We start from the raw sequence: 113,677 nt of genomic DNA, 5'->3' as shown, positions 1-113,677 counted from the left end.
TATGGACGGTACCTTGCTGGACACCGCGCCGGACTTCATCGCCATCTGCCAGGCCATGCGCGCCGATCGCGGCCTGGCGCCGATCAACGACCAGCACATCCGCGATGAAATCTCCGGCGGTGCGCGGGCGATGGTCGCCGTGACCTTTTCGATGGACCCGGAATCCCCAGGTTTTGAAGCATTGCGCTTGGAGTTCCTGGAGCGCTACGTCAAGGGCTGCGCGGTCCATAGCAAACTGTTCGATGGCATGGCCGAGTTGCTCGAAGACATCGAGAAGGCCCATTTGATCTGGGGCGTGGTCACCAACAAGCCGCTGCGGTTTGCCGAACCGATCATGCAGCAACTGGGCCTGGCCGAGCGTTCGGCGCTGCTGATCTGCCCGGACCATGTGAAACACAGCAAGCCGGACCCGGAGCCAATGATCCTGGCGTGCAAGATGCTCGGCCTGGACCCGGCCAGCGTGTTGTTCGTGGGCGATGACCTGCGCGATATCGAATCCGGCCGTGATGCCGGCACCCGCACGGCGGCGGTCACTTACGGCTACATCCACCCGGACGACAACCCGCGCCATTGGGGCGCCGATGTCGTGGTGGATCACCCACTGGAGCTGCGCAAGGTGCTGGATAACGCGCTGTGCAGTTGCTGATTGTTTGCCGCCCCCGCTGACCAGTGAAGATCCAAATGTGGGAGCGGGCTTGCTCGCGAAGGCGATGTTTCATTCAACACATTTATTGACTGACCCTCCGCCTTCGCGAGCAAGTCGAAGCGTCGAACCGCCGCTCCCACAGGGATCTCCACTGTTCTCAAGCGTGGTGTTTGTAACCTGCTGAATTCTGTCGAGGCTATTTATGTTTGATTACTCCGCACGTCCAGACCTGCTCAAAGGCCGCATCATCCTGGTGACCGGCGCCGGTCGCGGGATTGGCGCGGCAGCGGCAAAAACCTATGCCGCCCATGGCGCCACTGTGCTGTTGCTGGGCAAGACCGAAGCCAATCTGGCCCAGGTGTATGACGAAATCGAAGCCGCAGGCCACCCGCAACCGGTGGTGATTCCGTTCAACCTGGAAACCGCCCTGCCCCATCAATACGATGAGCTGGCCGCGATGATCGAGAAAGAATTCGGCCACCTCGACGGCCTGCTGCACAACGCGTCGATCATCGGCCCACGCACGCCGATCGAGCAGTTGTCCGGTGAGAATTTCATGCGCGTGATGCACGTGAACGTCAACGCGATGTTCATGCTGACCAGCACCCTACTGCCGCTGCTCAAGCTGTCCCAGGATGCGTCGGTGGTGTTCACCTCCAGCAGCGTCGGGCGCAAAGGCCGGGCGTATTGGGGGGCTTACGGTGTGTCGAAGTTTGCCACTGAGGGCCTGATGCAGACCTTGGCCGACGAGCTCGAAGACGTGGCGGCGGTACGCGCTAACAGCATCAACCCGGGCGGTACCCGCACCAGCATGCGGGCCCAGGCGTATCCGGGGGAAAACCCGATGGAACGGCCCGCGCCGGAAGAGATCATGCCGGTGTATTTGTACCTGATGGGGCCGGACAGCACCGGGATCAGTGGGCAGGCGTTTGACGCGCAATAACAGGCATGCAGCAGAACTAAATGTGGGAGCGGGCTTGCTCGCGAAGGCGGTGTGTCAGTCAACAGATTCATTGGCTGATCCACTGCCTTCGCGAGCAAGCCCGCTCCCACATTTGATGTGTGTTGTCTTGGAAATATTAGTTTTTCACCACTTCCTCAAGCGTGAAACGCCCCAACGGGTTTTGCAGGAAGTTGCTCACATTCTTGCGTGAGATGTTGATGTACGGGCTGTAGTACAAGTCGATCCAGTTCACGTCCTGTTTCGCCAGTTTCTGCAATTCCACATACATCTGCTCACGCTTGGCCGGGTCGGCCTCGATCCGCGCGGCTGCCACTAAATCCTTGACCTTGTCATTCTTGTAACGGGTCATGTAGTTCTGGTTGGTGTCGTGCCCCAGTACGAAGGTGGTCTTCTGGTCCGGGTCGAGGATGTCGTTGGTCCAGTACATCACCGAAATGTCGTATTCACCGTCCACCAGCATCTGCCAGCTTTGGGTCGGGTCGACCTTTTGCAGGTTAGCGGTCACGCCGACCTTGGCCAACTGGTCCTTGATGATCACCGCAATCTGCTCGTCGGCTTCGTTGCCGGCGTTGACCACGTAGTTGAGCTTCAAGTCCTTGGCACCTGCAGCCTCCAGCAGTTTCTTGGCGGCCGTCGGGTCATACGGGCGTTGCAGGTTGTTGGCGTAGTGGAACAGCGAACCTTTCGGGATGTAGGAATAGGCCACAGTGCCTTGACCGTAAGTGGCGGTTTTCACCAGCGATTGTTTATCGATGGCCATGTCCAGCGCCTCGCGTACTTCCTGCTTGGCCAGCAGGCCGTGAGCGTGGTTGATCAACAGGTGATCTTCGCGGGTGGACGGGTCGGAGTGGATCACCACGTTCTTGTCTTTCTTCAGCTCTTCAACGCGGGAGAACGGTACGAAGATCGCCGTGTCCAGCTCGTTGTTTTGCACCATGCGCATACGCGTGTTGTCGTCGGTGACGGAGACCCACTCCACGCCATCCAGGCTGACGTTCTTGGCCTGCCAGAAGTTCGGGTTCTTTTTCAGGATGACGCGATCACCCTTGCGCCACTCGTCTACGGTAAACGCGCCGGAGGTCACCGGGTTTTCCGAGTAGGCGTCTTCGCCCATTTTGATCATGGCTTTTTCCGACAGGATCGACACCGTCGGCGACGCCAATTGCGAGAGAAAAGCTACAGCCGGCGTCTTGAGGGTGACCACCAGGGTTTTCGGGTCGGCCGCCTTGGCGGTGTTGATCAAGTTGAACGGATCAGCCCACAGCGAGGCTTTGTTGTCGCGGATACGCAACAGGCTGAACGCCGCATCCTCAGCGGTGATCGGCGAGCCATCCGAGAACTTCGCGTCGCGCAGTTTGAAGGTGTAGGTCAGGCCATCCTTGGAGATGTCCCAGCTTTCTGCCAGCCCCGGCTCCATCTTGGTGCCCAGGTTGTCGACGCGTACCAGGGTGTCGTAGACGTTGGCGAATACCCACGTGTCGCGGTTTTGCGCGCTTTTGATCGGGTCGAACGTGGTGCTGTCCTCACGGCAGCCGATGGTCAGGACGCCGGCGGCATGTGCCAACCCGGCAGTCAGGGACCAAGCGGTCAACGTAGCGGCGGCGAGCAACTTCAAGTGGCGCGTTTGCATATCACAACTCCTTGTTAATGAATGGCAGGTAAGGGTCAAAGCAAAGGTTCTTCAAGCACGCAACTGTATCGATGCTCGTGCAGGAAATGCGTTGGCGGCAACACCTCGGAACACATGGCTCGGGCGTGCCGGCAACGCGGGTGAAAGGCGCAACCGGTAGGCAAATTCAACGGGCTGGGTGGCTCACCCGGCAAGGGCTCCGTAGGCAATGGCCGATGCGGATCAATCTCTGGAATCGCCTGGATCAAGGCCGCCGTGTAAGGGTGCCGTGGCGACGTGAAGACCGCTTCCACCGGCCCTTCCTCGACGATCTTGCCCAGGTACATCACCGCCACGCGGTCGCACAGGCGCCGCACGATGGCCAGGTCATGGGCGATAAACAGGATCGCCAGGTTCATACGCTGCTGCAGTTCCAGCAGCAGGTTGATGATCTGGCCCTGGATCGACACATCCAGCGCCGCCACGCATTCATCGGCGATGATCAGCCGTGGCTCTACCGCCAATGCCCGGGCAATGCCGACGCGCTGGCATTGGCCGCCACTGAGGGAGCCGGGTTTGCGGCTGGCGAGTTCGGGGCGCAGCCCGACCAGGTCGAGCAGCTCGTTGACGCGAGCGGGGATCTGATCCGGCGCCACCTTGCGCTGCACGCGCAACACTTCGGCGATGGTTTCACCGATGGTGTGGCGTGGATTCAGTGCGGCGTATGGGTCCTGGAAGATCATTGCGGTTTCATGGCGCAGGCGGGTGATGTCGATGGTGCTGCCTTGGGCCATGTCGATGCCATCAAACAACACCTGCCCGGCGCTGATCGGGTTGAGGTGCAAAACCGCCCGGCCCAAGGTGCTTTTGCCGCTGCCAGACTCGCCGACCAACCCGAGGGTTTCACCCGCCGCCAGGTCCAGCGACACGCCGTTCACCGCCCTCACCCACTGCTTGTTCAGGCCGAACAAACCCGTGCCGGACGCGGCAAACTTCACCTCAAGGTCCTTGATCTGTAACAGGCTCATGGGGGCGCTCCCAAAGGGTAATGACAGGCGACTCGCGCGCCCTCCGGCAGCAATTCGGTGCACAAGGCGCCGACCTGCGGGCAACGCGGGTTGAACCGGCAGCCGGCGGGCAAGGCGTCCAGCAACGGCGGCTGCCCGGGAATCGTGCGCAGCAAGGCGTGGCCGCTGCTGTGGGCGGGCTGGCAGTCGATCAGGCCAGCGGTGTACGGGTGCTGCGGATGCGCCAACAGCTCGTATTTGCTGCCATGTTCGCACAGGCGCCCGGCGTACAGCACGGCGATGGCGTCGCAGGTTTGCGCAACCACGCCAAGGTCGTGGGTAATCATGATGATCGCCAGACCGCGTTTATCACGCAGCTCCAGCAGCAACCGCAGGATTTGCGCCTGCACCGTCACATCGAGGGCCGTGGTCGGCTCGTCGGCGATCAGCACTTTGGGGTTACAGCCCAGCGCCACCGCGATCATCGCGCGCTGGCGCATGCCGCCGGAAAACTCGTGGGGGTAGTTGTCGACCCGCGCTTGGGGATCGGGGATTCCAACCTGGCGCAACACCTCGATGGCTTGCAGCCGCGCGTCTTTTTTTGACGCACCTTGGTGCAGGCGAATGCCCTCTGCAATCTGCTCGCCGATACGCATCAGCGGGTCGAGGTGGCTGCTTGGGTTCTGGAAGATCATGCCCAGTTGACCGCCGCGCACGGCACGCATGCCAGCGTCATCGAGTTGCAGCAGATCCTGGCCGGCCAACCGAACCGTGCCGCCTTGCACGCGCAGCGCAGGCGACGGCAACAGGCGCATCAGGCCGCGACACGCCATGGTCTTGCCTGAGCCACTCTCCCCGACCAGGCCGAGGATTTCACCTTCAGCCAGGTCGAAGGACACCCGGTCGAGCAGGGTCACATCACGCCCGGTATTGTTGGCAATCACGCTGAGGTCGCGTACTTGCAGCAGGCTCATGAGCGATCCCCCAGCACTTGCGCTACGCCATCAGCCAGCAAGCTGAAGCCCATGGCCAGCGTCACGATGGCCAGCCCCGGAAAGGTGCAGATCCACCAGGCAGTCGTGATAAAGGCTTGCCCCTCGGCCACCATCGTGCCCCATTCGGCGGTCGGCGGTTGCACGCCCAGGCCCAGGTAGCTCACAGCGGCGCCATTGAGCAGCACCAGCACCGCGTCAGACATGGAAAACACAATCGAGCCGAACATCGCATTCGGCAGCAGATGCCGGAACAGAATCCGCCCATGGCCAAAGCCCAGGCTCTTGGCGGCCAGGGCGAAGTCGCTTTCCTTGAGCACCAGGATCTGCGAACGGATCAGCCGCGCGTAAGACACCCAGCCCACCAGCGCCATGGCGATATAGAAACTCTTCAAGCCGGGCCCGAGAATGGCCATGATCGCCAGCATCAGCACCAGGAACGGAAACGCCAGGATCACATCGATCACGCGCATGCAGAAGCTGTCGAAACGCCCACCGATATAGCCTGAAACCGCGCCGACAAAGGTGCCGATCAGGAACGGAAAGATCACCCCGACGATCGCCAGTTGCAAGTCGATGCGAGCGCCCCAGATCACCCTCGACAGAATGTCTCGACCATAGTTGTCCGTGCCGAAGGGATGGGCAAGGCTTGGGCCGAGCAGGCTGAAATCCGTGTGTTGCGCAATCGGGTCATAAGGCGCGATCCACGGCGCAAACAACGCCAGCGCCAACCACAGCAGCAGAATCAGCAGGCCCCACGCAGCGGTCAGCCGGCCGTTGCGAAAACCAAACCGCAGACGCAAACGCCATGGGGCAATCAAGGGGCGAGTGCTCATTGCATCTTCACCCGAGGGTCGAGGGCGACAGTGGCCACGTCAGCCAGGAAGTTGACCACCACGGTCGCGCACGCCAGCACCATGGCCACGCCCTGCACGACCATGTAGTCGCGCGTGAAGATGCCGCGCACCAGCAACTGGCCGATGCCGGGAATGGCGAACAGGCTTTCGATCACCACCGTGCCGCTGATCAACCAGCCGATATTCACCGCCAGCAGGTTAACGGCCGGTACCAGGGAATTGGGCAGCACATGGCGGCGAAACACCGCGGCTTCCGACACCCCGCGCGCCCGGGCGGCGGTAACGTGGTCGGCTTGCAACTCCATCAACATGCTCGCCCGCAGGTTGCGCACCAGCACCGCCGACAGGGCCAGGGCGATCGTCAGGCACGGCAGAACCATGTGGTGCGCCTTGTCCAGCCAGGTCCGCCCGTAACCCGACACCGGAAACAGCCCCCACTGCACACTCAGCAACAAGATCAACATCAAGCCCAGCCAGAACGCCGGCATGCCCAGGCCAACCGTAGTGAACACGCGAATCAGGTTATCCGCCCAGCCACCTTTGTTACGCGCGGCCACGGTGGCCAGCGGCACCGCGATCAGCAGCGCCAGCACCACGCTGCCGAGCACCAGCACCAGCGTCGGCTCGATGCGCGTGACGATCAGCTTGAGCGCGTCGACCTTGTACAGCAGCGATTGGCCGAGGTCGCCCTTGAGCAGGTTTTTCAGGAAGTAGAAATATTGCAGCCACAAAGGCTGATCGAGGCCGAACTGGGCGCGGATTTTCAGCAACGCGTCGGGCGTGCTGCGCGAACCCAGCAGCGCGCGCGCCGGGTCGCCGGGGATCGAGCGCACCAGCACAAAGGTGATCAGGCTGATGCCAAACAGCACCGGCAGCAATTGCAGCGGCCGGGACAGCACAAAACGATAACGCGCCAGGTTCATCCGTCAGCCTCGGTGACGTGCGAGAAAGTCCAGCAACACCGGGAAATACGCCTGGGGTTCCTCATAAAAGGGCATATGGCTGCTGTTGGGAAATACGTGCAATTCGGCGTGTTTGGCCGCCATCTTCATGCGCAGGGCGCAGGCCGGGGTGAGTTCGTCGTGCTGGCCGGTGGTGATCAGCATGGGCATCTTGAACGCGGCCATCTCAGGGATGCGGTTCCAGTCCTTGAGGTTGCCGATGTAGAGGAATTCGTTGGGGCCCTGCATGGTTTCGTAGGGGCCCATGTTCCAGTCGTCGAGGGATCGCTTGACCGGCGCGGGCCATTCGTCGAGACGGCACACGTGGCGATAGTTGAGCAAGGTGATCGCGGCCTGGTACTGCGGGTGGTCGAGGGTGCCCATGGCTTCATGGCGTTGCATCATGGCCACGGTTTCGCTGCCAAGGGCGCCGCGCAGGCGTTCCAGCTCTTGGGACAGGTGTGGAATGTCACCCACGGTGTTTTCGAGGATCAGGCTTTTCAGCACATCGGGGTAATGGATGGCGTATTCGATACCGAGCCAGCCGCCCCAGGAATGCCCGAGCAAATGCACGCGACCCAGGCCCAGTGCCTGGCGCACGGTTTCGACTTCTTCGACATAACGGCCGATTTCCCACAGCGAAACGTCGGTCGGTCTGGCTGATGCGCCCGTGCCAAGCTGGTCGAATGCAACCACTCGCAGGTTATGGTCTTTGAGCCAGCCATGGGCGTCGCGCAAGTAGTCACACGGCAGGCCGGGCCCGCCGTTGAGGCACAACAGCACCTCATCGCCTTCGCCGAAGCTGTAGACCACGAGGTCATGGCCGTCGACTTGCACGTTGTACTGCTGGTCGGGGGCAATTTCACGCCACATGCATACATTCCTTGTGTTGTGTCGGCCTGGCAGGTAGCGGCCGTTTATCAGGCCAACACTACCGAGGATGCCGCGCGTCCATAACCTAGCATTTCTTATAGGTTTGGGCCTGGCAGTCCTTCGCCGGGGCGTGGCATTCTACTTGCAGCAAGTCGAGATTCAAATGAATTCGGGAGCAGAACGGATGCTGGCCAAGCTGACTGCCTTAAATCACCGTCTGATGCCGGGCAGGAGCCTGGATGAGCAGATGGACAACACATTCATCCTCGCCCAGCAGTTGGGTTTCGATGCACTGGTGTATGACTACACCCCGGTGCCAATCGACCAGGATGGTGCATTGATCACCCCCTCGGTGCTCGAACTGCGCAATACCCCGCCGGGCTGGCATAGCTTGTGGTGCAGCGAAGGGTTCTACCAGATCGACCCGGTGCAACACCTGGCCCTGAGTACGGTGTCGCCGTTTGTTTGGTCCTACGACATCAAGGCCGATACCCCCCTGCAAAAGATCATCGATCCCTGCCACGCCCCCGTTTCATCCTATCTGCACGACCAACAACTGACCTGCGGCGTCAGCGTGCCCATTCACCTGCCCCGTGGCGGCTTCGCCTCGCTGACCGGCCTGCGTACCGGTAAAGCCGGCAACGTCCTGCAGGACGCGCAGCAGACCTTGTCGGATTTCAGCCTGATTTCCCACGCCCTGCAGGAAGCGGCCTACCCGATGTTCAGTAAAGAGCTGCGCACTTACCCGCATATCCACCTGACCAAACGTGAACGCGAGTGCCTCAAATGGGCCGCCGACGGCCTGACCGCCGCTGAAATCGCCACGCAATTGAGCCGTTCACTGGCGGTGGTCACCCTGCATCTGGCCTCGGCAATGCACAAGTTGGGGGCCAAGAATCGCGTACAGGCGGTGGTGCGCGCCACCCATTACCGCCTGCTGGAAGACTGACCCCTCGGCAAAACCTAGCTGTTTTGCTAGTTACTTAAACTGCTTCCACGCTCTATCGTGTCCCTGATCATTTTTTCAGAGCAGGTACGAAATGGAATTCATCGAAAAAATCCGCGAAGGGTATGCGGCGTTTGGCAACTACCAAACATGGTTCCGCGTCACCGGTGACCTCTCCAGCGGCCGCACGCCCCTGGTGGTTATCCACGGCGGCCCCGGATGCACCCATGATTATGTTGATGCGTTCAAGGACGTCGCCGCCAGCGGCCACGCCGTGATCCATTACGACCAACTGGGCAACGGCCGCTCCACCCACCTGCCCGAAAAAGATCCGTCTTTCTGGACCGTGGGCCTGTTCCTGGAAGAACTGAACAACCTGCTGGATCATCTGCAAATCAGCGATAACTACGCGATCCTCGGCCAGTCCTGGGGTGGCATGCTCGGCAGTGAACACGCGATGTTGCAGCCCAAAGGCTTGCGTGCGTTCATCCCGGCCAACTCGCCGACCTGCATGCGCACCTGGGTCAGCGAAGCCAACCGCCTGCGCAAATTGTTGCCCGAAGGCGTGCATGAAACCCTGCTCAAGCATGAGGCCGCCGGTACCTACCAGGACCCGGAATACCTCGCTGCCTCGCGGGTGTTCTATGACCATCACGTGTGCCGGGTCAACCCGTGGCCGGAAGAAGTGGCGCGCACGTTCGCCCAGGTCGACGCAGACCCGACGGTGTACCACGCGATGAGCGGACCGACCGAGTTCCACGTGATCGGCAGCTTGAAGGACTGGAAATCCATTGGCCGCCTGTCGGCGATCAATGTACCCACGCTGGTAATTTCCGGTCGGCATGACGAGGCCACGCCGTTGGTGGTCAAACCGTTCCTGGATGAGATTGCCGACGTGCGCTGGGCGCTGTTTGAAGACTCCAGCCACATGCCCCATGTGGAAGAACGCCAGGCGTGTATGGGGACCGTGGTGAAGTTTTTGGATGAGGTGTGTTCAGCGCAGTACAAAGAACTCAAAGCTGGCTAAATCAATGTGGGAGCTGGCTTGCCTGCGATGACGGCGGTGAATTCACCCTTGCTATCGCAGGCAAGCCAGCTCCCACACTGCCCCCCTGTTCGGCGTCAGACCTCGGTGGTTTCTGTCTTCGGCGCTTTCCTCGCCACATCCGCCACCAACGGAATCTCCTTGCCCTCGGCATCAAACAATTTGCCGCCCCTGAAATAGTCCCCATCACGCAGTGATGACACATCTCGGGCGCTCAAACTGCGGTCTGTGCCTGCCACAAACACCGACTGCTGGTCCGAGTTACCAGCGGTGAAGTGGTTGAACGCCAGGTTCAGCAGGATCGCCATGATCGCCGACGAGCTGATGCCCGAGTGAAAGATGGTCGCGAACCAGCTGGGGAATTGATCGTAAAAACTTGGCGCTGCGATGGGGATCATGCCAAAACCGATGGAGGTGGCAACAATGATCAGGTTCATGTTGTTGCGGTAGTCCACCTTGGACAAGGTGCGGATACCACTCGCCGCCACGGTACCGAACAACACAATCCCCGCCCCGCCCAGTACGGATGTCGGCACCGCCGCAATCACCCGCCCCATGAACGGCAACAAGCCGAGAATCACCAGAAACAGCCCGCCCGTGGCCACCACAAACCGGCTCTTCACCCCGGTAACCGCGACCAGGCCGACGTTCTGGGCGAAGGCGCTCTGGGTGAACGAACCAAAGATCGGCGCGAACATACTCGACAACATATCGGCGCGCAGGCCGTTGCCCAGGCGTTTGGAATCAACCTTGGTGTCAATGATCTCACCCACCGCCAGGATGTCCGCCGAGGTCTCGACCAAGGTCACCATCACCACGATGCACATGGAGATGATCGCGGCCACATGGAAGGTTGGCATGCCGAAATGGAATGGCGCAGGGAAACCGAACATCGGCCCCTGGGTTACGCCAGAGAAGTCAGCCATGCCGAGGAACACCGCGATCACCGTGCCGATCACCATTGCCAGCAGGATCGACAAGCGTGAAATGGTTGCGCTGCCGATTTTGCTCAGCAGCAACACCAGCACCAGGGTCAATGCCGCCAGGCCGATATTGGGCATGCTGCCGAAATCCGCAGCGCGACTGTTGCCGCCCATGGCCCAGCGCGCCGCGACCGGCATCAGGGTCAGGCCGATGGTGGTGATCACAATGCCTGTGACCAACGGCGGGAAAAACTTGGTAATCCGCGAGAACACCGGGGTTATCAGCAACCCGATAAGCGACGCGGCCATCACCGCCCCGAGAATTGCCGGTATCCCGCCGGCGCCATCACTGCCGACAATCGCCACCATGGTCGCCACGCCAGCAAACGACACGCCCTGCACCAGCGGCAACTGACACCCAAAGAACGGCAGGCCCAGGGTCTGCAACAGCGTGGCCAGGCCACCGGCAAACAACGATGCGGCAATCAACAAGCCGATATCCGCCGGCGACAACCCGGCTGCCTGGCCGACGATCAACGGTACCGCGACGATGCCGCCGTACATGGTGAGTACATGTTGCAGGCCGTAAGCCATGTTGGCGGCGACGCCGAGATTCTCATCTTCTGGCCGCTGCGGTGACGCCTTCGGGTTAGTCATGGTGAGGGGTTCTCTGTTTTTGTTGTGCGGCCACTGTATGCAATGTACGGGCTGGATGTCCATAGAGTTGTATACAATCATTCAGACAAGTTACCCTCCCTCGGCGTTACAAAAACAATTCGGCCGTGATGAGCCAGAACGCCAAAGGACCCAGAACAATGAAAAAGGCATTACAGGGCGCCACCGTTGCACTCACCCTTCTCGGCGGCGGGGAGGCCGTCGCGGTGGAATGGATGAACAACAGCGTAGGCTTTCGCTACGGCCAGCAGTTCACCAATCCGAATAACCCCGACAAATTCAGCAAGCGCATCTACAGCTTCACCCACGCCAGCGGCTACCGATACGGCAGCAACTTCCTCAACCTTGATGTGTTCCTGTCCGACAGCCGCGACCCGCGCAAGGGCACTGATCATGGGGGCAGTGAGGTGTACGCGGTGTACCGCCACCAGGTGTATGCATCGCGGGTATTCGATGTGCCGCTGGGTACCGGCCTGGTCAAGGATTACGCGCTGACGTTGGGCTTCGATGCCAACCGCAACAACAACTTCGCTTCAGCAAAAAAACGCGCGCTGGTGATCGGCCCGACCTTGAAGTTCAACACCGTCGGTGTGCTGGACCTGAGCCTGATGCACTACAAGGAGAGGAACCACACCGGCATCCCGGGTGCGCAGGAGTCGAACCACACCTTCGACGCTACCTACATGCTCAACCTGACCTGGATGCGACCGTTCGAGATCGCCAACCACGCGGCGAAATTCCAGGGCTTTATCAATTATGTCGGGGAAAAAGGTGAGGATTACCACGGCCGCGACACCGCGCCGGAAGCCCTGATGCGCACGGCGCTGATGGTGGCGGTGCGGCCAGGCAAGAACGTGAAGCCAAACCTGTATCTCGGGGTGGGCTACGAGTACTGGCATAACAAGTTCGGCGTGGACGGTGGCCGGGGTAGCCGCACATCGACGCCGACGGTGAACCTTGAAGTCACCTTCTAACCCCTGAAGGAATCCGATCAAGTGTGGGATCCGATTGTCACTTCAGGCTTGTGCCAGTGCCGAATTACCCTTCTTGGGCCGCGCCAACCAGTACCCCAACACCGCCAGCGGCGCGGTTGCCAGCATCACGATGGCGGTAATCAGGAGCGGCTGGTCGATCATCGATGACACGAGCAAGCTGCCGAGAAAGCACAGACCCAGTTGCAGGGTGTTTTGCAGTGCCGCCGCTTTGCCGGAATTTTCCGCAAATGGCATCAGCGCATTCGCCACCACGATGGGGTAACTGGCACCATTGACCAGGGCCATCAAGCAGAACGGAATCAGCAAGGTGGTCAGCGTCGGCACGGTCAAAGTGGCCACTAGGTACAGCGCCACCATGCTGATGCAATACGCCAGCAGCAACCATGGCAATAGCGTCTTGCCTTGGAAATGCTGCAGCGCGCTGCGGCAACTGTAGCCACCCACCAGAAACGCTAATGTGGGCAGCAGATAGCTCAGGCCGATGTCATTCGGGCTGTAACCCATGTCGCCAAGGATGAAGGGCGAAGCCGTCAGCCAGGCGAAGAAGCTGGCCGAGCACGCGGCGAAAATCATGACGTTGCCGGTGAACACGCGAGAAGCCAGCAACTGCCCATAGCCGAGGCGCGAAGGCTCGCTCTTCTCTGCCTGACGTTTCGGAGGGGTGCGCAGGAACAAGGTCGGCAACAGCAACAACAGCGACACCCCCAGCAATACGCCGAAGATCGCCTGCCAGCCAAAGTGATTCAGAACCATCGCGCCCAACAACGGCGCCAACGCCGGTGACAGCGACATCAGCGGCATGATGCTGGCGAACACGCGGTGAGCCTTGTCGGCCGGGTAGCGGTCAATCACCAGGGCCTGCCAACTCACAGCGGCGGAACACACGCCAATCGCCTGCATAAAGCGCAGCGCCAGCAGTTGCGGCGCCGTCTCGACCCAGAACATGCCCGCGCAGCCCAGCACAAACAGGCTCAGGCCTGCGAGCAGGATCGGCTTGCGCCCCAACCGGTCCGACAGCGGCCCCCAAAGCAACTGCCCCACCGCAAAGCCGGCGAGGAAAATACTCAAGCTGGCGCCCACTGCACCGGCGCCAATCTGCAACTGCTCGCCCATCGCGCCGAACGCCGGCAAATACATGTCCATGGCGAGGTAACCGAGCATGCTCAGCCCCGCCAGATACCAAGTGAAACCAAAAGAATTTTTCATCGAAGCCTTGTTAACCCTGCCATCAAACTATTTGCTGACTGGCACCCATTATGAAGCTGACAATTTCTGTGTGAAGCGATAATAATTGGATACTCTTATCAATAAATTTGAAGGCACCCGCTATGTGGTCCGAATACTCCCTGGATGTTGTGGATGCCGTGGCGCGCCATGGCAGCTTCAGCGCCGCCGCCCAGGAGTTGCACCGGGTGCCGTCGGCCATCAGCTATACCGTGCGTCAGCTCGAGGAGTGGCTGGCGGTGCCATTGTTCGTGCGACGCCATCGGGATGTAGAACTGACACCTGCCGGCCGTTTATTTATAGACGAGGCCCGGAGCGTGATGAAAAAAATGCTCGGCACGCGGCGGCTGTGCCAGCAGGTCGCCAACGGCTGGAGCGGCCAGTTGAAGGTGGCGGTGGATTCCATCGTCAAACCCCAGCGTTGCCGACAGTTGGTATTGGATTTCTATCGGCAGTTTCCCGAGGTGGAATTGCTGCTGGAATACGAGGTGTACAACGGTGTGTGGGATGCCCTGGCGGATGAGCGCACTGACATCGTGATCGGTGCCACCAGTGCAGTGCCAGTGGCCAGTCACTTCACTTTCCGCGACATGGGCCTGTTGAACTGGCTGTGCGTGGTCAGCGCACGGCATCCGTTGGCGAGCGTCGAAGGGCTGCTGAGTGACGACCAACTGCGCCCCTTCGCCTCGCTGTGCATGACCGACACCTCACGCAACCTGCCCAAGCGCGACACGTGGACCCTGGATAACCAGCGGCGTTTGGTGGTGCCGAACTGGGCCTCGGCGATCGATTGCCTGCGCGATGGCCTGTGCGTTGGCATGGCGCCGGCGCATCAGGTGCTGCCGTGGATCGAACGGGGCGAGTTGGTGGCGCTGCAATTGAGCCGGCCGTTTCCGGCCAGCCCGTCGTGTGTGGCCTGGGCGCAGAGCAAACTGTCCCCGGCCATGGCGTGGTTGTTGGAGTACCTGGGAGATACTGAAACCCTGAATCAGGAATGGCTCAATGGGCCTGATCCAGTAACCGGGTAATGGCGCGCACGATCATCTCGACTTCCTTGGCATCCAGTGTCAGCGGCGGCAGCAGGCGAATGACCTTGCCCCGCGTCACGTTGATCAGCAGGCCGTGTTCCTGGGCCGCACGCAGGGCCAAGTCGCGGTAAGGACTGGCCAGCTCTATACCGATCATCAAACCCAGCCCGCGAATCGCCAGCACGTGCGAGTGTTCACTCAACTCCACCCGCAACCGCGCGAGCAAACGCTCACCCTGCTGCGCCGCGTTCTGCAGCAAGCCTTGCTCCTCGATAATGTCCAGCACCGTGCAACCCACCCGACACGCCAATGGGTTGCCGCCGAAGGTGCTGCCATGACTGCCCGGTGTAAACAATTGCGCCACGGCGGACCGTGCCAGGCAGGCGCCGATGGGTACGCCATTGCCGAGGCCTTTGGCCAGGGTCATCACGTCCGGGAAAATGCCTTCATGCTGGAAAGCAAACCAGGCGCCGGTGCGGCCGATGCCTGTCTGGATCTCATCCAGCATCATCAGCCAGCCGTGGCGTGTGCAGTGATCGCGCAGGGCTTTCAGGTAGCCAGGCGGCGGCGGCAGTACGCCACTTTCGCCCTGGATCGGCTCCAGCAGGACCGCCGCGATGCGCGTGCCAAACGCTTTTGTGACCGCTTCGATCGCGGCGATATCACCAAAGCCCACCTTGAGAAAGTCCCCCGGCAAACGCTGGAAGCCCAAGCGCACCGATGGCCCATCGCTGGCGGCCATCGTGCCCAGCGTGCGGCCATGAAAGGCATTTTCCATCACCACCACCAACGGCGCTTCGATGCCTTTTTTCCAGCCATGCAGCCGTGCGAGTTTCAGCGCTGTTTCGTTGGCCTCGGCCCCGGAATTGTTGAAAAAGGCACGGTCTAGGCCAGACAGCTGGGTGAGGCGCTGGGCCAGCTTCTGTTGCCAGTCAATGCTGTAGAGGTTGGAGGTATGCAACAGCAAACCCGCTTGTTCACTGATCGCCGTCACCAGCCTGGGGTGCGAGTGGCCGACATTGGTCACCGCCACGCCGGCCACCGCATCGAGGTATTCGCGGCCCTGCTGGTCCCACACGCGTGTGCCCAGGCCACGGGTAAAACTCAAGGCCAAGGGTTGGTAAGTGGTCATCAGGCAGGCGGCGGTCATGGTGCGGGCTCCAGTGCTTCGTTGTGATGGCTGCAGTATCGTTAGCCACCCGAGCTGGATAAACTGTGCATTCCTGCAATGACTTTAAATCAAGGCTTGATAATGGATCTGTTCCAGGCGATGTCGGTGTACGTAAAAGTGGTCGAGACCGGCAGCATGACCGCAGCGGCCCAAGCCTGCGGCATGTCGACCACCATGGTCGGCAACCACCTGCGGGCCCTGGAACAGCGCCTGGGCGTCAGCCTGCTCAAGCGCACCACGCGCAAACAAAGCCTTACGGAATTTGGCGGGCAATATTATCAGCGGTGCCTGGAAGTGTTGGGGCTGGTGGCCGACTCCGAGCAGCTCGCCGAGCAAGCCAACAGCGACATCCCCAAAGGCACCCTGCGCATCACCGCCCCACCCGTGTTCGGCACCGAACAACTTACACCGGCCTTGAGCGAATTTTCCCGACGCTACCCGCTGATCAACCTGTACGTGGTGCTGAGCAATGAGCGGATGGACCTGGTCGACAGCGGCTTCGATGTCGCGATCCGACTTGGCGAACTGGAAACCTCCAGCCTGATCGCCAGGCCAATGCAGGCCTACACCCTCACGCTCTGCGCGTCACCGGCCTACCTGGCGCGACGTGGCACGCCACAGACGCCCGATGACCTGCGCCAGCACGACTGCCTGGCGTTCGCCTACCCGGCAAGTGACAATTGGCGCGACACCGACAAACTGTGGCGCATGACCGGCGATGGCGTCGAGGTGGAGGTTCCGGTGTCCGGTTCATTGACCATCAACAGCTCGCAAGGCTTGCGCCAGGCAGCGGTCAACGGCATGGGCATCATCATGCTGGCCGATGCGCTGGTGCAGCCGGATCTGCAGAGTGGCAAGCTGGTGGCCTTGTTAACCACTTATCGATTGCCCAGCCGCCCCATGCACCTGCTCTACGGCCAGGACCGTTATCGCTTGCCCAAGCTACGCGCCTTCGTCGATTTCGCTATGGAAAAGTGGGCACGCTAGAAGCCCACGCCCAACTCACGCAATCGCGCGGCAGTGCGCTCAGCCGACACGTGGTGGATACCTTGCCAACCGAGGGCGACGGCCGCGTCGATATTGCCGGCGACATCATCGATAAACACCACTTCAGCCGGCTGGACATCCGGCAGGTGGGCCCGTACCTGGCTGAGGCTAGCATGGTAGATCGCTGCATCAGGCTTGATCATCTTCAGTTCGCCGGACACCACAATGTCGCGAAAACACTGCAGGAACGGATAATTGGCCCGTGCATAGGGGAACGTTTCGGCGGACCAATTGGTGAGCCCGAACAGCGGCATATCAACATGGTGCAACGCCTTGAGGATCGCCACGCCTTCCGGTAGCGGGCCGCGCAGCATCTCGTGCCAACGGTCGTAATAGGCTTGGATCAAACGCTCATGATGCGGGTACTGCTCGATCAGGCTGCGGGTGCCTTCAGCCAGGGTGCGACCGGCATCTTGCTCGGTGTTCCAGGCCTGGGTGCAAACGTGCTCGAGAAACCATTGCCGTTCGTGATCGTCGGTAATCAACTTGCGGTACAGGTGCTGCGGGCTCCAATCGAACAGGACACCGCCGAAATCAAAAACCACTGCGCGAATTGTCATACGCCCCTCCCCTGAGTGTGATGCGCCAGTCTCGCATGCCAGCGAAAGCACGCCGCACGTAAACAGGCGTAGGACCGCTCTGATAATTTCATGGGTCGCGCACTGCAAAAAGAGCGCCGCCTCCGTGTATCCCCGCCTTGCGCGCTCTTTTTCCGACGGTGCTTAAAACAGCTCGCAATACTTGTTCTTGCCCACAAAAAAGAAGACTTCTTTAGTGTGCCCTGTGCAATGGAAGGAATGCTTTGGTCTGGAAGGGATCATCCAACGTGCCTATGAAACATGGCTTGGAGATATTCAATGAAAGACGTAATTACCCCTGCTATCTCACCTTCCGCACTCAGCCTGGATACCTTGCAACACGCTCAACCCAGCCAGCCGACTGACGCCGCTCAAGAGACAACGAATTCGATAGACGTCGCATTTGCGCGCGCACGCGAAAAAACCGGAATAGTGTCGAGCCACCTCATTCCCTTGCATGAAATTGCGCTGGCGACCAACTCCATCATTGGCGTACGTCCCGTGGAAACCGTCGCAACCGGGCTGATAGAAGCCGGTCATCCCACCAAGGACTTTCATATCAAGGGTAAAAGCGCCAATTGGGGACCACAAGCCGGCTTGATCTGCACGGACCAGGCCTTCAGCAAGCTCGAAAAATTCAAAAGCGATGCACCCGGCAAAGTCAGCCGCGCCAATGAGCAAATCCAGGAATGCATCAGCGACGGGCATGCCGTCGCAATTCCCTTGAAGCTCTCGGGCAGCCGTCTTGGCGAATTGATGAAACTCGGCCAGATCACTCAACTGGCTTCGAACGAGCAGGAAGGCACGCTGCGTTTCAGCGCGAAGGGGCCAAGTCAGCAGCTGTATGCATTCGAAGGCCAGCGAACGTCACCTTTGGAAGACGACTACCTCATTACCCATGAGGGCAAGCCCGTTGAAGTGCTCGCGAAAAAGGCCGATGGCAAGGCACTGACGGCCGACTATGACCTGCACATGGTGGCGCCGCACCTCAGTGACTTCGGCCCCCAGGATGTACTCCCGGTGCCCGATATTGCGCACAGTGTGTTCAAGGGACGAATTGATCGCTACAGGCAGCATCATCCAGACGCCAAGGCGTTTCAGGTGCCGCAAGCGTTACGCGCAGACTATGAAAGCGCCGCGCATTTCTATCATAAGGAAGATCCCGATCTGGGCAACGCCACGCCGCGAATAAGGCAAATGATAGAACTGATCAATCACAGGTTGGTCGGCAACGGAGAGCGGGTGGTCCACCATAATGCGGATTCGGGCAGCCCGGCAGCGGAAGTCGCCGCTAACTACCCGGCTACGTTTTTCCTGCCGACCAAGCTCGGGCGCTTCGATGAAATCAGCATCATCAACGACGGCAAGGAAATGGCGGAACTGATAAAGACGGCCAAGGACAGTGGCTATCACGTGCCACTGAATCCGCTTTGGGAGAGAGAAGTGGTCGGCATCAAGCGCTCTGGTTTCATCCATGCCCAAGAGCGGCTGGCCTCAGCCTTTCGCCAAGGCTGATGCTCTGTGCGCTTCAAACAGCAGCCTCATAACAGGGTTATCGAGGCTGCTGTCTAAGCCGTCTTATGCCGAGATGAGACCGTTGATCTTCACGGTCGGATTGACGTCAGCGTCGTAATCCACGCCGTCGATTTCAAAGCCGAACAAGCGCAGGAATTCAGCCTTGTAGCCGGCAAAATCGCTGATCTCGTTGACGTTGTCGTCGGTGACCTGGTTCCACAGTGCAGCAACGGCGTCCTGGACTTTAGGTTCCAGCTCGGCAAGATCGGCACGCAGGCGGCCGTCGGCGTCGAGTTTCGGCTGGCTGCCGTACAGGCTGTCCTTGAACAGACCGTAGACTTGTTCGATACAACCTTCGTGGGTGCCCTGCTCTTTCATCACTTTGAACAGCAACGACAGGTACAGCGGCATGATCGGGATGGCCGAACTGGCCTGGGTCACCACAGCCTTGAGCACCGACACACGGGCGTCGCCCTTGAGTGCCGCAAGGTTGTCGCGCAGGGTCAGGACTTTTTTATCCAAGTCTTTCTTGGCTTCGCCGATGGAGCCGTTCCAGTAGATATCCTGGGTCAGCTTCTCGCCGAGGTAGGTGAACGCGGTGGTCTTGGCGCCTTCGGCCAGGACGTCGGCGTCACGCAGGGCGTCGATCCACAGCTGCCAGTCTTCGCCACCCATCACTTTGACGGTGCCGTCGATTTCTTCCTGGGTCGCAGGCTCCAGGGTGGTGTCGACCACAACGCCCTTGTCGGTGTTGATACCGCGCAGGGTCACGGCTTTGCCAATCGGCTTGAGGGTGGAGGTGTGCACCACGCCTTGCGGGTCGGTACGGCGTGGCGCGGCCAGGCTGTAGACGACCAGGTCGATCTTACCGAGGTCTTTCTTGATGGTTTCGATGGTCAGGCGCTTGATCTCGTTGGAGAACGCGTCGCCGTTGATGCTCTTGGCGTACAGACCTTTTTCGACAGCAAACTTCTCAAACGCGGCACTGTTGTACCAGCCAGCGGAGCTCAGCTTGCCTTCTTCGCCTTCTTTTTCAAAAAACACGCCCAGGGTGTCGGCGCCACAGCCAAACGCAGCACTGATACGCGCTGCCAGGCCATAGCCGGTGGATGCGCCGAGAACCAGCACCTTCTTCGGGCCGCCTTCGATGGCGCCGTGCTCAGTGACGTAGTCAATCTGTTCCTTGACGTTCGCTTCACAGCCAACAGGGTGAGCGGTCACACAGATAAAGCCACGAACCCGCGGTTTGATGATCATAAAATTTCTGCCTCTTCCAAGGTGCCGAAGGCCAGTGGTGGCCATTCAACTTCAATCGTACCGGTCTATGACGTCCAAAAAACCGAAGCGTCACGATAGTCGCAAATCTTCCGTTTACAAAATCCAATCCACACAGCCCAGCCAGGGTTAAAACCTGTGTAAAGCCTTCACAATTTCGCACTATTTAAAACGCCTAACAGACGCTGAACGCCTTATCATGACGAAGTTGTTTCAATATATTTCAAAACCTCACCACTCGCGGCCACGGATCCGGACCTGTCGAATGGCGTCCTGCTGGAGCTGAGTTAGATGAACAAGCCTGCTTTGCGTAAAAAGGCAGTATCGGTCGCCTGGGTATTCGGCGTGCTGCTGATTATTGATATTTTCCCCGAGACCACCCTGGTATTTCTCGGCCTAGTCGTGATCTGCGGCTTTTACGATTTCCTGCGTAATGGCTTGTATGACGCGCCGACCTTCAAAAAATACTTTATTGGCAGCGGTCGAAACACCTGGCTGCTGGCGCCGTTCAACACCCTGTTCGACCTGTTGAGCTCGGGTAACCGACACGTCTACAGGATGGACGACCTGCCCCCGGCCTGGCGTGAAGACCTGCAACAGGTCATCAACGAAGCCATGGCCCATAAGGACGAAATCATCGGCTACCTGGACGAACGCATGGCCGAGAAGAAGCGCGGCATGTTGTTTTTCCAGTGGTACGGCCGGCCGATCGAGACCGCGCTGGACATTCCGAAACTGCGCGAAAAATTGCCGTTCGTGAAGACCATCGGCGTGTCGGTGTTCAATGAAAACCGCTCGACCTCGTTTCACTTCGGCCCCTTGCGCATGATGTTCCGCGTGCTCTACAACATGGCGCCGGCAGCGCATCACGAGGGCGTATACATCCAAGTGGGCAAGCAAAAGCATTACTGGCACGACGACCCGCTGTTTATCTTCGATGACACGTTGATGCATGCGTCTTTCAACAAAAACGATGCAAAGCGTTACTGCCTGTTTATCGATATCGTGCGGCCGACCCCGCTGCCCTTGGTTCTCAACGCCGCAATCGCTGGGTTTGCCGGGATGGTCTTTACCCTGCGTCGGGTTTTCTACAAAAACTGGAAGCTGATTCAGTAAGTTCTGCGGCATTATGGTGCTGGACGGTGTTTGCGCTCGGCCTCGCGCCTGAGGTAAACATCCGTCTCGTGCGTCCGAATTCGGCGCCCACCATTCTCAAGCCATCGCGGCCCTGTGCGGGTGCGGTGGCTGTGCTTTCAAGGATTAAGAATGCCCCAACGTCAAGTCATCAATGCTTCCGTCAGCCCCAAGGGCAGCCTCGAAACCCTGTCCCAACGTGAAGTGCAGCAACTGAGCGAAGCCGGTTCCGGTAGCATCTACACCCTGTTCCGCCAGTGCGCCCTGGCCATCCTCAACACTGGCGCGCACATCGACAACGCCAAGACCATTCTCGACGCCTACAAGGATTTTGAAGTCCGTATCCACCAGCAAGACCGCGGTGTGCGCCTTGAACTGCTGAATGCCCCTGCCGACGCATTCGTCGATGGCGAAATGATCGCCAGCACCCGCGAAATGCTGTTCAGCGCCCTGCGTGACATCGTCTATACCGAGAATGAACTGGACAGCCAGCGCATCGACCTGAGCAATTCCCAGGGCATCACCGATTACGTGTTCCACCTGCTGCGCAACGCCCGTACGTTGCGCCCGGGTGTCGAGCCGAAGATTGTCGTGTGCTGGGGCGGGCACTCGATCAATACCGAAGAATACAAATACACCAAGAAGGTCGGCCACGAACTGGGCCTGCGCAGTCTCGACGTGTGCACCGGCTGCGGCCCTGGCGTGATGAAAGGCCCGATGAAAGGCGCGACCATTGCCCACGCCAAGCAACGCATCACCGTCGGGCGCTATCTAGGGCTGACCGAGCCGGGCATCATCGCCGCTGAAGCGCCGAACCCGATCGTCAACGAGCTGGTGATCCTGCCGGATATCGAAAAGCGCCTGGAAGCCTTCGTCCGTGTAGGCCACGGCATCATCATCTTCCCGGGCGGCGCCGGCACGGCTGAAGAGTTCCTGTACCTGCTGGGCATCCTGATGCACCCGGACAACCGCGACCTGCCGTTCCCGGTCATCCTCACCGGGCCAAAACACGCGGCCCCGTACCTGCAACAACTGCATGCATTTGTCGGCGCCACCCTCGGCGAGGCGGCCCAGGCGCACTACCAGATCATCATCGACGACCCGGCCGAAGTGGCCCGCCAGATGACCATTGGCCTCAAGGCGGTGAAGCAGTTCCGTCGCGAACGCAACGACGCCTTCCACTTCAACTGGCTGCTGAAAATCGATGAGGGCTTCCAGCGCCCGTTCGACCCGACCCACGAAAATATGGCCAGCCTGCAACTAAGCCACGCGCTGCCACCCCACGAACTCGCCGCCAATTTGCGCCGTGCATTCTCGGGGATTGTGGCGGGTAACGTGAAAGACAAGGGCATCCGCCTGATCGAGCAGAACGGCCCTTACGAAATCCATGGCGACCCGGCCATCATGAAACCGCTGGACGAACTGTTGAAGGCGTTCGTGGCCCAGCACCGCATGAAGCTTCCAGGCGGTGCGGCGTATGTGCCGTGCTATCGCGTGGTGCAATAAACCGTCGGTTTCAGTCATACGTTGTAGCGCTTTAACGCCGTTTTAAAGCGTGCAGGTGGCGTGAGTCGGACTAAGGTTTTTACTTGTCCCGACTCACACACACCAGAGAGCAACCTATGGACCAACGGATCTTGTCCTCCATCATTCCTTACCCTAAGGTAAGGAGTATCACGATGGAGATCTTCAATATGGCTACCGCCACGCTTACGTCGAAAGGGCAAATCACCATTCCCGTTCAGGTCAGAACCGCCTTGGGCCTGGAAACAGGAGACCGCGTTGAATTCGTTGAAATGGAGGACGGTAAATTTTCCATCATGGCAGCGAGTAAAACCGTACATGACCTCAAAGGCCTGATCCGAAAACCCGCCAACGCCGTCTCCCTGGATGAAATGAACCGCGCCATCGCGGCACAAGGAGCGAAAGCTGGATGATCGGGCTGGATACCAATGTGCTGGTTCGCTATGTCACCCAGGATGATCCCGTCCAATCGTCCAAGGCCTCCGAATTGATCGAATCACTCACCAGCGTTTCACCGGGTTTTGTCAGCCTGGTGTCCGTGGTGGAACTGGTGTGGGTTTTACAAAGTTGTTACCAGTCGGCCAAGAGTGAGGTGGTAACCGTTCTGGAAACGCTGTTGCGCACCCGTGAATTGACCATTGAGCACGCCGAGATCATTTGGCAGGCCCTGCGACGCTTCACGGCGAGCAAGGCCGATTTTGCGGACTGCCTGATAGAACGCTGTGCCCATGCCGCTGGCTGCGAATATACCGCCACCTTTGACCTGAATGCTGCGAAGGCGGCAGGCATGAAGCGACTGACCTGAGGCTTGCCGTTGCAGCGCCACTCAGGTCAAAGCGGATGCTGTAAAGCGCTGGGCACCGATCAACTGGGCTCGGCGCCGTTGCGCGAGGTTCGGCTGCCTGGCACCAGGAAGCCGACCCAGCCAAGGCTCAGCGAACCCAGCCACCGCCCTGCCAGTGATACCCATCATTACGTTGCACCCAGTGTGGATGCACATAACGGTAACCCTCGCGCACCGGCTCCCAATGACCATGGACCGCGACATAGCGCCCACCGTCCCAGCGCCAGTAACCACGTGACCATACATAGCCGTAGCGCACGGGCGGTTCGACTTCGATCACCTGCACCGGCGGCGGTTGCGGCGCAACGACTTCCACATACTCACGTTGAACCGGCCTGCGCTCATGCACGACGCGCTCTTGTACACATCCGGATGCGGCGACGACCACGGCCGCCAATGCTGCATAACGTAGCAACATACAAACCCCTCGGACGCTGACGCCCAAACACCTGCAAAATTGAAAATGCCCCCTTTCCCAGCCGCTCTCCTGATCGGCCATGGGTATTTTTTAACAGGAAGTGTCTGTCAGGTTGCTGAACCTGAGGGCGTTGCGCTTATAAGCGCAGACGAAAGGTACAGTGCGCATTTATCCCCTCAAGCCGGGCCAAAACGCTGCAACACGGCCTCGACGAAACGTCGCAACTTAGCCGTACGTTGCCGATTAGCGGTGTAGACCAAATGCATCGCCCGGCTCGGCGCGTCGAAATCCGGCAGCACCCGCACCAAGTCGCCCTTCGCTAACGCCGTACGCAGGAAGTCTTGCGGACCGAGCACAATGCCGAACCCATCCAGTGCAGCCGACATCAGCGCCCTGCTTTCGTTGATCTGCAAGCGGCTGCTTACCTGCACCTTATGCGGCACCGCGCCTTCGTAAAACACCCATTCCCGATCTGCCGGACGCGACCAGAAGGCATAGCCCAGGCACTCGTGATGCTCAAGGTCTGCCGGTTTCAACGGTGTGCCGCTGGCCTTCAGGTACGCCGGCGCTGCACAGACCACCAGGCGATAGGGTGCCAGCGGCCGAGCTGTCAGGCCGGTGGTCGCCAAGGGACCGATGCGAAAGGCCGCTTCATAACCCTCCTCCACCAAGTCGACGAAACGATCCGTGAGGTGCAGGTCAATGTGCACATCCGGGTTGTCGCGCAAAAAACCGGTAATCAACGGCATCAGGCTGTAGGAGCCGAAGGTCACCGGGGCGGTGATTTTCAGCTTGCCACGCGGCGTGTCATTCATGATCTGCGCGAGAGAGTCGGCAGCCTCGGCCTCCGTCAGGATGTGCTTGCAACGCTCGTAATACGCGCTACCCAACTCCGTAAGGCTTTGCCTTCGCGTAGTGCGGTTGAGCAAGCGCGCGCCCAGGCGTTGTTCCAACGCAGTGACATGCTTGGCCACCATCTGCGCGGACATGCCCAAACGCTCGGCGGCGCGGGCGTAGGAACCCAGCTCAGCAGCCATCACAAAGGCGTTCATGCTTGATAAACGGTCCATCATTGCCCACTCCCAGTAACAACATCCACGCCATAACCGTCATTTATCGCCTGATGGTTGCCAATCATCATAGCCACTTCATACCTTCACTGGAGCAAGCACATGAAGATTGGCGTGATTGGAGCAGGTTTTATCGGGCGCGCTGTCGCGCAACTGGCATTGGCGGCCGGGCACGAAGTGATGTTGAGCAATTCCCGCGGCCCACAGACCATGAGCAGTGTGTTGAGCGGCATACTGGGGGTTCAAGTGGGCAGCGCAGATGATGCCGCACAATTTGGCGATGTGGTGCTCGTGGCGATTCCCCTGGAGCATTACCGCAGTGTGCCTGCGCAGTGGCTGGAGGGTAAAACGGTGATGGACGCCAACAATTACTATCCCAACCGCGATGGGCATATCCCGGCACTGGACCGTTTTGAAACCACCACCAGCCGGCTGCTTGCTGACCATTTGCCGCATTCACACGTGGTGAAAGTGTTCAACGCGATCTTCGCGCCAGACCTGACGCAGGATGCCCGCCCTCACGGCGCACCTGACCGTCGCGCACTGCCGGTGGCAGCAGATGACGCGACGGCCAAGGCACGCGTGATCACGTTGCTCGATGAGCTGGGTTTCGATGCCGTAGACGCAGGTGGGCTGGACGATAGCTGGCGGTTTGAGCGAGCCAAGCCGGCGTATTGCGTCCCGCTGGACCAGGCTGGATTGAAAGCAGCGTTGGCGGCGGCTGAGCGTACAGTTGAACTGCCGGCCGTTGAGCGAAACCACAGCCACGCATAAACACCCGCGCACAAAAAAGCCCGCTGACCGTTACCGGTTCAGCGGGCTTTTTCTTAGCCGTTACTTACAGCGCCAGGTCAGACGCTGGCTTGCTCGGCTCAGCCGCAGGCTTGGCAGCCTCGGTCGCCTTTGGAGCAGCCGCTTGCGGAATCACAGGCGGTGTAGGCAGCTGCAGGACGCCGGCAGTGTAGGCCCATTCCTTGGCAACCGCTTCTGGGCTGTCGTTCAGCTTGGTGCCGTAGCTCGGTACGATCTGGTGCAGTTTGGCCTGCCACTCAGGGGTCGCTACCTTATCCTTGAACACTTTTTGCAGCACGGTCAGCATGATCGGAGCCGCGGTCGACGCGCCTGGCGATGCACCCAACAGGCCTGCGATGGTGTTGTCGGCGGAGCTGACCACTTCGGTACCGAGTTTCAGGACGCCGCCCTGCTCTTCGTCACGCTTGATGATCTGCACGCGCTGACCGGCCTGCCACAGGCGCCAGTCGGATTGCTTGGCGTTCGGGAAGTACTCTTGCAATGCCTTGAAGCGGTCGTCATCCGACAGCATCAGTTGACCAGCGAGGTACTCGACCAGTGGGTATTCACGAATACCGACTTTGGTCATTGGCCAGATGTTGTGGGTGGTGGTGCTGGTCAGCAGGTCCAGGTACGAGCCTTCTTTGAGGAACTTGGTGGAGAAGGTCGCGAATGGGCCAAACAGGATTACGCGCTTGCCATCCAGCACACGGGTGTCCAAGTGCGGAACGGACATCGGTGGCGCGCCAACCGAAGCCTTACCGTAGGCCTTGGCCAAGTGCTGCTCGGCAACCGTTGGGTTATCGGTCACCAGGAACGAGCCGCCCACAGGGAAACCGGCGTATTCCTTGGCTTCCGGGATGCCGGATTTTTGCAGCAGGTGCAGTGCACCGCCGCCAGCGCCGATGAACACGAACTTGGCGTCGGTTTCAGTCTTGGTGCCGTCTTTCAGGTTTTTGTAGCTCACACGCCACGAACCGTCGGCGTTCTTGGTGATGTCCTGCACTTCGCTCGACAGTTTCAGGTCGAACTTAGGGGTGGTTTGCAGGTGAGCGACGAACTGGCGGGTGATCTCGCCGAAGTTCATGTCAGTACCCAGCGGGCTCCAGGTGGCCGCGATTTTCTGGTTCGGGTCACGCCCTTCCATCATCAACGGAACCCACTTGGCGATCTGCGCCGGGTCTTCGGAGTACTGCATACCGGCGAACAGCGGGCTCGCTTGCAGGGCTTCGTAGCGTTTTTTGAGGAACTTGATGTTGTCATCGCCCCACACAAAGCTCATGTGCGGTGTAGAGTTGATGAACGAACGCGGGTTCTTCAGCACGCCCTGGCGAACCTGCCACGACCAGAACTGACGGGAGATCTGGAACGCTTCGTTGATCTCGACCGCTTTCGGGATCTCAACGTTGCCGTTCTTGTCTTCCGGGGTGTAGTTCAGCTCAGCCAGGGCCGAGTGACCGGTACCGGCGTTGTTCCAGCCGTTGGAGCTTTCTTCGGCAACGCCGTCGAGGCGCTCGACCATCTCCATCGACCAGCCTGGCTCCAGCTCATTGAGCCATACACCCAGGGTCGCACTCATGATGCCGCCGCCGATCAGCAGCACATCGACTTTCTTTGCCTCTTCCGCGTGAACGGACGTGATCCCCATCGACAAAGCCAGCCCCAGCAGGGCAGTGTTTACTTTTTTAAACATCAGTAGCACCTATGATAAAACGCCATCCGCCCCACCGCCCCTGACTCTCAAGGCCGCAGGGTGGGCACACAAGACCGACGTATCGACCTCACTTTTATGTCCCTTCTGCGCTGACTTCTTATCATTATTGGCTTCAGCTACCTGGGTGCCAGCGACCCGCAGGGACGTATACGGATGTACGTACCAGAGAGAGACTAGTCCAAGATGGCGCGCAGAATATCACGCCCTGCGGCGGATATGGACTCACCGGTCGCGCGGCCATCACTTCGCCAGTTTTTAAGATCCGTCTCATGTGCCTCTAAATCACAGCATTGCACTATGGATTGGCTTACCTGACGGGTAGGCAGACAACTTTCCATCTCTTGAAAGAGGCACTGCAATGCTGAACAAACTGAGCCAACTCACCCTCGCCTGCGGCGCTTGCTGGTTGCTGGCCGGCACCGCACAGGCAGCGGACGGGCAGATCGAATTCACCGGTTCGGTCACCGACAACGCCTGCACCATCACCACCGGCGACGTGAACAAGTCCGTGACCCTGGACGCAGTGCGCATCGCTGACTTCCAGCCGACCGTCGGTTCCACCGCCAAGGCGAAAAAATTCACCATCAGCCTGGACAACTGCAGCTTCGCGACCAAGAAAAACGTCGCGATCACTTTCAGCGGCCAGCAAGACGCCAACGACTCCACCCTGCTCGGCCTGACCGGCGAAAACCAGGTCAAGGGTATCGCGATCCAGATCGCCGACGCGCGGGACGGCAAAAAGCTGCCACTGAACACGCCGACCGCCGATTACGACCTGCGTGCCCAGTCCAACACCTTTGACTTCACCGCTGCTTACGTGCGCACCGTCGCCGACACCACCACCGGTGAAGGCGACGACGCTGTGACCACCTCCGGCATCGGTACCGGTCAGGTGCACGCGCTGGCCAGCTTCGACGTTACCTACAAGTAATTGCTCGTCAACACCGTGGGCCAGGCGTTTGCGCGCAGGCCCGCGGGCTTCCGGAGTTCCCTGTCATGCGTTTGAAAGTCTGTTTCCTGCTCGCCCTGCTGCCGCTCTGGCACAGCACGGCAGCCAACGCCGCCGTCACCGTCGGCGCCACGCGGCTGATCTACGACGGCGCGGCCAATGAAGCCAACCTGACCGTCAGCAACCGCGAAGACACCTCACCCTACCTCGTGCAGTCCTGGGTCAGCCGCTTCGGCAGTGGCAACGAGGACAGCGTCGATAACTTTATCGTCACGCCGCCGCTGTTCCGCCTGGATGCCAACAAGGAAAACATCCTGCGCGTGATCTTTACCGGTGGCCCCGAAGTGCCCCAGGACCGCGAAAGCCTGTACCTGATGAACGTCAAGGCGATCCCGGCCATGAGCGATGACCAGAAAGGCAAGAACGTGCTGCAGATCGCGCTCAAGACCACCATCAAACTGTTTTACCGCCCGGCCGGCGTCAAAGGCTCGCTCAAGGACGCAGTGGCGCAAGTGAACTGGAAGGCCCAAGCGGGTGCATTGGCCTTCAATAACGCCTCCAAGCTGCACGTGGTGGTCAGCGAACTGAAGCTCAACGGCCTGCCGATCACCCAGGCGCCGGATGTGCTACGCCCAGGCGAAGCCCGTGAGCTGCCGATCCAGGCCAAGGCTGGCGATGAAGTGTCGCTCAGCTACATCGACGACTACGGCAGCACCGTGGACGCACCGGTCATCCGCATCCACTAAGACCCCGCGCCAACCCGGCAACACCTTTGCAGGAACGCCCATGCCCCGTTCATTCCCATTCATGCGCTGCCGCGCCATGAAGGCTTTCGGCTGCCCGCTCGTGGCCGCCGCAGCCTTGCACCTGGCCCCCGCACACGCCGGCTACGAGTTCGATGCGTCGTTCCTCGAGATCGGCGGCGGGCAGAGTTCGGCAGCCGTGAAACAACAAGTCAGCGCCATGAGCGACGGCCAGTTACCGGGGATTTATCGGGTGGATGTGGTGCTCAACGAGCGCTCGGTGGAGCAGCGTGATGTGCGCTTTATCCGCGCCATCGGCAGTCAGGAACGCTCGAGCACCGGCCTGTTCCCGTGCCTGGATGTCGAGTTTTTCCGCGCCCAGGGCGTGGCCGCCACCGCCCTGCAAAACCGCAGCGACGCCGACCCCACCTGCATTGCGTTCGACCAGGGCCTGGCCGGCGTGAGCTACGACTACGACTTCAACCGCCAGATCCTGTCGATTGAAATCCCCCAGGCCTACCTGGGCAGCATCCCGTTTGAAGTGCGCCGTCGGCAATGGAGCAATGGCGAACAGGTGGCGTTCACCAACTACAGCTTTACCGGCAGCACCGTGGAGTCCGACGCCGGTCGCCGCCAGGACCAGTTCGGCAGCCTGCGCAGCGGCATCAATGCCGGGGCCTGGCGCCTGCGCAATTTTTCCACCTGGCAAAAAGGCAGCACCACGCCCGGGCGCTGGGAGTCGCTGGAAACCTACGCCCAGCGCGACATGGGCAACATGATGGCGATCGCCACCCTGGGTGACTCCACCACCGAAGGCGACCTGTTTGACGCCATCCCCTATCGCGGGCTGGGCATCGCCTCGGACCTGGACATGCTGCCCGACCAGGCCCGCGAATTCGCCCCGGTGATTCGCGGTATTGCCAATGGCCGCTCGCGGGTGATCATCCGCCAGCGCGGTTATGTGATCCATGAACAATGGGTGCCGTCGGGGCCCTTCGCCTTGACCGACCTGTACCCCACCGCCAGCAACGGCGACATCGAAGTCACGGTGGAAGGCCCGGACGGCCAGCGCCAGGTCTACACCCAGTCGTTTTCGTCGGTGCCCTACATGCTGCGCGAAGGCCAGCAAAGTTACTCGGTGTTCGCCGGCCAGTACCGCCCGGCGCAATCGTCCTTTGTGCAGCAAACCCCGACATTTATCCAGGCCTCCCTGCGCCGTGGCTTGAGCGGCAGCACCACGTTGTTTGGCGGCAGCCTGCTGAGTGATCAATACAACGCCGGCCTGCTGGGCTTTGCCCATGACTTTGCCGGCTTTGGCGCGATCTCGGTGGACGTGACCCACGCCCGCAGCGATGGCATGGGCCGGGGAAAAACCACCTCCAGCGGCCAGTCGTTCCGTTTTCGCTACTCCAAGTCGCTGGCGGCCACCGACACTAATTTCAGCCTGATCGGCTACCGCTACTCCACCGGCGGCTACTACTCGTTCAACGAAGCGCTGAACAGCCGCAGCACCGAGCAAAGCCTGGACACGTACCGCAGCGGCCACATGAAAAGCAACTTCACCGCCAACGTGTCGCAGCAATTGGGCGGCTACGGCGGGGTGTACGCCAACGTGTCGAAAACCGCCTACTGGGACAAGAGCAAGGCCGACACCTCGATCCAGCTGGGTTACAGCGCGAGCGTCGGCGACATTTCCTACTCCCTCGGGCTGGCCATGAGCAAAGGCGCCAACACCGACGATCGCAGCCTGTCCCTGAGCATCAGCATGCCCCTGGGCGGCACGCGCAGCCAGCGGGTCACCGCCAACATGAACCAAAGCGCGCGCGGCGCGGCGTCACACACCGCGACCCTCAGCGGCAACGCGTTTGAAGACGACACCCTGGCCTACAGCGCGGGTGTGTCACAGCAAGTCAACGGCGCCCAACGCCAGGCGGGCGGCACGTTCGCCGCCCAATACGACGCGCCGAGTGCGATTGTGCGCGGCGCCTACAACGAGTCCACCGGCAGCCGCCAACTGGACCTGGGCGTGGAAGGTTCGGTGGTGGCGTACGGCAGCAACCTGATGTTCAGCCAGCCACTGGGCGAAACCAATGTGATCGTCGCCACGCCGGGGGCCGCCGACGTGGCGGTCACTAACAAGCGCGGGGTGCGCACCAATGCCAATGGCTACACGGTGGTGCCGTCCGCCCTGCCCTATCGCAAGAACCGTGTGTCGCTGGACACCCAGTCGATGTCCGCCGACGTCGACATCGCCGAGCCGGTGCAGGACGTCACGCCCAATCGCGGCGCCTTCGTGCTGGCGGACTTCGACACCCGGCGCGGCAAACGCATTCTGTTCCGCATCCGCGACACCCAAGGCGAAGCCGCGCCCTTCGCCGCCCGCGCCGAACTCTTCGCGGCAGACGGCCGTTCGCTGGGCAAAACCCTGGTGGCGGACAAGGGCCGCGCGTTCCTGACCGGCGTGCCGCCCGAGGCACGCCTGTTGATCAGCGTGGACGGGCAACCGTGGTGCAGCCGCGAATTGAAACTGCAAGACGACGGTCCTGCCGAGGGTGGGATTACTCAACTGAACATTCAATGTGAGCGCGCGGCCGGTGAGTCGAGCGCCAAGGATTCGTGATCATGAACATACGCAACCGCATGACGCTGGCGCTGTGGGCCGGCGTGCTGTGCTGCCTGTCGTTCCAGGCGCAGGCGCTGATCGGCGGCAACGTCGAGTGCGGAACGCCGGGCTACCCGACCTATGGCTACCGTTTCCAGCCGGGCGAAGCGATCAATATCGAGTACAGCGGCACATGCACGATTCGTCGTGCCTTTCCCTATGCAGCAGGCGTGAACACCAGCATCACCTACGGAACCGGTTACAACCATGCCGCCCTGCAGTTTGTAGACCCCTCCAGTTGGACCGTTATGCCGCTACTTGATATTGGCCAATTCAGTGGTATCTGCCTGGGGGGTACGTGCCAGCGATTGCCCATCAACACGGTGGTGCGCTACCGCTACAACCTGGTGGGCACCGCGCCCAGAACCACCGGCACACGCAATGTGCAGGTACGCATTGGCGTGACCTCCCTTAACTACCTGGCATGGGCCGAGTGGTTCCTGGATATGCCTTTTATATACACCGTCTACACGCCGGCGTGCACGCTGAGCTCGCCCAGTGCCGTCAACCTGCGCTTCGGCACCATCAGCAACGCCGACCTCAGCAGCCAAGTGCAATCCACCACGGTGTCGGTCACGTGTGCAACCGCCGTGCAAGCCACGGCCACCCTGAGGCCGAGCCAGGCAGTGGTCAGCGCCACCACCGGGGTATCGCGCACCACGCTGGCCGGCCTGAACATGCAGGCGATCTGGACCGACTCCTACAACCCGGTGAATTTCAGCAGTGTGCGCAACCTGCAACTGAGGACCGGCAGCAACAACGTCAATCTCAGTTTCAAACCGCAACCGGTCGCCGGCCAGTCGCCCACCGGTGCCTTCCAGAGCCAATACACCCTGACCATCGATTACCGCTGAGGCCCTTGCCATGAAAACTTCGCTGTTCGCCCTGGCGCTGCTCAGCGCCACCGCCCAGGCCGCCGATACGGTAAATATCACCGTCAGCGGCACCCTCACCCGCCCACCCTGTGTGCTGAACACCGGCACCACCCTCACCGCTGCGTTCGGCAATGTGCGCACCGACCAAGTGGCGGCCACCGAAACCGTCGCGTTGCCGGTACGCATGACGTGCCCGGCAGGTTCATCGCTTAACGTCAGCTTCACCGCCAACAACGGCACCTACACCGCCACCGTGGCCAAGACCACCGCCGACAACCTCGGCGTCTCGTTACTCTGGGCGGACGACACGGCGGCGAGCCTCAACGGCACCACCAAGACGTACAGCAACCTCAACGGCGACGTGGATATCAGCCTCAAGGCGCAACTGGTCGAACGCGGCACGCTGGCGCCCGGCGCGTTCACCTCATCGATGGTCATGACCCTCAATTACCTATGAAAGCGCTCACTTGGATACTGCTGGCGGTGGCCGGCACCGCCCTCGCGCAAGCGGCGGATGAAGCGCAGATCGACGTCAGCGGCAAGCTGATCGCACCGCCCTGCACCGCGAGATTTCCGAGTACGCAACAGGTGGACCTGGGTAAGGTCAACCTCAGCCAGTTGGCCGACGACAGCGCCGTCGTCACCGACGTGCCGCTGGTCTTCGACTGTCAGGCGGGCGTCCAGGTCGAGCTGAGTTTGTCGGCGAACATGGGCCGGGCTATCACCGTCAACCCGGTGTTGCTCACCACTCTCCCATCCCTGGGGTTGCAGGTGCAATTGCGTGACAAGACCGACAAGCCGGGCATCGGCCTGGGCCAAACCGGCACCTGGCCGGTAGAAGACGAACCGTTGGCGCTGACCCTTCGCGTCAAGCCCGTGTCCCTGGGCGAGCTGCCCGAAGCGGGCGGCTACAAAGCCACCCTGTTGATGCAGATGACGTACCGCTGATTACTGAAACTGCCGGGCCTCGATGCAATAGGTCAGCAACGCCTGATCACTGTCCACCTCCAGCTTGCGCATGGCCGAGATTTTCTGCGCGCTGACGGTCTTGTTGCTGCGGCTCAACTGCCGCGCAATGTCGCTGACGCTCATGCCCGTCACAAATAAACGCAGCACTTCCATCTCCCGCGGCGACAGGCTCTGGAAGCGCTCCTGCACCTGGGTCGCATTGGCCACCACCGAGGTCGCGGCGGGCTCCGGTGCGCGGTAACTGCGCTGGGCACTGATCGCGCCGAGGGCTTTTTCGATCTCGCCGTGCAGGTGGTTTTTCTGGATCACGCCCGCCACGCCCAGCTCCTGCAAGCGGGTGAGGATCAGGCTGTTGGAAATCATGGTCAGCACCAGCACCTGGGTCTCGGGGAAGTGGCGCAGGATGTACTCGATCAGCTTCAGGCCATCGCCGTAGGTGTCGTCGCCGGGCATGTTGAAATCGGTGATCAACACTTGCGGGCGATGGCTGCGCAGTTGTTCGATCAATTGGCTGGAACTGACCGCCTCGCCCACCAGGGTATAGCGCGCATCGCGCTGCACGATCTCGCGCACGCCCACCAGCACGATCGGGTGGTCATCGGCGATGACGACGTTCACTTCTCGCATTATTTGTCTTCCTTGTGAGCGGTTGACTCTGCCACCAGGCACTGCGCCACCGCCGTCAGGCGTGCGCACAACACGCGGATCTGCGCAGTGGCGTGGCTGTCGAGGGGGCCGTCGTACAGTGTGTTTTCCCATTTCTGGCAGGCATTGGATAAAGCCCCGGCACGCGCGCTGGCGAGCGCGCCGTTGAGGCTGTGCAGGCGCTGGCGCACCAGGGTCGAATCGCCGGCGACCAGGCCCTGTTCGATCTGCTGCACGTCGGCCAGCAAGGTGTCGCCCATCAGTTGGCGCATGGCCGGCGACAGCTCGATCCAGCCTTCGCGGTCGCGGTCTGGCGTCGGCGCAGCCAGGGCCGTCGCGCGGCGACAGTGCGACATCAAGGCCTGGCGCAGCATGTTCATGCTCAGCGGCTTGACCACCCAGGCATTCATGCCCACCGCCAGGCAGCGCTCACCCTCTTCACGCAGGGCGTTGGCGGTGACGCCGATGATCGGCACCTGCACGCCTTGCTCGCGCAAGGCGCGGGCCAGGTCGTAGCCGTTGAGGCGCGGCATGTTGATGTCGGTGATCACCAGGTCGAACGGCTGCGAACCCCAGATCTGCAACGCATGCTCGCCGTCCCGCGCCACGGTGGCCTGGGCGCCGAGGGCTTCGAGCTGCTCCTGCAACACGGCCTGGCTGACCGGGTTGTCTTCGGCCACCAGCACACGCACATTCAGGCACGGCGCATCCAGGCAAGGTTCTGCCAGCATCGGGCCGGCGACCGACTCGGCGCTGCTGAGGATCGGCAAGGTGATAAACAACGAGAAACTGCTGCCCAGGCCTGGCTCACTGACCACACGCATGGTGCCGCCCATCAATTCGCTCAGGCGCGAACAGATCGACAAGCCCAGGCCCGCGCCATTACCGTCCTGGCCGCCCGCCACTTGATAGAAGGGTTTGAACAACTGGTCCAGGGCCTTCTCCGGAATGCCCACGCCGGTGTCGGTGACCTGCCATTGCAGGGCCACATGGTCTTCGAGCAATTCCTGCACGGTAAGGCGCAAACGCACGCGCCCGGACTCGGTGAACTTGATCGCATTGCCCAGCAGGTTATGCAGGATCTGGCGGATGCGCCCTGCATCGCCGAGCAATTGCTGCGGCACTTGCGGGTCGATTTCCGCATCGATCTGCAAGCCTTTGTTGCGCGCGGTGGCGGTGAAGCCCAGCACCGATTCCTCGACCAATTGACGCGGGCCGAACGGCGCAGCTTCCACCGCCATTTGCCCGGACTCGATTTTCGACACGTCGAGCACGTTGCTGATCAGTTGGAACAGCACGGTGGACGAGCCCTGGATAATTTCCAGGTACTGGCGCTGGCGCTCGCTCATGTCGGTCAGGGCCATCAGCTCGAGGTTGCCCAGCACGCCGTACAGCGGCGTGCGGATCTCGTGGCTCATGGTCGCCAGGAACACCGTCTTGGCCTCGTTGGCCGCAGTGGCTTCCTGGCGGGCCAGGTCCAGCTGCAAGGTTTCATCCACGTGCCGGGTGATGTCATTGCAGCCGCAGAGGAACACGTCCTCGCCCTCGTAACGCGCGGCCACCACCACGACTTGCAGGTAGCGGCCCTGCACGGCCAGGCACATCTCGCCGGGGGTGTCCGCGCCGTCGTTGGCCCTGAGGGCCTCGACCAGTTGCGCGGTGCCGCCCAGTTGCAGGGCGCGCTGGTTTTCCAGCAGCAACTGGCAGTCGCTGCGCCGCACCACGCACAGGCCTGCCGGGGCGTTGTGGAGCATGATGCGGTTGAACGCTTCACTCTCGAACAAACGCTCCTGGGCGCGCTGGGCCGGGCTGACAATACGGGTCTTGTACCAATGGTTGATCCACCAGCCCAGCAATACCGCGGCGAGGAACGTCAGGCCCAGGCCCAGCAGCGGCCACTTGGCGTAGCGCAGGAAATCCTGATAGCTGATCGCGTACAAGCCGGTCCAATGCTCGCCGCCTTCGCTGAGCATCTTGAAGCGCAAGCCCTGGCTGTTGAAGCTCAGGCCCAGGGGCGCCATCTGTTCATCGCCGAGGCTGCCGAGCAGCACATCGCCCTGGGGCGAGATCAGGGTGAACTGGTTGTACACCGACAATTGCAGCACCCGCTCGAACTCATCGACCTGCGAGGTATCCACCACCGCCGCCAAGGTGAGCATTCCCTGCGGTTGATTGGCAGGCAGGAGGGCGGCGGGCGCATCAAGGCCGATCATCGCCACCACGCTGCGGCTGTTCTTATACAGCTGCAACGGCGCACGCACCCAACGCACGCGGCTGTCGGTGAGCAGCAGGCTTTGGCTTTGCTGCAACTGGTGCAAGCGGCTCACCACGCCACGGTACTGCTCACGCAACAAGGGCTGGTGCTGGCGCAGGCCGCCAATGCCGGGCACGGCCAGGCTGGCCTCGTCATTGGGAGTAAACACGAACAGCTGCGGCGAGGCATAAAAAGAGCTGGCCCAATAACCGCCGTAGTAGTCGCTCAACTGCACGCCAAACGCCAGCGCCCGGCGCGTGTCATCCGCCGTAAACCCGGCCGCGTGGGACAAGGTGAACGGCAACGACAAGGCAAAACCCTTGGCCTGCAACACCACTTGCCCGGCGTCGCGCTGCAACTCCACCACTTCGGTGGATTGCACGGAAGGCAGCGGTGGCGCATGGATGCGGTTGTAGCCGGTGGCCACATTGCGCAGGAACGCCTCGTGCTCATGGATGATTTCCACCACGCGGGCGAAGTGGAACGCGACCTTTTCCTGCTCGGCATCCAGCAACCGCGACACCGCCCAATAGCAACTGCTGGACAGCAACAAGGCCAGCCCGGTGAGCAGTAACAGGGCTTTGTTCAGGCGCTGGGAGCTTTGCGCCAGTTTGTCCAGGCGCAGACTTGCATGTTTCATTGTCGGTACCGGGAAAGCCTGAATCAGGACGTGGGGCCTATGCAATGATCCCGGCATTGGCCAATAACGCCCGGCATACCAGGCGACCCTTCCTTCGGGCTTCTTGACTGTGTGACCCCGGCCGCTCAGAGAAGTGCTGGCGCAGGGCCATCTTCAATCAGTAACGCACTGAATTTATCCGCCGTTACACCTTGCGAGATCAGGAAGCCTTGCACCTGGTCGCAGCGAATACGCCGCAACACCGCCAACTCCGCCTGGGTCTCGGCGCCTTCGGCAATGGTGGTCAGCCCCAGTTTGCGGCCCAGCTCGACGATGCTCTGCAACGCTGAGGCCAGGCTCTCGTTCTCGGCGCAGCCATGCACCAGCGAACGGTCGATCTTCACTTCGTTGAACGGCGTGGAGACCAGGTTGAAGTAGGAGCTGAAACCCTTGCCGAAATCGTCCTGTGCCAGGCCAAAGCCCATCATGCGCAGGCGGCATGCTCCAGCGTAGTAGTTGCTGGGCAACTGTGTGGTGGAGCTTTCCATCAACTCGAAGGTAATTTGTCGCGGCTCGGCATCGCCTTGCTGGACTTGGGCCAGCAGGCGGTCGACCAGGTCGCATTCGTCGAGCAGGTGGGTGGGCAGGTTGATCGACACCGGCAGCCGATAACCGAGTTGCGCCCACTGGGCCTGGGCGGTCAGGGTTTGGGCGAGGATGCAGGTCAACAGTCGGGTTTCCAGGCCGAGGCGCTCGATTTCACCGAGGAACTCGCCTGGCAGCAGCAGCCCTTCCACCGGGTGCACCCAGCGCGCCAAGGCTTCGGCGCCGACGATGCGCCCGTCGTGCAGGGATTTCTTGGGTTGGAACCAGGCCTGGATTTCGCCGTTGCCCAAGGCGCGCACCAGGTTCTCCCGCGCCAGGCTGAGACCGCGATGGCAGCACGGCGCGCGGGCCTGCTCGGCGAGTTTGTCGAGGCAATCGCGCAGGGTGCGCACCTGCGGCTCACGCACCGGCTTGGAGATCAGCCCGGCCACGGTCAGGCCCAGGTTCCCCGCCACCTGCCCGGCGCCGACCAGCATGCGCCGTGACGCCACGCTCATCAGCGCCAGGGCCGGCGGGGCTTGCAGGCGCGCCAGTTGCTGGATCAACTGCACGCCGTCCATCCCCGGCATCATGAGGTCGCTGAGCAACAGGTCATAGCGCTGGCGGGCCAGGCGCTGCAAGGCGCTGGCGCCGTCCCAGACCACGTCGACGTCAAAGCCGCCGATGGCCTGGAACACGTTGATCAAGTACTCATGCTGAAAGGGATGGTCCTCCACGATGAGCACGCGGTAGGCACTCACAGCACGCTCCTTTGGTAGCGCTGCAGGCATTGATACAGCGCGCGCAGGGTGAAGGGCTTGACCAGGCAATGGTCCATGCCCGCGCTGAGGCAGCGCTCGGCTTCGTCGAGCATCGCGTTGGCGGTGGCGCCGATGATCGGCAGCGCGCACCCGAGGCGACGCAGTTGCTCGGTGAGTTCGTAGCCGTTCATGCGCGGCATATTGACGTCGGTGAGGATCATGTCGAACGCGGTTTCGCCCCACAGCGACAGCGCTTCAATGCCATCACCCGCCAGCACCACACTGCAGCCGAGTTCTTCGAGTTGATCGCGCAGGATCAGCTGGTTGATCAGGTTGTCTTCAGCCACCAGCAAACGCAGGTTCAGGTTGAGCTTGGCCGGTGCTTCGCTGGGCACCTGCGACAACGCTTCCTCGACACCTTGGGCACGGCTGACCGCACGGTTAAGCGCATGCAAGTTGTTCAGGCCGATCTGCCAGCACGCGCCGGGGCCCTGGTAAACGCCATGCTCATCGGCGGCCGCCGTCACCCGTGGGCCACACCAGCGCAGCCGACGGCCGGGCTCGACCTGGCCAGGGTAAAGCTCTACCAGCACCGCGCCAGGGTCGGCCTCGACCGATTCGGGCAGGCCCAATTGCGCCCGCGCGCCCCAGCGCCGCAGCCAGCCGCCGATGCTTTCGGCCAGCTCACGCACCGGCGACACCACATAGACCCGTTCACCCAGCAGCGGCAGCGCCCAGGGCTCATGCTCATCCTCGTGGGCAGCCACCTGCTCCAGCGGCAAGGTGAAGGTAAAACTGCTGCCCAGACCCGGCTCGCTGACCACCCGCAGCGTACCGTTCATCAAGTGCACCAGGCGCTTGCAAATCGACAGCCCGAGCCCGGTGCCCGCCACCACATTGGCATTGGCGCTGGCCTGGAAGAACGGTTCAAACAGGTACTGCTGGTCCTGCGCCGCAATGCCCTTGCCGGTGTCGACCACTTGCCACTGCAACATCGCGCGCTCGCCTTCGCGGCTCTCCAGGCGTAAGCGCAATACGATCCGCCCGCTCTCGGTGAACTTCAGCGCGTTGTTGAGCAGGTTGTTGAGGATCTGGCGGATACGCGTGACATCGCCGCGCACGCGGTCGGGCAATTGCGGGTCAAGGCAGGCGAACAGCTGCAAACCCTTGCTCTGCGCAGCGCCGGCGTAGCCCTGAACCACTTCCTGCACCAGCTCCAGCGGCGAAAACACGTTGAGCTCCAGGGAGAGTTGCCCCGCCTCGATCTTGGACACATCCAGCACATCGCAGATCAGTTGCAGCAGGTTGGCCGACGAACCCTCGATGGCATTCAGGTAGCCGCGCTGCTGGCTGTTGAGGTCGGTGCGCGTGAGCAATTCCAGGGTACCGAGCACGCCGTAGAGGGGCGTGCGGATTTCATGGCTCATGGTCGCCAGGAACAGTGTCTTGGCCTCATTGGCCGCGTCCGCCAGCGTGCGCGCCTGCTGCAGCGCCAGCTCCACCTGCTTGCGCTCGCTGATGTCGCTGAACGCGCAGATCAGAACTTCCTCACGCTGGTAACGGGTGGGCGCGAAACTCAGGAACAGGTGGCGTCCGTCGGCCATTTGCAGCTCGTCGGTGCTGCTTTGTTCGGCGTCATCAAACGCGCGACGAATCCAATCGTGGCACAGCTGCTGACGCTCATGCCCATTGCCCAGCCACTGGCGCGACAAGGGATTCTCCAGCACCACCGCGCCGTCACTGCGGCGCAGCACGCACAGGGCGACCGGCGCGATACGGATGACCGCGCTGCTGAACGCCTCGCTTTCCACCAGTGCTTCGATACGAAGCGCGGCCGGGATGATCAGGCGCTGATCGATGCGCCGCACCAAGCGCAGCATCAACACACTGGCCAGTGCGCACAACAGCAGGCACACCAGCAACGGCAGCGCCAGGCTGGGCAACAGCGAGCGCAACTCCAGGCTGTAGACGATCTGCCACTGGGAATACCCCAGGTGCTTGCGGATAGCCAGGCGGTCCGGCAACCAGCGACTGCCCTCCCAGCCGAAACTGGCCGTGGCGTGATACTGGCGCAGCGCCTGCGCGGCGGCCGGCTGATGCGGCGCGCTGCTGAAAATCAACTGGCCGGCGCTGTCGAGCAACATGAAGTCGCCGGCTTTTTCGTGCTGCAAGGCATTGATCAGGTCGGGCGCGTCGACCTCCAGGCCAAGCCAACCCGAGGTGGGGCTGCGCTCATCGAGCCGGGTGAAGATATACAGCGGCGAATCCAGGCGGCTCTGTTCGGTCAGCCACAGTTCGTCACTGACCGAGACGTTGCCCGTGTCCACCGCAATCAACCGGTGCAACACCGACTCCGGCACCGCCGCCGGCTCAGTCCCCACGGTATACAAGCGCTCCACCGCAGGCTGCGCGCGTTGGGGCACGTAGATCAGGTTGACCCGGTTGGCCTCCAGGTAATCGAGCGTGCGCTTGGTCAGCCACAGGCTCCAGATGTTGCCCGCCTCGCCCAGGGTGATGTGCACTTCTTCGGTCGGCACCTGATTGAGGTTGCCGACCGGTGGCGCGATATGGCGCACCGTCGACAGGCCCAGGGTTTTAAGCAGTGTCTGGCGGCTGACAAAAAAACACTGCGCATCGGAAACCGCCTCATTCATGTAACTGCGCCGCAGCGAGATCTCCTCGCTGAACGCCGCGCGCAGATAACTGTAGGCACCCGCGTACACGCCGAGCACCAGCGCCAGCGCGAACAGGCGCAGCAGCTTGCGGGCAGCCTTGGGCGTCGAGAACGACGAGTCGAGGGGTTGCAGGAAATGTTTGAGTTTCATCGCCGCAAGGGTAAAGAGCCCATGGGGCCAGTTGAATGAGACGAATCTCAAAGGCCGCGGCCCTACGCGCATTGAACTCTGGGGCAAATGGCTGTTCTAGACACCTTCGCCGCGACTTGCGTAGCATCGGCGGCAGTCCTTCGTGTTATCCATCCCAACAGAGCGATCCATGTCTATCCACCAAACTCCCGGGCACGTGCTGCCCGCGCGCAGTGCCGCCAAAATGGAAGCGGCCATGGCCGTGGGCGCTTTCGCTATCGGTACTGGCGAATTCGCCATCATGGGCCTGATGCCCGACATCGCCCAGAACCTGGGTCTAAGCGAACCCCAGGTCGGCCACGCCATCAGCGCCTACGCCCTCGGCGTGATGGTCGGCGCGCCGTTGCTGGCCATCCTTGGCGCCAAGCTGCTGCGCAAACACATGCTGCTGTTGCTCATGGGGCTGTATGCCCTGGGTAACCTGGCGACCGCGTTTACCCCCACCTTTGGTTCGCTGGTAGCCTTCCGCTTTATCAGCGGCCTGCCCCACGGTGCCTACTTCGGCATTGCCGCCGTGGTGGCTTCAAGCATGGTGCCCAACGACAAACGCGCCGGCGCAGTCGCCCGCGTAATGATGGGCCTGACCCTGGCCATGCTGCTCGGCAACCCCATCGCCACCTTCCTCGGCCAACACCTGGGCTGGCGCTCGGCGTTTGCGCTGGTCAGCGTGATCGCCCTCTTCACCATCGCCCTGGTCTGGCAGTTCGTGCCGCACCGCCACGACGAACGACGCAGCGACCCGCGCAAAGAACTGCGCGCCTTCACCAAGCCTCAGGTGTGGATGGCCCTGTCCATCGGCGCGATTGGGTTTGCCGGGATGTTCTGCGTGTTCAGCTACCTGGCGCCGACCATGCTCGAAGTGACCAAGGTGTCGCCACAGTGGATTCCGTTCGGCCTCGCCGCGTTTGGCGTGGGCGGCATCATCGGCAACATCGCCGGCGGCAAGCTGTTCGACCGCATGCAGTTCCGGGCGGTGGGGTTGATATTGGTGTGGTCGATGGCCGTGCTGCTGTTCTTCCCCTTCGCGGCGTCCTCGCTATGGGGCGTGCTGCTGAGCATGGGCCTCGTCGGCACCATGGTGGCCCTGGCTGCGCCGCTGCAAATCCGCCTGATGGACATCGCCCACGAAGCCCCGAGCCTGGCGGCGGCGTCCAACCATGCGGCGTTCAACCTGGCGAATGCGCTGGGGCCGTGGTTGGGTGGGATGGCGATCACGGCTGGGTTGGGGTGGACGAGCACCGGGTACATCGGCGCGGTCACCGCATTGGTCGGCCTGGGAATCTACCTGATTGCGCGACGCATGCAGGGTGGGCATTGAGGAACGATCTCGTAGCTTGGCTGATCCTATGGCCGATAGCTTAGGTTAGGGTCGCAGCAGCTTGGAGCGACCCAGTGTAGCGCCGCTCCGAACCCGCCAGGCAAGAGTCATTCCCATCTTGCGTTTGCCATACTATTTCGTGGGCGTATTTTGCTTTTTTCTCTACAATTGCGGAACGTAAACAAAGGAATTTTTCGTGAGCAGTCCAACGCATCCAAACAACCGTCCCAACGATGATGAAATTGATTTGATCCCACTTATCCAAGCATTGTGGGCAAGCAAGATTACGATTATCGCCACAACCATCGTGGGTGTCGCTGCTTCATTAGCGCTTTACGCCTCATCACCTGAACAATGGACGGCCAGCACTTACATTACCAAGTCATCCTTGTACGATTTATATAAAGAAGTGAACGAAAAGAACGCTCCAGCCAAAACAAGCCCGCTGTCGCTGGAAACCAAGCTGTACAGCACCATACAAAACGATATTTTCTTTTCCGCCATGGGTGTCATGGCAGCCAATTCCATTACCCTGAAAGACACCCCACCCAAGTCAGGTGGAAGTGAGCCCGTTCTGTATATCGTCTCCACCACTGCGACCACGGCAGCGCTGGCTTCATCCCAGCTAAAATCCGCCATGGATAACGCCAACACTCAAGCCATAGCGCTGAACCTGCCGACATTGGCTGCGGGCAACACGCTAAAGGCATTCAATACCCTGGATGAAATCAAAACGTCCACCACTAAGAACACCAAGAAGTATGCCTTCCTGGGTGCCTTTTTAGGGCTGATTCTTGGAAGCGTCTTTGTACTCGGCAGGTTTTTTATTCGGCAGTACAAGCAGTCAAACTGATGGAAGGCTGTACTGCAGAAACTCCTCGATCAGGAAATAGACAGCGCAGACCAGCAGGGAAGCAATAAAAACAATAAACAATTTCGCGGAAAAAGTTGTTTTCATCAACGATACGTCAAGGAAGTGGAATAGTAGCCTTAAGCCATTATTGCACCGTACCCGCTTTATTTCACAACAATTTCTTGACGAATCTGCGAAAAAACTCACAACCCACAAACGCACGTCAAGGCAAAAAAGCCAGCATCAACGGTCATTTAAACTCTGTTCAGGTAACGTTCAGGTTGGATCCAATGGCGCCAGCCTGTAACATTCTTGTCATATTCATGAATGACAAGGACGTGTTTTGAGCTTTCCCGACAGCAGCGTGCTGCAGAACTTCCCCTCTACGCTCAACCACCGCAACGCCACGATCTTCATTACGCAGAGTGCCGACGACAGCGCCCAGCAGGCGATTCAAGACCTGATCGACACTCGCTATCAGCTCAAAGATCGCGTCAGCGCTCCTCTGAAAGGGATGGAGAATGATCTGTTCGCCAAGTCCCAACCACTCGACAGCCTCAAACCAAAACTGAGAGTGACGTTCGGCCGCTCAAAGCGCGACGGCACATTCGATTGGCCAGTTGAAGAAGTCATCAACACCCTCGGCGCACAGAAACGCGGTGCGCCGGTTGCCGGCCTGTATGGCTTCGACTACAGAAAGTCGGCACTGGGTTTGATCCAGGAGTTCTTCATCTTCACCCAGATGCTGGATGGCTACCTCAACGGACTGGAATGGCTCAAGCAAGAGCGCGACATCCAGAGCCTGATCAGCGCTTCTTTCAAACTGCTGCACTGCCTGCACGGCAAAGGCGTGGTGCACATGGATTTCTGGGCCAACAACGTGATGGTCAACTTAGAACAGCCCACTCTCGCCAAGGCCATCGACCTGGAAAACTGTTTCCTCACCCCTTCGGATTTCCTGAGTGAGGTCCTGGCCTTTCAATTCGGGTTCTTTTACCGGCGGGAAATCTTTCGGTTCGTGATCGAGGAGGATTACGACCGGAGGGTAGTGGACGAGTTGGCCAACTATGCGGGGGTTGATCGGGAGCGTTTTGACGAGGTGTACGCAGCAAGCAAACATGAAAATATCAGCCGCCGAGCACGGCGCGAAATTTTCCGTAAAGGGACAGTCGTGACGAGCTAAAGTCGCTGCGCCCGCTGGGCTGCCCAGCACCGCCATTGCTGCATCAATCGTCGTGAAGTAGCCCCGAACCGTACTCGCCATAACTGCTTCCAAGCCCACCACCTCCAAAACTCATTCTGGCGGCCTTGTTGGGGCTGTGGTCGCCGAACGCTTGGCAGCCCCCGGTAAAACAAGGATCGCTGCTCACGCCTGACGAACAAGCGCCCAAAAGCAACGTGCCAGCAATCATCACGACTTTGACAAGGTTCGAGATCATATTTCAATTCCCTGTGGGCTGGAGGCGCGGGAGTCGTCTCTTAAGGAGGATCGTAGACCTCAAGGGCGCAGAGGATGATGAAACTTTGCGCAGTGACAGCGTGGGTTCAGGTTGCCGGTTTGAGGTAAGGCAGCGAGATAGAATGTTAGGCGGCAGATGCGAACTCAATTAACGGCTGTCGACAAACGGGCGCTATTTCCGGAAACAGCATCCCCGACAGCTGACAGGCATCCCTGATAAACTGCGCCCCATTCGCCACGTTGACTCAAATTCCCAATGCCCCTACAAACCGCTCCCCTCTCCCGCCGCTTCTCCGTCGCACCCATGATGGACTGGACCGACCGCCACTGCCGGTTCTTCCTGCGCCTGCTCTCCAAGCACGCGCTGCTCTACACCGAGATGGTCACCACGGGCGCGATCCTCCACGGCGATCACGACCGTTTCCTGCGCCACAACGAAGCCGAGCACCCGCTTGCACTGCAATTGGGGGGTAGCGTGCCCGCCGACCTGGCCGCCTGCGCACGTATGGCCGAAGCCGCGGGCTACGACGAAGTAAACCTGAACGTCGGCTGCCCCAGCGACCGGGTGCAGAACAATATGATTGGGGCGATTTTGATGGCGCACCCTGCCCTGGTAGCCGATTGCGTGAAGGCGATGCGCGATGCGGTGTCGATTCCGGTGACCGTGAAGCATCGGATCGGGATCAACGGGCGGGACAGTTATGCCGAGCTGTGTGATTTCGTCGGCCAGGTTAACGAGGCAGGCTGCACCAGTTTTACCGTGCATGCGCGGATTGCGATTCTCGAAGGGTTGTCGCCGAAGGAGAATCGCGACATTCCGCCGTTGCGCTATGACGTGGCGGCCCAGTTGAAGCAGGACTTTCCGGAGTTAGAGATTATTCTCAACGGCGGGATCAAGACGTTGGAGCAGTGCCATGAGCATCTGCAGACGTTTGATGGGGTGATGCTGGGGCGCGAGGCTTATCACAATCCTTATTTGCTGGCGGAGGTGGATCAGCAGTTGTTTGGTAGCACGCTGCAGGTGATCAGTAGGGCTGAGGCGTTGGCGCAGTTGCGGCCTTATATTGCTGAGCATTTGGCCGGGGGTGGGACGATGCATCACATTACTCGGCATGTGTTGGGCTTGGGGACGGGTTTCCCGGGGGCTCGCAGGTTCAGGCAGCTGCTGTCGGTGGATATCCATAAGGCGAGTGATCCGTTGGCGTTGTTGGATCAGGCAGGAGAACTGTTGGAAGGACGGTGATGAGGGTGTGTCAGTCGGGGCAGGAGGTGACTGGACTGGCGCTTTCGCGAGCAAGCCCGCTCCCACAGTTGGATTAGCGTACCCCTGGTAGATATCGACGGCTGTGGTGCCGCTATCGCAGGCAAGCCAGCTCCCACATTTAATCGTGGTGTTCATGCGCTACTTCGGTTGAACCTGCTGGCCGTTTTGCCCTCCTAATTTAGCAGCCAGACCTGCCATTCAAACGGCTGTTTTCAGGTTGTTGCCCTCGCAAACGATCGAACGCATTTGCGCCCTTGAGCGCCTGCCGGCGCTCGGGTAATGTCATCAGACCCATAGGACAGAGCACGCCCATGACTTCCAAGCTGGAACAACTCAAGCAGTTCACCACCGTCGTAGCCGATACCGGCGATTTTTCTACCCTCGCCAAGCTCAAGCCGCAAGACGCCACCACCAACCCTTCCCTGCTGCTCAAGGCGGCCTCGATTCCGGGCTATGCCAAGCTGCTGGATGAGTGCGTACAGGACTGCAACGGCGACGTGGGCCTGGCCAGCGACCGTTTTGCGGTGGCGGTGGGTCAAGAGATCCTCAAAGTGGTACCGGGCCGCATTTCCACCGAGGTGGATGCCCGTCTGTCGTTCGACACTGACGCCGTACTCAAGCGTGCGCACCGTCTGATCGACCTGTACGACAAAGCCGGCGTTGGCCGCGATCGCGTGCTGATCAAGATCGCTTCCACCTGGGAAGGCATCCGCGCCGCCGAACAGCTGGAAAAAGAAGGCATCCAGACCAACCTGACCCTGCTGTTCTCGTTCGCCCAGGCCGTGGCGTGTGCAGAGGCTGGTGTGTTCCTGATTTCGCCGTTCGTGGGCCGTATCTACGATTGGTACAAGAAGGCCAACGGCAACGACTACACCGGCTCCGAAGATCCGGGCGTGCAGTCGGTGACGCGTATCTACAACTACTACAAGGCCAATGGCTACAAGACGGTGGTGATGGGTGCGAGCTTCCGTAACCTGAGCCAGATCGAAGAGTTGGCTGGGTGTGATCGCCTGACCATCAGCCCTGACCTGCTGGAGAAGCTGGCGGCGGATGAAGGCAAGCTGGAACGTAAATTGTCGCCAGGCCATGCCGGTGAAGCGCGTGTGCATCTGACTGAAGCGCAGTTCCGTTGGGAGTCCAACGAAGATGCGATGGCGACTGAGAAGTTGGCGGAAGGGATTCGTCAGTTTGCTCGGGATCAGGAGAAGCTGGAGGCGCTGTTGTCGGCCAAGCTGTAAACGCGGCGGCGGCAAAAAGGGCGGTACCCTCGCGGGTACCGCCCTTTTTTGTGCCCACTGTCTCAAGCCAGCTCCCACATTTGACTGTATTTCAGCAATTGGGGATCAGTGGCGTTCCAGCGCGTTGACGAGGTCGTGGAAGGCTTCGCGATTGGACTCGTTGAGGCCCATCAGGATCTTGTGTGCCTCCAGCACTTTCACACGCACCACTTCCTCGGACTGGTCCTGCGACGGCAGGTCAGTCAGGCATTCCGGGCAGGGGATCGGGCGATCAACAATGTTGAACACCTGGTCGAAGCCCATGGACTGCAGCAGCCGGGTAATGTCTTCGTGGGTGGTGACGACCGTAGGCAACAGGCCGACCTTCTGCCGAGACAGAATGGATAACTTGGCCAACAGCCCAAGGGTGGTGCTATCGATGCTGCGGGTTTCGGTCAGATCGATCACGATCGCCGAGAAATTCAGTGCTGTGAAAATCCGCTCAATCGTCGCATCCAGCGCCGAACACAAGGTCAGGCGCACTTCACCGACAAATTTCAGGACGAAGGTCCCGTCTTGCTCGGCGAATTGGATTCTTCCGGTACTCATCAAAGATTCCTGCTCAACACCAATAGGGCGATATCATCCGGCATCTCCCCTAGCGTGGCCAATCCAAAAACCTGCCGCAGGCCATCCAGGCTGCCGCCCGCCGACTTGACCTTTTGGGGCAAGGCGGCTTCTTTCTCTTTGAGTGTAGGCTCTGGAAGGAGGTCCAGGATGCCGTCGGACATCAGCGTAAGGCTGAACGTCGGCGGCAGTTCCATGATGTGGTCTTCGTAGGTGGCTTCATTGAACAAGCCTACGGGCAGACCACGCCCTTCCAGGTAACGCACACTGTCCGGAGTGTATAACACTGGCATCGGCAGGTGACCGCCGATGCTGTAGGTCAAAAGACCGGTTTCTTCGTCAATAACGCCGCCGACCATCGTCACGTGCTTGCCCAGCTTGCAGCTGATCAAGCCCCGATTGATGTGGCCCAGCACCTCGGAGGGGGTGAACTCCGGCAAGGTGCCATTGCGTTTGGATTCGAACAGCAGCCGTGTGGTCATGAACTTCAACAACACGGTGACAAAAGCCGAGGAAGCACCATGGCCAGAGACGTCGGCCAGGTAGAACGCGACACGCCGCTCGTCAACGCGGAAGTAATCGACAAAATCACCCGACAGGTACAGCGAAGGGATGATCTGGTGTGCAAACTGGAATTCGTCGATGGTCCAGGGGCTGACTGGCAGCATGTTCATCTGCACCTGGCGACCGGCGTTCTGGTCTTCCTGAAGCAGGTTAAGGCTGGCTTCGAGTTCGCGGTTGGCGGTTTCGAGCTTTTCGCGGTAGCGCTGGTTTTCCACCAGAAGACGTGCACGATCCAGGGCACGGCGCACCGAGTGCTCCAGCACCGCCAGGTCTTCCAGGGGCTTGATCAGGTAATCGGCAGCCCCCAGGCGCAGGGCTTCGACGGCATCGTTCATCACGCCGGCACCGGACACGACAATCACCGGCGTCTGCGGGGCGAGCTCAGTCACCTGGCGAATCAGCTCGAGGCCGCCCATCTGGGGCATGCGCAGATCGCAGATCACGAGGTCAGGCTGTTCGCGCTCGAATACCTGGAGACCCTGTTGGCCATTACTGGCCTGCAGGACGCTGAAGCCACTGTCTTCCAAATAGGCCGCTAGGCTCGCGCGCACTACTTCGTCGTCATCGATTATCAGCAGCGTGGCACTGGTTTTTTGCATGTGGGCAAACGGCGCCAGAATTAGGTTGGCGTAGGCGGCTCGGCAATGGCCGGGCTCACGTACTGGATTCGCTTTCTAGCCTCTCTGTCCTACAAAGCATTGGGATTTTGCCCATGCACAAAGGTAAAGCAGAGGTGCCCTTCTAAGGCGCAGACGGTACTCCCATCCGACAGGGGTTTCAAGCTCATGCCGATGGTCGCCGGACGTCTTTACACCGCAAATCACCGGGAGTTATAAGAACAGGCACGACCACAACACAAAGTAAGGATGAAACCTATGAGCGAGCACGAGCGCGACTACGCTGAAAAACGCGATTTCATCCGCATGCGTGTGGATGCCGATGTGTCTCTGATCCACGCGGGGCAAGAGATTGCGGGGGTGTGCGTGGACCTTTCCAGCTCTGGTATGCAGGTACAGGCACCTCGCCAGTTCAACGTCGGCGACCTGCTGACCGTGCGCATCGATTCGGAGCACGCCGCACTGAAAGGACTGGAGGCGGATACCGAGGTGGTGTGGGCCAAAGCCACAGGTGAAGACCAGCACCTTGGTCTTAAAATCCTGAAGATGCGCTGAAAGACGCGCACAAAAAAGGCGACCGCTGGGTCGCCTTTTTTCATTTCAAAACGTCACAGCTTAGAAGTCGTCGACAACCTTGCCATCCTTGACCTTGAACTCGCGGTTCTGCAGGTAGGCGTTGCGGATGAAGGTGTACTTGTCACCTGTGATCAGTTTTTCGCTGTCGAGCAGGCTGGCGCGGGTGTCAACAATGCCCAGGCCCATGACACTGTTACGCAGGGAAACATCATCCATGTAGCGGTACGGCTGCGTGTAGCTGTCCACGTACTTGGACGGCGCATCGCGCAGTGTGCTTGGGCCCAGCAGCGGAATCATTACGTATGGACCGCTGCCAACACCCCAGTAGCCGAGGGTCTGGCCGAAGTCTTCATCGCTGCGTTGCAGCCCCATTTTGGTGCCCACATCAATAAAGCCCAGCACGCCGAAAGTGGTGTTGACCAGCAAACGGGCAGTGTCGACACCGGCATTGTGAGGTTTGAGCTGCAGCACGTTGTTGGCCAGGTTGCCGACATCCCCGATATTGCGGAAGAAGTTGTGGATACCGTCTTCGACAAATTGTGGGGTAATCCACTCATAGCCCTGAGCCAGTGGCTTGAGGGCATAAGTATCAACCGTGTCGTTGAACGTGAAGATCGGGCGGTTGATACTTTCCCATGGATCATCTTCCGACGCCGCGTGTGCGGCGAACGGGGCCAGCAAGACAGTGGCACACACCGACAGCTGAGCGAAGTAGTGGCTCCAGCGCATAGCTTTTGCTCCTTGAATGGTCTGTCATGGGCGCTATGCCCTGAATAAGGCGTTCAGTATATGACGGAAGTGTCCAATTAGGCAGCTTCCGGGATCTGTCGCACGCAAAATGGACAAAATTCCTACAATTAACAATCTTGTCATCGACTTGTCATCCAGCCTCGATAGCGTTAGAGCTATTTCAGGGATGTCGACATGCCTCACGCTGAAATAGCCATCGCCAGTGCTCCCGCCTTGACTGCCGTCTTGTTTGGCTTGAGTGGCTGCCTGGTGGACTTCGGTTCCCGGGCGCGCACCGATTCGACCTCCCCCGATTCCCAAGCCACACCTGGCGCGCTGAAAATCCTGCGCAGCCTCAAGGAACAAGGCGTCCCCTGCGCCTGGCTGGATGAACTCCCTCCCTCTGTCACTACGCCCCTGGCCGTCACGCTGCCTGACTGGGTCAAGGCGACGCCACCTTCCTCAATCCGCTGGCCGGCGCCGCATGCCTGCTGGCAAGCCTTGATGGCGCTGAACATCGAACGCCTGGGAGGCTGCGTGTTGGTCAGCGGCGAACCGCGCCTACTGCAATCTGGGCTCAATGCCGGATTGTGGACCATCGGCCTGGCCTCCTGCGGCTCGCTGTGCGGCATGGCACCGGAACAATGGCAAGCGCTGAGCGAACAGGAACGCGAACACAAGCGCGGCAAGGCCACCGTCGCTCTGTACGGGTTGGGCGTGCACTCGGTCATTGATCACCTGGGCGAACTCGGCACCTGCTTGGCCGACATCAGCCTGCGCCAGCTCAAAGGCGAGAAGCCCTGACACGGATCATGCACAGTCGCCGCCGGTGGATTAATCTACAGGTCAGCCCGTAGACCTTTCTCGGCGTGCCGCGGTCTATGCCAGTGCCTATCGAATAAAAGGAAACATGTCATGCCTGATCGCAAAAAACTGGAAGAACAGGTCGAGATCCTGCGCGGGCAGTTGGAACAGGAACCGCCGCTGTCGGAAGAGAAACGTGAAGCGCTGGAGGCCTTGATTGCCAAGTTTGAATTACAACTTGAACTGGAACCGGCCACACAGACACCCAGTATTTCTGACGATGTGAATCAAGCTGCTATCGAGTTCGACGCCGAACACCCGGTCATTTCCGGGACTTTGCGCAATATCATGATCACCTTGGGCAACATGGGGATCTGATCCCTGCCCCAAGCCAAACGCAGAACCTAATGTGGGAGCTGGCTGGCCTGCGATAGCGATCTCTCAGTCATTCTTCAGTCGACTGATACACCGCCATCGCAAGCCAGCCAGCTCCCACATTTGCTTTATATGAAGGCTACTGACGAGCCAGGCGCACGTTCTGGAACGCCACCTCTTCCGTGCTGCGATACGGGTTGATATCCAACCCGCCACGCCGCACATACCGCGCATATACGGTCAACTTCTCAGGCTTGAGCAAACGCTGCAGGTCGAGAAAGATGCGCTCTACACACTGCTCATGGAAGTCCGAGTGCTGGCGAAAGCTCACGAGGTATTCCAGCAGACTGGCGTGATCCAGCGCCGAGCCACGGTACTCCACCACCACACTGCCCCAGTCAGGCTGGCTGGTCACCGGGCAGTTGGATTTGAGTAGATGGCTGTGCACGCTCTCCTCCACCGTGCGCGAATCATCGCAACGCAGCAATTCCGGACGGGGGTGCTCGTAGTTGCTGACGCTGATATCCAGCTCATCAATGCACACACCCGGCAACGCCATCACGCCTTCAGCCTCGATTTCGGCCAAGCTGCGGATGCGCACGCTCACAGGTTTACCTGCGGCTGCGCTGAGGTCGGTACGCAGGGTCGCTTCAAGGCTGGCCGTATCGGCGAACGCGGTCTGATTCAACGAGTTGAGGTACAGCTTGAACGACTTGGACTCGATGATGTTCGGCGAATCGGCCGGAATGCTGAATTCACCGATGGCCACCACCGGCTTGCCGGACGGCAGCAGCCAGGACAGTTCGAAGCAGTTCCAGAAATCCACGCCCTTGTAAGGCAAGGTCTCGGCGCTCAGGCCCAGCTCGGCCCATTTGGCCGCGCGCGGGATCGGGAACAACAACGAAGGTGTATAGGTGGAGATGTATTCACTGGACTTGCCCAGCGGCGAATGTTCGGCTGCGGGATGCATGGCGGAAACCTGGCTAAATAAACCGCGCCAGTCTACCAGCCTTTGCTCCTACCCTTAAGAAACACAGCACCGCCCCGCCCCGTAGCAGCTGTCGAGCCTTGGCGAGGCTGCGTCAGCGGTGCGCCTGACACTCCGCAAACGCAGCCTCGCCAAGGCTCGACAGCTGCTACGCAAAGCTCAGGCAAGCTCTTCACCCGACTAGCCTAAAGACGCCATCTGCGAATTAGTTGACGTTAAGCTTGCCGACCATCCCCGCTTGATAATGCCCCGGCAGGTTGCAGGCAAACTCCAGGCCCGTGGCTTTGGTGAACGTCCAAGTCAGCTCCGCAGTTTTACCGGGTTCAACCAATACGCTATTGGGGTCATCGTGCTTCATCGCGCCATGGCCCATGGCGCTGTGGTCCATTTCGCCCATACCGGTGGCGGTGAGCATGCCACTGGCCTGCATCTGTAACATTTCCTTCTGATGCTCGGCATGCATCGCTGCATCGCCCAGGTTGAATTCGTGGAGCAACTGGCCCTTGTTGACCAGTACAAAGCGCACCGTCTCACCGGCTTTTACGTCAATGGACTTGGGCGAAAAGGAAATGTCCTGCAGCGTCACTTCCACGGTGCGAGTGGCTTTGCTCGCAGGGGCTGCCTGGCCGAACGCATAGGCGTGCGCCGCATCAGCCACCGCATCGAAACTCAACGCCAGCAGGCAACCCGCCAACACCAGGGGTGTACGCAACGCCATGTCTATTCTCCAAAAATGTGCAACGAGCTTGGGCAGCACTCTAAGATGACGCCGCTGCCAGCCAGCTGACTGCTAGATTACAACTTTGTCAGCTTGGCCCCCTGCCCTGGCACCCAAGGTATAAAGCCGTCGTGAACCGTTGCCAAGAGCCGCCCATGAAACTGCTGATCGTCGAAGACCAACCCAAAACCGGCCAGTATCTGCGCCAGGGCCTGGCCGAGGCGGGCTTTACAACCGAATTGGTGGCCGACGGTACCAGCGGCCAGCACCTGGCACTGACCGGCGACTACGACTTGCTGATCCTCGACGTGATGCTGCCCGGCCGTGATGGCTGGCAAATCCTCCAAGCCGTGCGCAGCGCCGGCCTGGACATCCCGGTGCTGTTCCTCACCGCCCGCGACGCGGTGGAAGACCGAGTGCACGGTCTTGAGCTGGGCGCCGACGATTACCTGGTCAAGCCCTTCGCCTTTTCCGAACTGCTGGCCCGCGTACGCAGCCTGTTGCGCCGTGGCAGCAGCTCGCCTCAGGAAACCGCACTGCAACTGGCCGACCTGCGCCTGGACCTGATCCGCCGTCGCGTCGAACGGCACGGCCAGCGCATCGACCTGACTGCCAAGGAATTCTCCCTGTTGGAACTGCTGCTGCGCCGCCAGGGCGAAGTGCTGCCCAAATCGCTGATCGCCTCCCAGGTCTGGGACATGAATTTCGACAGTGACACCAACATCATCGAAGTAGCGATCCGCCGCCTGCGCCTGAAAGTCGACGATAACTTCCCCACCAAACTGATACACACCGTACGCGGCATGGGTTACGTGCTGGAGGAGCGCGCCAATTGATCAAGCGCCTGTCCCTGGCCAGCCGCCTGGCGCTGCTGTTTGCCGCCTGCACGGCGGTGGTGTCGCTGATCGCCGGCGTACTGTTCAACCACGCCAGCGAGGCGCACTTCATTGAGTTGGACCAGCAACAGCTCGACAGCCAACTGGTGGCGCTGCGCAGCACCTTGCAGGGTGTCGATTCGCCAGACGCATTCGCCAGACATGAAGCGCAACTGCGCGCCGAACTCAATCGCCAGCCCGAGCTGAGGCTGCGCATCACCGCCGCCGGCCAGCGCTGGCTGGACGATGCGCCAGGCGTGAGCTTGCCCGACGCGCCCGGCCTGCACAGCCTGCAAAATGCCGGCACCGACTATCGGGTGTACAACGCGCCGCTGAGGGCAGACCCACCCGACTCCCCCCAACTGACGCTGATGCTCGACATCACCCACCACCAGCATTTCCTGCAGCGCATGCAGCACCTGATCTGGCTCACCGTCGGCCTGTCGGCCCTGGCCACCGCCCTGCTCGGCGCCTGGGCCGCGCGCAGTGGGTTGCGGCCGTTGCGACGCATGGGTGAAGTGGCCGCAGGTGTGTCCGCGCACTCCCTGACCCAGCGCCTGCCCCAGCAACACATGCCGGTGGAACTGGCCGAACTGGCCCAGGCCTTCAACGCCATGCTGGGTCGACTGGACGATGCGTTCCAGCGTCTCTCAGCGTTCTCCGCCGATATCGCCCATGAACTGCGTACGCCGCTGTCGAACCTGCTGACCCATACCCAAGTCATCCTGACCCAGCCGCGCCCGCTGGAGGATTACCGCGAGGCGCTGCACAGCAACCTGGAAGAGCTGCAATGGATGGCGCAGCTGGTAAACGACATGCTGTACCTGGCCAAAGCGGATCATGGCTTGCTCATGCCCAAACGCGAGCCTTTGGCGCTGGCAGATGAAGTGGATGCTTTGCTTGAGTTTTTCGCGTTGCTGGCGGAAGACGCCCAAGTCAGCCTGATTCGCGAAGGTACTGCCCATACGCTGGGTGATCGCGGCATGTTGCGTCGCGCCCTGTCGAACTTGCTGGATAACGCGCTGCGGTTTACGCCAGCGGGTGGCGAAGTACGGGTACGGATGACGGATGGCGTGAGGTTGACGGTTGAGAACACCGGGGAAGGCGTTCCACCGGAGCTGTTACCGAAGTTGTTTGACCGCTTCTATCGGGCGGATCCGGCACGGCACGAGGGCAGCAGCGAGCATGCGGGGCTAGGGTTGGCGATTACCCAATCGATCGTGCGGGCACATGGGGGGAGGATTTTTTGTGAGTCCGAGGCGGGGCTGACCCGATTTGTGATTGAGTTGCCAAAGGGTGATTGATGCAAGCTTGGCCGGCCCTATCGCAGGCGAGCCAGCTCCCACACTTTGACTTTGTGAATACATTCAAAATGTGGGAGCTGGCTTGCCTGCGATAGCGGTATAAAGGCTTAGGAATACCTCAGCGCATGCGCCGGCTCAATCTTCGCCGCCCGATACGCCGGATACAGCGTCGCCAAAAAGCTCAACACAAACCCCGCCGTGCAAATCAGCAGCACATCCCCACCTTGCAGCTCCGAAGGCAAGTTGCTGACAAAGTACACATCCGAACTGAAGATATGCTGCCCGGTCACCCGCTCGACCCAGCCCACCAACTCACTCACGTTCAGCGCCGCAATCACGCCCAGCACGCCACCGATCAAGGTTCCGACGATACCGATCACCGTGCCCTGCACCATGAAGATCGCCATGATCTGCCGTGGCGTGGCGCCGATGGTGCGCAGGATCGCAATGTCCGCGCCTTTGTCGTTCACCACCATGATCAAGGTCGCAATGATGTTGAACGCCGCCACGGCGACGATCATCAGCAACAGCAGGCCGATCATAGTCTTTTCCATTTTCATTGCGCTGAACAGGCTGCCTTGGGTGTGCGTCCAGTCATCAGGCTTATAGCCCGCGCCCAGGCTGGCGGCGATATCCGCCGAGACTTTTGGCGCCGCATACAGGTCTTTCACCGCCAGGCGCACGCTCTGTACCTGGTTCGGCTGCCAATGTTGAATTTCTGCGGCGTCGGCCATGTGGATCAAGGCCATCGAACCATCCAGCTCGGCGCCAACCTTGAAGATCCCCACCACGTTCAAGCGCTGCATACGTGGGGTGATACCACCCGGCGCGGTGCTGATTTCCGGCACGATCAGGGTCAGCTTGTCGCCCACATTCAAGCGAAAGCGCCGGGCGGTGATTTCGCCGACTACCACGCCGAACTCACCGGGCTTCAGGTCATCCAGTTTGCCGCGCACAATGTGCTGGGCCACGATCGACACCTTGCCTTCCTGGGCCGGGTCGACGCCGCTGATCTCGATCGGCTGCATCGCGCCCTTGTAGGAGAACATGCCGTCCATCTGCGTGAAGGGTACTGCAGCAGTCACTTCCGGATTCTTCATCGCGGCGGCGGCCACTGGCTGCCAATCGTCAATCGGGTTCACACCGACGATGGTGGCGTGAGGCACCATGCCGAGGATGCGCGAGCTCATTTCGCGCTGAAAGCCGTTCATCACCGACAGCACCACGATCATCGCCAATACGCCCAGGGCGAGGCCGATCATCGAGGTCATCGAGATAAACGAGACAAAACGGTTGCGGCGCTTGGCGCGGGTATAGCGCGTGCCGATGAAAATCGATAACGGTCTGAACATTCGTGGGCACCGTTGAAAAATGAAAAAGCCCAGCGCTTAAGGCGCCGGGCTTGAAACGGGTCAGATGGCGACCAGATGACCTTCCTGCAGGTGCAACACGCGGTCCATCTGCCGGGCCATGCTCATGTCATGGGTCACCACCAGGAACGCGGTGCGCATCTGGGTGCTCAGTTCCAGCATCAAGTCCTTGATGCCCTGAGCGGTGTGGGAGTCGAGGTTGCCGGTGGGCTCGTCGAGCATCACCAGGCCCGGGTTGTTCACCAGGGCACGGGCAATCGCCACACGCTGGCGCTCGCCGCCGGACAGTTCGGCCGGTTTGTGCTCCAGGCGATGGCCGAGGCCGACGCGCTCCAGCAAGGCCTTGGCGCGCTGGCGGGCTTCCGGGATCGCGGTCTTGCCGATCAGCAGCGGCATGCACACGTTTTCCAGCGCAGTGAATTCCGGCAACAGGTGGTGGAACTGGTACACAAAACCGAGCGAACGGTTGCGCAGTTGCCCACGGGCCTTTTCACCGAGGGCCGACAACTCTTCGCCGGCCAGCCACACGCTGCCCTGGGACGGCGTATCGAGCCCGCCCAGCAGGTTCAACAAGGTACTTTTGCCGGAACCCGAACTGCCGACGATCGCCACGCGCTCGCCGGGGTGCAGCTCAAGTTGCAGGTTGGACAACACGACTACCGATTCCGGGCCCTCCTCGTAGGATTTGCCCAGGTTCCGGCAGCTCAGGATTGCTTTTTCACTCATGCCCGATTCACTCATAACGTAAGGCCTGTGCTGGCTGGGTACGTGCCGCGCGCCAGGCTGGATACAGGGTGGCAAGGAAACTCAGGACCAACGCAGCGCCGCCCACCATCAACACGTCCTGGGTCTGCACCTGGGACGGCAAGTAGTCGATGAAGTAGACGTCAGCGTTGAGAAACTTGTGGCCGAGCACGTTTTCCAGTGCGGCAATGGCAGCGCTCACATTCAACGCAGCCAGAATCCCGACGGCGGTGCCGATCAAGGTGCCGACCACGCCAATCACCGTGCCTTGCACCATGAAGATCGCCATGATCTGCCCCGGCGTGGCGCCAAGCGTGCGCAGGATGGCGATATCGCCCTTCTTGTCATTCACCACCATCACCAGCGTGGAGATGATATTGAAGGCCGCCACGGCGACGATCAGCAGCAACAGCAGGCCGATCATGGCTTTTTCCATGCGGATGGCCTGGTACAGGTTGCCGTGGGTACGGGTCCAGTCGCGGGCGTAGTATTGGCTCTCACCCAAATGCTGGGCGATTTCCCAGGCACCGCGCGGCGCGTCGAACAGGTCGTTGAACTTCAGGCGCAAGCCCTGCACCTGGTCCGGCTGCCAGCGATGCAGGCGAGCCAGGTCGGTGAGGTTGGTCAGGCCGAGGTAGCCGTCGATCTCGCCGGCACCCACGTGGAAGGTGCCCACCACGGTAAAGCGCTTCATGCGCGGAAACATGCCGGCCGGGGTCACGGTGACTTCCGGCGCGACGAAGGTCAGCTTGTCGCCGAGGCCCACGCCGAGCTTGGCCGCTGCCTTGTCGCCGATCACGATGCCAAAGCTGCCCGGCGCCAAGTCATCGAGTTTGCCCTGCAGCATGAACTTGTCGATGATCGAGACGTTGCGTTCCTGGGTCGGATCGATGGCATTGAGCAGGATCTTCTGCACCTTGCCGTCGTTGGTCAGCAACCCCTGCATCTGGGTAAACGGCGCAACGGCCAGTACCTTGGGGTTCTGCTTGACCTTGTCGGCCAGGCTTTGCCAGTCACTGATGGGCGCATCGCCCTCAATGGTCGCGTGGGGCACCATGCCCAGCACGCGGGTGCGCATCTCATGATCGAAGCCGTTCATCACCGAAAGCACCACGATCATCACGACCACGCCCAAGGCGAGCCCGATCATCGAGGTCAGGGAAATGAACGACACAAAATGATTGCGACGCTTTGCACGGGTATAACGCGTGCCGATAAATACGAAGAGAGGTCTGAACATGTCGGGGCTTGTTCGGAGGAAAAGAAGACGTCCCGGTGGCGGGGTCTGGTAAGCAGCTTTACACTCAGACCATTACCGTTACCTGGGGTTCGCCATGTCGACATTAGATGAAGAAGAGCGCCGCGAATACTACCGTATCGACGACATGATCGCACTCCAAATCAAAAGCCTGTCCGCCCCCGAAGCGGCGAGCAAGGAAGTGTTGCTGGATGATTCGCCACTGTTCAACCTGCTCAGCGAGTTGCACCTGAGTGAATTCGAAGCCCAGCACCTGTTGCGTCAACTCAGCGAGAAGGATCGCACCCTCGCCGCCTTCCTCCGCGTGCAGAACAAACGCGTGGACCTGCTCAGCCAGATCATGGCGCGCGGCCTGCTGGATGAGGTCGGCGCACCGCAACCGGTGATCATTTCCGAAGGCGGTATCGACTTCCAACACCCCACTCCCCTGGCGACTGGCGCACACCTCGCGGTCAAACTGGTGCTGATGCCCCAGGCGCTCGGCTTGCTGCTGCGCGCGCGGGTCACCCATTGCGATCCCAAAGGCGATGGCTTTGACGTCGGCACGGAATTCGAATCCATGACCGATGCCCAACGCCAACTGCTGGCGCGCTACATCCTGCAGAAACAGGCCCAGGAACGGCGCCTGGCGCGGGAACAAAGCGACGACATCTGAATTTGTATTCACTACGCCAGTCATCCTGGCGCGAAGGAGCAACTGTGACCCTGATCTACGGCCATCGCGGTGCCAAAGGCGAAGCACCGGAAAACACCCTCACCAGCTTTCAGGAGTGCCTCAAGCACGGCGTACGCCGTTGCGAACTGGACTTGCACCTGTCCATGGACGGCGAGTTGATGGTCATCCACGACCCGACCCTCAAACGCACCGCCGACCGGCGTGGCAAGGTCGTCGAGTATTCGGCGGCGGACCTGATGAAGATGGATGCGCGCAAAGGCGGCCCGGGCTGGATTCAGCCGTGCCCGATCCCGCGCCTGGAGGAGCTGTTCGAAAAGTGCGACTTCGATCACTGGCAACTGGAAGTCAAAAGCGCCTCGCGCACCCGCGCCGCCACCACGGTACTGGCGATCCGCGAGATGGCCGTGCGCTTTGGCCTGATGGACAAAGTCACCGTCACTTCAAGTTCACGGGAAGTGTTGAAAGCAGCGGTTGACCTCACCCCCGACCTGTCACGCGGCCTGGTGGCCGAATACGCCTGGCTCGACCCGCTGAAGGTCGCGCAAAACTACGGTTGTGAGTATCTGGCGTTGAACTGGACGTTGTGCACCCCTGAGCGTCTGGAAAAAGCCCAGCGCCAGGGTTTGCACGTGTCCGTGTGGACAGTCAACGAACCTGCGCTGATGCGCAGGCTCGCCGACTTCGGCGTAGATAGCCTGATTACAGACTTTCCCGGTTTGGCCACTGCCACCCTCGGGAATTACTGAAATCGGTCTCCCCGGCCGGCTCAGGCCACCGGCCGGAGCCGCTCAAAAAAGCCGGTTGAGGCCGTCGTAAGCAGCTACCCGATAGGCTTCAGCCATGGTCGGGTAGTTGAACGTGGTGTTGACGAAATACTTGAGGGTATTGAGTTCACCCGGCTGGCTCATGATCGCCTGGCCGATGTGCACGATCTCCGACGCCTGGTAGCCGAAGCAGTGCACGCCGAGCACTTCCAGGGTTTCACGGTGGAACAGGATCTTCAGCATGCCTTGCGGCTCACCGGCGATCTGCGCACGCGCCATGCTCTTGAAGAACGCCTTGCCCACTTCGTAAGGCACCTTGGCCTTGGTCAGTTCGTGCTCGTTCTTGCCGATCGAGCTGATCTCGGGAATCGTGTAGATCCCGGTCGGCACGTCATTCACGTAGCGCCAGCTGCCATTGTCGACGATGCTGCCGGCGGCAGAACGGCCCTGGTCATGCGCTGCACTGGCCAGGCTCGGCCAGCCGATCACGTCACCGGCGCCGTAGATGTTGGTCACGCAGGTGCGGTAGTTTTCGTCCACCTCGATCTGGCCACGGCTGTTGACCTTGACCCCGATGTTTTCCATGCCGAGCTTGTCGGTGTTGCCTGTACGGCCGTTGCACCACAGCAAAGCGTCGGCCTTGATCTTCTTGCCGGACTTGAGGTGCAGGATCACACCGTTATCCAGTCCTTCGACCCGCTCATACTCTTCGTTATGGCGCACGGTGATGTTGTTGTTGCTGAAGTGGTAGCTCAACGCCTGGGAAATTTCCGAGTCGAGGAAGCTCAGCAACTGGTCGCGGTTGTCGACCAGTTCCACCAGCACACCCAGGCCGCTGAAGATCGAGGCGTATTCACAGCCGATCACGCCGGCGCCGTAGATGATCAGTTTGCGCGGGGTGTGACCCAGGCTCAGGATGGTGTCGCTATCGTAGATACGCGGGTGGTGGAAATCGATATCCGCCGGGCGATACGGGCGTGAACCGGTGGCGATGATGATGTGCTTGGCCACCAGCTTCTCGACCACGCCGTTGGGGCAGACCACTTCGACGGTTTGCTCGTCGGCGAAGCTGCCGGTGCCGAAGAACAGGTCGACACGGTTACGGGCGTAGTAGCCCGTACGCGAAGCAACCTGCTTGGAGATGACTTTCTCGGCGCTTTTCAGCACGTCTGGGAACGAGAACCAGCGCGGCTCACCAATGGCCCGGAACATCGGGTTGGTGTTGAACTGCATGATCTGGCGCACCGAGTGACGCAAGGCCTTGGACGGGATGGTGCCCAGGTGGGTGCAGTTACCGCCGACCTGGCGACGGCTATCGACCATCGCCACCTTGCGCCCTGCCTTCGCGGCGTTCATCGCCGCACCTTCTCCAGCTGGGCCGGAACCCAGTACCACCACGTCGTAGTTGTAGACAGCCATGCGTACTCCTCAGAACAGGCCAGGCGTACGGTTGGACGCCGGGCTAAATCATGCCGCGGCCAGCGGTCATGAAGGACAATTTGGCTCAAGTGTGTGAACCGGGGCACAGTCTATATAAGGCGTAACGCCGCGCACATTAACCCTTGGTCGCGTCGTAGGCCAGTAATGCCTTTACTACACAGCGCAGATTATCCCTGAACCCTGCCGCTGCCGCTGCCGGAAAATGAATTACCCTGTAGCCACGCATCTTTTCGGGACGGGCCATTATGCGGCATATAGTTTTCTGTTTATTACTGATGCTGTCGATCACAGCACACGCCAATGAGGCGGATCGGCTAAAGCAGGCCAACTTCCCGACACAGTCACAGGAACTGACCCTGAAAAACCAGGCTGTGCTCACCTACCTCTGGGCGGACGTGTACGCGGCCGCGCTGTATACCCCTTCGGACGTGAGCGCCAAACAGGCCTGGGAGCAGAAAAAGGCGCTGCGCCTGACCCTGTATTACTTTCGCGACATCGACCGTAATGATGTGATCAAGGCGGCCAATACGACCCTGGAACGCCAGCAAGCCAGCGCGAGCTTGAAGCCCGAGCTGGAAAAACTGCATGCCCGCTTTCGTAACATTCAAGCCGGTGATCGATATGCCCTGGATTATCGACCAGGGCGTGGCTTGAACCTCGAGATCAATGGGCAAGTGGTGTTCAACAGTCGCGATGACGCGCTGGCGAGGGCCTACCTCGGGATCTGGTTGGCGCCCGAGGGGTTGTCCGAAGAGTTGCGCAGCAAATTGCTGAATTGAGGGAGGAGTGCGTAGCAGCTGTCGAGCCCCGGCGAGGCTGCGTTGGCGGCCTGTCTGACACACCGCTGACGCAGCCTCGCCGGGGCTCGACAGCTGCTACGTACTGGGCTCGCTCACGAGATGTAGATACCTATGCTGCGATGAGACCTTTGCAGACAACACAAAACCCAGCCACAAAAAAGCCCCGAACCAGTCGGGGCTCTTTCACTGACCGCTAATGCTTAGCGCGGAAACGCAGGCGGGTTGACCCCAGCCATATCTTCCATCACGCGAACCACCTGGCAGCTGTAACCGAACTCGTTGTCGTACCAGACGTACAGTACAACGCGGTTGTCCTGGGTAATGGTCGCCTCAGCATCCACCACACCGGCGTGGCGCGAGCCAACGAAGTCAGTGGAGACCACTTCCTGCGAGTTGACGTAGTCGATTTGCTTATGCAGATCGGAGTGCAGCGCCATGTAGCGCAGGTACTCGTTCATCTCTTCACGGGTAGCGGCTTTCTCAAGGTTCAGGTTGAGAATCGCCATCGACACGTTAGGCGTCGGCACGCGGATCGCGTTACCGGTCAGCTTGCCGGCCAGCTCAGGCAGGGCCTTGGCAGCAGCAGTGGCAGCACCGGTCTCGGTGATCACCATGTTCAACGCGGCGCTACGCCCACGGCGATCGCCCTTGTGGAAGTTGTCGATCAGGTTCTGGTCGTTGGTGTACGAGTGAACCGTCTCAACGTGGCCATTGACGATACCGAACTTGTCATTCACCGCCTTCAGCACCGGCACGATGGCGTTGGTGGTGCAGGAAGCGGCGGACACGATCTTGTCGTCAGCCGTGATTTCAGCGTGGTTGATGCCGTGAACGATGTTCTTCAGCTTGCCCTTGCCAGGCGCAGTCAGGACAACGCGGTCGATACCTGGGCAGGCCAGGTGCTGGCCCAGGCCTTCGGCGTCACGCCATACGCCGGTGTTGTCCACCAGCAGGGCGTCCTTGATGCCGTACTGGGTGTAATCCACCTCGGACGGGTTTTTCGCGTAGATCACCTGGATCAGGTTACCGTTGGCGGTGATCGTGTTGTTTTCTTCGTCGATGGTGATGGTGCCGTTGAACGAACCGTGTACCGAGTCGCGGCGCAGCAGGCTGGCGCGTTTGGTCAGGTCGTTCTCGGCGCCTTTGCGCACCACGATGGCACGCAGGCGCAGGCCGTCGCCACCACCGGTTTTTTCGATCAGGATGCGCGCCAGCAGGCGGCCGATACGACCGAAGCCGTACAGCACAACGTCGGTGCCTTTGCGGGCGGCGGCGTTCTGCTGGCCAACCACATCGGCCATTTCTTCACGCACGAACTGCTCGGCGGTACGGCCAGCGCCTTCTTTGCGGAATTTATAGGCCAGCTTGCCCAGGTCTACCGAAGCCGCGCCGAGCTTGAGCTCGCTCATGGCCTTGAGCAGTGGGAATGTTTCGTGGACGGAGAGTTCGCTGTCGTCGGCGGAACGGTGACGCGCAAAGCGGTGGGCTTTGAGAATCGCGATGACAGACTGGTTGATCAGGCTGCGGCCATAGATCGAGCTCACCACATTGTTATTGCGGTACAGCTGACCGATTAGCGGGATCATCGCTTCTGCGAGTGCTTCACGGTCGATCCATTCACCAAGACACTGGTCGGGCTTCTGAGTCACGGTAACCTTCCACATGTAGGGGCTGAAAAAAGGGGCTACATTATGCCGCCCGACTGTCCTCGGAGCAATGCGCGTCCTACAACAAAAAAGCCTTGCGCAAAAAAGCCACCCCGCTGGAGCCCAGTAAATACGCGGGTTCCAGAAGGCCGACCGATGGGCAACAACGCCGACTTGTCCGTAACACTCCAAAACAATCGCGCATTTCGGCACTACATATTGAGTCAAAACACGCCATTGTTTGTCTTAGCCACTACATTTCCTACAAACCGTAATAGGCTCAGTCAGAAACTGACAGGCGGCACCTCTGGCCGTTACAATTACCGACTTTGTCGCAACGCTTGGAGCTCAACCTTCCGTGCCCGTTCTGCGTCTACCGCTTCTCCCTGCCGCGGCAGGTAAACAGCACTGGGGCAACCTGCCCGGTGCCGCCCTGAGCCTGGCCATCGCCGAGGCTGCCAGCGCAGCCAAGCGCTTTACCCTGCTGCTCACCGCCGACAGCCAAAGTGCCGAACGGTTGGAGCAGGAGCTGAGCTTCTTCGCCCCCGATTTGCCGGTGCTGCATTTTCCCGATTGGGAAACCCTGCCCTACGACCTGTTCTCGCCGCATCAGGACATCATCTCGCAGCGCATCGCCAGCCTGTACCGCTTGCCGGAACTGGCCCACGGTGTGCTGGTGGTGCCGATCACCACGGCACTGCATCGCCTGGCACCGACCAAGTTCCTGCTGGGCAGCAGCCTGGTCCTGGATATCGGCCAGAAGCTCGATGTGGAACAGATGCGCACGCGCCTGGAGGCCAGCGGCTACCGCTGCGTCGACACGGTGTACGAGCACGGTGAGTTTGCGGTGCGCGGTGCGCTGATCGACCTGTTCCCGATGGGCAGCAAACTGCCCTATCGCATCGACCTGTTCGATGACGAAATCGAGACCCTGCGCACCTTCGATCCGGAAAACCAGCGTTCCATCGACAAAGTCGAGTCGATCAAGCTGCTGCCGGCGCGGGAATTTCCATTACAGAAAGATGCGGTCACGCGCTTCAAGGCGCGCTTCCGCGAGCGCTTCGACGTCGATTTCCGTCGTTGCCCGATCTTTCAGGACTTGAGCAGCGGGATTACACCCGCGGGTATCGAGTACTACCTGCCGCTGTTCTTCGACGAAACGTCTACCTTGTTCGACTACCTGCCACAGGACACCCAAGTGTTCTCGCTGCCGGGTATCGAGCAAGCAGCGGAAAACTTCTGGAACGACGTGCGTAACCGCTATGAAGAGCGCCGCGTTGATCCGTCCCGGCCTTTATTGCCGCCCGCCGAGCTGTTCCTGCCGGTGGAAGACTGCTTTGCCCGTCTTAAAAACTGGCCCCGCGTGGTCGCCAGCCAACAGGATGTGGACGCCGGCAGCGGCCGCGAGCGCTTCCCGGCGGGGACGCTGCCGGATCTGGCGATCCAGGCCAAAGCCACACAACCGCTGGAAGCGCTGTCCAACTTCCTGGGCGACTTCCCAGGCCGCGTGCTGTTTACCGCAGAGTCCGCCGGGCGTCGGGAAGTCCTGCTGGAGCTGTTGGAACGCCTGAAGCTGCGACCGAAAACCGTCGACAGCTGGCCGGACTTTTTAAAAAGCAAAGAACGCCTGGCGATCACCATCGCACCGCTGGACGAAGGCCTGTTGCTGGACGACCCGGCCCTGGCGCTGATCGCCGAGAGCCCGCTGTTCGGCCAGCGCGTGATGCAACGTCGACGCCGCGAAAAACGCGCCGACGCCAACAACGACGCGGTGATCAAAAACCTCACCGAGTTGCGCGAAGGCGCGCCGGTGGTGCATATCGACCACGGCGTCGGCCGCTACCTCGGCCTGCAAACCCTGGAAATCGACAACCAGGCTGCCGAATTCCTCACCATGGAATACGCCGAGGGCGCCAAGCTCTACGTGCCGGTGGCCAGCCTGCATTTGATCGCCCGTTACACCGGCAGCGACGACGCCCTGGCGCCGTTGCATCGCCTGGGTTCCGAGACCTGGCAGAAAGCCAAGCGCAAGGCCGCCGAGCAAGTGCGCGACGTCGCCGCCGAACTGCTCGACATCTATGCCCGCCGTGCTGCGCGCGAAGGTTACGCGTTCGCCGACCCGAAAGCCGACTACGCCACCTTCAGCGCCGGCTTTGCTTTCGAAGAAACCCCGGACCAGCAAACCACCATCGAAGCCGTGCGCGCCGACATGCTCGCGCCCAAGCCGATGGACCGCCTGGTGTGTGGCGACGTGGGCTTCGGCAAGACCGAAGTGGCGATGCGCGCCGCCTTCATCGCCGTGCACGGCGGCCGCCAGGTGGCGATCCTGGTACCGACCACCCTGCTCGCCCAGCAGCACTACAACAGCTTCCGCGACCGCTTTGCCGACTGGCCGGTGACCGTGGAAGTGATGAGCCGCTTCAAGTCGGCCAAGGAAGTGAATGCCGCCATCGCTGACCTGGCGGAAGGCAAGATCGACATCGTGATCGGCACCCACAAGCTGTTGTCGGACGATGTGAAGATCAAGAACCTCGGCCTGGTGATCATCGACGAAGAACACCGTTTTGGGGTACGTCAGAAGGAACAACTCAAGGCCCTGCGCAGCGAAGTCGACATCCTCACCCTCACCGCCACGCCGATTCCGCGCACGCTGAACATGGCGGTGTCGGGCATGCGCGACCTGTCGATCATCGCCACGCCACCGGCGCGGCGCTTGTCGGTACGCACCTTTGTGATGGAGCAGAACAAAAGCACGGTCAAGGAAGCACTGCTACGGGAATTGCTGCGCGGCGGGCAGGTTTACTACTTGCACAACGATGTGAAGACCATCGAGAAATGCGCTGCCGACCTCGCCGAATTGGTACCGGAAGCGCGCATCGCCATCGGCCACGGGCAGATGCGCGAACGCGAACTCGAACAGGTGATGAGCGACTTCTACCACAAGCGCTTCAACGTGCTGATCGCCTCGACCATCATCGAGACCGGTATCGACGTGCCGAGCGCTAACACCATCATCATCGAGCGCGCCGACAAATTCGGCCTGGCGCAGTTGCACCAACTGCGCGGCCGGGTGGGTCGCAGTCACCACCAGGCGTATGCCTATTTGCTCACGCCGCCGCGTCAGCAGATCACTTCCGACGCGGAAAAGCGCCTGGAAGCCATCGCCAACACTCAGGACCTGGGCGCCGGTTTTGTACTGGCCACCAACGACCTGGAAATCCGTGGCGCCGGCGAACTGCTGGGCGACGGCCAGAGCGGGCAGATCCAGGCGGTGGGCTTCACCCTGTATATGGAGATGCTTGAGCGCGCGGTGAAAGCCATCCGCAAGGGCGAGCAACCGAACCTCGATCAACCGCTGGGCGGCGGTCCGGAAATCAACCTGCGCTTGCCGGCGTTGATTCCCGAAGACTATCTGCCGGACGTGCATGCGCGGTTGATCCTGTACAAACGCATCGCCTCGGCCACCGACGAAGAAGGCCTCAAGGACCTGCAGGTGGAGATGATCGACCGCTTCGGCCTGCTGCCGGAACCGACCAAGAACCTGGTGCGCCTGACCTTGCTCAAATTGCAGGCCGAGCAGTTGGGCATCAAGAAAGTCGACGCCGGGCCGCAAGGCGGGCGCATCGAATTTGAAGCGCAGACGCCGGTTGACCCGTTGGTGCTGATCAAGTTGATTCAGGGCCAGCCCAACCGCTACAAGTTCGAAGGGGCTACGCTGTTCAAGTTCATGGTGCCGATGGAACGCGCTGAAGAACGCTTTAATACACTGGAGGCGTTGTTCGAGCGCCTCATCCCGAAATCTGCTTGAAGGACGCCCCAATGCGCTTGTTCCGCATTTTGAGCTTGTTGTTGGTGGTAGTGGCACCTGCGGCATTCGCCGACAGCCCGTACCAGGTGGAAATGATCCTGGTGCGCCAGAACGCGGAGCCGGTGCTCAACAGCCGCGCCGCGCCGGAAAACTGGGATGCCGGCGCAGCGCGCCTGGGCGATAAACTGAGCCCGCCGCGGCTGTCCAACATTGTCGATAAGCTGCGCGCTGACTCCACCTACACGGTGCTGTTACACAAGGCGTGGGAACAGAACCTGGGCGAGCAGCCGGTCAAAGTCGCCATTTCCGACGGCCAGGAGCAGTTCGGTCAGTTTCCTATCGAAGGCGTATTGAGCCTGCAACTGGGCCGGTTTACCGATATCGATGCGAACTTCTGGATCAACCAGTTCGACAGCAACGGCAGCGTGATCGCCAGCGAACACTTGAGCCAGACCGACGTGCGCACCAAGAACAACCAACTCAACTACCTGGATGGCGGCCATCTGGCGCTGCTGATCAAGATCACCTCGCTGACCGCCAAACCACCCAGCGCACCACCGCCTGACATCCAGGACTGATCCAGCGCCATGCCCCTGACGTCGTCGCTGACTAAACCCCTGGCCCCTTCGTGGGCCAATCGCTTCAAAGAGCAGAGCCTGGAGCGCGGGCGACGTTATGCCCTGGAGAACCGGGTGCGCATCGTCGAGTCCGGCGACAGCACCATCGTCGCCAGTTGCGAAGGCTCGGGCGGCAACGTTTATCGGCAGACCATCTCACTGCGCGAATCGGCCAAGGGCACGCTGATCCTGGTGGACAGCCGCTGTACCTGCCCGGTGCACACCAACTGCAAACACATCGCGGCGGTGCTGCTCAAGGTTCAGGAAACCCTGGCCTACCCGGCTGCGGCCCAGGATGCCGAGTTGCTGGAAAAGCTCCAATCCGTACTGGATAACCGCGTGGCGTTGCCGCAGGTGGTGATGGAGGACGTGCTGCCCGTGCCGCGCTTGTGGCTGGCCAGTGTCGAGTTCAGTGCATTTGAACCGCGCAACGGCAAGATGCAGCGCTACATCCAGCACCGCGCGGCGTTGTCGTTCAACTACTTGGGTAACTATGTCAGCGGGCAAAAAAACGCCGACATCATCGTGCGCCAGGACACCCAGAGCCTGCGCATCAAGCGGCATCCGGAGCGGGAGCAACCGTACCGCGAGCAATTGCGGCTCTTGGGTTTCAAGATCGCCACGCGTCAGAGCAAAGCCCTGCCGGAAAGCGCCGGTGAGCTATTCGAACTGGTCAATGACAGCGCCTGGCTGAACTTCACCCTCAATGCCTCGCCGACCTTGCGGGCCGAGGGTTGGGAGCTGCAGATCGAAGAAGATTTCGGTTTCGACCTGAGCGCCGTCGATGATTGGTACGCCACCGTCGATGAAGGGCCGGAACGTGACTGGTTCGACCTGGAGCTGGGGATTATCGTCAATGGCGAACGGCTGAGCCTGCTGCCGATCCTGCTGAACCTGATGCGCTCACACACCGAGATCCTGAATCCGGAAAAACTCGCGCGACGCCGCGATAATGAGCTGATCCTGGTGAACATTCCCGGCTTGCCCAATGGCCATGGTCCGCTGCAAGTGGCCCTGCCTTACGGCCGGCTTAAACCCGTGCTGGCCACCCTCGGCGAGTTCTACCTGCAGGAAGCCGGCAGCACCACGCTGCGCCTGGCCAAGGCCGATGCGATTCGCCTGAACCCGCTGGAAGACCTGCCGCTGCAATGGGAAGGTGGCGAAAAGATCCGCAACTTCGCCCAACGCCTGCGGGACATCAAGGATTTCACCTGCGTGGCGCCCGAAGGGTTGAACGCGACCTTGCGGCCTTATCAATTGGAAGGCTTGAGCTGGATGCAGTCGCTGCGTCAGCTCGATGTCGGCGGCATACTTGCGGATGACATGGGCCTGGGCAAAACCCTGCAGACGCTGGCGCATATTCTCACCGAGAAAGCCGCCGGGCGCCTGGACCGGCCGTGCATGGTGGTGATGCCCACCAGCCTGATTCCCAACTGGCTTGATGAAGCGGCGCACTTCACGCCTCAGCTCAAGGTGCTGGCGTTGTATGGCGCAACGCGCAAGAAACACTTCGCCAACCTGCAGGACTATGACCTGCTGCTGACCACCTACGCCCTGCTGCCCAAGGACATCGACCAGCTCGCGGCCTTGCCCTTGCATGTGCTGATCCTCGATGAAGCGCAGTACATCAAGAACCCTAATAGCAAAGCCGCCCAGGCGGCGCGTGAGCTGAATGCGCGGCAGCGCTTGTGCCTGAGTGGTACACCGCTGGAAAACCACCTGGGTGAACTGTGGTCGCTGTTCCACTTCCTGTTGCCGGGCTGGCTGGGCGATGTAAAAAGTTTCAACCGCGATTACCGCGTGCCCATCGAAAAGCGCGCCAGCGAAGTGCGATTGCAGCACCTCAACGGTCGGATCAAACCCTTCCTGCTGCGCCGCACCAAGGAACAGGTGGCCACGGAGTTGCCACCCAAGACCGAGATCATCCACTGGGTCGACCTCAACGAGGCGCAGCGCGATGTGTACGAAACCATGCGCCTGGCCATGGACAAGAAGGTGCGCGACGAGATTACACGCAAGGGCGTGGCGCGCAGCCAGATCATCATTCTTGAAGCGCTGCTGAAGTTACGTCAGGTGTGCTGCGATTTGCGCTTGGTCAACGACGCCGCCCTGCCCGCACGGGGCAGCAGCTCGGGCAAGCTCGATAGCTTGATGGACATGCTCGAAGAACTGTTTGCCGAAGGGCGGCGAATTTTGCTGTTCTCCCAGTTCACCTCGATGCTGAGCCTGATCGAAGTGGAGCTTAAAAAGCGTGGCGTGGCCTACGCGCTATTGACCGGCCAGACCCGCGATCGGCGTACGCCGGTAAAGGACTTCCAGAGTGGCAAGCTGCAGATTTTTCTGATCAGCCTGAAGGCCGGCGGTGTAGGCCTGAATCTGACCGAAGCCGACACGGTGATCCACTACGACCCTTGGTGGAACCCGGCTACGGAGAATCAGGCGACTGACCGGGCGTACCGGATCGGGCAGGAGAAGCCGGTGTTCGTCTACAAGATGATTGCGCGGGGTACGGTGGAGGAAAAAATCCAGCACTTGCAGAAGGAAAAGTCAGACTTGGCGGCGGGTGTGCTGGATGGGCGCACGACCGGGGATTGGCAGTTGGGCAATGAGGATATTGAAGCGTTGTTTGCGCCGTTGCCGCATAAGCAAGAGAAGCGTTGACGGTTAGACCGCTATCGCAGGCAAGCCAGCTCCCACCTTGGAACGCATTCCCATGTGGGAGCTGGCTTGCCTGCGATAGCCGCGACGCGGTTTTCAGCCGACCAACTGAGCATCCCGCAACGCGGTAAGCGCCGCCAACCACCGCGGATCCTGCTTGTAATCCGTCGAAGCAATCGCCTGGCCCCGCATCCGCGCAATGCGCGCCGATGGGGTGACCTTCATTCGCTGAGCAGCGGTCAGTGCCAACTCAGCCGCCGCCCGATCATTGCACACCAGCCCCATATCACAACCAGCCGTCAACGCGGCTTCAATCCGGCTGGCCGCGTCACCGACCACATGTGCACCGGCCATCGACAGGTCATCGCTGAAAATCACCCCATCGAACTGCAATTCACCGCGCAAAATATCCTGCAACCATCGACGCGAAAAGCCAGCTGGCTGAGCGTCAACCTGCGGGTAAATAACATGCGCCGGCATCACCGCCGCCAACTGCGTGCTCAGGCGCGCGAACGGCACCAGGTCATTCGCGCGAATCTCTTCCAGGCTACGTTCGTCATTGGGAATCGCCACGTGTGAATCGGCCTCAGCCCAACCGTGGCCCGGGAAGTGTTTGCCTGTGGCAGCCATGCCGGCGCTGTTCATGCCACGGATAAAGGCACCGGCCAGCACGGCGGCGCGCTCGGGGTCGCCTTCGAAGGAACGGGTGCCGACGACGGCGCTGCGTTGGTAGTCCAGGTCGAGCACCGGGGCGAAGCTCAGGTCCAGGCCCACGGCCAGTACTTCAGTCGCCATGACCCAGCCGCACTGCTCGGCCAGGTACTCGGCATTCGGGTTATCCGCCAACGCACGCATGGCCGGCAGGCGCACAAAACCCTGGCGCAGGCGCTGTACACGACCGCCTTCCTGATCGACTGCCAGCAGCAGATCCGGGCGCACGGCACGAATTGCCGCGCTCAATTCACGCATCTGGCGCGGATGCTCGATATTGCGCGCGAAAATGATCAGGCCGCCCACTTCAGGCTGGCGCAGCAGGTGGCGGTCCTCGGCCGTCAGCCAGGTACCGGCAACGTCGACCATCAAAGAACCTTGCAGGGCAGCAGTCATAAACCTTCCTTAAATAACGCGCGCAACCCGTTGCCCTCACGCGGCGCGAATGGCGCGTTGAGCACAACGGGTTGCGAATAAATAGCTGAAATCGGCATGGCGGCTAGCTTAGCGGATGCAAGCGGCCTCGCACACCCGGGGCGGTCAAACCTTGGCGACAGCCGGCGTGGTTTTACTGCGCGGACGCAATTGGGCGGCGGCCATGGTCGGGTCGGTCACGCCGGTTTCGGCACGCATGCCGGCAGCGAGAAATGGCACCATCAGGCGCATGACCTGTTCGATGGAGGTGTTGACGCCGAAATCGGTCTCGGCAATAGCCCGCAATGCCTTGATCCCGGACATGCTGAACGCTGCGGCACCGAGCATGAAGTGCACGCGCCAGAACAGTTCGATGGGCGGAATGCGCGGGGCGGCCTCGTTGACCAGCAACATATAGCGACGAAATACCTTGCCGTACATGTCTTCCAGATAACGCCGCAAGTGACCCTGGCTCTGGCTGAACGCCAGGCCCAGCAGCCGCATGAAGATCGACAGGTCGTTGCCGCTGCGCGGTTGAACCACCAGGGCTTGTTCAACCAGGATTTCCAGCAGGTCTTCGAGGGTAGGCTTGTGATCAGCCTTGGCCTGGCGGCGCTCCAGCTCACGGTCGAGGCTGGCGCAGAACGGCCCCAGGAAGCGTGAGAACACCGCCTGGATCAGGGCCTTTTTCGAGCCGAAATGGTAATTCACTGCAGCGAGGTTGACCCCAGCCTTGCTGGTAATCAGCCGCAATGAAGTTTCAGCAAATCCTTTTTCCGCGAACAATTGCTCGGCAGCATCGAGAATGCGTTCAACGGTTTCCGACTGGGCCATGGCTACTCCGCCTGACAAACACTTGTTTGAAACATACGTTTCAGATTGTGTCTTGTCAAGCCTGCGGGTTCGCTTTCCGGCCGGGCAGTCATGTCTTTCATCGCTATTTAATCACATCCCTATCGGTCTGTAGGCAGCGCTATCTCTGCTTTGTAGGAAGCATGTCCGATGACCGTCCAGCGGAGTGATAGAAAAGGATGATTGCCAAGCGCAGTCCACTGTATATAATCCCAGTCACTGTATAAAAAGACAGAGCGATCAACATGCTAAAACTGACGCCACGCCAAGCTGAGATTCTGGCTTTTATCAAGCGCTGCCTCGATGACAACGGCTACCCGCCGACACGAGCGGAAATTGCGCTGGAACTGGGGTTCAAGTCCCCCAACGCCGCCGAAGAACACCTTAAGGCCCTCGCTCGCAAAGGCGCGATCGAGATGACCCCCGGTGCCTCGCGCGGTATTCGTATCCCTGGCTTCGAAGCCAAGGCCGACGAATCGACCCTGCCGATCATCGGTCGCGTCGCCGCCGGCGCGCCAATCCTGGCGCAGCAGCACGTCGAGGAATCCTGCAACATCAACCCGACCTTCTTCCATCCTCGCGCCGATTACCTGTTGCGGGTCCATGGCATGAGCATGAAGGACGTGGGCATCTTCGACGGCGATCTGCTGGCCGTTCACACCACCCGCGAAGCCCGTAATGGCCAGATCGTCGTCGCCCGTATCGGCGATGAAGTCACCGTCAAACGCTTCAAGCGCGAAGGCAGCAAGGTCTGGCTCCTGGCCGAGAACCCTGAGTTCGCCCCGATTGAAGTGAACCTGAAAGATCAGGACCTGGTGATTGAAGGCTTGAGCGTCGGCGTCATTCGCCGCTAAAGGAGGCATCATGCAGCTCATTCACACCCCACAACACACACAACTGTCGCTGTTCGAGGCCTTCATGGCCCAACCCCTTGCGCCCATCCTCAAGGAAACGGTCGAGGCGCCTTGGAGCGCAGAGCCTGAGGCGTTCAGTGAATTGTCGTTGCGCGGTGCGGCGGGGAGTTGCCTGAGCCTGCTGGCGCCGATCCTGCGCGAATTGAGCGAAGAGCAGGATGCCCGCTGGCTGACGCTGATCGCTCCGCCGGCCAGCCTGACCCAGGCCTGGTTGCGGGACGCCGGCCTCAACCGCGAGCGCATCCTGTTACTGCAACCGCGCGGTGCGCAAAGTGCCCAGCAGTTGACCTGCGAAGCCTTGCGCCTGGGCCGTAGCCATACGGTGGTGAGCTGGTTGAATCCGTTGAACGCTACCGCCAAGCAACAGTTGATCAGTGCGGCACGCGTTGGCGATGCGCAGAGCTTGAATATTCGACTGGGATAAAACCACAGGCCTGGCCTGTGGAGATCGAGCTTACTGTGGCGAGCGAGCCTGCTCGCGCTGGGCTGGGCTGGGCTGGGCTGCGAAGCAGTCCCAAAACCAGGCATCGTGGTTTGCCTGATGTACCGCATCAATCTAGTTAGGGCCGCTTCGCAGCCCGGCGCGGGCGGTGCGACGATTCGACAAGCCCGCTCACTACAACTCAGTGAAGCACCCGCGGCCCATCTTCTTTCTCCGGTTCACCTTCAGCCAAGCGACCTGCCATCTGTACACCCACGCTCAACATGGCTTTAGCCACTTCCACATGCTGGCCCTGCAGGAACACCTTGGCGTCCTCGGAAAAATCCAGAATAACCAGAGAACCTTCGTCCTCAGCCCGGCGCAGCTCGATTCGGCCGTCAGGCAACTCAACAATTTCCAGAAAGGACGTCGGCATAAAAGTCTGTTCTCCACGAAAGACGGGAATTATATCAGTCATCCACCCAACCCCGCTGACGATCTGGACAGGTTTCTTTACGGCTTGATGAACGGTGCGCAGCTGACTCGATTCGAATGTGGGAACGGCGGTTCAACGCTCCCATATTTTGATCGGCATACTTCAGCAACGTCCTCTCAGCACTCGTTCAGGCCTTCGCGATAGCGCAGCGCCAGTTTTTTCAGCTCCTGGCGCCAGCCTTCCAACTCTTCCCGGCTCAACGGCTTGGGTTCGTCGTCTTCAACCGCCACTGCCACGATCAGCGGCTGGGTCACGTCACCCTTGGGCACGTGGGGAACACGCGGCGGCTGGAACATGTCGGCATGCGCCTTGAGCAAACGCGCGATCCAGCTGTCGGGGCTTTGCGCCATTTCCACCAGCTCAGCCAGTTCAGGAATCGCCATTGTGTCGAGCACGTCGCGGTTAATGATCATTTCTGCGCGCGGCGAACCGGCCTGGGGCAGACGGTAAAACCCGGCGATTTCATGGCACAGACCCAACAAGGCACCGTACAGGTGGAACAACGCGGCTTCACGCCCCGCCTGAACGAGCGCAATGGCATTCATCTCCTTCCCTTCCTCGGCGCGGCCAAGGGCTTCCAGGGACAAACCCGCAAAGTAAATTTTCTGATTGGTACGGGTATAGAGTTCGTTGGCCATGCGGCAGTCTCCACAACGAATAAGCGTGATGCTGGCTTAACAGTGTTACGGATCAGCCGAGCGCACTGCAAGCGCAAAAAAAGGCCGCCTGTGCAGGCGGCCTTGGTATTTAGCGGATCAGTCGATCAAGCGCCCTGGCGCTTGTCTTCGACCTTCCACTTGCCGCCGTCGTAGAACGCTTTCCAGCCGGTAGGCTTGCCGTCCACTTCAGACTGCACATACTGCTCCTTGGTCTTGCGGCTGTAGCGGATCACGGCTGGGCGACCATCCGGGTCCTTCTTCGGCGCTTCACACAGGAAGTGGTACTTAGGATCGATCTCATCCTTGTGCGGCACGATCTCCAGCACCAGCGGCGCACGGGTCTCGCGGTTTTTCGGGAACTGGCTGGCAGCCAGGAACAGCCCCGAAGCGCCGTCACGCAGGATGTAGGTGTCGTTGACCTTCTCGCACTTGAGCTCAGGCATCTTCACCGGGTCCATCTTCGGCGGCGCCGCGTCACCGCTTTTCAGCAGTTTGCGGGTGTTCTTACAGGTCGGGTTGGTGCAACCGAAGAACTTGCCGAAACGGCCGGTCTTGAGCTGCATCTCGCTGCCGCACTTGTCGCATTCCAGGCTCGGACCCTCGTAGCCCTTGATGCGGTAAGTGCCCTCTTCGATCTCGTAGCCGTTGCAATCCGGGTTGTTACCGCAGATGTGCAGCTTGTGCTTTTCGTCCAGCAGGTAGGCATCCATCGCCGTGCTGCAGATCGGGCAACGGTGCTTGCCACGCAGTACCAACGACTCGGATTCACCCTCATCGTCGGCCGCGATTTCATCACCTGGTACCAGGTTAACGGTGGCCTTGCAGCGTTCTTTCGGCGGCAGGCTGTAGCCCGAGCAACCGAGGAACACGCCGGTGGACGCCGTACGAATTTGCATCGGGCGGCCGCAGGTCAGGCACGGGATGTCGGTCATCACCGGCTGGTTGGCGCGCATGCCGCTCTCAGGGCTTTCTGCTACTTCAAGCTTCTTCTTGAAGTCGCCGTAAAACTCGTCCAGCACATTTTTCCAGTCGCGCTCGCCCTGGGCCACGTCATCGAGGTTCTCTTCCATGCCGGCAGTGAAGCCATAGTCCATGAGGTTCGAGAAGCTCTCGGACAGGCGCTCAGTGACGATATCGCCCATCTTTTCCGAGTAGAAACGACGGTTATGCAGCGCAACGTAGCCACGGTCCTGGATGGTCGAGATGATCGCTGCATAGGTCGAAGGACGACCGATACCGCGCTTCTCCATCTCTTTCACCAGGCTGGCTTCCGAATAACGCGCCGGCGGCTTGGTGAAGTGCTGGGACGGGTCGAGCTTGATCAGCTTCAGCGTATCGCCCTGAGCCATATCCGGCAGCACATCGTCATCGCCAGGCTTGGCGATCTGCGGCATTACACGGGTATAGCCGTCGAACTTGAGGATACGCCCCTTGGCACGCAGCTCGAAGTCACCAGCGCCCACGCTCACGGTGGTGGACAGGTATTGCGCCGGCAGCATCTGGCACGCCAGGAACTGGCGCCAGATCAGCTCGTAGAGGCGCTCAGCGTCGCGCTCCATGCCGCTCAGCTTGCTTGGCTCAGTGTTGGCGTCGGAAGGACGAATCGCTTCGTGAGCCTCCTGTGCGCCTTCCTTGCTGCTATAGACGTTCGGCTTCTCCGGCAGGTACTTCTTGCCGAACTCCGTTTCAATATAAGTACGCGCCATCGCCACCGCGTCTTGCGACAGGTTGGTGGAGTCCGTACGCATATAAGTGATGTAGCCGGCTTCGTACAGACGCTGGGCCATCATCATGGTTTTCTTCACACCAAAGCCCAGGCGGTTGCTCGCGGCCTGCTGCAGGGTGGAGGTGATGAACGGTGCCGACGGCTTGCTGCTGGTCGGTTTGTCTTCACGCTTGACGATGCTGTAGCTGGAAGCCTTGAGCTTTTCCAGCGCGGCCATGGCCTGGGCTTCGTTCAGCGGCTTGAAGGCCTCGCCTTTCTCACGGGCCACTTCAAAGCGCACATTGGCGCCCTTGGCGGTGCCGAGGTCGGCGTGGACTTCCCAATACTCTTCGGGGTTGAACGCACGGATCTCGCGCTCACGCTCCACCACCAGCTTTACCGCAACCGATTGCACACGGCCAGCGGACAAGCCACGGGCGATCTTGGCCCACAACAGCGGCGAGACCATGTAACCCACGACGCGGTCGAGGAAACGACGCGCTTGCTGGGCGTTGACGCGGTCGATATCCAGCTCGCCCGGCTTGGAGAAGGCTTCCTGGATGGCTTTCTTGGTGATTTCGTTGAACACCACGCGCTTGTAGCGGCTGTCATCACCGCCGATGGCTTCCCGCAGGTGCCAGGCAATGGCTTCCCCTTCGCGGTCCAAGTCCGTCGCGAGATAGATGGTGTCAGCATCCTTGGCGAGCCGGCGCAGCTCCTCAATGACCTTTTCCTTGCCCGGAAGGATTTCGTACTTGGCCTTCCAGCCATGATCCGGGTCCACACCCATGCGCGAGACCAGCTGCTTGCGCGCTTTCTCTTTAGGCGTGAGCACCGGACCTTCGCCCGCGGCCGCCTTGCCGCGCTTGGCGGCAGGCTCCTTGCTGGCGCTAGCCGAACCGCTGGTGGGCAGGTCTCGGATATGGCCGATACTCGACTTCACCACGTACTCGTTGCCCAAGTACTTGTTGATGGTCTTGGCCTTAGCCGGGGATTCCACAATGACCAGCGATTTGCCCATGGATCGGAAAATTCCTGAATTCGAGAAGAGAAAGGCAGTTGGCGCCTGTCGCGGCAACGCTATATATAGTGGCAACAAGATGAGGTCAAGCGCAGCATTCTGCGCGACCTGCCGTTATTGCCCGGAAAAAAGACTCGGTTCGGCCTGGACCAAAGCAAAGCGCGGGACCTGCTCGCCGTCAACTTCGACGCTCTCCAGGAACATGCTCAATGGGCGCACCCAAAAGCCGTAATCGCCATACAGTGCTTGGTAAAACACCACTTCTTCTTCAGTCTCAGAATGCCGTGCCACGTTAAAAACACGGTACTGCGGACCTTTATAATGTTGGTAGAGCCCTGGTTCGACTTTCATGCTCTGGCCCTCTTACAAAATGTGTTGAAAAAAAATATTAAAAATTCCAAAAAACAAAAACCGGGGCACTGGGCCCCGGCTTCCGTCAACCCAACGCTTAAACGCGTTCGAAGACGGTCGAAATGCCTTGGCCGAGACCAATGCACATGGTTGCAACCCCGAGGTTGCCGCCATTTTGCTTCATCACGTTAAGCAAAGTGCCGGAGATACGCGCACCGGAGCAACCGAATGGGTGGCCCAGGGCAATCGCACCGCCGTGCAGGTTAACCTTCTCGTTCATCTTGTCGAGCACTTTCAAATCTTTCAGCACTGGCAGGGCCTGTGCGGCGAAAGCTTCATTGAGCTCGAAGAAGTCGATATCGGAGATAGTCAGGCCCGCGCGCTTCAAGGCTTTTTGTGTGGCCGGTACTGGACCATAGCCCATGATCGCCGGGTCCACACCCGCCACTGCCATCGAACGGATCACCGCCAGCGGCTGGATACCCAGGTCCTGGGCACGCTGCGCCGACATCACGATCATGCACGAAGCACCGTCGGTGATTTGCGACGACGTACCGGCTGTCACGGTGCCGCCCTTTGGATTGAAGGCAGGCTTGAGGGCCGCCAGGCTTTCCAGGGTGGTGTCCGGACGAATGGTTTCGTCGTAGTCGAACAATTTCAGGAAACCGTTCTCGTCGTAGCCGTTCATCGGGATGATTTCATCCTTGAACTTGCCTTCCACGGTCGCCTTGTGGGCGAGTTGGTGGGAGCGCAGGCCGAACGCGTCCTGGGCTTCACGGGTAATGCCGTGCATTTTGCCAAGCATTTCCGCAGTCAAACCCATCATGCCCGAGGCTTTTGCTGCGTACAGCGACATGTGCGGGTTAGGGTCGACGCCGTGCATCATGCTGACGTGGCCCATGTGCTCCACGCCACCGACCACGAACACATCACCGTTGCCGGTCATGATTGCCTGGGCGGCAGTGTGCAGCGCGCTCATCGACGAGCCACACAGGCGGCTCACGGTCTGGCCGGCCGCGGTGTGCGGGATCTGGGTCATCAGCGACGCCATGCGCGCGATGTTCCAGCCCTGCTCCAGGGTCTGGTTGACGCAGCCCCAGATCACGTCTTCGACTTCGCTCGGGTCAACCTTGACGTTACGTTCCAGCAATTTACTGATCAGGTGCGCCGACATGTCTTCGGCACGGGTGTTGCGGTGCATGCCGCCCTTGGAGCGGCCCATCGGCGTGCGACCGAAGTCGACAATCACCACGTCTCTTGGATTCAAGCTCATAAATATTCTCGCTCTAGTCGTCTGGGCGCTTAACCGAAGAAGCTCTGGCCATTTTTGGCCATTTCACGCAGCTTCGCGGTCGGGTGGTACAGCGGGCCCAAATCAGCGTATTGATCAGCCAGGGCAACGAACTCGGCCACACCGATCGAGTCGATGTAACGCAGCGCACCACCACGGAATGGAGGGAAACCAATACCGTACACCAGGCCCATATCGGCTTCGGCGGCGGTTTCGACGATGCCATCTTCCAGGCAACGCACGGTTTCCAGGCACAGGGCGATCATCATCCAGTTGATGATGTCTTCGTCGGACACCTCACGCTGTTCGTAGATGACCGGAGCCAGCACTTCGTGCACCGACGGGTCGGCCACTTTCTTCTGCTTGCCCTTCTTGTCGGCCTCGTAGGCGTAGAAGCCCTTGCCGTTCTTCTGGCCCAGGCGCTTGGCTTCGTAGAGCGCGTCGATCGCCGAACGGCGGTCGTCTTTCATGCGGTCCGGGAAGCCTTCAGCCATGACGTCGCGACCGTGGTGGCCGGTGTCGATACCGACCACGTCCATCAGGTACGCCGGACCCATCGGCCAGCCAAATTTTTCCATGACTTTGTCGATGCGCACAAAGTCCACCCCGGCGCTGACCAGCTTGGCGAAACCGCCGAAGTACGGGAACAGCACGCGGTTGACCAGGAAGCCCGGGCAGTCATTGACCACGATCGGGTTCTTGCCCATTTTCTTGGCGTAGGCAACGGTGGTGGCAACAGCCTGCTCGCTGGACTTCTCGCCACGGATCACTTCGACCAGCGGCATCATGTGCACCGGGTTGAAGAAGTGCATGCCGACGAAGTTTTCCGGACGCTTGAGGGCCTTGGCCAACAAGCTGATGGAAATAGTCGAGGTGTTCGACGCCAGGATAGTGTCGTCCTTAACGTGGGCTTCGACTTCAGCCAGTACCGCTTGCTTGACCTTCGGGTTCTCGACAACGGCTTCGACCACCAGGTCGACGTGGCCGAAATCGCCGTAGGACAGCGTAGGACGAATGCCGTTAAGCACTTCAGCCATCTTCGCTGCGGTCATGCGACCTTTGTCCACGCGGCCGACCAGCAGCTTGGCGGCTTCCGCCAGGCCTTGCTCGATGCCGTGCTCGTTGATGTCTTTCATCAGGATCGGCGTGCCTTTGGACGCCGATTGATAGGCGATACCGCCGCCCATGATACCGGCGCCGAGTACGGCAGCCTGTTTCACGTCCTTGGCGATTTCGTCGTAGGCCTTGGCCTTTTTCTTCAGTTCCTGATCGTTCAGGAACAAGCCGATCAGGCTCTGGGCCGCCGAGGTTTTCGCCAGTTTGACGAAGCCAGCGGCTTCCACTTCCAGGGCTTTGTCGCGACCGAAGTTCGCGGCTTTCTGGATGGTCTTGATCGCTTCAACCGGCGCCGGGTAGTTCGGGCCGGCCTGGCCAGCCACAAAACCTTTGGCGGTTTCGAACGACATCATTTGTTCGATGGCGTTGAGCTTGAGTTTTTCCAGCTTCGGCTGACGCTTGGCCTTGTAGTCAAACTCGCCGCTGATGGCGCCCTTGATCAGGTTCAGTGCGGCTTCGGCCAGTTTGTCCGGGGCAACCACGGCATCGACGGCACCGACTTTCAGCGCGTCTTCAGCACGGTTTTCCTTGCCGGCGGCGATCCACTCGATGGCGTTGTCGGCACCGATCAGGCGCGGCAAGCGTACGGTGCCGCCGAAACCTGGGTAAATGCCCAGTTTGACTTCAGGCAGGCCGATTTTGGCGGTAGCGGACATGACGCGGAAGTCCGCGGCCAGGCACATTTCCAGGCCGCCGCCCAACGCGATGCCATTGATCGCGGCGACGGTCGGTACATTGAGGTCTTCGAAATCGCTGAAAATCTTGTTGGCTTCGAGGTTGCCAGCCACCAGCTCGGCATCGGGCAGCTTGAAGTTGTCGACGAATTCGGTGATGTCAGCGCCGACGATGAACACGTCCTTGCCGCTGGAGACGATCACGCCTTTGATCGATGCATCAGCCTTGATGGCGTCTACGGCCTGACGCAGTTCGTTCAGGGTTAGACGGTTGAACTTGTTGACGGACTCACCCTTGAGGTCGAATTTCAATTCGACGATGCCACTTTCAAGAGCCTTAACCGTGATGGCTTTACCTTCGTAAATCATCAACTGATCTCCACGATATGGAAGCTGAACAGTACACATTGAACGCTGGCCTCTGGTGGGACATTGATGATTTCGTCAATGTTCACGCCAATCCGCCAGGCACACCCGCCAATGCGATAGTCGGGATTCTGTATGAGTCGTCTGACAGACAAACGCTCAATTCATACGCCCGTTTGATTTGGGTACGCCACCTTCATCCAATTCCGGGCAATTGTCAATCGCTCGAAAGGCTAGGGAAAACGCGACTTTCCAGTCATTTCAGAACCCGAGTCATACGCCCGCGACCCGTCAATATTCAGCTATTCACTGAATCAATAATAGAAAACATTCGGGAAAAGGCTGTACAGAACGGGATATGCCGCTAGGCTAGCGACAACCGTAACGCGTCTGGATGAACATCCGACGCGGGAAACACAGATTACCGGCCTGCCTGGCCAACTCCAGCCCGATGATATGTCGGGCTTTTTATGGCCTGCTGTTTATCAGGCCAGGGCTCTAAGCAGCGTATCGATATCCTTCAGGACGCTCGCCTCGCCCTTCTCGCCCCAATACAAGGCGATCATTTGCTTGTCGGCCTCGATCTTGTAGACGTTGTCCGGCAGCGTCGCAAAATACGGCAACAACTTTTCATCGACGCACACTTCACGCCATTGATTTACCCATACCCCCGGCTCCAACTGCCAATAGCTCCAGAGCGCCGGCGTGCTGCCGCGCCGTGGCCGGCAATACTGCGCGCACGGGCTCGGTGGCTCATGCTTGAGCCAGTGCGGCCACTCCTGGGGCGACAGTTGCATGGCCAGGCCGATGCGGCGCGCCTCCATGCGCAGGGCCATGCGCCCACTCTGATGGCGCGACGGGCGCAGCCATGCCAGAGGGCTCAGAACCACCACAAGGATTGACACCACTATCCAGACCGTCATATGTGTACTCCCGAATTTCTAGATGAGCGGATTTGATCTGACGCAACCGCATCCGCTTGAAAGCAGCCATACTGAATTTATTGCAGTCCCTTGGAGGAACGCCTCATGCCCTACACACATATTCTGGTCGCTGTCGATCTGACCGAAGAGTGCGATCCGGTGATCAAGCGCGCGCAGGAATCGGCATTGGCCAATGGCGCCATACTGTCGCTGGTGCATATCGTCGAGCCCATGGCCATGGCCTTTGGCGGTGACGTGCCGATGGACCTTTCCCAGTTGCAGCAACAACAATTTGACCAGGCCAAGGAGCGCCTGGACCGTTTGATTCTCAAATACCCGCATCTGAAAAAGGAAGACTGCCACCTGACATACGGCCAACCGCGCCAGGAAATCCACCACTTGGCCAAGGAAAAGGCTTGCGACTTGATCGTGGTGGGTAGCCATGGTCGTCACGGTTTGGCGTTGCTGCTGGGTTCTACTGCCAATGATGTGCTGCACGGCGCGCCGTGCGATGTACTGGCGGTGAAACTGGTGAAATCCTCTTAAGTACAACGCAGATCAAATGTGGGAGCGGGCTTGCTCGCGAAAGCAGTCTTTCAGTTAACGCATCTGTCGACTGATCTACCGCTTTCGCGAGCAAGCCCGCTCCCACATTTTCTGATCGCATTGTCATATAAAAAACCCGGCGCTCATGAAAATGAACACCGGGTTTTTTAATGCATTGGAATCACTCAGGCATCCAGCTCAGCCCAACGCTCGACCAACACCTCCAGCTCTTGGTTCAAGGTTTCCAGGGAAGCGATGACCTTGGCAGTTTCCGCCGCCGGGCGCAGGTAGAAACCCGCGTCAGCCATTTCCGCTTCTACTGCGGCAATCTGCTTTTCCTTGGCTTCGATATCCGCTGGCAAGGCTTCCAACTCACGCTGCAGTTTGTAGCTGAGCTTTTTCTTGGCAGCCGGTGCGGCTTCCTGAGCGGGTGCAGCAGCGGCCACCGGAGCAACGACGGCAGAGGTCAAGTCGGCCTTGCCGGACTTGCTCTCGGTCACGCCCAACAGACGCGGCGAGCCGCCCTGGCGCAGCCAATCCTGGTAACCACCGACGTATTCACGCACCTTGCCTTCACCTTCAAAGACCAGGGTGCTGGTGACCACGTTGTCGAGGAATGCCCGGTCGTGGCTCACCATCAGCACGGTGCCGTTGAAGGTCAGCAGCACTTCTTCCAACAGTTCGAGGGTTTCCACATCGAGGTCGTTGGTCGGTTCGTCGAGTACCAGCAGGTTGGCCGGCTTGCTGAACAGCTTGGCCAGCAGCAGGCGCGCACGCTCACCACCGGACAAGGCTTTCACCGGCGTACGCGCACGTTGCGGGCTGAACAGGAAGTCGCCCAGGTAACTGAGTACGTGGCGGCTCTGGCCGTCGATGTCGATAAAGTCGCGACCTTCGGCGACGTTGTCGATCACGGTTTTTTCCAGGTCCAACTGGTGGCGCAACTGGTCGAAGTAGGCCACGTCGATGCGTGTGCCCTCTTCCACGCTGCCGCTGGTCGGCTGCAGACCATTGAGCATCAACTTGAGCAAGGTGGTCTTGCCGGTACCGTTGGCACCCAGCAGACCGATACGGTCGCCGCGCGCCAGGACCATCGAGAAGTCCTTGATCAGGAACGGGCCGCCCGGGTGCGCGAAGCTCACGTTATCGAGGACCATTACCTGCTTGCCCGACTTGTCGGCGGTGTCCAGCTGGATGTTGGCCTTGCCGGTGCGCTCACGACGCTCGCTGCGCTCAACGCGCAGGGCTTTGAGGGCGCGTACGCGGCCCTCGTTACGGGTGCGGCGCGCCTTGATGCCCTGGCGAATCCAGACTTCTTCCTGGGCCAGTTTTTTGTCGAACAGCGCGTTGGCGGTTTCTTCAGCCGCCAGAGAGGCCTCTTTGTGCACCAGGAAGCTGGCGTAGTCGCCGTTCCAGTCGATCAGGCCGCCACGGTCCAGTTCGAGGATGCGCGTGGCCAGACTCTGCAGGAAGGCACGGTCGTGCGTGATAAACAGCACGGCGCCCTGGAAATCCTTGATGGCTTCTTCCAGCCAGGCGATGGCGCCGATGTCCAGGTGGTTGGTCGGTTCGTCGAGCAGCAGCAGGTCCGGCTCGGACACCAGGGCCTGGGCCAGCAACACGCGACGACGCCAGCCGCCGGACAATTCGGCGAGGGTCTTGTCGGCCGGCAGTTGCAGGCGGCTCAAGGTGCTGTCGACCAGTTGCTGCAAGCGCCAGCCGTCACGGGCTTCGAGGTCTTGCTGGACGTGCATCAGCTTGTCCAGGTCTTCTTCGGTGACACAGTTCTGCGCCAGGTGATGGTATTGCGCGAGCAACTCGCCCACGCCATCCAGGCCTTCGGCAACCACGTCGAACACTGTCCGTCCGTCGGCCACCGGCAATTCTTGCGGCAATTCGCCAATCTTGAGGCCCGGAGCGCGCCAAACAGAGCCGTCATCGGGCTTCTGGTCGCCTTTTACCAGCTTCATCATGCTGGATTTGCCGGTGCCGTTGCGGCCGATGATGCACACCCGCTCACCACGGGCGATCTGCCAGGACACCTTGTCCAACAACGGCATAGCGCCGAAAGCAAGGGACACATCGCTGAATTTGAGCAGGGTCATACGCTTCTCCAAAAACTGGGCGCGCATTCTACCTGAGTTGAGGGTGGGATGCGGCTGGCATTTTCGCTGCCGACACGTTCTGTAGGACATTTCCAACGAACTTGAACCAACCGGCCGGCAAAGCTTTCACCGGTCGCGGGCAAAAGGCTAAGCTAGGGGCAATCAGTGTCGGCGATGCCGGTGCTAGTCGTGATTTCTCTGCACGGACGTCTCATGCGCAGTCGCCTTTTCAACTTTTTATCTTGTCTGCTTCTTTCCGCCACCGCCGTTCAATCCGCCCAGGCCGTGGACCTTACCACCCAACGTCAATATTACGATGAAGCCAAACGCGCCCTGGCCAAGGGCGATACCGGCCCCTACATGCAATACAGCCAGGCCCTGGCCGACTATCCGTTGACGCCGTACCTAGCCTACGACGAACTGACCGCCCGCCTGAAAACCGCGAGCAACCAGGAAATCGAACAGTTCCTCGCCAAAAACGGCGACCTGCCCCAGGCCAACTGGATGAAGCTGCGCTGGTTGCGTTGGTTGGCCGAACGTGGCGACTGGCAGACGTTTGAAAAGTACTACGACGCCAAGCTCAATTTTGTCGAACTGGACTGCCTGCACGGCCAGTACCAGCTCACCCACAATCTGAAAGCCGAAGGCTACAAGACTGCCGAAAAACTCTGGATGACCGGCAAGTCCCAACCCGCGGCCTGCGATGTCACCTTCGGCCAATGGGCGGCTGACGGCCAACTCACCGAACAGAAAATCTGGGACCGCGCCAAGCTCGCCGCCGAAGCGCGCAACTACGCACTGGCCAACAGCCTGGTGAAAACCCTGCCCACCCTCGGCGCCCAAGGCCGCTTGATGGTGGATGTGGCGCAAAAGCCCGACATGCTCAGCGACCCATCACGCTTCCTGCCGGCCACCGAGGCCATGTCTGACGCCGTGGGGCTGGGCCTGCGACGCCTGGCACGCCAGGATCCGGACAAGGCCATGGCCCTGCTCGACGGCTACGCCAGCAGCATGCACTTCTCCCGTGACGAAAAAGTGTCGATTGCCCGAGAGATCGGCCTGACCCTGGCCAAGCGCTTCGACCCACGTGCGCTTGAAGTCATGACCAAGTACGACCCTGAGTTGCGCGACAACACCGTCTCAGAATGGCGCCTGCGCCTGCTGTTGCGCCTGGCCCGCTGGGAAGATGCCTACCAGTTGACTCGCAAACTCCCACAAGACTTGGCGACCACCAACCGCTGGCGCTACTGGCAGGCCCGTAGCCTGGAGCTGGCCGAGCCGAAAAACCCGCAAGCGCTGGTCTTGTACAAGAACCTGTCGCGCGAGCGGGATTTCTACGGTTTTCTCGCCGCTGACCGCTCCAAGGCGCCCTACCAGCTGAACAACAAGCCGCTGGTGATGAGCCAGGCGCTGGTGAACAAGGTGCGCAACACGCCTGGCGTGCGCCGTGCTCTGGAGTTCTATGCGCGCGGCCAGATCGTCGATGGCCGCCGCGAGTGGTACCACGTCAGCCGTCACTTCAACCGTGACGAAATGGTCGCCCAGGCCAAGCTGGCCTACGACATGAAGTGGTACTTCCCGGCCATCCGTACCATCAGCCAGGCGCAGTACTGGGACGACCTGGACATCCGCTTCCCGATGGCCCACCGCGACACCCTGGTGCGTGAAGCCAAGGTACGCGGCCTGCATTCGAGCTGGATATTCGCGATCACTCGCCAGGAAAGCGCCTTCATGGATGACGCCCGCTCCGGCGTCGGCGCCAGCGGCCTGATGCAACTGATGCCCGGCACCGCCAAGGAAACGGCGCGCAAGTTCAGCATCCCGCTGGCCTCACCGGCCCAGGTGCTGGACCCGGACAAAAACATCCAGCTCGGCGCGGCTTACCTGAGCCAGGTGCACAGCCAGTTCAACGGCAACCGCGTCCTCGCCTCCGCCGCCTACAACGCCGGCCCTGGCCGTGTGCGCCAATGGCTGCGCGGTGCCGATCACTTGAGCTTCGACGTGTGGGTAGAAAGCATCCCGTTCGACGAAACCCGCCAGTATGTGCAGAACGTGCTGTCTTATTCGGTGATCTACGGCCAGAAACTCAACTCACCCCAGCCGCTGGTGGATTGGCATGAGCGGTATTTTGATGATCAATGACCGGTAATGCCGGTCAGGTAGGCGCTGTCGAGTAAAACGAGGCTGCGCGCTTTTTGCCCGCCACAATGAAAATGCCCGCATTGAGAGATGCGGGCATTTTTTATGGGGCCGCCGGGCGCTCGCTTTGCACCGCTTCAGCCAAAGCCAGGCTCAACGCCTGCAGCATGAACTCAACGAAAGGGGTTGCCTCCGCCCGCTGGTCGGCTGCCGACAACGCGGCATAGTAGGCATCCTGCTGTTCACGAATCACCGCTTCCACCGGTAGGTAAGCCAATACAGGGCGCCACTGGCTGAGGATCAGGGTTTGCCAGAGACGACCCATTCGCCCATTTCCGTCTGCAAAAGGATGGATAAATTCGAACTCGTAATGGAATACGCAACTGGCGATCAACGGGTGCCAATCCGAAACCGTCAACCATTGCAACAAATCGTCCATTAGATGCGTTACACGGCTTGCGGGCGGAGCCATGTGAACCAGTTGCTCGCCGCGATAGATACCAACACCCGCCTGTCGAAACCGACCAGCATCGTCAATCAATCCAAACATGAGCAGCTCGTGTGCCTTAAGCAGGTCCACACGATCACCGGGAATCCACTGCGGCATGGCCTCGTAAGCAGCAAATGCATTACGTACTTCCTGGATTTCTCGCGGTAAGCCCAGCACTCGCTTACCTTCCAGAACTGCGGTTACTTGTTCGACGCTGAGCGTGTTGTTCTCGATCGCCAGCGAAGCCTGAATGGTGCGAATCCGATTACCACGCCTTAACTGAGGCGTCTGACGGCTATCGTCGCCGACTGAGAGTTGACCAATCTGCTCACTGATATCGGCCACCAGGGCCAGCATCTTTGTGGTCAGGGTCAGCGGAGGTTGATAACGGCTCATGTCCTCATCCAGTTCCATAGCGAAAGACCACATGATGCCTCAAGGCCCTGATACTTCGCAGCTTCAATCAACCTCCACCCCATCACTGAACTGCAACGCCGCCAACCGCGCATACAGCGGATTGCTCGCAATCAACTGCTGATGCGTGCCCACTGCCACCAGCTTGCCTTGGTCCATCACCGCAATCCGATCCGCATTCTTCACGGTCGCCAGTCGATGCGCGATCACCAGCGTGGTACGCCCCTGCATCAATTGCGGCAGCGCTTGCTGGATCAGGTGCTCACTCTGGGCATCAAGCGCGCTGGTGGCTTCGTCCAGCAACAGGATCGGCGCGTCCACCAGCAACGCGCGGGCAATGGCCAGGCGTTGGCGTTGGCCGCCGGAGAGGCCCATGCCGCCGTCGCCGAGATGGGTCTGGTAGCCGTCGGGCATTTGCAGAATGAAGTCGTGGGCATGGGCGATGCGCGCGGCGGCTTCGACGTGTTCCGAAGTGGCTGTCGGGTTGCCATAGCGGATGTTTTCTTCGACGCTGCCGTAGAACAGCGCCGGGCTCTGGGACACCAGGGCGAAGTGACGGCGCAGGTCCATGGGATCGAGATCGGTCAGCGCGTGGCCTTCGAGCAGGATGCGGCCTTGCTGGGGATCGTAGAAACGTAGCAACAGGTCGAAAATCGTCGATTTACCCGCGCCGGACGGGCCGACCAGCGCCAGGGTTTCGCCTGGGTTGATGGTCAGGTTCAAGCCGTCGATGGCGTAGCTGTCCGGCCGTGAAGGGTAGGAGAAGCGCAGGTCCTGCAACTCCAGGCGGCCACTGACCCGCTCGGGCAATTGCACAATGCCAGCGGCCGGCGCCTGGATTTCATTGGTGGACTGCAACAGTTCGCCGATGCGTTCGGCCGCACCGGCGGCACGTTGCAGCTCGCCGAGTACTTCGCTGAGGGTGCCGACGGCGCTGCCGACGATCAGGCTGTAGAACACAAAGGCCGCCAGCTCGCCACCGGAAATGCGCCCGCTGATGACGTCCATGCCGCCGACCCACAACATCACGCCCACGGCGCCGAGCACCAGCATGATCACCAGGGTAATCAGCCAGGCGCGCTGGGTGATGCGTTTACGCGCGGTGGTGAATGCGTCTTCCACGGTCACGGCGAAGCGCTGTTCGTCCTGTACCTGGTGGTTGTACGCCTGCACGGTCTTGATCTGACCGAGGGTCTCGGACACATAGCTGCCCACATCAGCGATGCGGTCCTGGCTTTGTCGCGACAGGCTGCGCACGCGCCGGCCGAAAATCAGGATCGGCGCCAGCACCAGCGGCAACGCCACCACCACGATACTGGTGAGCTTGGGGTTGGTGACAAACAGCAGCACGATGCCACCGATGACCATCAAGGCGTTGCGCAGGAACAGTGACAGCGACGAGCCGATCACCGACTGCAGCAAGGTGGTGTCGGTGGTCAGCCGCGACTGGATCTCCGAACTGCGGTTGTTCTCATAGAAGCCTGGATGCAGGTAGATCAGGTGGTTGAACACCTGCCGACGGATATCCGCCACCACCCGCTCGCCAATCCACGACACCAGGTAAAACCGCGCAAACGTGCCCACCGCCAATCCCAGTACCAGAATCATGAACAGACCGATGGACTGGTTGAGCAGGTGCGGTGACTGGGTCATGAAGCCCTGGTCCACCAGCAGGCGAATGCCCTGCCCCATGGACAAGGTAATACCGGCCGTGACGATAAGCGCCAACAGGGCGCCGAGCGCCTGCCAGCGGTAGGGCGCAATGAAACGGCTGGCCAGGCGAATCGCGCGGCGTTGACGGACTGAGAACATGGAGGGCATCACCAATGAGGAACCTGTACATCAACATTGGGGGAACTTGCGTAAATAACAATGAGTCAGGTTATTTATGCCCCCCGATGCTGGCCCCTAGAGGCTATCGGTCTAACGCCTGGCTGGAAATTTGTATCGGTTTCTGGTCGACTGGGTGTCAGAACCGCTGAACGGGTAGGGAGTTGTAACAGCCCGGTCACGGGAGGGTTTTACAGTAGGTACACAACCTGATGAGGAGACAGGCCATGACCTTGCAAAACAGCAGCGATGCCAAGATTGAAGTGATCCGCCAACCGCAGCAGCTGCCTTGCTCGTACATCGACGCTCAGGGCCGTGAAGTGCAGATCACCGAAGAGATGATCCAGCAAGCGTGCAGCGAACTGGAAGAAAAATTGGTCAAGCCTGCCCAGTAAGGCTAACGCGCCACGCTCTTGCAAACCCGGCCCTGGTGGCCGGATTTTTTAGTGGCGTTTAAATCGTCTGCGCGCCCAATGCGGAAACGATATTGGCCAGCGCCGTCGACTCTCCGTTGATTCGCACTTTCAAACCGTCGATCTCTCGGCGTGCGGGGTAATGCTTGCGCAGCAGGTCGAAGGCCTTACGCTGTTCGTCCACGGTTCCAACAAGGCTGCGGCGGAAATCCGCATCATCGCGGCGCGGGTCGTACACGCTGCGGCACAGGGTTGCCAGCGCCCAAGCCGGTTCGGTCGACGCGTTCAAATGCACCTCGGCCAGCCACGGCGCGGGCAGCAGATCACTTAATTGGATGCTCGGCGCCTGGCCCAGGTGCGCGCAGAACGCCTGGTAAATCTGCGCCGTGCCGCGCTGCCGGCCTTCCAGGCTATAACCAGCAATATGCGGCGTGGCCAGCACGCACAGGTCCGCCAGGTCGACGTCCACTTGCGGCTCGCCCTCCCATACATCCAGCACCGCTTGCAGGTCTTCGCGCTCCAGCAGTACCTCGCGCAGGGCGGCGTTGTCCACCACTGCGCCACGGCTGGCGTTGATCAGCCAGGTGCCAGGCTTGAGTTGCTCAAGACGCTGGCGGTCGAGCAGGTGCCAGGTAGAGCCGTTGCCGGATTTGGTCAGAGGCGTGTGCAGGCTGATCACATCGCATTGCTCAATGATCTGCGCCAGGCTGACGTAATCCCCGTCTTCGGCGATCTGCCGTGGCGGGTCGCAGACCAGTACGTTCCAGCCCAGGCCCTTGAGCACCTTCACCAACCGCCCACCGACTTCACCGGCACCGACCACGCCGTAAGTGCGCTGATTGAGGTCGGCGCCTTCGATTTCAGCCAGGGTCATCAGGCTGCCCAACACATAATCCACAACGCCACGGGCATTGCAGCCGGGGGCGCTGGCCCATTGGATGCCGGCCTGCTTGAAGTAGTCGAGGTCCAGGTGATCGGTGCCGATGGTGCAGGTACCGACAAAGCGCACCGCGCTGCCCTCCAACAGGGCCCGGTTGACGTTGGTCACCGAGCGCACCAGCAACACATCGGCCTGCTCGACTGTAGCGCGGTCGATGGATCGGCCGGGCACGCGGCGAATCTCGCCAATCCCTTGGAAGAATGCATCGAGCAGCGGAATATTTTCGTCGGCAACAATCAGCATGGCAGGCTCCTTTGGCGGACCGGCAGTGTACAGGGATCGCAGCCCGCGCTTACAAATCGCTAACACAGGTTTTTTCCTGACTGATGCGTCAAGGCGTAGAATCCGCCGTCCTTGCGCTGCCTTCTACTGGACACCTGTACGTGAACACTGCCACCGCCACCCTCACCCGCCCCGCCCGCATCAGCCGGGAAGTGCGCGGCCTGTTGACGCTCGCCTTGCCGATCATCATCGGCCAACTGGCCACCACGGCGATGAGCTTTGTCGATGCGGTGATGGCCGGACGCGTCAGCCCCCAGGACTTGGCGGCCGTAGGCCTGGGCAATTCGATCTGGATCCCGGTGTACCTGCTGATGACCGGCACCCTGCTGGCCACCACGCCGAAAGTCGCCCAGCGCTACGGTGCGGGCCAGTTCAGCGAGATCGGACCGCTGGTGCGACAGTCCTTGTGGCTGGCGGTGGTGGTCGGTATCACGGGAGCGCTGCTGTTGCTCTGCGCCGAACCGATCCTGCGTGCGATGAAGGTCGAGCCCGACCTGATCGCGCCGTCCATGGGCTACCTGCATGGCATTGCCGCCGGTATGCCGGCCATTGCGCTGTATTACGTGCTGCGCTGTTTCAGCGATGGCCTGGGCCGCACACGACCGAGCATGGTGATGGGCCTGTGTGGCCTGGCGCTGAACATTCCGCTGAACTACATCTTCATCTACGGTCACCTCGGCCTGCCGGCCATGGGTGGCGTAGGGTGTGGCTGGGCCACAGCCATTGCGATGTGGGTGATGATGCTCGGCCTGGCCGGCTGGACCCGCTGGGGGCCGGCCTACCAGAGCAGCGAATTGTTCAAGCGCTTCGACTGGCCGCAATGGGCGGTGATCAAGCGTGTACTGGGGATTGGCCTACCGATTGGCATCGCGATTTTTGCCGAATCGAGCATTTTCGCGGTCATTGCATTGCTGCTCGGCAGCCTGGGGGCCACGGTGGTATCCGGCCATCAGATCGCCCTGAACGTCAGCTCGCTGGTGTTCATGATCCCCTACTCCTTGAGCATGGCCGTCACCGTGCGCGTCGGCCAAGCCCTGGGCCGTGGCGAACCGCGTGAAGCGCGCTTCGCCGCCGGTGTCGGCATGGGCACTGCGTTGGCGTATGCCTGCGTGTCTTGCAGCCTGATGCTGGTGTTTCGCGAGCAGATTGCGGCGATCTACACCCCGGACCCGGTGGTGATTCACTTAGCGTCGATGTTGATCGTGTTCTCCGCGCTGTTCCAGTTCTCCGACTCGATCCAGGTCACGGCGGCAGGCGCACTGCGTGGCTATCAGGACACCCGCGTGACCATGGTGCTGACCTTGTTCGCGTATTGGGGCGTGGGGCTACCGGTGGGTTACGCCCTGGGCCTGACCGACTGGCTGGGCGAGCCGAGCGGCCCAAGCGGCTTATGGCAAGGGCTGATCGTGGGCCTGAGCTGCGCGGCGGGGATGTTGCTGGTGCGCCTGGCGCGCAGTGCACGCCGGCGCATTCGCGCAGACAAGGCGCGGGGTTAAGCGGACTTCTTGCGGATCCAGTACAGGTACGTACCGGCCTGCTCCTGCTGATCCACCAGTTCGTGGTCAAGAAACACGCAGAACTTGGGGATATCGCGGCGCGTGGACGGGTCGGTCGCGATCACCTTGAGCAAGCCGCCAGGCGGCAGGTCGCGGATGTGCTGGTGCAGCATCATGACCGGTTCCGGGCAGTTGAGGCCGGTGGCGTCCAGCACAGCGTCTACGGGCAAATCGAGGGGCTGATTCATACATCACTCCTGAAACAGACCCGCTCTCCTGTGGGAGCGGGCTTGCCCGCGATAAGGGGCACATTCACTATAAATTTCGACTGTTATACCGCTATCGCGGGCAAGCCCGCTCCCACATTTTGAACTGCGCCGTCAGCGGGTTTTGGGTTTCTTGGCAGTTTCCAACCGACGCAAATGGCAGGTCACTTCCTCACGGTCGTGGTACAGCTGCTTGCAGCCGATCTCCACGCGAATGCCGCGCGCCTTGAAACCGTCTTCGATGCGCTCCAACAAGCGCTTCACTTCGGCGTAACGCTGCTTCATCGGCAGCTTCAAGTTCACCACCGCCTCGCGGCAATGCCCCTCGCCGATCCAGGTTTCCAGCAGCGCGGCGTTACGCGCAGGCTTCTCGACGATATCGCAGACCATCCAGTCCACCGGCTGCTTGGGCACGAAGGTGAAGCCGTCTGCCATCAAATGCTGCACCAGGCCTGTGTCCATCAGGCTTTCAGCCATGGGGCCGTTGTCGATGGCAGTCACCAGCATGCCGCGGTTGACCAGTTGCCAGGTCCAGCCGCCCGGCGCTGCGCCGAGGTCGACGCCGGTCATGTCGCCGTGCAGGCGCTCGTCCCATTGGTCGCGGGGGATAAAGTGGTGCCAGGCCTCTTCCAGCTTGAGGGTCGAGCGGCTGGGCGCGTCACGCGGGAACTTGAGGCGCGGGATGCCCATCGGCCACATGGCCGAGTTGTTCGGCTCGGCCAGGCCCATGAACACTTCACGGCCGCTTTTGAAGGTCAACAGCAAGCGCGGCTTGCTCGGGTCATCCACCAGCTTGCCGGCGTTCAATAAAGCTTTGCGCAGGTGCACTTCGAATTTTTTGCAAAAGTTCGAGAGCTCCTTGCCGTCGTTGGTGTCGACCATTTCCAGCCACAGGCTGCCGCACACCGGGAAACCCTGCAGGTGAGCGAGGATCACGCTGATGCGGTCAGTTTCCGGCAGGTCGATGAATACCCCGCGCGCCCACTGCCTTGGGAAGATCAGCTCGGCAAAGCGCTGGCCGTGCATCAGGCGCTGGGCGCCGTCTTCTTCGGTGCAGACAAATTCGGCGCAAGCGCTGCCGGTCTTGGCCTTGGCGTAGCCGGAAACGTTCAGGCGCGCAGCGTGCTCCGCGATCTCGGAACAGACTTCGCCTTCAAAACCCGGACGGCAGTGCATAAAAAGGGTGTTCATTGAATCTCCTGGCAACTGGGCTTGCTGTAGCGCAAGTCCTGTCATGAAAACGCGCGCATGATAGCCGAGTTCGGAACCTTGGACTTAACGATAGAGTCCAGTTATTAGCCTGCTAATGAAAACAGGGCTAAGTTGAAAGCTCTGTTCGTCCCGTCAGGTCCGTAGCCGTGCGGACCATAAGGAGTCATGTAATGTCATCCCTTGATAGCCTGAGAACCCTTAAAACCCTACAGATCGACGACAAAACCTATCACTACTTCAGCTTGCCCGAAGCCGCCAAGAGCCTGGGTGACCTGGATAAATTGCCCATGTCCCTCAAGGTGCTGCTGGAAAACCTGCTGCGCTGGGAAGACGACAAGACCGTCACCGGCGCCGACCTCAAGGCCATCGCCGCCTGGCTCAAAGAGCGCCAGTCCGACCGCGAGATCCAGTACCGCCCGGCGCGGGTATTGATGCAAGACTTTACCGGTGTGCCCGCCGTGGTCGACCTGGCCGCTATGCGCGCCGCCGTGGCCAAGGCCGGTGGCGACCCGCAGCGTATCAACCCGCTGTCGCCGGTGGACTTGGTGATCGACCACTCGGTGATGGTCGACAAGTTCGGTAACGCCGACGCCTTCGAGCAAAACGTCGACATCGAGATGCAGCGCAACGGCGAACGCTACGCCTTCCTGCGTTGGGGCCAGAGCGCCTTCGATAACTTCAGCGTGGTGCCACCGGGCACTGGCATCTGCCACCAGGTCAACCTCGAATACCTCGGCCGCACCGTGTGGACCAAAGACGAAGACGGCCGCACCTACGCCTTCCCCGACACCTTGGTCGGCACTGACTCCCACACCACCATGATCAACGGCCTTGGTGTACTCGGCTGGGGCGTGGGCGGGATCGAAGCGGAAGCGGCGATGCTTGGCCAGCCGGTGTCGATGCTGATCCCCGAAGTGATCGGCTTCAAGCTCACCGGCAAATTGAAGGAAGGCATCACCGCCACCGACTTGGTACTGACCGTGACCCAGATGCTGCGCAAAAAAGGCGTGGTGGGTAAATTCGTCGAGTTCTACGGCGATGGCTTGGCCGACCTGCCCCTGGCCGACCGCGCGACCATTGCCAACATGGCCCCGGAATACGGCGCCACCTGCGGCTTTTTCCCGGTGGATGAGGTAACGCTGGACTACCTGCGTTTGTCCGGCCGACCTACGGAAACCGTAAAACTGGTCGAGGCCTACACCAAGGCGCAGGGCCTGTGGCGCAACGCTGGCCAGGAGCCGGTATTCACCGACAGCCTGGCGCTGGACATGGGCAGCGTCGAAGCCAGCCTGGCCGGGCCAAAACGCCCACAGGACCGCGTGTCGCTGCCAAATGTCGGCCAAGCATTCAGCGACTTCCTCGACCTGCAATTCAAACCCACCAACAAGGAAGAGGGCCGCCTGGAAAGCGAAGGTGGCGGCGGGGTTGCCGTGGGCAATGCTGACCTGGTGGGCGAAACCGACTACGAATACGACGGCCGCACTTACCGCCTGAAAAACGGTGCCGTGGTGATCGCCGCGATCACCTCCTGCACCAACACCTCCAACCCCAGCGTAATGATGGCGGCCGGGCTGGTGGCGAAAAAGGCCGTGGAAAAGGGCCTCACCCGCAAGCCATGGGTAAAAACCTCGCTGGCCCCGGGCTCCAAGGTGGTCACTGATTACTACAAGGCAGCAGGCCTCACCCAATACCTGGATAAACTCGGCTTCGACTTGGTGGGTTACGGTTGCACCACGTGTATCGGTAACTCCGGGCCGTTGCCCGAGCCGATCGAGAAAGCCATCCAGAAGGCTGACCTTGCCGTAGCGTCGGTGCTCTCCGGCAACCGCAACTTCGAAGGCCGCGTGCATCCGCTGGTCAAGACCAACTGGCTGGCCTCACCGCCCCTGGTCGTGGCTTATGCCCTGGCCGGCACCGTGCGTATCGATATCAGCAGCGAACCGCTGGGTAACGATCAGGACGGCAACCCGGTGTACCTCAAGGACATCTGGCCGAGCAGCAAGGAAATCGCCGACGCGGTGGCCCAAGTCAGCACCGGCATGTTCCACAAGGAATACGCCGAGGTGTTTGCCGGTGACGAACAGTGGCAAGCGATTGAAGTGCCGCAAGCCGCGACGTACGTGTGGCAGAAGGACTCCACCTACATCCAGCACCCGCCATTCTTCGATGACATCGCAGGCCCCTTGCCGGTCATCAAGGACGTCCAAGGCGCCAACGTGCTGGCCCTGCTGGGCGATTCGGTCACCACCGACCACATCTCCCCCGCCGGCAACATCAAAACCGACAGCCCTGCAGGCCGTTACCTGCGCGAACAAGGCGTGGAGCCACGCGACTTCAACTCCTATGGCTCACGCCGAGGCAACCATGAAGTGATGATGCGCGGCACCTTTGCCAACATCCGCATCCGCAATGAAATGCTCGGCGGCGAGGAAGGCGGTAATACGCTGTATATCCCTACCGGCGAGAAAATGCCGATCTACGACGCCGCGATGAAATACCAGGCTTCGGGCACGCCGCTGGTGGTGATTGCCGGCCAGGAGTACGGCACAGGCTCAAGCCGTGACTGGGCGGCCAAAGGCACCAACCTGCTGGGTGTGAAGGCGGTGATTGCCGAGAGTTTCGAACGGATTCACCGCTCCAACCTGGTGGGCATGGGCGTGTTGCCGCTGCAGTTCAAGCTGGACCAGAACCGCAAGTCGCTCAAGCTGACGGGCAAGGAGAAGGTCGACATTCTTGGGCTGACGGACGCAGAGATCGTGCCGCGCATGAACCTGACGCTGGTGATTACGCGGGAGGATGGCAGTACAGAGAAGCTAGAGGTGCTGTGCCGGATCGATACGTTGAATGAAGTGGAGTACTTCAAGGCGGGGGGCATCCTGCACTATGTACTGCGCCAACTGATCGCGTCCTAAGCAACACTGCAAATCAAATGTGGGAGCGGGCTTGCTCGCGAATGCGGTGTATCAGTCAAGTATGTATCGACTGACACTCCGCATTCGCGAGCAAGCCCGCTCCCACATTTTTGACCGCACTCCGATCAGAACAACCAGCGCCACAACAGCACCAGCACGACTACCGCCAGCACCGGCCGGGCAATCCGGTAGGCCTTGGGATGCTTGCGCTTCCACTGCTTGACCACACCACTGAACGTGTCGCTGAAGGTCTTGCTCCAGGCATACGCCTGGTTGATCCCGCCAACCCGCTCGTCATCCAGGTTCTGCGGCGCCGTCGCGCGGCCCAACTGCTTGCTGACCCAGCGATTGACGCGGGTCATCACGCGGTTGCTCAGCGGCCGCTCAATGTCGCAAAACAGAATCACACGGGTCTGCTCGGTTTCGTTCTTGACCCAGTGCACGTAGGTTTCGTCGAACATCACGTCGTCACCGTCGCGCCAAGCGTATTCCTCGCCATCAACAAAGATCCGGCAGGCGTCGGAATTCGGCGTGGACAACCCCAGGTGGTAACGCAGCGAGCCGGCAAACGGGTCGCGATGCGGGTTGAGGTGGCTGCCGCCCGGCAACAGCGCAAACATCGCGCCCTTCACGTTAGGAATGCTGCTCACCAGTGCCACGGTTTTCGGGCACAGTGCCTCGGCCGACGGCAGGGGTTTGTCGTACCACTTGAGGTAGAAACGCTTCCAGCCCTTCTTGAAGAACGAACCGAAGCCGGCGTCGTTGTTCTTTTCGGCAGCGCGGATGTAACCCTCGTCGAACAGGTGCATGGCCTCTTCGCGGATCACTTCCCAGTTGTCCTTGAGCACGTCCAGTTCCGGGAACTTGCTGCGGTCCAGGTAAGGTTTGGACGGCACCGCCGAGAACAGGTACATCAAGGCGTTATATGGGGCGAACAGCGCCGAATGGTTGACGAATTGGCGCAACATCGGCAAACGGGCCTTACCGCGCAGGTGCACATACAGCGTGCTGCCAATAAACAACAGCAACACCGACAGTTTGGCGGCCAAAGAAAAGGTCATGCAGCAACTCCTGGAAATAAGCGCCTGGCCAACAGCAGACGTAGCAGCCGGCCATGATAAACATTTGGGCCAGTATGCAGAAGGCCTAGCTCACCTGCGCTGATTCACATCAAGCCTGGTTTTCTTGTTCGGTAAACAAATCGCTGAACAGCATGCTCGACAGGTAACGCTCACCGGAGTCCGGCAGAATCACCACGATCGTCTTGCCTTGCATTTCCGGCTTCTCGGCCAGGCGCACCGCCACGGCCATCGCGGCGCCGCAGGAGATGCCGCACAGAATCCCTTCTTCCTGCATCAAGCGCAGGGCCATGGCTTTGGATTCGTCGTCGGTGACCAGTTCCACGCGGTCGACCATCGACAGGTCGAGGTTTTTCGGCACGAAACCGGCGCCGATGCCCTGGATCTTGTGCGGGCTCGGCTTGATCTCTTCACCGGCCAGCGCCTGGGTGATCACCGGCGACACGATCGGCTCGACGGCCACCGACAGAATCGGCTTGCCCTGAATGTTCTTGATATAGCGCGACACGCCGGTGATGGTGCCGCCGGTCCCCACGCCCGCGACCAGCACGTCCACGGCGCCATCGGTGTCATTCCAGATTTCCGGGCCGGTGGTTTTTTCGTGGATCGCCGGGTTCGCCGGGTTTTCGAATTGAGCCGGCATGAAATAAGTGGCCGGATCGTTGGCGACGATTTCGCCAGCCTTTTCGATAGCGCCCTTCATGCCCTTGGCCGGTTCGGTCAGCACCAATTCTGCCCCCAAGGCCTTAAGCACTTTGCGCCGCTCGATACTCATGGACGCCGGCATGGTCAACAGCAATTTATAGCCACGGGCAGCGGCGACAAACGCCAGGCCGATGCCGGTGTTGCCGGAGGTGGGTTCGACAATGGTCATGCCCGGCTTGAGTTTGCCGTTGCTTTCAGCGTCCCAGATCATGTTTGCGCCAATGCGGCATTTCACCGAGTAACCCGGGTTACGCCCCTCGATCTTGGCCAGAATGGTCACGCCACGCGGTGCGATCCGGTTGATCTGAACCAGGGGCGTGTTACCGATGGAGTGCGCGTTGTCTGCAAAGATACGGCTCATGACGGGTCCTATTTGGCAGTTTCCAGAAAGGACCAAGGGTATGCCTCACCTCTCGAAGCGTCCAGTCGGAGGAACGTTGGCGCATTCAAAACAGTCAATCTCCTAACTGTCAGGAGATCTGCACCATGAAACGTCGTTACAGTTGGCCGCTATGGACCGTCGCCGGGCTGGTGGTGGTACTGGTTGCCTTGAACATCGCGCTGCCCTATCTGGTGCGCAACTATTTGAATGAAAAGCTCGCCGACATGGGTGACTACCGTGGCGAAGTCACCGATGTGGACTTGGCGTTGTGGCGCGGAGCCTATCGCATCAATGGCCTGAAGATCGTCAAGGTCGACGGCAAGGTGCCCGTACCGTTCGTCAACGCGCCGTTGATCGAATTTGCCGTGAGCTGGCACTCGTTGTGGTACGACCATGCGGTGGTCGCCGAGGGGCATTTCGTCAAGCCGGAGGTCAACTTCGTCGACGGCGGCGCCAACAAGCAGGCGTCACAGACGGGTAAAGGCACCGACTGGCAGGAACAGTTGAGCAAACTGCTGCCGATCACCCTGAATGAAATGCGCATTGAAGACGGCAAGATTTCGTTCCACAACTTCAATTCCAAACCGCCGGTGAACATCAACGCCACCTCGGTCAACGCCAGTTTCTACAACCTCACCAACGTGGTGGACGTCAAAGGCAAGCGCGACGCACGCTTCGAAGGCAAGGCCTTGCTGCAAGGCCAGGCGCCACTGGAGGCCACGGCGACGTTTGATCCGCTGAGCGACTTTGAAGAATTCGAGTTCCGCTTCCGCGCCCGCGACCTGCAGCTCAAGCGCATGAATGACTTCGCCTCGGCCTACGGCAAGTTCGACTTCAAGGCCGGCACTGGCGACGTGGTGATCGAAGCCCAGGCCGAAAAAGGCCAACTCACGGGTTACATCAAACCGCTGCTGCGCAACGTGGAAGTGTTCGACTGGAAGCAGGACGTGGAGAACAAGGACAAGAACATCTTCCGCTCGATCTGGGAAGCCGTGGTCGGCGCCAGTGAGACGGTGCTGAAAAACCAGAGCAAAAACCAGTTCGCCACCCGCGTCGAGCTCAGTGGCAGCGTGCACCAGCAGGATGTCAGCGCGTTCTCGGCCTTTATCTCGATTTTGCGTAATGGATTCATCCAGGCATTCAATGCGCGATATGAACAGCCCAAGCCCTCAGCGGATTAGGCCTGACTGACCATTCAGAGACTGAATAGGCCGTCTGCGTTCACAGTCGCCAGGGCTGCGCGGTATAGTCCGGCCATTGATGAATTCGAGGAAATACCGATGAAGTTCGAAGGCACCCAGGCCTACGTTGCCACCGACGACCTGAAACTGGCCGTCAACGCCGCCATCACTCTGGAGCGGCCGCTGCTGGTCAAGGGCGAGCCTGGCACGGGCAAGACCATGCTTGCCGAGCAACTGGCCGAATCCTTCGGTGCCAAGCTGATCACCTGGCACATCAAGTCCACCACCAAGGCCCATCAGGGCCTCTACGAGTACGACGCGGTCAGCCGCCTGCGCGACTCGCAACTGGGCGTGGACAAGGTGCACGACGTGCGTAACTACTTGAAGAAGGGCAAGCTCTGGGAAGCCTTCGAGTCCGAAGAGCGGGTAATCCTGCTGATCGATGAAATCGACAAGGCCGACATCGAATTCCCCAACGACCTGCTGCAAGAACTCGACAAGATGGAGTTCTACGTCTACGAAATCGACGAGACCATCAAGGCGAAGAAGCGCCCGATCATCATCATTACCTCCAACAACGAAAAAGAGCTGCCGGACGCGTTCCTGCGCCGCTGCTTCTTCCATTACATTGCCTTCCCCGACCGCACCACCCTGCAAAAAATCGTCGATGTGCACTACCCCGACATCAAAAAAGACCTGGTCAGCGAAGCGCTGGACGTGTTCTTCGACGTGCGCAAAGTACCCGGCCTGAAGAAAAAACCGTCCACCTCCGAACTGGTCGACTGGCTCAAACTGCTGATGGCCGACAACATCGGCGAAGCCGTGCTGCGCGAGCGCGACCCGACCAAGGCCATCCCGCCGCTGGCCGGTGCGCTGGTGAAGAACGAGCAAGACGTGCAGTTGCTGGAGCGTCTGGCGTTCATGAGCCGTCGCGGTAATCGCTGATGCTGCTCAACCTGTTCAACGAGATGCGCGCCGCCAAGGTGCCGGTGTCGGTGCGCGAGCTGCTCGACCTGATCAACGCGCTGAAACAGCGCGTGACCTTCGCCGACATGGACGAGTTTTACTACTTGGCCCGGGCGATATTGGTGAAGGACGAGCGGCATTTCGACAAGTTTGACCGCGCCTTCGGTGCGTATTTCAACGGCCTGGAAAAACTCGACGACCACCTGCAGGCACTGATCCCCGAAGACTGGTTGCGCAAGGAGTTCGAACGCTCGCTGAGCGATGAAGAGCGCGCGCAAATCCAGTCCCTCGGCGGCCTCGACAAGCTGATCGAAGAATTCAAGAAACGCCTGGAAGAACAGAAGGAACGCCACGCCGGCGGCAACAAGTGGATTGGTACCGGCGGCACCAGCCCGTTCGGTTCCGGCGGCTACAACCCCGAGGGTATTCGTGTCGGCGATGCCGGCAAGCGCCAGGGCAAGGCGGTGAAAGTCTGGGACCAGCGCGAATACAAGAACCTCGACGACCAGGTCGAGCTGGGCACGCGCAACATCAAGATCGCGCTGCGTCGCCTGCGCAAATTCGCGCGCCAGGGTGCGGCGGAAGAGTTGGACATCGACGGCACCATCGACCACACCGCCCGCGATGCCGGGCTGTTGAATATCCAGATGCGCCCGGAGCGGCGTAACACCATCAAGCTGTTGCTGCTGTTCGATATCGGCGGCTCGATGGATGCCCATGTGAAAATCTGCGAAGAGCTGTTCTCCGCGTGCAAGACCGAGTTCAAACACCTGGAGTACTTCTACTTCCACAACTTTGTGTACGAATCGGTGTGGAAGAACAACCTGCGCCGCACGTCCGAACGCACGTCAACCCAGGACCTGCTGCACAAGTATGGCGCTGATTACAAAGTGATCTTTATCGGCGACGCGTCGATGGCGCCGTATGAGATTACCCAGGCGGGTGGCAGCGTTGAGCACTGGAATGAAGAGCCGGGGTATGTGTGGATGCAGCGTTTCATGGCCAAGTACAAGAAGCTGATCTGGATTAACCCGTATCCGAAGGACACCTGGGGGTATACGGCGTCGACGGGGATTGTGCGGGAGTTGGTCGAGGATCAGATGTATCCGTTGACCCTGCGCGGGTTGGAAGAAGGGATGCGGTTTCTCTCTAAATAGATGGAGATCCAAATGTGGGAGCGGGCTTGCTCGCGAATGCGGTATGTCAGTCAGCAGTTTCGGCGACTGAGACACCGCATTCGCGAGCAAGCCCGCTCCCACATTTTGGATTGCGGCGTTATCTAAATCGGCGCAAAAAGTCGATGTGCTGCCGATGCGCCGTCTCCTGCACGACCGGCGCCAACCTCACCTTCTCCCCCGGCAAACACTGCGCCAGCCGCGCCAGCGACAGCGGCGTCAACGCCCCCAGGCGCGGATACCCCCCAATCGTCTGCCGATCATTAAGCAACACAATCGGCTGCCCATCCGGCGGCACCTGGATCGCCCCCAGCGGAATCCCCTCGGAAATCAGCGACGGCCCTTGATACTGCAACGGCGTGCCCAGCAAGCGCATGCCCATGCGGTCAGCACGACTGTCGAGGGCCCATTCGGTGTTGAACGCGTCGAACAGGCTTTGGCCGCTGAACTGGCCGATCTGCGCGCCGACAATCACGTCCAGCGGTTTACCGGATGGCACCTCCGGGGCACTCAGCACCTTCATTGCACCGCCTGTACCGGAATAGGCCAAGCGCCCGCCTTCGGCCAGCGCCTTGCCAAAACCGTCTACCCCGCCCAATTCCTCGCGCACAACGGTGGCGCAGCTGCCGAGCACATCCGGCGCATCAAACCCGCCCGGTGCTGCCAAGTACGCCCGCGCCCCACTGAAGGGCTGGGTGAAGCGCAAACGCTGGCCCTTTTGCAGGATAAAACTGCGGCCGGGGCTGATAGCGCGCTCGTCGACATACGCGCCCAGGTCCGCACCGGCCAGAGCCAGCAGGCAATAATCCTCGGCTTGCACGGTAAAGCCGCCGAGGGTGATTTCCACCACTGGCGCGTCCAGTGCGTTGCCCAGCAGCCAGTTGGCCCAGGACATCGACACCCAATCCAGCGCGCCGCCCTGGGTCACGCCCAAGTGGCGCACGCCAAAGCGACCGGCGTCCTGCAGCAGGCACAGCGGCGTGCTGGCCTCGATGATCAAGCGGCTCATGCCTGCGCCTCCAACGGCGTGTCATCGCCACCTAATTTGATGAATTGGGCGTGATCGACCGGTTCAAAACGTACGGTGTCGCCCGGCTGCATCAGGCTGTAGCCGTCGCGATCGCGGTCGAACAGCTTGGCCGGGGTGCGGCCGATCAGGTTCCAGCCGCCCGGGGATACCACCGGGTAGGCGGCAGTTTGCCGTTCGGCGATGCCCACGCTGCCGGCTGCCACGCGCTTGCGCGGGGTGCTGAGGCGTGGCGTGGCGAGGATTTCATCCACCAGCCCCATAAAGGCAAAGCCAGGCGCGAAGCCAAGGGCGAACACCTGATATTCGTGGGCGCTGTGGCGGCGGATCACGTCGTCGATGGCCAGCCCGCTGCGCTGGCTGAGCAAGGTCAATTCCGGGCCGACGCTCAGGTCGTACCACACCGGCAGCACGTGGCGCTGGCCGCCGCCCTGGGCTTGCGGTTGCAGGTCGGTGAGGGCGTGAGTGATCAGCTCCCGTGCCTGGGCTGGGCTCAATGCGCAGAGGTCGTAATGCACCATCAAGGTGGTGTAGGACGGCACCAGGTCCACCAGTGCCGCGCCAAAAGCGCTGCGCAGGCGCTGCGTAGCCGCGAGCATCCACGGCATATTGGCTTCGGCGATCACATCGAACAGACGCACCATCAGGCCGTCAATGGCCACCACTTCAATCCGTGGCTTCATGCTGGTTTCAACGCCTCGCGGATGCGCTGTACCGCCGCGACCGAACTGGCGTTGTCGCCGTGCACGCACAGGGTATTGGCCTGTAAGACCAGCGGGCTGCCGTCGCTGGCGGTGAGTGCTTCGCCACGGGAAATGGTCAGGGCCTGCTGCACGATGGTCTCTGAATCGTGGTGCACCGCGCCGGGCAACTGGCGGGACACCAGATGGCCATTGTTGTCGTACGCTCGGTCGGCGAAGGCTTCGAACCACAGGGTCACCCCATATTCGTTACCCAACGCCTGGGCCACGCTGTTGTCGCGAGTGGCCAGCAGCATCAGCGGCAGCTCGCCATAAGCGGCGACGGCCTGGATCACGGCGCGCAACTGCACAGGGTTGGCCATCATGTCGTTGTACATCGCGCCGTGGGGTTTGACGTAGCTGACCCGCCCGCCTTGCGCCCGGCAGATACCTTCAAGGGCGCCGATCTGATAATGCAACAGGTCCTGGATTTCCTGCGGCGTGTAAGCCATGGAGCGACGGCCGAAGCCTTGCAGGTCCTGGTAGGCCGGGTGCGCGCCGATTTGCACGCCGTGCTTGAGCGCCAGGCTGACGGTTTTGCGCATGATGCTCGGGTCGCCGGCATGAAAGCCGCACGCCACGTTGGCGCAATCAATGAACGGCATGACCTCGGCGTCCAGACCCATGGTCCAGTTGCCGAAGCTTTCGCCAATATCGCAATTCAGTAGCAAGCGGCTCACGGTAGGTGCTCCTGTAGGCTTTGTTTTTTTGTAGTGTGGGATTTTTTACGCAGAACTCGCAACTTGTCCTGACACCCCAACGGCGCTTATCGTGGAATAGCTCGATTTTTGGCGCTGGCCCGGTGCGGCGTCCAACTAATAAAAACCGATCCATGCATAAGAAAAAGTTGATCCCATGAATTTGAAGTTCCTCGAAACCTTCGTCTGGGTGGCCAAGCTCAAGAGCTTCCGCCTGACCGCCGAGAAGTTGTTCACCACCCAGGCCTCGATCTCAAGCCGCATTGCCGTGCTGGAAAGCGAGCTGGGGGTGAAGTTGTTTCTGCGCGACTCTCGCGGCGTGAGCCTGACCCCGGAAGGCTTGAAGGTACTCGATTATGCCGAGCAGATGATGGTGACGATGCAGGGGTTGAAGCAATCCCTGGAGACCACCAGCAGCAAGGTCGGGCGCATCCGCATCGGCGCCATGGACACGGTGATCCACACGTGGCTCAGCCCGCTGGTGGCGGAACTGATGGACCATTTCCCATTGGTAGAAATCGAATTGGTCGCCGATACCGCGCTGAACCTCAGCGATCAGCTGCAAAAAGGCTTTCTCGACCTGATCCTGCAAACCGACCTGCTGCGCCTCGAAACCGTACGCAGCCTGGAGCTTGCCAGCCACCCCATGGCCTGGATCGTCGCCAGCCAGTCGATCTACAACCGGGATTACGCCTCCCTCGCCGAACTGGCCCAGGAGCGCATCATCACCTACTCGAAAAATTCCCACCCGCACCAGGACGTCATCAGCCTGATGCAGGCCAACGGCGTGGCCGCGCCGCGGATGAACTGCGTGAACTCGGTGTCGGCGATTACCCGCTTGCTGCGCGATGGCTTTGGGATTGGCGCGTTGCCGCCGGTGCTGGTCAGCGAAGAGCTGGCGCGCGGGGAATTGGTGATGTTGCCGATGGCGCAGCGCTTGCCGAACTTGCAGGTGGTGGTGTCGTGGCGCGTGGGGGTGGAGTTGGTGGAGGAGATTGTGGGGTTGTGTCAGAAAGTCGTTGCCCGCTATGCCGGGGAAATCGGCGAGGAGCGGATGGTGCTGGCTCAACTCGATTAAAACTGTGGGAGCTGGCTTGCCTGCGATAGCCATCGGTATCTACACATTCTAAATGTGATATCGCGTAGCAGCTGTCGAGCCTTGGCGAGGCTGCGTTTGCGGTCTGTTTGATACACCGCTGACGCAGCCTCGCCAAGCTCGACAGCTGCTACGCAGAGACTCGCTATACCTCTGCGGCCAGCTCCCACATTTGACCGCGTCGGTCTTTAGAGGCCTTTGAGGTCACGCTCTTCAATCGGCCGGCTCTGGCGCAGGCGCTTGCCGCCCAACACCACCCAGTCGATCAGGCGGAACAGGCATTCGATGCCAAACGACAACAGCATCGCCCCGCCCAACCCCCAGCCCATGGCTTCGGGGGTCAGCAGGATCTGGTAGCTGTAGCCATTCCAGGTTTCCTGGCGAATATCCGGGTCCGCCGCCACCGCCACTTGCAGGGCGCGAATGTACCAAGGCCCTTGCATCGCCTGGAACTGCTTGTCCAACGCCACTTGGCGGTCAAGCATGGCGCCCAGGCTGTTGGCGTCGCTCTGGAACACAGGATCATCGCTGGCGCGGTAATGCGCCACCAACGCCTGCAAGTCACCGTTGAAGAACTGCCGCGCGGTGGTTTCGAACCCGCTCAGGCCGGTCTGGGCCTCGATCAGGTGAGCCTCGACGCGCTTGGCGTAGTCGTTGATAAACCCGGGCACTTGCACGCCGACCAACAGGCCGATGGCAAACAGCACCAACCGCAGATAACTGAGCAACATGGTCGATATCCTTACTCGGTGATGCCCTGGCTGACGCATTCACCGCGTCGCCACAGGCTCCATTGGCCCGGTTCGTAACGGGTCCAGTTTTCGTTGTCGGTCAAAGGCTCGGTGGCGATCACGGTGACGACATCATTGGGTGTGGTTTCGGCCTGAAAATCGACGATCACGTCGACATCTTTCAAGCGCGCCGGCCCAAAAGGTGCGCGGCGGGTAATCTGCGCCAATTTGGTCGAGCAGTAGCAAAACAGCCAGTCGCCATCGCTGAGCAGGCCGTTGAACACACCTTTGCTGCGGTACTCGGAACAGGCGGCAATCAGGTCCGGCAAGACTTTCTCAATCTCCACCGGCTCAGGAAAGGCTTCGCGCACGCGATTGAGCAAATCGCAGAACGCCGCTTCGCTGTCGGTATCGCCCACCGGGCGGTAGAACGTGGCGCGGGGATTGAAGTCTGCCAGCTGGCCGTTATGCGCGAAGCACCAGTTGCGCCCCCACAGTTCGCGCACGAACGGATGGGTATTGGCCAGGCTGACCTTGCCGACGTTGGCCTGGCGAATATGGCCAATCACCACTTCACTTTTGATCGGGTAACGCTGCACCAGCAACGCGACTTCCGACTCACTGCTCGCGGCCGGGTCCTGGAACAAGCGCAGGCCACGCCCTTCATAAAACGCAATGCCCCAACCGTCGCGGTGCGGGCCGGTGCGCCCACCGCGCTGCATCAGCCCGGTAAAGCTGAACACGATGTCGGTGGGGACGTTGGCACTCATGCCCAATAATTCACACATGCCAGGGCTCTCGCTACAACGTTAAAGGCGCGGTTCGACCCGCATACCGCTCACAGGCGCAGGACGGCGGAAAGGCACGTCATCGTCACCGCTTTCAGGTTCAGCGGCCAGTGCCGCATCGGCGGCGGCCTTGCGCTCACGGCGGGCGTTGGCGGCGTGCTCGATGGGCCAGCGGATCAATACGATCACGAGGTACACGCCAAAGGCGATCATGGTGTACATGAACAAATCGGAAATGGCCCGCCAGGCGTTGTTGCCGACCTTGAGCACCAGGTCCAGGGCGGTAATGGCCACGGCCGGCGCGAACTGGGTCTTGACCGGATCGACGATGGTCGGGCTGAACAGCAGCACCGCCATCAGCAGTTGCAACGGCTCGCGCAGCCAGCGCCAGATCCAGCGGGTCATGCGCCACCACACCAACAGGCAGCCCAAGGCAGCGAAGGCGTAAAGGCCCCAAGCGGTCAGATAGTCGTTCTCGGTCATGGTGTCCATGGCAAGGTTGGCAAACAGGCGGCTATGATAACGGCTTTTGCGTGTCGCGGCTGCAATGCCTGCCACCGTCTGCCAGATAGAGAATAATCCATGCCTATGTCGACACCCCCGATTGCCCGCAAGGCCCAAGGCCCAGATCCGTACGCCTGGCTGCAAACGCGTGACAGCGCTGAGGTGCTCGATTACCTCAAGGCCGAAAACGCCTGGCAGGAAGCCCAGCTCGCCGACCAGCAGGCGCTGCGCGAGAGCCTGTTCGAGGAGATCAAGGGGCGCATTCTTGAGACTGACCTGTCGCTGCCCTCGCCCTGGGGACCGTATCTGTACTACACCCGCACCACCGCCGGTGACGAATACGCCCGCCACTACCGCTGCCGCCGCCCGGACGACGACAGCAACCAAGTGGATGACAGCAGCGAAGAATTGCTGCTCGACCCGAACGTACTGGCCAATGGCGGCTTCTTCTCCCTTGGCGCGTTCAGCATCAGCCCCGACCACCAGCGCCTGGCCTACAGTCTCGATACCAGCGGTGAAGAGGTCTACACCCTGTACGTGAAGGAATTGGCCAGTGGCAAGGTCAGTGAACTGGAGTTCCAGGACTGCGACGGCAGCATGACCTGGGCCAATGACAGCCTGACCCTGTTCTTCGGCGAATTGGACGACACCCACCGTCCGCACAAGCTCTACCGCTATCGCCTGGATGGCACGGCGGCGCAGGAAGTGTTCCATGAGCCGGACGGGCGTTTCTTCCTGCATTGCTACCGTTCCAGCTCCGAGCGCCAGTTGCTGCTGGCGCTGGGCAGCAAGACCACCAGCGAAATCTGGGCGCTGGACGCCGACCAGCCGCAGCTGGACTTTACCTGCCTGGCGCCACGGGTCGAAGACCATGAATACGATGTCGACCACGGTCAGTTGAATGGCGCGTGGACCTGGTTTATCCGCAGCAACCGTGATGGCATCAACTACGCATTGTTCGTGGCGACCGACATTGGCGACGTCCCGACCGAGGCAGAGTGGCAAAACCTGATCCCCCACAGCGATGACGTCATGCTCGACGGCGTGAGCCTGAATGCCCGCGCCATGACCCTGAGCCTGCGCATAGGTGGGCTGCCCGTGATCGAAGTTCACCCGCAAGGCGTGCCAGCTTATCGAGTGGAATTGCCCGACGCCGCCTACAGCCTCTACGTTCAAAACAGCCTGGAATTTGTCAGCGATAAGATACGCCTGCGCTATGAGGCGCTTAACCGCCCGGCCCAGGTTCGCCAGCTGGAACTGGCTAACGGCGCACAGCAGGTGCTCAAGGAAACCCCGGTGCTTGGCGTGTTCAATGCCGACGATTACGTCAGCCAGCGCCTGTGGGCGACTTCGGCGGACGGCACACAGGTGCCGATCAGCCTGGTGGTCAAGCGCGACCAGTTGGGCAAGCCGGTGCCGCTGTACCTGTACGGCTATGGCGCCTACGGTTCGAGCCTCGACCCGTGGTTTTCCCACGCACGCCTGAGCCTGCTCGACCGTGGCGTGGCCTTCGCCATTGCGCATGTGCGCGGCGGCGGTGAGCTGGGCGAGGCCTGGTACCGCAATGGCAAGCAGGAGCACAAGCAGAACACCTTCAGCGACTTTATCGCCTGCGCCGAACACTTGATCGCCAAGGGCCTGACCACCTCCAAACAACTGGCGATCAGCGGCGGCAGTGCCGGCGGCCTGTTGATCGGCGCCGTGCTTAACCAGCGTCCGGCGCTGTTCCAGGCGGCGATTGCCGAAGTGCCTTTCGTCGACGTGCTTAACACCATGCTCGACCCGGAATTGCCGTTGACCATCACCGAGTACGACGAGTGGGGCAACCCGCAAGAGCCCGAGGTGTATGCGCGCATCAAGGCCTATGCGCCGTACGAAAACGTCAGCGCACAAGCCTACCCGGCCATGCTGGTGATCGCCGGCTACAACGACAGTCGCGTGCAGTATTGGGAAGCGGCCAAGTGGGTGGCCAAGCTGCGCGACACCAAGACGGACGACAACCTGTTGCTGCTCAAGACCGAATTGGGCGCCGGCCATGGTGGCATGAGCGGTCGTTACCAGGGATTACGTGACGTAGCACTCGAATATGGCTTTGTGTTCAAGGCACTGGGGCTGGTTTAAGGAACTTAGGGCGGCGGTTCTGTCTGAACACAGGACCGCCCTACATGATTGATGGATCAATACTGCAGCCATGACACTACCCACGCTTCTCAACGACGAAATCCGCGACATGCTCATGGACTGCGGCCTGTTCGACCCGCTATTGCCGGAAGATTTTCATGTCGCCGCCGGCTACTTCAATATCAGCAGCATTGCCCGTGACGAAGCGATTTTCCTAGAGGGCGACGCCGGCACTTTCATGTGCATCATCCACAGCGGCCAGGTGGCGGTGCAAAAAACCAACAGCGACGGCCAACGCCTGACCATCGCTACCCTGCGCAGTGGCCGGGCCTTTGGTGAAATGGCGGTGCTTGATGGCGAGCGGCGCTCCGCCAGTTGCGTGGCGGCCAGTGACTGCGTGCTGCTCAACCTGGGCAAGGACGCCCTGGAAAAGATGCTCAACGAAACCCCCAGGGTTGCCGCCAAGATCATCCGCGCGATTGCCATCGCCCTGTCCAAGCGCCTGCGCATGGCCGATGGGCAATTGTTATCGCAGCAGTTTTAACCGCCGGGCGTCTTCGGTTTGCTGTCGTTTTGCTGCAGTCCAGGCACCGTCTGGTCCTTCGGCGGCGTCGGCAGCACGATAGGCGCCAAGGGCGGCGAGCCGTTGGTCTTGGGCACGGCCGGCGGGGTGACTTGCGGGTACAGCGTCGGCGTCGGGGTGCCCGGCGCACCTGGCGTAGGGGCCGGCGCGATCGGTACGGTTTGCAACTCTTGAGCCTGCGCTGTACCGGATGCGAGCGCGCTCAACACAATGACCGTTAGAATGCTGCACTTCATCGATGGCTCCATGGCCTGACCGGAATGTCACAAGGCTACTCCCAACCGCGCAAGAATGCCCTTCCCAATGAGATTTCCATGAAACGTTTCGTTCTGCTCGACACCACCCCGATCCCCGACAACGGCGGTGCCTTGTGCCTGTTCGAATACGGTGAAGATTTTGTCATCAAGATCCAGGGCGGTGACGGCGGCCAGTTGATGAACACACGTATGCACGGTTCCGAAGATGCCCTGGCGGAAATTCCCTGCCGCAAGGTCGCCGGGCGCCCGGATTCGCGGGTGTTGATCGGCGGGTTGGGCATGGGGTTTACCCTGGCTTCAGCCCTGAAGCACCTGGGCAAGACCGCCGAAGTGGTGGTTGCAGAGTTGGTGCCGGGCGTCGTGGAATGGAACCGTGGGCCGCTGGGAGAAAAATCCGGCCGCCCGCTACTGGACCCGCGCACAGTGATCCGTATGGAAGATGTGGCCAAGGTGCTGCAAGTCGAGCCCCAGGGCTTTGACGCGATCATGCTGGACGTCGACAACGGCCCCGAAGGCCTCACGCAAAAAGCCAACAGCTGGCTGTACTCCGCCGGTGGCCTGGCCGCCTGCGCCAAGGCCCTGCGCCCCAAAGGCGTGCTGGCCGTATGGTCGGCCAGCGCTGACAAGCTGTTCAGCGACAAACTGCGCAAGGCCGGTTTCAAGGCCGAGGAAGTGCAGGTGTTTGCCCATGGCAACAAGGGCACGCGGCACACCATCTGGATTGCGGAGAAGCTCAAGAGTTGAGCCGCGATTGTCAGGACACCAAAGATCCCACATTTTTGATCGGCGTCAGTTTTGGGAATTGCGGTAATCGATCACGTACGGCACTTTTTTGTCGACGGTTTTTTCCAGCTCATCCCGATCCAGTTTCGGCATGCCACCC

At 60.5% G+C, this 113,677-nt stretch carries 102 protein-coding genes and 1 pseudogene (2 of these 103 cut by a window edge); 49 read left to right on the top strand and 54 right to left on the bottom strand.

Going from position 1 to position 113,677, the window contains the following annotated elements; genetic code table 11:
* Both mupP and JBO08_RS04540 read left to right on the top strand, forming a co-directional pair.
* Positions 1-646, top strand: partial view of an N-acetylmuramic acid 6-phosphate phosphatase MupP gene (mupP, locus tag JBO08_RS04545; protein ID WP_065945689.1) — the 3' portion only. The gene continues 26 nt to the left of window position 1, outside the view; only the last 646 of its 672 coding nucleotides appear in the window; its start codon lies beyond the left edge, outside the window; the stop codon is at positions 644-646.
* Positions 647-848: 202 nt separating this feature from the next.
* Complete coding sequence (locus JBO08_RS04540; protein ID WP_065874920.1) at positions 849-1,589, top strand: YciK family oxidoreductase; 741 nt, start codon at positions 849-851, stop codon at positions 1,587-1,589.
* A gap of 136 nt (positions 1,590-1,725) precedes the next feature.
* On the opposite strand, the gene JBO08_RS04535 is transcribed toward JBO08_RS04540, so the two are convergent.
* Genes JBO08_RS04535 through JBO08_RS04510 form a run of 6 tightly spaced genes read right to left on the bottom strand, consistent with a single transcriptional unit; the run spans position 1,726 to position 7,889 of the window.
* Positions 1,726-3,240 carry an ABC transporter substrate-binding protein gene (locus tag JBO08_RS04535; RefSeq protein ID WP_065874918.1) on the bottom strand — a complete coding sequence of 505 codons (1,515 nt, stop codon included), beginning with the start codon at positions 3,238-3,240 and terminating at the stop codon, positions 1,726-1,728.
* Positions 3,241-3,275: 35 nt separating this feature from the next.
* Positions 3,276-4,247, bottom strand: coding sequence for an ABC transporter ATP-binding protein (locus tag JBO08_RS04530; RefSeq protein WP_220074495.1), 972 nt, complete (start codon positions 4,245-4,247; stop codon positions 3,276-3,278).
* The gene (locus JBO08_RS04525) at positions 4,244-5,200 is read right to left on the bottom strand and encodes an ABC transporter ATP-binding protein (protein WP_065874916.1); all 957 of its coding nucleotides are present in this window, start codon (positions 5,198-5,200) and stop codon (positions 4,244-4,246) included. Before JBO08_RS04525 ends, JBO08_RS04530 begins: the two co-directional genes overlap by 4 nt.
* Positions 5,197-6,054: an ABC transporter permease gene (locus JBO08_RS04520; RefSeq protein WP_065874914.1), complete on the bottom strand. Its 858-nt coding sequence runs from the start codon at positions 6,052-6,054 to the stop codon at positions 5,197-5,199. Before JBO08_RS04520 ends, JBO08_RS04525 begins: the two co-directional genes overlap by 4 nt.
* A complete protein-coding gene (locus JBO08_RS04515; protein WP_065874912.1) occupies positions 6,051-6,998 on the bottom strand; it encodes an ABC transporter permease in 948 nt (315 codons plus the stop codon). The genes JBO08_RS04520 and JBO08_RS04515 overlap by 4 nt, the downstream gene beginning before the upstream one ends.
* Before the next feature lie 3 nt (positions 6,999-7,001).
* Positions 7,002-7,889 (bottom strand): proline iminopeptidase-family hydrolase, encoded by an 888-nt coding sequence (locus JBO08_RS04510; RefSeq protein ID WP_065874910.1) that lies wholly within the window; start codon positions 7,887-7,889, stop codon positions 7,002-7,004.
* A 184-nt stretch (positions 7,890-8,073) separates the two neighbouring features.
* On the opposite strand from JBO08_RS04510, the gene JBO08_RS04505 reads away from it, so the two are divergent.
* Complete coding sequence (locus tag JBO08_RS04505; RefSeq protein ID WP_065874909.1) at positions 8,074-8,838, top strand: LuxR family transcriptional regulator; 765 nt, start codon at positions 8,074-8,076, stop codon at positions 8,836-8,838.
* Between the two features lie 91 nt (positions 8,839-8,929).
* The gene (locus JBO08_RS04500; protein ID WP_065874907.1) at positions 8,930-9,862 is read left to right on the top strand and encodes a proline iminopeptidase-family hydrolase; all 933 of its coding nucleotides are present in this window, start codon (positions 8,930-8,932) and stop codon (positions 9,860-9,862) included.
* 95 nt (positions 9,863-9,957) lie between these two features.
* Here JBO08_RS04500 and JBO08_RS04495 read toward each other — a convergent pair whose 3' ends face one another.
* Positions 9,958-11,460, bottom strand: coding sequence for a nucleobase:cation symporter-2 family protein (locus JBO08_RS04495; protein ID WP_065874905.1), 1,503 nt, complete (start codon positions 11,458-11,460; stop codon positions 9,958-9,960).
* Between the two features lie 158 nt (positions 11,461-11,618).
* Here JBO08_RS04495 and JBO08_RS04490 point away from each other — a divergent pair, with 158 nt between their 5' ends.
* Positions 11,619-12,452: a nucleoside-binding protein gene (locus JBO08_RS04490; RefSeq protein ID WP_065874903.1), complete on the top strand. Its 834-nt coding sequence runs from the start codon at positions 11,619-11,621 to the stop codon at positions 12,450-12,452.
* Positions 12,453-12,494: 42 nt separating this feature from the next.
* Here JBO08_RS04490 and punC read toward each other — a convergent pair whose 3' ends face one another.
* Positions 12,495-13,679: a purine nucleoside transporter PunC gene (gene punC, locus JBO08_RS04485; RefSeq protein ID WP_220074496.1), complete on the bottom strand. Its 1,185-nt coding sequence runs from the start codon at positions 13,677-13,679 to the stop codon at positions 12,495-12,497.
* Between the two features lie 122 nt (positions 13,680-13,801).
* On the opposite strand from punC, the gene punR reads away from it, so the two are divergent.
* Positions 13,802-14,725: a DNA-binding transcriptional activator PunR gene (gene punR / locus JBO08_RS04480; RefSeq protein ID WP_065874899.1), complete on the top strand. Its 924-nt coding sequence runs from the start codon at positions 13,802-13,804 to the stop codon at positions 14,723-14,725.
* Here punR and JBO08_RS04475 read toward each other — a convergent pair.
* Positions 14,697-15,875 (bottom strand): aspartate aminotransferase family protein, encoded by a 1,179-nt coding sequence (locus JBO08_RS04475; protein ID WP_065874898.1) that lies wholly within the window; start codon positions 15,873-15,875, stop codon positions 14,697-14,699. The two genes, punR and JBO08_RS04475, sit on opposite strands and share 29 nt — an antisense overlap.
* Before the next feature lie 102 nt (positions 15,876-15,977).
* On the opposite strand from JBO08_RS04475, the gene JBO08_RS04470 reads away from it, so the two are divergent.
* A complete protein-coding gene (locus JBO08_RS04470) occupies positions 15,978-16,883 on the top strand; it encodes a LysR family transcriptional regulator (RefSeq protein ID WP_065874896.1) in 906 nt (301 codons plus the stop codon).
* On the opposite strand, the gene JBO08_RS04465 is transcribed toward JBO08_RS04470, so the two are convergent.
* Positions 16,880-17,503: an HAD family phosphatase gene (locus JBO08_RS04465; RefSeq protein WP_065874894.1), complete on the bottom strand. Its 624-nt coding sequence runs from the start codon at positions 17,501-17,503 to the stop codon at positions 16,880-16,882. The two genes, JBO08_RS04470 and JBO08_RS04465, sit on opposite strands and share 4 nt — an antisense overlap.
* Positions 17,504-17,800: 297 nt before the next feature.
* Between JBO08_RS04465 and JBO08_RS04460 the strand changes: the two genes are divergently transcribed.
* A complete protein-coding gene (locus JBO08_RS04460) occupies positions 17,801-19,036 on the top strand; it encodes an anthrax toxin-like adenylyl cyclase domain-containing protein (RefSeq protein WP_065874892.1) in 1,236 nt (411 codons plus the stop codon).
* 63 nt (positions 19,037-19,099) lie between these two features.
* On the opposite strand, the gene fabV is transcribed toward JBO08_RS04460, so the two are convergent.
* A complete protein-coding gene (gene fabV, locus JBO08_RS04455) occupies positions 19,100-20,293 on the bottom strand; it encodes an enoyl-ACP reductase FabV (RefSeq protein WP_065874890.1) in 1,194 nt (397 codons plus the stop codon).
* Positions 20,294-20,602: 309 nt separating this feature from the next.
* On the opposite strand from fabV, the gene JBO08_RS04450 reads away from it, so the two are divergent.
* The 4 genes from JBO08_RS04450 (at position 20,603) to JBO08_RS04435 (ending at position 23,774) form a co-directional block, all read left to right on the top strand.
* Positions 20,603-21,427: an aspartyl/asparaginyl beta-hydroxylase domain-containing protein gene (locus tag JBO08_RS04450; protein ID WP_065874889.1), complete on the top strand. Its 825-nt coding sequence runs from the start codon at positions 20,603-20,605 to the stop codon at positions 21,425-21,427.
* Positions 21,428-21,577: 150 nt separating this feature from the next.
* Positions 21,578-22,951 (top strand): nucleotide 5'-monophosphate nucleosidase PpnN, encoded by a 1,374-nt coding sequence (gene ppnN, locus JBO08_RS04445; RefSeq protein WP_065874888.1) that lies wholly within the window; start codon positions 21,578-21,580, stop codon positions 22,949-22,951.
* 173 nt (positions 22,952-23,124) lie between these two features.
* Entirely contained in the window at positions 23,125-23,382 is a 258-nt protein-coding gene (locus tag JBO08_RS04440) for an AbrB/MazE/SpoVT family DNA-binding domain-containing protein (protein ID WP_065874887.1), read from the top strand.
* Positions 23,379-23,774 (top strand): PIN domain-containing protein, encoded by a 396-nt coding sequence (locus JBO08_RS04435; RefSeq protein WP_065874886.1) that lies wholly within the window; start codon positions 23,379-23,381, stop codon positions 23,772-23,774. Before JBO08_RS04440 ends, JBO08_RS04435 begins: the two co-directional genes overlap by 4 nt.
* A 127-nt stretch (positions 23,775-23,901) precedes the next feature.
* On the opposite strand, the gene JBO08_RS04430 is transcribed toward JBO08_RS04435, so the two are convergent.
* The gene (locus JBO08_RS04430) at positions 23,902-24,231 is read right to left on the bottom strand and encodes a YXWGXW repeat-containing protein (protein WP_065874885.1); all 330 of its coding nucleotides are present in this window, start codon (positions 24,229-24,231) and stop codon (positions 23,902-23,904) included.
* Positions 24,232-24,407: 176 nt separating this feature from the next.
* A complete protein-coding gene (locus JBO08_RS04425) occupies positions 24,408-25,304 on the bottom strand; it encodes a LysR family transcriptional regulator (protein WP_065874884.1) in 897 nt (298 codons plus the stop codon).
* Between the two features lie 99 nt (positions 25,305-25,403).
* Here JBO08_RS04425 and JBO08_RS04420 point away from each other — a divergent pair, with 99 nt between their 5' ends.
* Positions 25,404-26,075: an NADPH-dependent F420 reductase gene (locus JBO08_RS04420; RefSeq protein ID WP_065874883.1), complete on the top strand. Its 672-nt coding sequence runs from the start codon at positions 25,404-25,406 to the stop codon at positions 26,073-26,075.
* A gap of 64 nt (positions 26,076-26,139) precedes the next feature.
* On the opposite strand, the gene mqo is transcribed toward JBO08_RS04420, so the two are convergent.
* Positions 26,140-27,786 (bottom strand): malate dehydrogenase (quinone), encoded by a 1,647-nt coding sequence (mqo, locus tag JBO08_RS04415; RefSeq protein ID WP_220074497.1) that lies wholly within the window; start codon positions 27,784-27,786, stop codon positions 26,140-26,142.
* Positions 27,787-28,165: 379 nt separating this feature from the next.
* Between mqo and JBO08_RS04410 the strand changes: the two genes are divergently transcribed.
* The 6 genes from JBO08_RS04410 to JBO08_RS04385 all read left to right on the top strand — a co-directional run bounded on the left by JBO08_RS04410 (position 28,166) and on the right by JBO08_RS04385 (position 33,984).
* Positions 28,166-28,738, top strand: coding sequence for a fimbrial protein (locus tag JBO08_RS04410; protein ID WP_220074498.1), 573 nt, complete (start codon positions 28,166-28,168; stop codon positions 28,736-28,738).
* 65 nt (positions 28,739-28,803) lie between these two features.
* Entirely contained in the window at positions 28,804-29,502 is a 699-nt protein-coding gene (locus JBO08_RS04405; protein WP_065882312.1) for a molecular chaperone, read from the top strand.
* A 40-nt stretch (positions 29,503-29,542) separates the two neighbouring features.
* Positions 29,543-32,119, top strand: a complete 2,577-nt coding sequence (locus tag JBO08_RS04400) for a fimbria/pilus outer membrane usher protein (RefSeq protein ID WP_220074499.1) — start codon at positions 29,543-29,545, stop codon at positions 32,117-32,119.
* Positions 32,120-32,121: 2 nt separating this feature from the next.
* Positions 32,122-33,015 (top strand): fimbrial protein, encoded by an 894-nt coding sequence (locus tag JBO08_RS04395; protein WP_258407070.1) that lies wholly within the window; start codon positions 32,122-32,124, stop codon positions 33,013-33,015.
* A 10-nt stretch (positions 33,016-33,025) separates the two neighbouring features.
* Positions 33,026-33,493: a fimbrial protein gene (locus JBO08_RS04390; RefSeq protein WP_220074500.1), complete on the top strand. Its 468-nt coding sequence runs from the start codon at positions 33,026-33,028 to the stop codon at positions 33,491-33,493.
* Positions 33,490-33,984, top strand: coding sequence for a fimbrial protein (locus JBO08_RS04385; protein ID WP_220074501.1), 495 nt, complete (start codon positions 33,490-33,492; stop codon positions 33,982-33,984). Before JBO08_RS04390 ends, JBO08_RS04385 begins: the two co-directional genes overlap by 4 nt.
* Here JBO08_RS04385 and JBO08_RS04380 read toward each other — a convergent pair whose 3' ends face one another.
* From JBO08_RS04380 to JBO08_RS04365, 4 genes are all read right to left on the bottom strand, one after another.
* Positions 33,985-34,632 carry a response regulator gene (locus JBO08_RS04380; RefSeq protein WP_220074502.1) on the bottom strand — a complete coding sequence of 216 codons (648 nt, stop codon included), beginning with the start codon at positions 34,630-34,632 and terminating at the stop codon, positions 33,985-33,987. It abuts the gene before it with no gap.
* On the bottom strand, positions 34,632-37,544 hold the full coding sequence (locus JBO08_RS04375; RefSeq protein WP_220074503.1) for an ATP-binding protein: 2,913 nt from the start codon (positions 37,542-37,544) through the stop codon (positions 34,632-34,634). Before JBO08_RS04375 ends, JBO08_RS04380 begins: the two co-directional genes overlap by 1 nt.
* A 125-nt stretch (positions 37,545-37,669) precedes the next feature.
* Positions 37,670-38,869, bottom strand: a complete 1,200-nt coding sequence (locus JBO08_RS04370; protein WP_220074504.1) for an EAL domain-containing protein — start codon at positions 38,867-38,869, stop codon at positions 37,670-37,672.
* Complete coding sequence (locus tag JBO08_RS04365; protein WP_220074505.1) at positions 38,866-41,694, bottom strand: ATP-binding protein; 2,829 nt, start codon at positions 41,692-41,694, stop codon at positions 38,866-38,868. Before JBO08_RS04365 ends, JBO08_RS04370 begins: the two co-directional genes overlap by 4 nt.
* Before the next feature lie 169 nt (positions 41,695-41,863).
* Here JBO08_RS04365 and JBO08_RS04360 point away from each other — a divergent pair, with 169 nt between their 5' ends.
* From JBO08_RS04360 to JBO08_RS04350, 3 genes are all read left to right on the top strand, one after another.
* Entirely contained in the window at positions 41,864-43,051 is a 1,188-nt protein-coding gene (locus tag JBO08_RS04360; RefSeq protein WP_220074506.1) for an MFS transporter, read from the top strand.
* Positions 43,052-43,247: 196 nt separating this feature from the next.
* Positions 43,248-43,904, top strand: coding sequence for a Wzz/FepE/Etk N-terminal domain-containing protein (locus JBO08_RS04355; RefSeq protein ID WP_065889494.1), 657 nt, complete (start codon positions 43,248-43,250; stop codon positions 43,902-43,904).
* Between the two features lie 343 nt (positions 43,905-44,247).
* Positions 44,248-45,087 carry a hypothetical protein gene (locus JBO08_RS04350; RefSeq protein WP_220074507.1) on the top strand — a complete coding sequence of 280 codons (840 nt, stop codon included), beginning with the start codon at positions 44,248-44,250 and terminating at the stop codon, positions 45,085-45,087.
* A gap of 43 nt (positions 45,088-45,130) precedes the next feature.
* Here JBO08_RS04350 and JBO08_RS28075 read toward each other — a convergent pair whose 3' ends face one another.
* Positions 45,131-45,343: a hypothetical protein gene (locus JBO08_RS28075; protein ID WP_065910442.1), complete on the bottom strand. Its 213-nt coding sequence runs from the start codon at positions 45,341-45,343 to the stop codon at positions 45,131-45,133.
* A gap of 276 nt (positions 45,344-45,619) precedes the next feature.
* On the opposite strand from JBO08_RS28075, the gene dusA reads away from it, so the two are divergent.
* Both dusA and tal read left to right on the top strand, forming a co-directional pair.
* Positions 45,620-46,606, top strand: a complete 987-nt coding sequence (gene dusA / locus JBO08_RS04345; RefSeq protein WP_220074508.1) for a tRNA dihydrouridine(20/20a) synthase DusA — start codon at positions 45,620-45,622, stop codon at positions 46,604-46,606.
* A gap of 332 nt (positions 46,607-46,938) precedes the next feature.
* Complete coding sequence (tal, locus tag JBO08_RS04340; RefSeq protein ID WP_065874858.1) at positions 46,939-47,865, top strand: transaldolase; 927 nt, start codon at positions 46,939-46,941, stop codon at positions 47,863-47,865.
* A gap of 105 nt (positions 47,866-47,970) precedes the next feature.
* On the opposite strand, the gene rssC is transcribed toward tal, so the two are convergent.
* Complete coding sequence (gene rssC / locus JBO08_RS04335; protein WP_003172602.1) at positions 47,971-48,453, bottom strand: anti-sigma factor antagonist RssC; 483 nt, start codon at positions 48,451-48,453, stop codon at positions 47,971-47,973.
* Entirely contained in the window at positions 48,453-49,634 is a 1,182-nt protein-coding gene (gene rssB, locus JBO08_RS04330) for a two-component system response regulator RssB (RefSeq protein WP_220074509.1), read from the bottom strand. The genes rssC and rssB overlap by 1 nt, the downstream gene beginning before the upstream one ends.
* Positions 49,635-49,910: 276 nt before the next feature.
* Between rssB and JBO08_RS04325 the strand changes: the two genes are divergently transcribed.
* On the top strand, positions 49,911-50,207 hold the full coding sequence (locus JBO08_RS04325) for a PilZ domain-containing protein (protein ID WP_065882199.1): 297 nt from the start codon (positions 49,911-49,913) through the stop codon (positions 50,205-50,207).
* Positions 50,208-50,267: 60 nt separating this feature from the next.
* Here JBO08_RS04325 and JBO08_RS04320 read toward each other — a convergent pair whose 3' ends face one another.
* Positions 50,268-50,957, bottom strand: a complete 690-nt coding sequence (locus tag JBO08_RS04320) for a VacJ family lipoprotein (protein WP_065882197.1) — start codon at positions 50,955-50,957, stop codon at positions 50,268-50,270.
* A gap of 195 nt (positions 50,958-51,152) precedes the next feature.
* On the opposite strand from JBO08_RS04320, the gene JBO08_RS04315 reads away from it, so the two are divergent.
* Together JBO08_RS04315 and JBO08_RS04310 are read left to right on the top strand one after the other, a co-directional pair.
* Positions 51,153-51,761, top strand: coding sequence for a phosphatase (locus tag JBO08_RS04315; RefSeq protein WP_065882195.1), 609 nt, complete (start codon positions 51,153-51,155; stop codon positions 51,759-51,761).
* Between the two features lie 111 nt (positions 51,762-51,872).
* Complete coding sequence (locus JBO08_RS04310; RefSeq protein ID WP_065874853.1) at positions 51,873-52,139, top strand: DUF4404 family protein; 267 nt, start codon at positions 51,873-51,875, stop codon at positions 52,137-52,139.
* Between the two features lie 136 nt (positions 52,140-52,275).
* Here the strand turns inward: JBO08_RS04310 and queF are convergent, their stop codons facing one another.
* Both queF and JBO08_RS04300 read right to left on the bottom strand, forming a co-directional pair.
* On the bottom strand, positions 52,276-53,106 hold the full coding sequence (gene queF, locus JBO08_RS04305) for an NADPH-dependent 7-cyano-7-deazaguanine reductase QueF (RefSeq protein ID WP_065874852.1): 831 nt from the start codon (positions 53,104-53,106) through the stop codon (positions 52,276-52,278).
* A 223-nt stretch (positions 53,107-53,329) separates the two neighbouring features.
* Entirely contained in the window at positions 53,330-53,842 is a 513-nt protein-coding gene (locus JBO08_RS04300) for a plastocyanin/azurin family copper-binding protein (RefSeq protein ID WP_065874851.1), read from the bottom strand.
* Positions 53,843-53,997: 155 nt separating this feature from the next.
* Between JBO08_RS04300 and JBO08_RS04295 the strand changes: the two genes are divergently transcribed.
* Both JBO08_RS04295 and JBO08_RS04290 read left to right on the top strand, forming a co-directional pair.
* Positions 53,998-54,678 (top strand): heavy metal response regulator transcription factor, encoded by a 681-nt coding sequence (locus JBO08_RS04295; RefSeq protein WP_065874850.1) that lies wholly within the window; start codon positions 53,998-54,000, stop codon positions 54,676-54,678.
* Positions 54,675-56,021, top strand: coding sequence for a heavy metal sensor histidine kinase (locus JBO08_RS04290; protein ID WP_065874849.1), 1,347 nt, complete (start codon positions 54,675-54,677; stop codon positions 56,019-56,021). The genes JBO08_RS04295 and JBO08_RS04290 overlap by 4 nt, the downstream gene beginning before the upstream one ends.
* Positions 56,022-56,128: 107 nt before the next feature.
* Here JBO08_RS04290 and JBO08_RS04285 read toward each other — a convergent pair whose 3' ends face one another.
* Genes JBO08_RS04285 through JBO08_RS04275 form a run of 3 tightly spaced genes read right to left on the bottom strand, consistent with a single transcriptional unit; the run spans position 56,129 to position 59,375 of the window.
* The gene (locus JBO08_RS04285; RefSeq protein WP_065874848.1) at positions 56,129-57,373 is read right to left on the bottom strand and encodes a lipoprotein-releasing ABC transporter permease subunit; all 1,245 of its coding nucleotides are present in this window, start codon (positions 57,371-57,373) and stop codon (positions 56,129-56,131) included.
* Positions 57,374-57,433: 60 nt separating this feature from the next.
* Positions 57,434-58,117 (bottom strand): lipoprotein-releasing ABC transporter ATP-binding protein LolD, encoded by a 684-nt coding sequence (lolD, locus tag JBO08_RS04280; protein WP_017477213.1) that lies wholly within the window; start codon positions 58,115-58,117, stop codon positions 57,434-57,436.
* Positions 58,118-58,124: 7 nt separating this feature from the next.
* Positions 58,125-59,375 carry a lipoprotein-releasing ABC transporter permease subunit gene (locus tag JBO08_RS04275; protein WP_065882187.1) on the bottom strand — a complete coding sequence of 417 codons (1,251 nt, stop codon included), beginning with the start codon at positions 59,373-59,375 and terminating at the stop codon, positions 58,125-58,127.
* A gap of 94 nt (positions 59,376-59,469) precedes the next feature.
* Here JBO08_RS04275 and JBO08_RS04270 point away from each other — a divergent pair, with 94 nt between their 5' ends.
* On the top strand, positions 59,470-60,048 hold the full coding sequence (locus JBO08_RS04270) for a PilZ domain-containing protein (protein ID WP_065889487.1): 579 nt from the start codon (positions 59,470-59,472) through the stop codon (positions 60,046-60,048).
* Between the two features lie 44 nt (positions 60,049-60,092).
* Entirely contained in the window at positions 60,093-60,815 is a 723-nt protein-coding gene (locus JBO08_RS04265; protein ID WP_065889485.1) for a glycerophosphodiester phosphodiesterase, read from the top strand.
* Between the two features lie 42 nt (positions 60,816-60,857).
* Here the strand turns inward: JBO08_RS04265 and sthA are convergent, their stop codons facing one another.
* Entirely contained in the window at positions 60,858-62,252 is a 1,395-nt protein-coding gene (gene sthA, locus JBO08_RS04260) for a Si-specific NAD(P)(+) transhydrogenase (protein WP_220074510.1), read from the bottom strand.
* A 266-nt stretch (positions 62,253-62,518) separates the two neighbouring features.
* Between sthA and JBO08_RS04255 the strand changes: the two genes are divergently transcribed.
* Positions 62,519-63,052, top strand: a complete 534-nt coding sequence (locus tag JBO08_RS04255; RefSeq protein WP_065874845.1) for a chalcone isomerase family protein — start codon at positions 62,519-62,521, stop codon at positions 63,050-63,052.
* A 221-nt stretch (positions 63,053-63,273) separates the two neighbouring features.
* On the opposite strand, the gene JBO08_RS04250 is transcribed toward JBO08_RS04255, so the two are convergent.
* Positions 63,274-64,737 (bottom strand): glyceraldehyde-3-phosphate dehydrogenase, encoded by a 1,464-nt coding sequence (locus JBO08_RS04250; RefSeq protein WP_065874844.1) that lies wholly within the window; start codon positions 64,735-64,737, stop codon positions 63,274-63,276.
* A 340-nt stretch (positions 64,738-65,077) separates the two neighbouring features.
* Between JBO08_RS04250 and mfd the strand changes: the two genes are divergently transcribed.
* From mfd to JBO08_RS04235, 3 genes are read left to right on the top strand one after another with little or no spacing between them, the layout of a single operon-like run.
* On the top strand, positions 65,078-68,527 hold the full coding sequence (mfd, locus tag JBO08_RS04245; RefSeq protein WP_065874843.1) for a transcription-repair coupling factor: 3,450 nt from the start codon (positions 65,078-65,080) through the stop codon (positions 68,525-68,527).
* 11 nt (positions 68,528-68,538) lie between these two features.
* The gene (locus JBO08_RS04240) at positions 68,539-69,105 is read left to right on the top strand and encodes a CsiV family protein (RefSeq protein ID WP_065874842.1); all 567 of its coding nucleotides are present in this window, start codon (positions 68,539-68,541) and stop codon (positions 69,103-69,105) included.
* Between the two features lie 9 nt (positions 69,106-69,114).
* On the top strand, positions 69,115-71,805 hold the full coding sequence (locus tag JBO08_RS04235; protein WP_065889483.1) for a DEAD/DEAH box helicase: 2,691 nt from the start codon (positions 69,115-69,117) through the stop codon (positions 71,803-71,805).
* Positions 71,806-71,898: 93 nt separating this feature from the next.
* Here JBO08_RS04235 and nagZ read toward each other — a convergent pair whose 3' ends face one another.
* Positions 71,899-72,909, bottom strand: coding sequence for a beta-N-acetylhexosaminidase (gene nagZ / locus JBO08_RS04230; RefSeq protein ID WP_220074511.1), 1,011 nt, complete (start codon positions 72,907-72,909; stop codon positions 71,899-71,901).
* A 144-nt stretch (positions 72,910-73,053) separates the two neighbouring features.
* Positions 73,054-73,761: a TetR/AcrR family transcriptional regulator gene (locus tag JBO08_RS04225; RefSeq protein WP_065874839.1), complete on the bottom strand. Its 708-nt coding sequence runs from the start codon at positions 73,759-73,761 to the stop codon at positions 73,054-73,056.
* Between the two features lie 263 nt (positions 73,762-74,024).
* Here JBO08_RS04225 and lexA point away from each other — a divergent pair, with 263 nt between their 5' ends.
* Together lexA and sulA are read left to right on the top strand one after the other, a co-directional pair.
* The gene (gene lexA / locus JBO08_RS04220) at positions 74,025-74,633 is read left to right on the top strand and encodes a transcriptional repressor LexA (RefSeq protein WP_003172575.1); all 609 of its coding nucleotides are present in this window, start codon (positions 74,025-74,027) and stop codon (positions 74,631-74,633) included.
* A gap of 10 nt (positions 74,634-74,643) precedes the next feature.
* Positions 74,644-75,117 (top strand): SOS-induced cell division inhibitor SulA, encoded by a 474-nt coding sequence (gene sulA, locus JBO08_RS04215; protein ID WP_065874838.1) that lies wholly within the window; start codon positions 74,644-74,646, stop codon positions 75,115-75,117.
* 199 nt (positions 75,118-75,316) lie between these two features.
* On the opposite strand, the gene JBO08_RS04210 is transcribed toward sulA, so the two are convergent.
* The 7 genes from JBO08_RS04210 to JBO08_RS04180 form a co-directional block, all read right to left on the bottom strand.
* Positions 75,317-75,550 carry a hypothetical protein gene (locus JBO08_RS04210; protein ID WP_010212068.1) on the bottom strand — a complete coding sequence of 78 codons (234 nt, stop codon included), beginning with the start codon at positions 75,548-75,550 and terminating at the stop codon, positions 75,317-75,319.
* A 176-nt stretch (positions 75,551-75,726) separates the two neighbouring features.
* Positions 75,727-76,248 (bottom strand): DUF6586 family protein, encoded by a 522-nt coding sequence (locus JBO08_RS04205; RefSeq protein ID WP_065874837.1) that lies wholly within the window; start codon positions 76,246-76,248, stop codon positions 75,727-75,729.
* 125 nt (positions 76,249-76,373) lie between these two features.
* Positions 76,374-78,995: a type I DNA topoisomerase gene (gene topA / locus JBO08_RS04200; RefSeq protein ID WP_065874836.1), complete on the bottom strand. Its 2,622-nt coding sequence runs from the start codon at positions 78,993-78,995 to the stop codon at positions 76,374-76,376.
* A 114-nt stretch (positions 78,996-79,109) separates the two neighbouring features.
* On the bottom strand, positions 79,110-79,346 hold the full coding sequence (locus JBO08_RS04195; protein WP_010563748.1) for a DUF1653 domain-containing protein: 237 nt from the start codon (positions 79,344-79,346) through the stop codon (positions 79,110-79,112).
* 97 nt (positions 79,347-79,443) lie between these two features.
* Entirely contained in the window at positions 79,444-80,619 is a 1,176-nt protein-coding gene (gene fadA / locus JBO08_RS04190) for an acetyl-CoA C-acyltransferase FadA (RefSeq protein WP_065874835.1), read from the bottom strand.
* A gap of 29 nt (positions 80,620-80,648) precedes the next feature.
* Positions 80,649-82,796 carry a fatty acid oxidation complex subunit alpha FadB gene (gene fadB / locus JBO08_RS04185; RefSeq protein WP_065874834.1) on the bottom strand — a complete coding sequence of 716 codons (2,148 nt, stop codon included), beginning with the start codon at positions 82,794-82,796 and terminating at the stop codon, positions 80,649-80,651.
* Between the two features lie 482 nt (positions 82,797-83,278).
* Complete coding sequence (locus JBO08_RS04180) at positions 83,279-83,716, bottom strand: hypothetical protein (RefSeq protein ID WP_049709432.1); 438 nt, start codon at positions 83,714-83,716, stop codon at positions 83,279-83,281.
* Between the two features lie 105 nt (positions 83,717-83,821).
* Between JBO08_RS04180 and JBO08_RS04175 the strand changes: the two genes are divergently transcribed.
* Entirely contained in the window at positions 83,822-84,262 is a 441-nt protein-coding gene (locus JBO08_RS04175; protein ID WP_065874832.1) for a universal stress protein, read from the top strand.
* 185 nt (positions 84,263-84,447) lie between these two features.
* On the opposite strand, the gene JBO08_RS04170 is transcribed toward JBO08_RS04175, so the two are convergent.
* Positions 84,448-86,367: an ATP-binding cassette domain-containing protein gene (locus JBO08_RS04170; RefSeq protein ID WP_065874831.1), complete on the bottom strand. Its 1,920-nt coding sequence runs from the start codon at positions 86,365-86,367 to the stop codon at positions 84,448-84,450.
* Between the two features lie 213 nt (positions 86,368-86,580).
* Between JBO08_RS04170 and JBO08_RS04165 the strand changes: the two genes are divergently transcribed.
* Positions 86,581-88,509: a transglycosylase SLT domain-containing protein gene (locus JBO08_RS04165; RefSeq protein WP_065910449.1), complete on the top strand. Its 1,929-nt coding sequence runs from the start codon at positions 86,581-86,583 to the stop codon at positions 88,507-88,509.
* Between the two features lie 118 nt (positions 88,510-88,627).
* Here the strand turns inward: JBO08_RS04165 and JBO08_RS04160 are convergent.
* Positions 88,628-89,392: pseudogene (locus JBO08_RS04160) on the bottom strand (Fic family protein); the annotation flags it as partial.
* A gap of 63 nt (positions 89,393-89,455) precedes the next feature.
* Positions 89,456-91,231: an ABC transporter transmembrane domain-containing protein gene (locus tag JBO08_RS04155; protein ID WP_175403046.1), complete on the bottom strand. Its 1,776-nt coding sequence runs from the start codon at positions 91,229-91,231 to the stop codon at positions 89,456-89,458.
* Between the two features lie 236 nt (positions 91,232-91,467).
* Between JBO08_RS04155 and JBO08_RS04150 the strand changes: the two genes are divergently transcribed.
* On the top strand, positions 91,468-91,635 hold the full coding sequence (locus JBO08_RS04150; RefSeq protein ID WP_175403047.1) for a PA1571 family protein: 168 nt from the start codon (positions 91,468-91,470) through the stop codon (positions 91,633-91,635).
* Positions 91,636-91,693: 58 nt separating this feature from the next.
* On the opposite strand, the gene pdxB is transcribed toward JBO08_RS04150, so the two are convergent.
* On the bottom strand, positions 91,694-92,836 hold the full coding sequence (pdxB, locus tag JBO08_RS04145) for a 4-phosphoerythronate dehydrogenase PdxB (protein WP_065946149.1): 1,143 nt from the start codon (positions 92,834-92,836) through the stop codon (positions 91,694-91,696).
* A gap of 140 nt (positions 92,837-92,976) precedes the next feature.
* Between pdxB and JBO08_RS04140 the strand changes: the two genes are divergently transcribed.
* Positions 92,977-94,371 carry an MATE family efflux transporter gene (locus JBO08_RS04140; RefSeq protein WP_065874827.1) on the top strand — a complete coding sequence of 465 codons (1,395 nt, stop codon included), beginning with the start codon at positions 92,977-92,979 and terminating at the stop codon, positions 94,369-94,371.
* Here JBO08_RS04140 and tusA read toward each other — a convergent pair.
* The gene (gene tusA / locus JBO08_RS04135; protein ID WP_065874826.1) at positions 94,368-94,619 is read right to left on the bottom strand and encodes a sulfurtransferase TusA; all 252 of its coding nucleotides are present in this window, start codon (positions 94,617-94,619) and stop codon (positions 94,368-94,370) included. The genes JBO08_RS04140 and tusA overlap by 4 nt on opposite strands.
* Positions 94,620-94,751: 132 nt before the next feature.
* The gene (rlmM, locus tag JBO08_RS04130; protein ID WP_065874825.1) at positions 94,752-95,828 is read right to left on the bottom strand and encodes a 23S rRNA (cytidine(2498)-2'-O)-methyltransferase RlmM; all 1,077 of its coding nucleotides are present in this window, start codon (positions 95,826-95,828) and stop codon (positions 94,752-94,754) included.
* A 191-nt stretch (positions 95,829-96,019) separates the two neighbouring features.
* Between rlmM and acnA the strand changes: the two genes are divergently transcribed.
* Complete coding sequence (gene acnA / locus JBO08_RS04125; RefSeq protein WP_065882175.1) at positions 96,020-98,761, top strand: aconitate hydratase AcnA; 2,742 nt, start codon at positions 96,020-96,022, stop codon at positions 98,759-98,761.
* Between the two features lie 125 nt (positions 98,762-98,886).
* Here the strand turns inward: acnA and JBO08_RS04120 are convergent, their stop codons facing one another.
* The gene (locus JBO08_RS04120; protein ID WP_065874823.1) at positions 98,887-99,822 is read right to left on the bottom strand and encodes an aspartyl/asparaginyl beta-hydroxylase domain-containing protein; all 936 of its coding nucleotides are present in this window, start codon (positions 99,820-99,822) and stop codon (positions 98,887-98,889) included.
* A gap of 109 nt (positions 99,823-99,931) precedes the next feature.
* A complete protein-coding gene (gene cysK, locus JBO08_RS04115) occupies positions 99,932-100,906 on the bottom strand; it encodes a cysteine synthase A (protein ID WP_065874822.1) in 975 nt (324 codons plus the stop codon).
* Between the two features lie 125 nt (positions 100,907-101,031).
* Here cysK and JBO08_RS04110 point away from each other — a divergent pair, with 125 nt between their 5' ends.
* The 3 genes from JBO08_RS04110 to JBO08_RS04100 all read left to right on the top strand — a co-directional run bounded on the left by JBO08_RS04110 (position 101,032) and on the right by JBO08_RS04100 (position 104,231).
* Entirely contained in the window at positions 101,032-102,108 is a 1,077-nt protein-coding gene (locus JBO08_RS04110) for a DUF748 domain-containing protein (protein WP_049709445.1), read from the top strand.
* A 99-nt stretch (positions 102,109-102,207) separates the two neighbouring features.
* Positions 102,208-103,053 carry a MoxR family ATPase gene (locus tag JBO08_RS04105; protein ID WP_003210690.1) on the top strand — a complete coding sequence of 282 codons (846 nt, stop codon included), beginning with the start codon at positions 102,208-102,210 and terminating at the stop codon, positions 103,051-103,053.
* Positions 103,053-104,231, top strand: coding sequence for a VWA domain-containing protein (locus tag JBO08_RS04100; protein WP_049709446.1), 1,179 nt, complete (start codon positions 103,053-103,055; stop codon positions 104,229-104,231). The genes JBO08_RS04105 and JBO08_RS04100 overlap by 1 nt, the downstream gene beginning before the upstream one ends.
* A 118-nt stretch (positions 104,232-104,349) precedes the next feature.
* Here the strand turns inward: JBO08_RS04100 and JBO08_RS04095 are convergent, their stop codons facing one another.
* Genes JBO08_RS04095 through JBO08_RS04085 form a run of 3 tightly spaced genes read right to left on the bottom strand, consistent with a single transcriptional unit; the run spans position 104,350 to position 106,696 of the window.
* Positions 104,350-105,258 carry a biotin-dependent carboxyltransferase family protein gene (locus JBO08_RS04095; protein ID WP_220074512.1) on the bottom strand — a complete coding sequence of 303 codons (909 nt, stop codon included), beginning with the start codon at positions 105,256-105,258 and terminating at the stop codon, positions 104,350-104,352.
* Entirely contained in the window at positions 105,255-105,959 is a 705-nt protein-coding gene (locus JBO08_RS04090; protein ID WP_065874820.1) for an allophanate hydrolase subunit 1, read from the bottom strand. The genes JBO08_RS04095 and JBO08_RS04090 overlap by 4 nt, the downstream gene beginning before the upstream one ends.
* A complete protein-coding gene (locus tag JBO08_RS04085) occupies positions 105,956-106,696 on the bottom strand; it encodes a 5-oxoprolinase subunit PxpA (protein WP_065874819.1) in 741 nt (246 codons plus the stop codon). Before JBO08_RS04085 ends, JBO08_RS04090 begins: the two co-directional genes overlap by 4 nt.
* Before the next feature lie 175 nt (positions 106,697-106,871).
* On the opposite strand from JBO08_RS04085, the gene JBO08_RS04080 reads away from it, so the two are divergent.
* Entirely contained in the window at positions 106,872-107,792 is a 921-nt protein-coding gene (locus JBO08_RS04080) for a LysR family transcriptional regulator (RefSeq protein ID WP_065946153.1), read from the top strand.
* Between the two features lie 206 nt (positions 107,793-107,998).
* Here JBO08_RS04080 and JBO08_RS04075 read toward each other — a convergent pair whose 3' ends face one another.
* From JBO08_RS04075 to JBO08_RS04065, 3 genes are read right to left on the bottom strand one after another with little or no spacing between them, the layout of a single operon-like run.
* Entirely contained in the window at positions 107,999-108,541 is a 543-nt protein-coding gene (locus JBO08_RS04075; protein WP_049709451.1) for a DUF2937 family protein, read from the bottom strand.
* 11 nt (positions 108,542-108,552) lie between these two features.
* Positions 108,553-109,329: a class II glutamine amidotransferase gene (locus JBO08_RS04070; RefSeq protein WP_220074513.1), complete on the bottom strand. Its 777-nt coding sequence runs from the start codon at positions 109,327-109,329 to the stop codon at positions 108,553-108,555.
* A gap of 21 nt (positions 109,330-109,350) precedes the next feature.
* Positions 109,351-109,887, bottom strand: a complete 537-nt coding sequence (locus JBO08_RS04065) for an MFS transporter (RefSeq protein WP_220074514.1) — start codon at positions 109,885-109,887, stop codon at positions 109,351-109,353.
* Positions 109,888-109,911: 24 nt separating this feature from the next.
* Here JBO08_RS04065 and JBO08_RS04060 point away from each other — a divergent pair, with 24 nt between their 5' ends.
* Together JBO08_RS04060 and JBO08_RS04055 are read left to right on the top strand one after the other, a co-directional pair.
* Positions 109,912-111,954 carry a S9 family peptidase gene (locus JBO08_RS04060; protein WP_065890384.1) on the top strand — a complete coding sequence of 681 codons (2,043 nt, stop codon included), beginning with the start codon at positions 109,912-109,914 and terminating at the stop codon, positions 111,952-111,954.
* A 70-nt stretch (positions 111,955-112,024) separates the two neighbouring features.
* Positions 112,025-112,498 carry a cyclic nucleotide-binding domain-containing protein gene (locus tag JBO08_RS04055; RefSeq protein ID WP_049709454.1) on the top strand — a complete coding sequence of 158 codons (474 nt, stop codon included), beginning with the start codon at positions 112,025-112,027 and terminating at the stop codon, positions 112,496-112,498.
* Here JBO08_RS04055 and JBO08_RS04050 read toward each other — a convergent pair.
* The gene (locus tag JBO08_RS04050) at positions 112,495-112,773 is read right to left on the bottom strand and encodes a hypothetical protein (protein ID WP_065874814.1); all 279 of its coding nucleotides are present in this window, start codon (positions 112,771-112,773) and stop codon (positions 112,495-112,497) included. The genes JBO08_RS04055 and JBO08_RS04050 overlap by 4 nt on opposite strands.
* Positions 112,774-112,851: 78 nt before the next feature.
* On the opposite strand from JBO08_RS04050, the gene JBO08_RS04045 reads away from it, so the two are divergent.
* Positions 112,852-113,538, top strand: a complete 687-nt coding sequence (locus JBO08_RS04045) for a spermidine synthase (RefSeq protein ID WP_065874813.1) — start codon at positions 112,852-112,854, stop codon at positions 113,536-113,538.
* 45 nt (positions 113,539-113,583) lie between these two features.
* Here JBO08_RS04045 and JBO08_RS04040 read toward each other — a convergent pair whose 3' ends face one another.
* Positions 113,584-113,677 carry the 3' end of a ParB/Srx family N-terminal domain-containing protein gene (locus JBO08_RS04040; protein WP_065890382.1) on the bottom strand. 827 nt of this gene lie beyond the right edge of the window, so only the last 94 of its 921 coding nucleotides appear in the window; the start codon falls outside the window, past its right edge; the stop codon is at positions 113,584-113,586.

The organism is Pseudomonas sp. LAP_36 (assembly GCF_019456785.1).
Taxonomy (GTDB): Bacteria; Pseudomonadota; Gammaproteobacteria; order Pseudomonadales; family Pseudomonadaceae; genus Aquipseudomonas; species Aquipseudomonas tritici.
This window is presented reverse-complemented; position numbering and strand designations above follow the sequence as displayed.

Coding starts and splice junctions, on each gene's coding strand:
- JBO08_RS04155 (WP_175403046.1), bottom strand. CDS start 91,231: ATGCCCTCCATGTTCTCAGTCCGTCAACGCCGCGCGATTCGCCTGGCC.
- tusA (WP_065874826.1), bottom strand. CDS start 94,619: ATGAATCAGCCCCTCGATTTGCCCGTAGACGCTGTGCTGGACGCCACC.
- JBO08_RS04535 (WP_065874918.1), bottom strand. CDS start 3,240: ATGCAAACGCGCCACTTGAAGTTGCTCGCCGCCGCTACGTTGACCGCT.
- JBO08_RS04465 (WP_065874894.1), bottom strand. CDS start 17,503: ATGACAATTCGCGCAGTGGTTTTTGATTTCGGCGGTGTCCTGTTCGAT.
- rssB (WP_220074509.1), bottom strand. CDS start 49,634: ATGCAAAAAACCAGTGCCACGCTGCTGATAATCGATGACGACGAAGTA.
- JBO08_RS04180 (WP_049709432.1), bottom strand. CDS start 83,716: ATGACGGTCTGGATAGTGGTGTCAATCCTTGTGGTGGTTCTGAGCCCT.
- fabV (WP_065874890.1), bottom strand. CDS start 20,293: ATGATCATCAAACCGCGGGTTCGTGGCTTTATCTGTGTGACCGCTCAC.
- JBO08_RS04425 (WP_065874884.1), bottom strand. CDS start 25,304: ATGATGGACCGTTTATCAAGCATGAACGCCTTTGTGATGGCTGCTGAG.
- JBO08_RS04360 (WP_220074506.1), top strand. CDS start 41,864: ATGTCTATCCACCAAACTCCCGGGCACGTGCTGCCCGCGCGCAGTGCC.
- JBO08_RS04195 (WP_010563748.1), bottom strand. CDS start 79,346: ATGAAAGTCGAACCAGGGCTCTACCAACATTATAAAGGTCCGCAGTAC.
- JBO08_RS04420 (WP_065874883.1), top strand. CDS start 25,404: ATGAAGATTGGCGTGATTGGAGCAGGTTTTATCGGGCGCGCTGTCGCG.
- sulA (WP_065874838.1), top strand. CDS start 74,644: ATGCAGCTCATTCACACCCCACAACACACACAACTGTCGCTGTTCGAG.
- JBO08_RS04505 (WP_065874909.1), top strand. CDS start 8,074: ATGCTGGCCAAGCTGACTGCCTTAAATCACCGTCTGATGCCGGGCAGG.
- dusA (WP_220074508.1), top strand. CDS start 45,620: ATGCCCCTACAAACCGCTCCCCTCTCCCGCCGCTTCTCCGTCGCACCC.
- tal (WP_065874858.1), top strand. CDS start 46,939: ATGACTTCCAAGCTGGAACAACTCAAGCAGTTCACCACCGTCGTAGCC.
- JBO08_RS04495 (WP_065874905.1), bottom strand. CDS start 11,460: ATGACTAACCCGAAGGCGTCACCGCAGCGGCCAGAAGATGAGAATCTC.
- JBO08_RS04395 (WP_258407070.1), top strand. CDS start 32,122: ATGAACATACGCAACCGCATGACGCTGGCGCTGTGGGCCGGCGTGCTG.
- JBO08_RS04490 (WP_065874903.1), top strand. CDS start 11,619: ATGAAAAAGGCATTACAGGGCGCCACCGTTGCACTCACCCTTCTCGGC.
- queF (WP_065874852.1), bottom strand. CDS start 53,106: ATGCATCCCGCAGCCGAACATTCGCCGCTGGGCAAGTCCAGTGAATAC.
- JBO08_RS04275 (WP_065882187.1), bottom strand. CDS start 59,375: ATGTTCAGACCTCTCTTCGTATTTATCGGCACGCGTTATACCCGTGCA.
- JBO08_RS04440 (WP_065874887.1), top strand. CDS start 23,125: ATGGAGATCTTCAATATGGCTACCGCCACGCTTACGTCGAAAGGGCAA.
- JBO08_RS04310 (WP_065874853.1), top strand. CDS start 51,873: ATGCCTGATCGCAAAAAACTGGAAGAACAGGTCGAGATCCTGCGCGGG.
- JBO08_RS04510 (WP_065874910.1), bottom strand. CDS start 7,889: ATGTGGCGTGAAATTGCCCCCGACCAGCAGTACAACGTGCAAGTCGAC.
- JBO08_RS04120 (WP_065874823.1), bottom strand. CDS start 99,822: ATGACCTTTTCTTTGGCCGCCAAACTGTCGGTGTTGCTGTTGTTTATT.
- rssC (WP_003172602.1), bottom strand. CDS start 48,453: ATGAGTACCGGAAGAATCCAATTCGCCGAGCAAGACGGGACCTTCGTC.
- JBO08_RS04315 (WP_065882195.1), top strand. CDS start 51,153: ATGCCTCACGCTGAAATAGCCATCGCCAGTGCTCCCGCCTTGACTGCC.
- nagZ (WP_220074511.1), bottom strand. CDS start 72,909: ATGACTGCTGCCCTGCAAGGTTCTTTGATGGTCGACGTTGCCGGTACC.
- JBO08_RS04520 (WP_065874914.1), bottom strand. CDS start 6,054: ATGAGCACTCGCCCCTTGATTGCCCCATGGCGTTTGCGTCTGCGGTTT.
- JBO08_RS04295 (WP_065874850.1), top strand. CDS start 53,998: ATGAAACTGCTGATCGTCGAAGACCAACCCAAAACCGGCCAGTATCTG.
- JBO08_RS04050 (WP_065874814.1), bottom strand. CDS start 112,773: ATGAAGTGCAGCATTCTAACGGTCATTGTGTTGAGCGCGCTCGCATCC.
- JBO08_RS04540 (WP_065874920.1), top strand. CDS start 849: ATGTTTGATTACTCCGCACGTCCAGACCTGCTCAAAGGCCGCATCATC.
- JBO08_RS04165 (WP_065910449.1), top strand. CDS start 86,581: ATGCGCAGTCGCCTTTTCAACTTTTTATCTTGTCTGCTTCTTTCCGCC.
- JBO08_RS04460 (WP_065874892.1), top strand. CDS start 17,801: ATGAAAGACGTAATTACCCCTGCTATCTCACCTTCCGCACTCAGCCTG.
- punC (WP_220074496.1), bottom strand. CDS start 13,679: ATGAAAAATTCTTTTGGTTTCACTTGGTATCTGGCGGGGCTGAGCATG.
- JBO08_RS04175 (WP_065874832.1), top strand. CDS start 83,822: ATGCCCTACACACATATTCTGGTCGCTGTCGATCTGACCGAAGAGTGC.
- JBO08_RS04525 (WP_065874916.1), bottom strand. CDS start 5,200: ATGAGCCTGCTGCAAGTACGCGACCTCAGCGTGATTGCCAACAATACC.
- JBO08_RS04095 (WP_220074512.1), bottom strand. CDS start 105,258: ATGAGCCGCTTGATCATCGAGGCCAGCACGCCGCTGTGCCTGCTGCAG.
- JBO08_RS04045 (WP_065874813.1), top strand. CDS start 112,852: ATGAAACGTTTCGTTCTGCTCGACACCACCCCGATCCCCGACAACGGC.
- JBO08_RS04225 (WP_065874839.1), bottom strand. CDS start 73,761: ATGGCCCAGTCGGAAACCGTTGAACGCATTCTCGATGCTGCCGAGCAA.
- JBO08_RS04150 (WP_175403047.1), top strand. CDS start 91,468: ATGACCTTGCAAAACAGCAGCGATGCCAAGATTGAAGTGATCCGCCAA.
- pdxB (WP_065946149.1), bottom strand. CDS start 92,836: ATGCTGATTGTTGCCGACGAAAATATTCCGCTGCTCGATGCATTCTTC.
- topA (WP_065874836.1), bottom strand. CDS start 78,995: ATGGGCAAATCGCTGGTCATTGTGGAATCCCCGGCTAAGGCCAAGACC.
- JBO08_RS04500 (WP_065874907.1), top strand. CDS start 8,930: ATGGAATTCATCGAAAAAATCCGCGAAGGGTATGCGGCGTTTGGCAAC.
- JBO08_RS28075 (WP_065910442.1), bottom strand. CDS start 45,343: ATGATCTCGAACCTTGTCAAAGTCGTGATGATTGCTGGCACGTTGCTT.
- rlmM (WP_065874825.1), bottom strand. CDS start 95,828: ATGAACACCCTTTTTATGCACTGCCGTCCGGGTTTTGAAGGCGAAGTC.
- acnA (WP_065882175.1), top strand. CDS start 96,020: ATGTCATCCCTTGATAGCCTGAGAACCCTTAAAACCCTACAGATCGAC.
- JBO08_RS04250 (WP_065874844.1), bottom strand. CDS start 64,737: ATGTGGAAGGTTACCGTGACTCAGAAGCCCGACCAGTGTCTTGGTGAA.
- lexA (WP_003172575.1), top strand. CDS start 74,025: ATGCTAAAACTGACGCCACGCCAAGCTGAGATTCTGGCTTTTATCAAG.
- JBO08_RS04475 (WP_065874898.1), bottom strand. CDS start 15,875: ATGACCGCCGCCTGCCTGATGACCACTTACCAACCCTTGGCCTTGAGT.
- JBO08_RS04430 (WP_065874885.1), bottom strand. CDS start 24,231: ATGTTGCTACGTTATGCAGCATTGGCGGCCGTGGTCGTCGCCGCATCC.
- JBO08_RS04435 (WP_065874886.1), top strand. CDS start 23,379: ATGATCGGGCTGGATACCAATGTGCTGGTTCGCTATGTCACCCAGGAT.
- JBO08_RS04060 (WP_065890384.1), top strand. CDS start 109,912: ATGCCTATGTCGACACCCCCGATTGCCCGCAAGGCCCAAGGCCCAGAT.
- JBO08_RS04320 (WP_065882197.1), bottom strand. CDS start 50,957: ATGCGCTGGAGCCACTACTTCGCTCAGCTGTCGGTGTGTGCCACTGTC.
- JBO08_RS04235 (WP_065889483.1), top strand. CDS start 69,115: ATGCCCCTGACGTCGTCGCTGACTAAACCCCTGGCCCCTTCGTGGGCC.
- JBO08_RS04380 (WP_220074502.1), bottom strand. CDS start 34,632: ATGCGAGAAGTGAACGTCGTCATCGCCGATGACCACCCGATCGTGCTG.
- JBO08_RS04515 (WP_065874912.1), bottom strand. CDS start 6,998: ATGAACCTGGCGCGTTATCGTTTTGTGCTGTCCCGGCCGCTGCAATTG.
- JBO08_RS04100 (WP_049709446.1), top strand. CDS start 103,053: ATGCTGCTCAACCTGTTCAACGAGATGCGCGCCGCCAAGGTGCCGGTG.
- JBO08_RS04450 (WP_065874889.1), top strand. CDS start 20,603: ATGAACAAGCCTGCTTTGCGTAAAAAGGCAGTATCGGTCGCCTGGGTA.
- cysK (WP_065874822.1), bottom strand. CDS start 100,906: ATGAGCCGTATCTTTGCAGACAACGCGCACTCCATCGGTAACACGCCC.
- JBO08_RS04170 (WP_065874831.1), bottom strand. CDS start 86,367: ATGACCCTGCTCAAATTCAGCGATGTGTCCCTTGCTTTCGGCGCTATG.
- JBO08_RS04080 (WP_065946153.1), top strand. CDS start 106,872: ATGAATTTGAAGTTCCTCGAAACCTTCGTCTGGGTGGCCAAGCTCAAG.
- JBO08_RS04375 (WP_220074503.1), bottom strand. CDS start 37,544: ATGAAACATGCAAGTCTGCGCCTGGACAAACTGGCGCAAAGCTCCCAG.
- JBO08_RS04110 (WP_049709445.1), top strand. CDS start 101,032: ATGAAACGTCGTTACAGTTGGCCGCTATGGACCGTCGCCGGGCTGGTG.
- JBO08_RS04055 (WP_049709454.1), top strand. CDS start 112,025: ATGACACTACCCACGCTTCTCAACGACGAAATCCGCGACATGCTCATG.
- JBO08_RS04405 (WP_065882312.1), top strand. CDS start 28,804: ATGCGTTTGAAAGTCTGTTTCCTGCTCGCCCTGCTGCCGCTCTGGCAC.
- lolD (WP_017477213.1), bottom strand. CDS start 58,117: ATGAGTGAAAAAGCAATCCTGAGCTGCCGGAACCTGGGCAAATCCTAC.
- sthA (WP_220074510.1), bottom strand. CDS start 62,252: ATGGCTGTCTACAACTACGACGTGGTGGTACTGGGTTCCGGCCCAGCT.
- JBO08_RS04255 (WP_065874845.1), top strand. CDS start 62,519: ATGCGGCATATAGTTTTCTGTTTATTACTGATGCTGTCGATCACAGCA.
- ppnN (WP_065874888.1), top strand. CDS start 21,578: ATGCCCCAACGTCAAGTCATCAATGCTTCCGTCAGCCCCAAGGGCAGC.
- fadA (WP_065874835.1), bottom strand. CDS start 80,619: ATGAGCTTGAATCCAAGAGACGTGGTGATTGTCGACTTCGGTCGCACG.
- JBO08_RS04240 (WP_065874842.1), top strand. CDS start 68,539: ATGCGCTTGTTCCGCATTTTGAGCTTGTTGTTGGTGGTAGTGGCACCT.
- JBO08_RS04410 (WP_220074498.1), top strand. CDS start 28,166: ATGCTGAACAAACTGAGCCAACTCACCCTCGCCTGCGGCGCTTGCTGG.
- JBO08_RS04070 (WP_220074513.1), bottom strand. CDS start 109,329: ATGTGTGAATTATTGGGCATGAGTGCCAACGTCCCCACCGACATCGTG.
- JBO08_RS04325 (WP_065882199.1), top strand. CDS start 49,911: ATGAGCGAGCACGAGCGCGACTACGCTGAAAAACGCGATTTCATCCGC.
- JBO08_RS04210 (WP_010212068.1), bottom strand. CDS start 75,550: ATGCCGACGTCCTTTCTGGAAATTGTTGAGTTGCCTGACGGCCGAATC.
- mqo (WP_220074497.1), bottom strand. CDS start 27,786: ATGTTTAAAAAAGTAAACACTGCCCTGCTGGGGCTGGCTTTGTCGATG.
- JBO08_RS04365 (WP_220074505.1), bottom strand. CDS start 41,694: ATGAAACTCAAACATTTCCTGCAACCCCTCGACTCGTCGTTCTCGACG.
- JBO08_RS04090 (WP_065874820.1), bottom strand. CDS start 105,959: ATGAAGCCACGGATTGAAGTGGTGGCCATTGACGGCCTGATGGTGCGT.
- JBO08_RS04075 (WP_049709451.1), bottom strand. CDS start 108,541: ATGTTGCTCAGTTATCTGCGGTTGGTGCTGTTTGCCATCGGCCTGTTG.
- punR (WP_065874899.1), top strand. CDS start 13,802: ATGTGGTCCGAATACTCCCTGGATGTTGTGGATGCCGTGGCGCGCCAT.
- JBO08_RS04470 (WP_065874896.1), top strand. CDS start 15,978: ATGGATCTGTTCCAGGCGATGTCGGTGTACGTAAAAGTGGTCGAGACC.
- JBO08_RS04385 (WP_220074501.1), top strand. CDS start 33,490: ATGAAAGCGCTCACTTGGATACTGCTGGCGGTGGCCGGCACCGCCCTC.
- fadB (WP_065874834.1), bottom strand. CDS start 82,796: ATGATTTACGAAGGTAAAGCCATCACGGTTAAGGCTCTTGAAAGTGGC.
- JBO08_RS04530 (WP_220074495.1), bottom strand. CDS start 4,247: ATGAGCCTGTTACAGATCAAGGACCTTGAGGTGAAGTTTGCCGCGTCC.
- JBO08_RS04270 (WP_065889487.1), top strand. CDS start 59,470: ATGTCGACATTAGATGAAGAAGAGCGCCGCGAATACTACCGTATCGAC.
- JBO08_RS04105 (WP_003210690.1), top strand. CDS start 102,208: ATGAAGTTCGAAGGCACCCAGGCCTACGTTGCCACCGACGACCTGAAA.
- JBO08_RS04390 (WP_220074500.1), top strand. CDS start 33,026: ATGAAAACTTCGCTGTTCGCCCTGGCGCTGCTCAGCGCCACCGCCCAG.
- JBO08_RS04400 (WP_220074499.1), top strand. CDS start 29,543: ATGCCCCGTTCATTCCCATTCATGCGCTGCCGCGCCATGAAGGCTTTC.
- JBO08_RS04300 (WP_065874851.1), bottom strand. CDS start 53,842: ATGGCGTTGCGTACACCCCTGGTGTTGGCGGGTTGCCTGCTGGCGTTG.
- JBO08_RS04285 (WP_065874848.1), bottom strand. CDS start 57,373: ATGTTCAGACCGTTATCGATTTTCATCGGCACGCGCTATACCCGCGCC.
- JBO08_RS04205 (WP_065874837.1), bottom strand. CDS start 76,248: ATGGCCAACGAACTCTATACCCGTACCAATCAGAAAATTTACTTTGCG.